This is a genomic window from Xylanibacter rarus, from assembly GCF_001275135.1.
Lineage (GTDB): Bacteria > Bacteroidota > Bacteroidia > Bacteroidales > Bacteroidaceae > Prevotella > Prevotella rara.
This window is the reverse complement of the sequence record NZ_LFQU01000002.1, coordinates 1-115,343: the sequence shown is the minus strand read 5'-3', so window position 1 is coordinate 115,343 and position 115,343 is coordinate 1. Positions and strand designations below refer to the sequence as shown.

General features: G+C 50.9%; 77 protein-coding genes and 2 pseudogenes (1 of these 79 running past the window's edge). 43 read left to right on the top strand and 36 right to left on the bottom strand.

Going from position 1 to position 115,343, the window contains the following annotated elements; all coding sequences use genetic code 11:
* Nucleotides 1–1,059, top strand: partial view of a pectate lyase family protein gene (locus ACU52_RS02205; protein WP_053397581.1) — the 3' portion only. It extends 333 nt beyond the left edge of the window; only the last 1,059 of its 1,392 coding nucleotides appear in the window; its start codon lies off the left edge, out of view; the stop codon is at nucleotides 1,057–1,059.
* Between the two features lie 782 nt (nucleotides 1,060–1,841).
* On the opposite strand, the gene ACU52_RS02195 is transcribed toward ACU52_RS02205, so the two are convergent.
* The 16 genes from ACU52_RS02195 to ACU52_RS02120 all read right to left on the bottom strand — a co-directional run bounded on the left by ACU52_RS02195 (nucleotide 1,842) and on the right by ACU52_RS02120 (nucleotide 22,161).
* On the bottom strand, nucleotides 1,842–2,513 hold the full coding sequence (locus tag ACU52_RS02195) for a hypothetical protein (RefSeq protein WP_053397579.1): 672 nt from the start codon (nucleotides 2,511–2,513) through the stop codon (nucleotides 1,842–1,844).
* Nucleotides 2,514–3,305: 792 nt separating this feature from the next.
* Nucleotides 3,306–4,133: an alpha/beta hydrolase gene (locus ACU52_RS02190; protein ID WP_147630738.1), complete on the bottom strand. Its 828-nt coding sequence runs from the start codon at nucleotides 4,131–4,133 to the stop codon at nucleotides 3,306–3,308.
* A 10-nt stretch (nucleotides 4,134–4,143) separates the two neighbouring features.
* Entirely contained in the window at nucleotides 4,144–5,205 is a 1,062-nt protein-coding gene (locus tag ACU52_RS02185; protein WP_053397577.1) for a glycosyltransferase, read from the bottom strand.
* A gap of 106 nt (nucleotides 5,206–5,311) precedes the next feature.
* A complete protein-coding gene (gene glf, locus ACU52_RS02180) occupies nucleotides 5,312–6,421 on the bottom strand; it encodes a UDP-galactopyranose mutase (RefSeq protein ID WP_053397576.1) in 1,110 nt (369 codons plus the stop codon).
* 58 nt (nucleotides 6,422–6,479) lie between these two features.
* Nucleotides 6,480–7,262: a lipopolysaccharide kinase InaA family protein gene (locus tag ACU52_RS02175; protein ID WP_021854518.1), complete on the bottom strand. Its 783-nt coding sequence runs from the start codon at nucleotides 7,260–7,262 to the stop codon at nucleotides 6,480–6,482.
* A gap of 7 nt (nucleotides 7,263–7,269) precedes the next feature.
* Nucleotides 7,270–8,304 (bottom strand): NAD-dependent epimerase, encoded by a 1,035-nt coding sequence (locus ACU52_RS02170; protein WP_053397575.1) that lies wholly within the window; start codon nucleotides 8,302–8,304, stop codon nucleotides 7,270–7,272.
* Between the two features lie 53 nt (nucleotides 8,305–8,357).
* The gene (locus tag ACU52_RS02165; protein WP_021854516.1) at nucleotides 8,358–9,347 is read right to left on the bottom strand and encodes a glycosyltransferase family 4 protein; all 990 of its coding nucleotides are present in this window, start codon (nucleotides 9,345–9,347) and stop codon (nucleotides 8,358–8,360) included.
* 226 nt (nucleotides 9,348–9,573) lie between these two features.
* Entirely contained in the window at nucleotides 9,574–10,479 is a 906-nt protein-coding gene (locus ACU52_RS02160; protein WP_053397574.1) for a glycosyltransferase family 2 protein, read from the bottom strand.
* 109 nt (nucleotides 10,480–10,588) lie between these two features.
* On the bottom strand, nucleotides 10,589–11,725 hold the full coding sequence (locus tag ACU52_RS02155) for a glycosyltransferase family 4 protein (protein WP_053397573.1): 1,137 nt from the start codon (nucleotides 11,723–11,725) through the stop codon (nucleotides 10,589–10,591).
* A 162-nt stretch (nucleotides 11,726–11,887) separates the two neighbouring features.
* Nucleotides 11,888–12,820 carry a lysophospholipid acyltransferase family protein gene (locus ACU52_RS02150; RefSeq protein ID WP_021854513.1) on the bottom strand — a complete coding sequence of 311 codons (933 nt, stop codon included), beginning with the start codon at nucleotides 12,818–12,820 and terminating at the stop codon, nucleotides 11,888–11,890.
* 22 nt (nucleotides 12,821–12,842) lie between these two features.
* Entirely contained in the window at nucleotides 12,843–14,672 is a 1,830-nt protein-coding gene (locus tag ACU52_RS02145; RefSeq protein ID WP_053397572.1) for an ABC transporter ATP-binding protein, read from the bottom strand.
* A 520-nt stretch (nucleotides 14,673–15,192) separates the two neighbouring features.
* Nucleotides 15,193–16,578, bottom strand: coding sequence for a tRNA (N6-isopentenyl adenosine(37)-C2)-methylthiotransferase MiaB (miaB, locus tag ACU52_RS02140; RefSeq protein WP_053397571.1), 1,386 nt, complete (start codon nucleotides 16,576–16,578; stop codon nucleotides 15,193–15,195).
* Between the two features lie 113 nt (nucleotides 16,579–16,691).
* The gene (gene bla, locus ACU52_RS02135) at nucleotides 16,692–17,654 is read right to left on the bottom strand and encodes a class A beta-lactamase (RefSeq protein ID WP_053397570.1); all 963 of its coding nucleotides are present in this window, start codon (nucleotides 17,652–17,654) and stop codon (nucleotides 16,692–16,694) included.
* A 76-nt stretch (nucleotides 17,655–17,730) separates the two neighbouring features.
* Entirely contained in the window at nucleotides 17,731–18,543 is an 813-nt protein-coding gene (locus ACU52_RS02130) for a DUF3108 domain-containing protein (protein ID WP_021854509.1), read from the bottom strand.
* An 80-nt stretch (nucleotides 18,544–18,623) separates the two neighbouring features.
* Nucleotides 18,624–20,648 carry an Ig-like domain-containing domain gene (locus tag ACU52_RS02125; RefSeq protein ID WP_082335122.1) on the bottom strand — a complete coding sequence of 675 codons (2,025 nt, stop codon included), beginning with the start codon at nucleotides 20,646–20,648 and terminating at the stop codon, nucleotides 18,624–18,626.
* Nucleotides 20,638–22,161, bottom strand: a complete 1,524-nt coding sequence (locus tag ACU52_RS02120) for a GH3 auxin-responsive promoter family protein (protein ID WP_021854507.1) — start codon at nucleotides 22,159–22,161, stop codon at nucleotides 20,638–20,640. The genes ACU52_RS02125 and ACU52_RS02120 overlap by 11 nt, the downstream gene beginning before the upstream one ends.
* Nucleotides 22,162–22,630: 469 nt before the next feature.
* Between ACU52_RS02120 and ACU52_RS02105 the strand changes: the two genes are divergently transcribed.
* Complete coding sequence (locus ACU52_RS02105; protein WP_053397567.1) at nucleotides 22,631–23,275, top strand: hypothetical protein; 645 nt, start codon at nucleotides 22,631–22,633, stop codon at nucleotides 23,273–23,275.
* Nucleotides 23,276–23,330: 55 nt separating this feature from the next.
* On the top strand, nucleotides 23,331–24,791 hold the full coding sequence (locus ACU52_RS02100) for a hypothetical protein (protein WP_162207742.1): 1,461 nt from the start codon (nucleotides 23,331–23,333) through the stop codon (nucleotides 24,789–24,791).
* 152 nt (nucleotides 24,792–24,943) lie between these two features.
* Here ACU52_RS02100 and ACU52_RS02095 read toward each other — a convergent pair whose 3' ends face one another.
* Nucleotides 24,944–27,574, bottom strand: coding sequence for a glycoside hydrolase family 95 protein (locus ACU52_RS02095; protein ID WP_082335121.1), 2,631 nt, complete (start codon nucleotides 27,572–27,574; stop codon nucleotides 24,944–24,946).
* Nucleotides 27,575–27,777: 203 nt separating this feature from the next.
* Between ACU52_RS02095 and ACU52_RS02090 the strand changes: the two genes are divergently transcribed.
* Both ACU52_RS02090 and ACU52_RS02085 read left to right on the top strand, forming a co-directional pair.
* On the top strand, nucleotides 27,778–29,241 hold the full coding sequence (locus ACU52_RS02090; RefSeq protein ID WP_082335120.1) for a ligand-binding sensor domain-containing protein: 1,464 nt from the start codon (nucleotides 27,778–27,780) through the stop codon (nucleotides 29,239–29,241).
* Nucleotides 29,225–30,166 carry a helix-turn-helix domain-containing protein gene (locus ACU52_RS02085; RefSeq protein WP_162207741.1) on the top strand — a complete coding sequence of 314 codons (942 nt, stop codon included), beginning with the start codon at nucleotides 29,225–29,227 and terminating at the stop codon, nucleotides 30,164–30,166. The genes ACU52_RS02090 and ACU52_RS02085 overlap by 17 nt, the downstream gene beginning before the upstream one ends.
* A 435-nt stretch (nucleotides 30,167–30,601) precedes the next feature.
* Here ACU52_RS02085 and ACU52_RS02080 read toward each other — a convergent pair whose 3' ends face one another.
* Nucleotides 30,602–34,294 (bottom strand): pectinesterase family protein, encoded by a 3,693-nt coding sequence (locus ACU52_RS02080; RefSeq protein ID WP_082335119.1) that lies wholly within the window; start codon nucleotides 34,292–34,294, stop codon nucleotides 30,602–30,604.
* 297 nt (nucleotides 34,295–34,591) lie between these two features.
* Between ACU52_RS02080 and ACU52_RS02075 the strand changes: the two genes are divergently transcribed.
* Nucleotides 34,592–35,629 (top strand): cysteine protease, encoded by a 1,038-nt coding sequence (locus ACU52_RS02075; protein ID WP_053397562.1) that lies wholly within the window; start codon nucleotides 34,592–34,594, stop codon nucleotides 35,627–35,629.
* 330 nt (nucleotides 35,630–35,959) lie between these two features.
* A complete protein-coding gene (locus ACU52_RS02070) occupies nucleotides 35,960–36,640 on the top strand; it encodes an HAD family hydrolase (protein ID WP_193391568.1) in 681 nt (226 codons plus the stop codon).
* Between the two features lie 91 nt (nucleotides 36,641–36,731).
* Here ACU52_RS02070 and rnc read toward each other — a convergent pair whose 3' ends face one another.
* The 4 genes from rnc to pdxB form a co-directional block, all read right to left on the bottom strand.
* A complete protein-coding gene (rnc, locus tag ACU52_RS02065; RefSeq protein WP_053397666.1) occupies nucleotides 36,732–37,775 on the bottom strand; it encodes a ribonuclease III in 1,044 nt (347 codons plus the stop codon).
* Nucleotides 37,768–39,030: a beta-ketoacyl-ACP synthase II gene (gene fabF, locus ACU52_RS02060; RefSeq protein WP_021854496.1), complete on the bottom strand. Its 1,263-nt coding sequence runs from the start codon at nucleotides 39,028–39,030 to the stop codon at nucleotides 37,768–37,770. The genes rnc and fabF overlap by 8 nt, the downstream gene beginning before the upstream one ends.
* 21 nt (nucleotides 39,031–39,051) lie before the next feature.
* Nucleotides 39,052–39,288, bottom strand: coding sequence for an acyl carrier protein (locus tag ACU52_RS02055; protein WP_021854495.1), 237 nt, complete (start codon nucleotides 39,286–39,288; stop codon nucleotides 39,052–39,054).
* A gap of 669 nt (nucleotides 39,289–39,957) precedes the next feature.
* Nucleotides 39,958–40,995 (bottom strand): 4-phosphoerythronate dehydrogenase PdxB, encoded by a 1,038-nt coding sequence (gene pdxB / locus ACU52_RS02050; RefSeq protein ID WP_053397561.1) that lies wholly within the window; start codon nucleotides 40,993–40,995, stop codon nucleotides 39,958–39,960.
* Nucleotides 40,996–41,218: 223 nt separating this feature from the next.
* Between pdxB and ACU52_RS02045 the strand changes: the two genes are divergently transcribed.
* The 3 genes from ACU52_RS02045 to rd are packed head-to-tail and all read left to right on the top strand — an operon-like array spanning nucleotide 41,219 to nucleotide 43,096.
* Nucleotides 41,219–41,830 (top strand): DUF4254 domain-containing protein, encoded by a 612-nt coding sequence (locus tag ACU52_RS02045; RefSeq protein ID WP_021854492.1) that lies wholly within the window; start codon nucleotides 41,219–41,221, stop codon nucleotides 41,828–41,830.
* Nucleotides 41,827–42,885, top strand: coding sequence for a glycosyltransferase family 9 protein (locus ACU52_RS02040; protein ID WP_053397560.1), 1,059 nt, complete (start codon nucleotides 41,827–41,829; stop codon nucleotides 42,883–42,885). Before ACU52_RS02045 ends, ACU52_RS02040 begins: the two co-directional genes overlap by 4 nt.
* A gap of 43 nt (nucleotides 42,886–42,928) precedes the next feature.
* The gene (gene rd / locus ACU52_RS14655; RefSeq protein WP_021854490.1) at nucleotides 42,929–43,096 is read left to right on the top strand and encodes a rubredoxin; all 168 of its coding nucleotides are present in this window, start codon (nucleotides 42,929–42,931) and stop codon (nucleotides 43,094–43,096) included.
* Nucleotides 43,097–43,210: 114 nt separating this feature from the next.
* On the opposite strand, the gene ACU52_RS02035 is transcribed toward rd, so the two are convergent.
* The gene (locus ACU52_RS02035) at nucleotides 43,211–43,393 is read right to left on the bottom strand and encodes a hypothetical protein (RefSeq protein WP_021854489.1); all 183 of its coding nucleotides are present in this window, start codon (nucleotides 43,391–43,393) and stop codon (nucleotides 43,211–43,213) included.
* A gap of 333 nt (nucleotides 43,394–43,726) precedes the next feature.
* On the opposite strand from ACU52_RS02035, the gene ACU52_RS02030 reads away from it, so the two are divergent.
* From ACU52_RS02030 to ACU52_RS01985, 10 genes are all read left to right on the top strand, one after another.
* Complete coding sequence (locus ACU52_RS02030) at nucleotides 43,727–45,016, top strand: histidine-type phosphatase (protein ID WP_053397559.1); 1,290 nt, start codon at nucleotides 43,727–43,729, stop codon at nucleotides 45,014–45,016.
* Between the two features lie 277 nt (nucleotides 45,017–45,293).
* Nucleotides 45,294–46,802 (top strand): RNA polymerase factor sigma-54, encoded by a 1,509-nt coding sequence (gene rpoN / locus ACU52_RS02025; protein WP_021854487.1) that lies wholly within the window; start codon nucleotides 45,294–45,296, stop codon nucleotides 46,800–46,802.
* Nucleotides 46,799–47,416, top strand: coding sequence for a phosphatase PAP2 family protein (locus ACU52_RS02020; RefSeq protein ID WP_053397558.1), 618 nt, complete (start codon nucleotides 46,799–46,801; stop codon nucleotides 47,414–47,416). Before rpoN ends, ACU52_RS02020 begins: the two co-directional genes overlap by 4 nt.
* Nucleotides 47,417–47,512: 96 nt before the next feature.
* Nucleotides 47,513–48,019, top strand: coding sequence for a 5-(carboxyamino)imidazole ribonucleotide mutase (gene purE / locus ACU52_RS02015; protein ID WP_021854485.1), 507 nt, complete (start codon nucleotides 47,513–47,515; stop codon nucleotides 48,017–48,019).
* Between the two features lie 175 nt (nucleotides 48,020–48,194).
* Nucleotides 48,195–50,066, top strand: a complete 1,872-nt coding sequence (locus ACU52_RS02010; RefSeq protein WP_053397557.1) for a 4-hydroxy-3-methylbut-2-en-1-yl diphosphate synthase — start codon at nucleotides 48,195–48,197, stop codon at nucleotides 50,064–50,066.
* Nucleotides 50,067–50,477: 411 nt separating this feature from the next.
* Nucleotides 50,478–52,073, top strand: a complete 1,596-nt coding sequence (locus tag ACU52_RS02005; RefSeq protein ID WP_162207740.1) for a helix-turn-helix domain-containing protein — start codon at nucleotides 50,478–50,480, stop codon at nucleotides 52,071–52,073.
* 138 nt (nucleotides 52,074–52,211) lie between these two features.
* Entirely contained in the window at nucleotides 52,212–54,704 is a 2,493-nt protein-coding gene (locus ACU52_RS15430) for a hypothetical protein (RefSeq protein WP_053397555.1), read from the top strand.
* 637 nt (nucleotides 54,705–55,341) lie between these two features.
* The gene (locus ACU52_RS01995) at nucleotides 55,342–56,397 is read left to right on the top strand and encodes a pyridoxal phosphate-dependent aminotransferase (RefSeq protein WP_053397554.1); all 1,056 of its coding nucleotides are present in this window, start codon (nucleotides 55,342–55,344) and stop codon (nucleotides 56,395–56,397) included.
* Nucleotides 56,394–57,122, top strand: coding sequence for a phosphocholine cytidylyltransferase family protein (locus tag ACU52_RS01990; protein WP_053397553.1), 729 nt, complete (start codon nucleotides 56,394–56,396; stop codon nucleotides 57,120–57,122). The genes ACU52_RS01995 and ACU52_RS01990 overlap by 4 nt, the downstream gene beginning before the upstream one ends.
* A 51-nt stretch (nucleotides 57,123–57,173) precedes the next feature.
* Nucleotides 57,174–57,986 (top strand): LicD family protein, encoded by an 813-nt coding sequence (locus tag ACU52_RS01985; RefSeq protein WP_053397552.1) that lies wholly within the window; start codon nucleotides 57,174–57,176, stop codon nucleotides 57,984–57,986.
* 430 nt (nucleotides 57,987–58,416) lie between these two features.
* Here ACU52_RS01985 and ACU52_RS01980 read toward each other — a convergent pair whose 3' ends face one another.
* The 3 genes from ACU52_RS01980 to ACU52_RS01970 all read right to left on the bottom strand — a co-directional run bounded on the left by ACU52_RS01980 (nucleotide 58,417) and on the right by ACU52_RS01970 (nucleotide 62,757).
* Entirely contained in the window at nucleotides 58,417–60,402 is a 1,986-nt protein-coding gene (locus tag ACU52_RS01980) for an OPT family oligopeptide transporter (protein ID WP_053397551.1), read from the bottom strand.
* A 23-nt stretch (nucleotides 60,403–60,425) separates the two neighbouring features.
* Nucleotides 60,426–61,652 carry a pectate lyase family protein gene (locus ACU52_RS01975; RefSeq protein ID WP_162207739.1) on the bottom strand — a complete coding sequence of 409 codons (1,227 nt, stop codon included), beginning with the start codon at nucleotides 61,650–61,652 and terminating at the stop codon, nucleotides 60,426–60,428.
* Nucleotides 61,653–62,058: 406 nt separating this feature from the next.
* The gene (locus ACU52_RS01970; RefSeq protein WP_053397549.1) at nucleotides 62,059–62,757 is read right to left on the bottom strand and encodes an SIR2 family NAD-dependent protein deacylase; all 699 of its coding nucleotides are present in this window, start codon (nucleotides 62,755–62,757) and stop codon (nucleotides 62,059–62,061) included.
* A gap of 246 nt (nucleotides 62,758–63,003) precedes the next feature.
* Between ACU52_RS01970 and ACU52_RS01965 the strand changes: the two genes are divergently transcribed.
* From ACU52_RS01965 to ACU52_RS01930, 8 genes are all read left to right on the top strand, one after another.
* The gene (locus tag ACU52_RS01965; RefSeq protein WP_021854477.1) at nucleotides 63,004–63,609 is read left to right on the top strand and encodes a BamJ family beta-barrel-assembly machinery protein; all 606 of its coding nucleotides are present in this window, start codon (nucleotides 63,004–63,006) and stop codon (nucleotides 63,607–63,609) included.
* A 73-nt stretch (nucleotides 63,610–63,682) separates the two neighbouring features.
* Complete coding sequence (locus ACU52_RS01960) at nucleotides 63,683–64,558, top strand: BamJ family beta-barrel-assembly machinery protein (protein ID WP_021854476.1); 876 nt, start codon at nucleotides 63,683–63,685, stop codon at nucleotides 64,556–64,558.
* A gap of 4 nt (nucleotides 64,559–64,562) precedes the next feature.
* Nucleotides 64,563–65,552: a BamJ family beta-barrel-assembly machinery protein gene (locus ACU52_RS01955; protein WP_053397548.1), complete on the top strand. Its 990-nt coding sequence runs from the start codon at nucleotides 64,563–64,565 to the stop codon at nucleotides 65,550–65,552.
* Nucleotides 65,553–65,746: 194 nt separating this feature from the next.
* Nucleotides 65,747–66,217: an Lrp/AsnC family transcriptional regulator gene (locus ACU52_RS01950; protein WP_021854474.1), complete on the top strand. Its 471-nt coding sequence runs from the start codon at nucleotides 65,747–65,749 to the stop codon at nucleotides 66,215–66,217.
* A 15-nt stretch (nucleotides 66,218–66,232) separates the two neighbouring features.
* Nucleotides 66,233–68,032, top strand: coding sequence for a membrane dipeptidase (locus ACU52_RS01945; protein ID WP_053397547.1), 1,800 nt, complete (start codon nucleotides 66,233–66,235; stop codon nucleotides 68,030–68,032).
* A gap of 141 nt (nucleotides 68,033–68,173) precedes the next feature.
* Complete coding sequence (locus ACU52_RS01940) at nucleotides 68,174–68,647, top strand: hypothetical protein (protein ID WP_021854472.1); 474 nt, start codon at nucleotides 68,174–68,176, stop codon at nucleotides 68,645–68,647.
* A complete protein-coding gene (locus ACU52_RS01935; protein WP_162207738.1) occupies nucleotides 68,637–69,707 on the top strand; it encodes an MORN repeat-containing protein in 1,071 nt (356 codons plus the stop codon). Before ACU52_RS01940 ends, ACU52_RS01935 begins: the two co-directional genes overlap by 11 nt.
* A gap of 60 nt (nucleotides 69,708–69,767) precedes the next feature.
* Nucleotides 69,768–70,727: a M28 family peptidase gene (locus ACU52_RS01930; protein ID WP_239684856.1), complete on the top strand. Its 960-nt coding sequence runs from the start codon at nucleotides 69,768–69,770 to the stop codon at nucleotides 70,725–70,727.
* 185 nt (nucleotides 70,728–70,912) lie between these two features.
* Here ACU52_RS01930 and ACU52_RS01925 read toward each other — a convergent pair whose 3' ends face one another.
* The 3 genes from ACU52_RS01925 to ACU52_RS01915 form a co-directional block, all read right to left on the bottom strand.
* Nucleotides 70,913–71,524 (bottom strand): DUF4294 domain-containing protein, encoded by a 612-nt coding sequence (locus ACU52_RS01925; protein ID WP_053397664.1) that lies wholly within the window; start codon nucleotides 71,522–71,524, stop codon nucleotides 70,913–70,915.
* A 155-nt stretch (nucleotides 71,525–71,679) separates the two neighbouring features.
* Nucleotides 71,680–72,651 (bottom strand): phosphatase PAP2 family protein, encoded by a 972-nt coding sequence (locus tag ACU52_RS01920; protein ID WP_053397545.1) that lies wholly within the window; start codon nucleotides 72,649–72,651, stop codon nucleotides 71,680–71,682.
* Nucleotides 72,652–72,835: 184 nt separating this feature from the next.
* A complete protein-coding gene (locus tag ACU52_RS01915; protein WP_053397544.1) occupies nucleotides 72,836–73,831 on the bottom strand; it encodes an NAD-dependent epimerase/dehydratase family protein in 996 nt (331 codons plus the stop codon).
* Between the two features lie 264 nt (nucleotides 73,832–74,095).
* Here ACU52_RS01915 and ACU52_RS01910 point away from each other — a divergent pair, with 264 nt between their 5' ends.
* Nucleotides 74,096–74,746: a nitroreductase family protein gene (locus tag ACU52_RS01910; RefSeq protein WP_053397663.1), complete on the top strand. Its 651-nt coding sequence runs from the start codon at nucleotides 74,096–74,098 to the stop codon at nucleotides 74,744–74,746.
* Between the two features lie 274 nt (nucleotides 74,747–75,020).
* Here ACU52_RS01910 and ACU52_RS01905 read toward each other — a convergent pair whose 3' ends face one another.
* Complete coding sequence (locus ACU52_RS01905) at nucleotides 75,021–76,526, bottom strand: butyryl-CoA:acetate CoA transferase (RefSeq protein WP_053397543.1); 1,506 nt, start codon at nucleotides 76,524–76,526, stop codon at nucleotides 75,021–75,023.
* A gap of 783 nt (nucleotides 76,527–77,309) precedes the next feature.
* On the opposite strand from ACU52_RS01905, the gene ACU52_RS01895 reads away from it, so the two are divergent.
* Nucleotides 77,310–78,533, top strand: coding sequence for a site-specific integrase (locus tag ACU52_RS01895; RefSeq protein ID WP_053397541.1), 1,224 nt, complete (start codon nucleotides 77,310–77,312; stop codon nucleotides 78,531–78,533).
* 1,373 nt (nucleotides 78,534–79,906) lie between these two features.
* Here ACU52_RS01895 and ACU52_RS01885 read toward each other — a convergent pair.
* The 6 genes and pseudogenes from ACU52_RS01885 to ACU52_RS01860 all read right to left on the bottom strand — a co-directional run bounded on the left by ACU52_RS01885 (nucleotide 79,907) and on the right by ACU52_RS01860 (nucleotide 84,428).
* Nucleotides 79,907–80,257 carry an MmcQ/YjbR family DNA-binding protein gene (locus ACU52_RS01885; RefSeq protein WP_053397539.1) on the bottom strand — a complete coding sequence of 117 codons (351 nt, stop codon included), beginning with the start codon at nucleotides 80,255–80,257 and terminating at the stop codon, nucleotides 79,907–79,909.
* Nucleotides 80,258–80,272: 15 nt separating this feature from the next.
* Nucleotides 80,273–81,238, bottom strand: a complete 966-nt coding sequence (locus tag ACU52_RS14650; RefSeq protein ID WP_239684855.1) for a restriction endonuclease subunit S — start codon at nucleotides 81,236–81,238, stop codon at nucleotides 80,273–80,275.
* Nucleotides 81,121–81,846 (bottom strand): restriction endonuclease subunit S, encoded by a 726-nt coding sequence (locus tag ACU52_RS15525; protein ID WP_053397538.1) that lies wholly within the window; start codon nucleotides 81,844–81,846, stop codon nucleotides 81,121–81,123. The genes ACU52_RS14650 and ACU52_RS15525 overlap by 118 nt, the downstream gene beginning before the upstream one ends.
* The gene (locus ACU52_RS01870; protein WP_053397537.1) at nucleotides 81,839–83,734 is read right to left on the bottom strand and encodes an HsdM family class I SAM-dependent methyltransferase; all 1,896 of its coding nucleotides are present in this window, start codon (nucleotides 83,732–83,734) and stop codon (nucleotides 81,839–81,841) included. The genes ACU52_RS15525 and ACU52_RS01870 overlap by 8 nt, the downstream gene beginning before the upstream one ends.
* A 24-nt stretch (nucleotides 83,735–83,758) precedes the next feature.
* A complete protein-coding gene (locus tag ACU52_RS01865) occupies nucleotides 83,759–84,088 on the bottom strand; it encodes a helix-turn-helix transcriptional regulator (protein WP_053397536.1) in 330 nt (109 codons plus the stop codon).
* Nucleotides 84,089–84,090: 2 nt separating this feature from the next.
* A pseudogene (locus tag ACU52_RS01860) lies at nucleotides 84,091–84,428 on the bottom strand (type II toxin-antitoxin system RelE/ParE family toxin).
* 1,248 nt (nucleotides 84,429–85,676) lie between these two features.
* Here ACU52_RS01860 and ACU52_RS01855 point away from each other — a divergent pair.
* The 13 genes and pseudogenes from ACU52_RS01855 (at nucleotide 85,677) to ACU52_RS01785 (ending at nucleotide 115,343) form a co-directional block, all read left to right on the top strand.
* On the top strand, nucleotides 85,677–86,252 hold the full coding sequence (locus ACU52_RS01855; protein ID WP_021854462.1) for a DUF3575 domain-containing protein: 576 nt from the start codon (nucleotides 85,677–85,679) through the stop codon (nucleotides 86,250–86,252).
* Between the two features lie 20 nt (nucleotides 86,253–86,272).
* On the top strand, nucleotides 86,273–87,679 hold the full coding sequence (locus ACU52_RS01850) for a DUF3868 domain-containing protein (RefSeq protein ID WP_082335114.1): 1,407 nt from the start codon (nucleotides 86,273–86,275) through the stop codon (nucleotides 87,677–87,679).
* Nucleotides 87,680–87,750: 71 nt separating this feature from the next.
* Nucleotides 87,751–89,463: pseudogene (locus ACU52_RS01845) on the top strand (Mfa1 family fimbria major subunit); the annotation flags it as partial.
* 412 nt (nucleotides 89,464–89,875) lie between these two features.
* Nucleotides 89,876–90,973 carry a FimB/Mfa2 family fimbrial subunit gene (locus ACU52_RS01835; protein ID WP_053397660.1) on the top strand — a complete coding sequence of 366 codons (1,098 nt, stop codon included), beginning with the start codon at nucleotides 89,876–89,878 and terminating at the stop codon, nucleotides 90,971–90,973.
* A gap of 37 nt (nucleotides 90,974–91,010) precedes the next feature.
* Nucleotides 91,011–92,747 (top strand): Mfa1 family fimbria major subunit, encoded by a 1,737-nt coding sequence (locus tag ACU52_RS01830; RefSeq protein WP_053397533.1) that lies wholly within the window; start codon nucleotides 91,011–91,013, stop codon nucleotides 92,745–92,747.
* Between the two features lie 32 nt (nucleotides 92,748–92,779).
* The gene (locus tag ACU52_RS01825) at nucleotides 92,780–94,198 is read left to right on the top strand and encodes a hypothetical protein (RefSeq protein WP_053397532.1); all 1,419 of its coding nucleotides are present in this window, start codon (nucleotides 92,780–92,782) and stop codon (nucleotides 94,196–94,198) included.
* Nucleotides 94,199–94,215: 17 nt separating this feature from the next.
* The gene (locus ACU52_RS01820) at nucleotides 94,216–100,116 is read left to right on the top strand and encodes a discoidin domain-containing protein (protein WP_082335112.1); all 5,901 of its coding nucleotides are present in this window, start codon (nucleotides 94,216–94,218) and stop codon (nucleotides 100,114–100,116) included.
* A 368-nt stretch (nucleotides 100,117–100,484) separates the two neighbouring features.
* The gene (locus tag ACU52_RS01815; RefSeq protein WP_053397530.1) at nucleotides 100,485–101,912 is read left to right on the top strand and encodes an aspartate ammonia-lyase; all 1,428 of its coding nucleotides are present in this window, start codon (nucleotides 100,485–100,487) and stop codon (nucleotides 101,910–101,912) included.
* A gap of 1,269 nt (nucleotides 101,913–103,181) precedes the next feature.
* On the top strand, nucleotides 103,182–104,672 hold the full coding sequence (gene cysS / locus ACU52_RS01805) for a cysteine--tRNA ligase (protein WP_053397528.1): 1,491 nt from the start codon (nucleotides 103,182–103,184) through the stop codon (nucleotides 104,670–104,672).
* A 265-nt stretch (nucleotides 104,673–104,937) separates the two neighbouring features.
* Nucleotides 104,938–107,577, top strand: coding sequence for a hybrid sensor histidine kinase/response regulator transcription factor (locus tag ACU52_RS01800; RefSeq protein ID WP_053397527.1), 2,640 nt, complete (start codon nucleotides 104,938–104,940; stop codon nucleotides 107,575–107,577).
* A gap of 700 nt (nucleotides 107,578–108,277) precedes the next feature.
* Entirely contained in the window at nucleotides 108,278–111,322 is a 3,045-nt protein-coding gene (locus ACU52_RS01795; protein ID WP_394330564.1) for a SusC/RagA family TonB-linked outer membrane protein, read from the top strand.
* A 20-nt stretch (nucleotides 111,323–111,342) separates the two neighbouring features.
* Nucleotides 111,343–113,166 (top strand): RagB/SusD family nutrient uptake outer membrane protein, encoded by a 1,824-nt coding sequence (locus tag ACU52_RS01790; protein ID WP_021854449.1) that lies wholly within the window; start codon nucleotides 111,343–111,345, stop codon nucleotides 113,164–113,166.
* Nucleotides 113,167–113,549: 383 nt separating this feature from the next.
* Complete coding sequence (locus ACU52_RS01785) at nucleotides 113,550–115,343, top strand: glycoside hydrolase family 32 protein (protein ID WP_053397658.1); 1,794 nt, start codon at nucleotides 113,550–113,552, stop codon at nucleotides 115,341–115,343.

Sequence of the window (115,343 nt, the reverse complement as noted above, 5' to 3'; positions counted from 1 at the left end):
GCCGCCGACGAGGTGATAATACGCTATATACGTGTGCGCCTGGGCAACGAGAGTGGCGGCAGCGACGACGCCTTAAGCTGCCGCGGCCGCAAGAACATCATACTCGACCACGTGTCGGCAAGCTGGAGCATCGACGAGACCATGTCGGTGTATCACTGCAAGAACGTAACCATACAGTGGTGCATGATCACCGAGAGCCTCTTCGGCTCCAACCACGTTAAGGGCAGCCACGGCTTCGGCGGCATATGGGGCTCCGACCTCAGCACATATCATCACAACCTGATAGCCCATCACTCGAGCCGCAACCCGCGCTGGGCATCGGGAGGCGGGCGCAACGACTATCGCAACAACGTTGTCTACAACTGGGGCTACAACAGCAGCTACGGCGGCGAAAGGCAGCAGAAGGGCAACCCCAAGTTCAGCTCGATAATGGTGAACATGGTGGGCAACTACTATAAGCCCGGTCCGGCCACGCGCGGCGGCAAGGTGTCTTACCGTATAGTAAACCCCGGCAGCCGCGGCGACGACGATTACGGTCTGTGGTATGTAGACGGCAACGTGGTAGAGGGCAACGACGCTGTTACGCGCGACAACTGGAACGGCGGAGTGCAGCCGCAGGGCGGCAGCAGCGTGCTCGACAGGATAAGGCTCGGCAAGCCCTGGAATGCCATGAAGATAGATGAACAGGCGCCACATGAGGCCTACGAGGCTGTGCTCGACAGGGCGGGATGCTCGCTGCCCGTGCGCGACGCGGTGGACCGCCGCATAGTGGCAGAGGTGCGCTCTGGCACGGCCACATTCGGCGGCAAGAGCTACAGCAGCAGGAAAGACACTGGCGATGGCCATGTGCCCACGGGCATAATAGACTCGCAGCAGGATGTGGGCGGATGGCCCGAGCTTAAGAGCGCAGCCGCCCCTGCCGACTCAGACCATGACGGCATGCCCGACGCATGGGAGCGTGAGCACGGCCTCGACCCGTCTGACCCTGCCGACCGCAACGGCCTGGGCAGCAACGGATACACCAATCTGGAGAACTATCTCAACAGCATTGCGCCCTGACGTTCATGCCTGTGGCAAGCCTGCGCGCTGCCATGGGCCATTGCTCAGGCACGATGCACAGTGTAAATAAAAGCCTGGCGGCAATGCCTGACGTGTGGTTTGATGACGGCCTGAAGTGTATGCGCATCTGATAAAGAGAAACATCTCCGGTCAAATCATAATCACTTATCTTGGCTTAAAACTAATGTTCGCAGCTTTTAGACATACGTTTTTTTGATCCTTCTCAGCCGTCATGGCGTCTTGCATCAGCCTGCAAATCAAAAGCACGCCGAAAATCGTAACCATTTTATACGTTTTTCCTTTCAGTCTAAATATTTCGTGTGCTTTGTATGACTGTACATTAAGCAAATCATACTTATTTGCTTTCATACTGTTAGTGGCCCGTTTGCGACCCGTAAGTGGGCCACTTTTAATGCAAAACCGGCCCACTTTTTGGTCGTAAGTCATAGGCTTTTTGTTGTCAACTAAAGCGGAGATATAATACAAAGAATTGTCAAGTCGAAAAAACTGCCAATACAGACAATTTTGAACCTCTGAAAGACAAGCACTTCACCCGAAAGCTGTCAGTAAAGATATTAGCATGCAGAGCCTGCACAAGCTTGGAACTTTTCGTGATTCTTTTGCTTGTGACATACACTTTAGCGCAAATATCAGGAATGATATGAATAATTCGTTTATGGGTCTGTATGGCAAGATACGGCTAATGAAAATGGCACTCGTTGACAGTTTCAACGAGTGCCATTTTGAGTATGGATATTTAGTAGGCCATGATAACATGGCTGTTATTTTTCGGGCACGTAGAATTTATCCATCAGCGGAAGCACCATTGCCGGATTTTTGCGGAACTGCTTTCCTTTTATCTCTTTTTTATCTACCATTTCTACCAGCTTAGGAAACTCCTTGAAATATAGTTTCATGGCTTTCTTCATAACTAAAAAGATTCCTTTTATTCCGAGCCAATAGGCTTTGGCTATCTCATCTCCTTTCTTTAGATAGTAATATCGCCAAACATAATTGACTTTGGTACTATTATTGTTCACTGTATAATCAGTGGTTAGTGTTTTATATCCTTTGACGTTCTTTCCTTCGTAAATTAGCTGTAGGAATACTGGCTTCTTAAAAGGCTTTGGATCCTTGCTAAATAGATTGGGTATACTATTTTGTGCTTTTACCGATTCGTAAATTAAGGGTAAGGAGTCATTGAGAGTTGACGTGTAAACTATTCTTTTCACTTCTTCTGATGTGTATTTACGGGCTTTACCTTTGTAGGTATCGCTTATTTTTATGTCATATACCGGTGAAATTAGGTGTGATGTGGAAGGAATCGAGGTGTAACCTTCAATTACCGTGCCGTCAGTCAGCGTGCAGGTTACTTTGTAGTCGTCAGGATTGTTGCGTGCTGTCGTTGGCAGCGCCATGAATAGTAGTGAAAGTATTAAGATAAGTTTATTCATTGTGTTTTATTTTAAGGTCGTTTACAATAAGGTTATTGAACACAGATAAACAAATTTTGCAAGTTATAGTTGTTATACCATGCTTGTAAAATTTGACTTGTAGATTACTGCTGATCAGTATAAAAGTTCGTCGCTTGCCAAATGTGCGTTGCACTATGCATGCCGAATGCATAGATAGTATTTTCTTTCAATACTTAACTGATGGTTTTCTCTTAATTCTGCCAATTTGAACCTGTAATGTAAGACATGGCTATTTTATCAATGTAATATTTGTTCGTCGCTCCGTTTGCATCTATGAAGCGAGACAAAACTCCTATATCAGTTTAAATATTACTCACAACCGGTTCCGTTTGTTCATTGTCGTTACATAAACATTTTGCAAATGCAGAAAAAAGCCTCAATACAATTTAGACGTAGTTTTTTTCGTGCACCTCCTTTTTTAGTTAAGAAATTATATCCATAGCCAAAAATACGATTTTTTTTCTAATTTTGTATATAAATATCAATATTTTATAGAAAATGAAACGAAAATAATATGAATATCATTATTTTCATTTTTCTTATTTGTTGCATTGAAAGAAGTTGCTATTGTTCTGACGGAGAGGAAATGGCTATTGCGCTTGCGTTATTGCGCACATTTGTGGCAAAAGAATGAAGGTGCGTCAGAATGTATCTTATCATACATGTTCTGATGCACCTTCCTTTATTGTTTATGTCGTAAAGATCTTCCTGCCGCGTGTTGTCGTTGGCGTTTGTGTCTGCGCCGTGCGCTCATGTAGGCAGGACAAAGAGTTATTTCTCTTTCAGCACTTTGTCAAACTGCTTGGCGAAGAACATTATCTGATAGTCTATCGAGTTGTGCCAGTAGTCGCCCGTGTGGCCGCCGGGGCGCACGTAGAAGTCGTGCTTCACGTTGAGTTCGCGCAGGCGCTTGTGCGTCTGAAGGTTCACGGGATAGAAGAAGTCGCTGTAGCCGCAGTCGATGATGATGTTCTGGCGCGAGCCGAGCAGGCGGTCGAGCGAATAGTATACGGAGTGAGACTTCCACACTGCTTCGTTCTGAAACTTGTTGCCCAGCACCTTCTCTATCTGCCAGCAGTTGGGATACTGGCAGATGTCCATGCATCCGCTCGTGGTGCCTATGTTGCCGAACACGTCGGGATGCTGCAGTCCGTTCCACATGGCTCCGTGTCCGCCCATGCTCAGGCCCGTTATGGCTCTCAGCTCGCGGCGCGCATAGGTGGGGTAGTGGGCGTCGATATACTCGGGCAGTTCCTTTGATATGAACGTCTCAAACTGCATCGACGGGTCAACGGGCGAGTCGACATACCAGCTGTTCTGTCCGTCGGGGCAGACGATGATGGTGCGGTAGGTGTCGGCCAGGCGCGCCACGTCGGTTATTCCAGGCCATGTGGTGCTGTTGCCGCTGTAGCCGTGCAGCAGGTAAATCACGGGATATTTGGCCTCGCCTGCGGCGTCGGGCGTGTATACTATGGTGCTGAGGCTGCGCTTCATCTTCTGGCTGTACACGCTCAGCGTGTCAACCTTTGCAGCGCGTGCTGCCGTTGCGGCCAGCATTATTATCAGCGCCGTCAGTATTGTTCTTGTAATGTTTGTCATGTTGTTATGCTTATTTTTCATTGTCTTTTTCGTCAAGCCGCCTTACAGCCTCCTCAAAGGCAGTTCTGAAGAAGTGGCCCTGGGCTATGAGGTTGCCTATGCGCTCGGCGTTCATCTTCATGCAGGCATACTGTCCCTGTGTGATGTTGGGCAGAATGGTGTCGAGCTCTTTCAGCGAGTCGACGCACAGACCTATGCCGTGCTTGCTTACAAACGGCGCCAGGGCGGCCTGCTTCCATATTATCACGGGCAGCGAGCAGCGCAGATAGAGCGATGTCTTGTGCGGATTGTTTATCTTGAGATATTCGCCCCAGTCGCCCGTGCATCCGTCTTCAGAGGCTCCGTCCCACACCAGTCCGAAGTGGCCACGCGCCGTGGCTATAAGCTCGTCTGACTTTACGAAGCCCATCATCTCAAACTTGTCGGCGCCCTTTGCCTTGCCAATCTCGAAGCCGTTGCCGTAGAGCCTCACCTTGAACGAGCTTATGTGCTCGCCCCAGCGGTAGAGGAAGGTGTTCTTGCGGTGGCTCAGCGCTCCGGCATACACTATGGTGCGTGTGTCTTCGCTGCTGTTGTTCTTTGCCGCCTGCGTGTCCGACAGATAGTCGAATATGCCCAGCGTGCCCACCATGGCGCGGCATCCGTGGCTCTCGAGCCACTGCTTCATGCTGTCGTTGTGGGCTATTATGTAGTCGGCGTGGTTGAGCCGGCATATCTCCTTCTCGGGCGTGAGCGCCTTGCGGCGGAAGCTGCCCAGGTCGTGTATTATCACAACTACGCGCGCTCCCCTCATGTGGGCCATGCGGCACACCAGCGTGAAGTATTTTTTCAGCGGATACTGCAGCAGCAGCGTGTCGCCGCGTTTCAGGCTGAAGGGCGACTTTATCACTCCGGCGAGCGTCAGGAAGAAGTGCGCCAGCTTGTTGTTGTATGTGGTCTGCCTGAGTCCGGCGTTGCCGAGGCCCATGCTGTCCATAATCTTCTCTATGTCAGTCTTGGCCTTGTTGCCCGCGCTGCCCAGACCCTTGTAGTTGCGCGAAAGATACTTACAGTTATTTAATTCATAATTCATAATTCACAAATCATAATTGGCTGATGCCTAACTTTGTTTCACAATTCTGAATTCATAATATGGGGCAGAGAAATTTTCTTAAGTCTTAATTATTAATTCTTACTTCTTAATTTCCCATTTCCTTTTCTGCCAGCTTGAGAGCCTCGTCCACGGTGTCGTCCATGTCGAAGTAGGCATACTGCCCGAGTCGGCCTCCGAATATCACGTTGCCCATGCTGCGCGCCATCTGGCGGTATTCGGCCGCTATGGCGTTGTTGCGCTCGTTGTTGACGGGATAATACGGCTCGAGGCCCTCGCTCCATGTGGCGGGATATTCGTAGGTTATCACCGTCTTGGGCTGAGTGCCGTATTCAAAGTGCTTATGCTCAATGATGCGGGTGTAGGGCACGTCGGCCGAGGTGTAGTTTACCACGGCGTTGCCCTGGAAGTTGGGCGTGTCTATCACCTTGGTGTCGAACTTCAGGCTGCGGTATTCGAGCCTTCCGGCGCGGTAGTCGAAGTATTTGTCAATGCGTCCGGTGAACACTATCTTGTCTGCCAGTGAGCAAAGTTCGTCGCGGCGGCTGAAGAAGTCGAGCTGCAGTATGGTCTCCGTGCCCTCCAGCAGGGCGTCGATGAGTCTGTTGTATCCGCCCTCGGGAATGCCCTGATACGGGTCGTTGAAGTAGTTGTTGTCGAAAGTCATGCGCACCGGCACACGCTTTATTATCTCCGCCGGCAGCTCGCGTGCGGGCCGTCCCCACTGTTTCTCTGTGTATCCCTTTATCAGCGTCTCGTAGATGTCGCGTCCGCAGAGCTTCAGCGCCTGCTCCTCAAAGTTGGCAGGACACTCTATCGAGGCATACTCGGCGCGCTGCTTTTTGAGCATCTCCTCGGCCTCGGCAGGCGTGCGCGTGCCCCACAGCTGATAAAAAGTGTTCATGTTGAAGGGCAGGTTGTACAGCCTGCCGTTGAAGTTGGCCACGGGCGAGTTGGTGAAGCGGTTCATCTCAACCAGCCGTGTAACATATTTCCACACCTCCTTCTTGTCCGTGTGGAATATGTGAGCGCCGTATTTATGCACGTTGATGCCCTCAATGCTCTCGCAGCGGATGTTGCCTCCGGTGCTGTCGCGCCTGTCTATCACGAGGCACTTGCGTCCAGCCTTGCGCGCCTCGTGGGCAAACACAGCCCCGAAAAGGCCGGCTCCGACAATAAGGTAATCGTATTTTTTCATAGTAACAAGTGTTTTTTATGTGCCAGCATGCTGCCGCCAGTGCTGCGGCGTACGCCTTTCAGCGCTTTTTCTGCTTGCCGGTTATCTTTCTGAAAGCTTTCTTGAATTTGCCCGTTACGGCCCGCTTGTGCTCAAACTCGTCGAGCTTCTTTATCACGAGCGCCACGGTCTTGTCGGCGTCGATGCCTCTTATTTGGGCGTAGCGCCTTATCACATAGTCCATGAGCCGCTTGTCGTGCGTGAGCCGTTTCAGGTTTTCGGCGCAGTCGTCCTCCGTCGGTTGTATGAACTTCGAGCGGTTGGTGTCTATCAGCCAGAAGCTGAAGCCGCCGTCGGCAGTCCTCTCATACAGTATGTTCGTAAGGTTCAGGTCGCCGTGCATCACTCCCTTTTCGTGCAGCCGTGCCAGCAGATGAGCCAGCGCGTCGGCCGCGTCGCGGTCAAAGTCGTCGCGTCTGAGCAGGTCGGTGAGCGGCGGCAGCATGCACGACTCCGACACAAAGTAGCAGTCGGACATCAGTATGCCGTTGCCAAGTTCAAGATATGCCACCTCGCGGGGCGTGTTGAATCCCCTTTCGCGCAGCATGGCGGCAAAGAGATATGCCCTTGCGGCCTTGCTCTTCTTGAAGAACGAGTAGGCCACGCGCTGCACGGGGTTGGGCCGCTTGTAGTGTTTCACCACGAGCGTGCGGCCGTCAACGCAGAACGACTTCACCGTGTTGCGCCCCTTGTAGAGCGTAGTGCCCCCCTGACTGAACGTCTGAGGCAGGCTGCCCACAAAGCCGCTGAGCGCGCTGAAGCCGCTGCCTACCGTCATGGTCATTATCTTTTCCTTGCTCATGGGCGGCTCAGAGGTTAATGTTCTCGTAGTGCTTAAACCACTCGATGAAGTTCTTTATGCCCTCGTGCAGCGCAACTTTCGGCTTGTAGCCTATCTCGGTCTCGAGCTTTGTGGTGTCGGCCCAGGTGCGGCTTACGTCGCCCGGCTGCATGGGCAGTAGTATCTTTTCGGCCTTGCGGCCCAGGTTTGTCTCTATTTCGGCTATGAAGTCGGTAAGGCTTACGGGGCTTCCAAGGCCTATGTTATACACCTTGTAGGGCAGTCCGTTTGCCGTTCCCGTTCCGTCGGGCGTCTTGTCGAGCACCATGATGGTGCCGTTGGCAATGTCGTCGATGTAGGTAAAGTCGCGCATCATGTCGCCGTTGTTGAACACCTTGATAGGCTTGCCGCCGCTAATGGCTCTTGCAAACAGCATGGGGGCCATGTCGGGGCGTCCGGCGGGGCCGTATACGGTGAAATAGCGCAGGCCGGTGCAGGCTATGCCGTAGAGCTTGCAGTAGGCATGGGCCATCAGTTCGTTGCTCTTCTTGCTTGCTGCATAGAGGCTTACGGGACTTATCACGACGTCGTCTTCAGAGAAAGGCACCTTGCTGTTCATGCCGTAGACCGAGCTCGACGAGGCATAGACGAGATGCTCCACGTTGAAGTTGCGGCAGCACTCGAGTATGTTCAGAAAGCCAATCCAGTTGCTGTGCATGTAGGCATAGGGGTTCTCTATCGAGTAGCGCACGCCTGCCTGTGCCGCCAGATGTATTATCTTGTCAAACTTAACCTGGTCGAACAGCATGTCGAGGGCGCCCTTGTCCTCGATGTCGAGGCGCAGAAACGTGTAGTTGGCCCATTTGGTGCTCACCGTGCGGTGCCCCATGCGCAGGCTGGCGTCGGCCTCTATCCCTGCCCGGCGCAGGCGGTAGAACTTCAGCTCGGGCGAGTAGTAGTCGTTGATGTTGTCGATTCCCACCACCTCGTCGCCTCTTTCGGCCAGCATTTCGGCGCAGCGGCTGCCAATGAATCCGGCCGCGCCGGTTACGAGTATCTTCATCTTCTGTTGAGTTTTTATCTGTTCGGGAGCCTTACTCCTTGCTCCGTTGTCATTCAGTTGTTGTCCTTCTTCTCGAGATAATCAGTTATCTTTCTTGCCACTACGCTCCAGTCGAAGTCGCGTATGGTGCGCAGTCCTGCCTCGCCATACTTCCTTCTCAGCTCCTCGCTCTGGTAAAGCTCCTTGATGTGGCGTCTGAAGCAGAAGCGCCAGCGTGCCGAGCGTATGCCGTTCTCCTTGTCGCGCAGCAGGTCGAGCGTGCCGGCCTTGGTGGCTATCACGGGCACGGCGCACGCCATGGCCTCGGCCACGGTGTTGTTCCATCCGGTGTAGCGCGGGTTCTCGGCCGACACAAAGCAGTCGGCACGGTTGAACAGCTCCCAGTTGCGGTCGAAGGGATGGCCCACGACAAACTCGAAGGGGCACTTGCACGTAAACTCCTTTATGCGGCGTGCGGCGCCTTCGTCAACCGGCGTGTCATAGAGGAGCAGCTTTATGTTGTAGCCCTGCGCATAGAGCTTTTCGCACGCGCTGACCACATAGTGGGTGCCTTTAACGCGCTCCACGATGCGTCCGTATGCCATGACGACGAACGGGCGGTCTTTCACCTCATAGCTCTCCTTGGGCTTATAGTTGGCAACGGTTACGCCGCCGATGGCCTTGAACGACTCGCGGCCGAACTTCTTGAGGTCGTACTCGTATACGTTCGACGAGCAGGCAAACACCTCAACCTCGGGATTCTTCATCAGCTTGGCCACGTTGTCGCTCTTTCTGACGTGATAGAATATCTTGTGGCGTGCATCAGACTCAAGCACCATGGGCATCATCTTCACCGTGGTGGTCCACAGGGCGTCGAGCTTTGTGCCTTTAATCTTGTCGAAAGTGCTCATCTCGCCCTTGAAGTCGAACCAGTCGGGGCCCTTGCCGTCGGGTGTGAACACTATGAAGCGGTGGCCCTGCTCGACAAAGATGTTGCCGAGCTCGAGAAAGCGCTTAACGCCGCCGTAGAGCTTTGTGTGGGGCAGTAATACTCCTAATATCATATATAGTTGTTGTTAATTCGGATGAAATTTTATATTACCTTTTGCCGCGCTGCCGGCATCCTGCGTATCGCATTGATATACAACGACTTGCAATATGCCGTCTTTTGGCTCGCAATATGTGGCCTTTCAGCCTGCAATATGTGGTCTTTCGCGATGCGATATGTGGCCTTTTAGATCTTAGCCTGTCGGCAGTCTTGTTATGCCGTGTGCCGGCAGGGCTGCGGGCTTATTGTCTTTTGTCGTTGTCCCAGAACTTCCACAGCGGTCCGAAGTCCTTTGTCAGCATCCACCACAGAGCCTTCAGGCGTCCGCGAAGCATGTGAGCCTTCAGATGGCCGTCGTGCCTGTAAGTGTCAGTAAGGCGGCTGTCGAAGTCGTGTCCCTTGTAGGTGAAGATGCGCCTGAAGGTGGAGTTTGTCATGCCCCACTTGAGCAGAAACTGCATCTGTCCCATGTTCTTGCGTATGCGGGTGGTGGATTTTGTCTCGAAGTGATACACGCGGCTTGCCGATATGCCCTTCATCATCCTTATGCCGCAGAGATACAGCTTGGCGGTGAAGTCGGGGTCGCTGTACATTCCGGGCGAAAGCTCTATGCTGTAGCCGCCCACGAGGTCCCATATGTCGCGGTGAACGATGTTCGGCGGCAGCGTTGCGCCCATCCAGTCGTTCATCTTATAGGTGCGGAACTCGTTGAGCAGGTCTTGCTCCCTGAATGTCTCAGGCGTGTCGCCATAGTCGGCGTTTATTATCGAGTCGCCCTTTGTGCGGGGCTGTATTGTCGTCGACGACAGGAAGAACCGGTTGTCGGGCAGCGCCTTTATCTCGTCATACAGCGCCTTGTCCCATTCAGGCAGCGCATACATGTCGTCGTTGATGAAGAGCATATAGTCGGTCTTCACCTTGCTGCGCATCATGTTCATGGCCAGGCACACGCCCACGTTGGTCTGCGAGTGGGTGTAGTCGAGGCCCTGCTGCCTCACCCATTCGAGCGTGCCGTCGCTTCCGTCGTTGACGTGTACTATAATCTGGTGCCTGTATGTAGAGTTCTTCCTTATGCTGTCCACGCATATCTTAAGGAAGGGCAGGTTGTTCCATGTGGGTATGAGTATGGAGAATATTTCGCCGTTCATAGTCGTTACGTTATTTTGCAGGGCTTCGGCGGCGGCATTGCTTATATCCGCCCGTGCCTTTGCTTTGTTTGTATTATATGGTTATAGCCCCTTTGGCGTGCCTTTGCCGTCAGATGCCGAGCACGTCCCTGTAGACGTTCATCACCTGCTGGGCCACGTTGTTGCCCTCAAACCGCGTTATATACTGGCGGCTTGCGGCTATGCGCTCCTCGCGTCCGGGTGCTCCCTTGACAACCTGCTTTATGGCTTCGGCCATGGCATAGACGTCGTCGGGGTCGACATATATGGTGCCGTTGCCGCCTGCCTCCTCAAGACAGCTGCCCGTGCATGCCACTACGGGCAGTCCGCTCTGTATGGCCTCGATGACCGGAACGCCGAAGCCCTCGTAACGTGAGGGGTAGACGCACGCCTCGGCCATCTGATAAATGGCGGGCAGGTCTTCGTTGGGCACGTTGTGAAGTATCTTCACGCGGCTTTCGAGAGCGTTCTCCCTGATATACGCCTTCACCTTTTCGGTGTATGAGGTGGCCTTGCCCACTATCACCAGACTTATGTCGTCGGGCAGCATCCTCAGTGCCTTGACGGCCAGCAGCACGTTCTTGCGCTCCTCGATGGTGCCCACGTTGACGATGTACCGTTCGGGCAGCATGTAGCCCGTGTGCACCTCGTGCATCTTCTTCTCGCCTTCGCGCATCTTGTAGCGCGAGCCGCAGCTCTGATATATAACGTCTATCTTCTCGGGGTTTACGCCTCCGTAGAGCATTATGTCGCGCTTGGTGCATTCGCTGATGGCTATTATGCGGTCGGCCTCGGCGCAGGTCTTTCTGAACTTCCACGCATAAATCTTGGTGTCGGGCCAGTTGTACCATTCAGGATGACGCATGAAGATGATGTCGTGAATGGTAACCACGGTCTTTATGCCGGCCTTCTTTATGCCTATGGGCAGCTCGCCCGAGAGTCCGTGATAGAGTTTTACGCCGTCGGCGCAGAGGTCGTCCACCATTGAGTGCATGCGCCACCATGCCTTCTGCAGGCCCGAAAGGCTCCTGCGGGGATACACGAATCTTACGCCTGCCGACTCTCTTACCTGGCTTCTCAGCGCGCTGTCGCCCTTGTCGGGGGCGTATAGGTTGAGCTTTATGTCGGGCGTTATAACCTCAGAGAGGTCGTTGATCAGTGTGCGGGCGTAGCTTCCCAGTCCGGTGCGGTTACATACAATGCGCTTGGCGTCGTATCCTATAATCATATTTTACATATTTTGTTGCGGGCTGCATTCTGCCTGGCCGCCGTGCCGGCTTGTGCCGTCTTGCCGTTCCAGGGCACTTTGCCGCATGCTTGCCGCTGTTGTGCAGCGCGGCGTGTGCCGGCCCATTAATGTTATATGTTTCACGTGTGACAGGCTTACGGCCTACTTTCTCACCACGTGTCCGTTTTCAATCTTGAACTCCTTGTCAAACTCCTCCCTCGTGCGTTTCCAGCGGTTGTGGCTCCACAGATAGAAGCGCGGCTCGCGCCTTATGGTCTGCTCGAGCATGACAAAGAACTTTTTGGTTATCTCAAACTCAGGCATTTCGCCGGGCTTGTCGGTCATGAGCTTGAAGGTGTAGATATATTTTCCGCGTTCGGGGCGTTCAACGTCGATGTAGAACACGGCGTTGTTCATCTTGCGCATTATGCGCTCGGCGCCCGTGAACACAGGTGTGTCGTGGTTGAGGAACGGCAGCCACAGGTGGATGTTGCGGTAGCGGGGCGCCTGGTCGGCAATGTAGCCGAAGAGATTCATGAGGTTCTGGCTGCGGAACGACACGAGATATCTCAGTATGTCCTTCTTGGGGACGCACACTCCGCCCATGCTCTGGCGCATGTTGATGAACAGGCGGTCGAAGAGCTGGCTGCGCAGGGGGTGATATATCAGTCCGATTACGGCCTCGGGATGCTTCTTTATGACAAGGCCTGTGGCCGAGAGCAGCTCCCAGTTGCCGTAATGTCCGAGTATGCCGGCGCAGGTCTGGCCTCTGTCAAAGCACTCCTCAATCTTGTCGATACCCCTGAACTCTATGCGGCTGAGCAGCTCCTGACGGCTGACGGACATGAGCTTGACGGTCTCTACGAAGTAGTCGCAGAACCACTTGTAGAATCCGCGCTCTATGCTGATGCACTCCTCGAGGCTCTTCTCGGGGAATGCCGATGTTATGTTGCGTCTGACGATGTCGCGGCGGTAGCGCACTATGTGGTAGAGAACGAGGTTGGCGATGTCTGATATCACATAGAGGGCCCTGTAAGGCAACTTTGACACCAGATAGAAAATGCCGTAGATTATGTTATATAAAAACTCTTTCATTCCTCTTTCTCCGGTTAGTTGATTACAGTGTCTGCATGTCGTTCAGCTTCTTGTAGTAGCCGTCGATGGCGAGCAGCTCCTCGTGGGTGCCGCGCTCAACGATCTCTCCCTCGTGTATGACGCATATCTCGTCGGCGTTCTTGATGGTCGACAGGCGGTGGGCAATGGCCACCGTGGTGCGCGTCTTCATCAGATGCTCGAGCGCGTCCTGCACCAGTCGCTCGCTCTCGGTGTCGAGAGCCGACGTAGCCTCGTCGAGGATGAGTATCGGCGGGTTCTTCAGTATGGCGCGGGCTATGCTCACGCGCTGGCGCTGTCCGCCCGAGAGGCGTCCGCCGCGGTCGCCTATGTTGGTGTCGTAGCCGTGTTCCGACTCCATGATGAAGTCGTGAGCGTTGGCTATCCTTGCGGCGTTCTCTATCTGCTCCTGCGTGGCGTTGTCTACGCCGAACGATATGTTGTTGCGGAAACTGTCGTTAAACAATATGGCCTCCTGGTTTACGTTGCCTATGAGCGAGCGCAGGTCGTGCAGTCCCATGTCCTTCACGTTCACTCCGTCGATGAGCACCTCGCCCTCCTGCACGTCGTAGTAGCGCGGTATGAGGTCTACGAGCGTCGACTTGCCGCCGCCGCTCTGGCCTACGAGCGCCACGGTCTTGCCCTTCTCTATGGTGAGGTTGATGTTGCGCAGAACCCACTTCTGGTCGTACTTGAACGACACGTTGCGGAACTCTATCTTGCTCTTGAAGTCGGTTATGTGCACCGGATGCTCAGGCTCCTTGATGTTGCTCTCGGCCATGAGTATCTTGTCCACGCGCTCCATCGAGGCCAGACCCTTGGGTATGTTGTAGCCCGCCTTCGAGAATTCTTTCAGCGGATTGATGATGCTGTAGAGTATAACGAGATAGTAGATGAACGTGGGGCCGCTCAGAGTCATGTTGTTTAGCACCAATACACCGCCGAACCAGAGCACTATGACAATCATCACCGTGCCGAGAAACTCGCTCATCGGGTGGGCCATCTGCTGGCGGGTGTTCACGCGGCGTATGTTTTCGCGGTATTCAGAGTTTATCTTGTCGAAGCGGCGGTTCATCTTCTCCTCGGCGCAGAAGGCCTTTATGATGCGCAGTCCGCCAAGTGTTTCCTCCACCTGGCTCATCGTGTCGCTCCACAGCGACTGCGCCTTTATCGACTTCTGCTTCAGCTTGCGGCCCACAAAGCCCATGAACCAGCCCATGATGGGCACTATGACGAGCGTGAAGAGCGTCAGCTGCCAGCTGATGACGAGCAGCGTGGCAAAATAGAACACTATCAGTATGGGGTTCTTGAAGAGCATGTCGAGGCTCGACATTATGGAGTTCTCAATCTCCTGCACGTCGCCGCTCATGCGCGCTATGATGTCGCCCTTGCGCTCCTCGGAGAAGAATCCGAGCGGCAGCGACGTAATCTTGCGGTAGAGCTGGTTGCGTATGTCGCGCACCACGCCTGTGCGTATAGGAATTATCGTAGCCGACGAAAGGAAATAGGCACCCGTCTTCAGAAACGTCATGAAGGCCAGGAACAGGCCTATGACGAGCAGCGTTGTGGTGGCGCCCATGCTCTCGATCATCTCGTAGATATAATAATTGGCGTTGTTTATCAGCACATCTTTCATGTTGCCGCTGCCCCAGTCCATCAGTCCGGCAGGCACGCTGGCCGCCTGAGTCTTGAAAAGTATCTGCAGGATTGGTATTATGGCCATGAAAGAAAAGATGTTCAATACCGCCGAAAGGATATTAAACACCACCGTCAGTACCAGGTATTTTTTGTAGGGAGGTACAAAACGGCGCAATACTTGTAAAAATTCTTTCATCTATCCGTGGGTTGTTCTTTTTATGGAATTTAGGTTTATTCCGGTTGCAAAGATAGTGTTTTTGTGCAAGAAAACAAAATATGGCGGCCGTTTTAGTTCATTATGGGGCTGTCTGAGGGGCCGCAAAGGCGATATGGGGGCTGTTTGAGTGGCTAATCCATGCCGGTTGTCATACTGCCGGAGCATGCCGGAAGGCACGCCGCTGCCGGCTTTTCCGTATTCTGTCAGCGCCTTGCAGCGTGAAGGACAGGTGCCGTTAGTTACAGTTTCGTGCCCCCTGTCGTGCGGCTTGTAGGGCGGCGCTTCGGGGCAGGATGTGTCGGGCTGTATAACGCATTGATACACAGTGCGTTGCAAAAGGCCATGTTTCAGGCTCTAAAAGGTGGCCTTTTAGGCTGCAAATGACGGTCTTTCGGACGGCGAAAGGTGCCCTTTCAGAACATGAAAGGCGGCCTCTTGATGATAAGAGTGCCGCCTTTCTCTTCAAAGTTAATATTATCGTGCTTCCAATTAGTCGGTTTTATGCCTCGCCGCCGTCCGCGAGTACGCCTTTGAGCGTTGCGCTCGAGCTGTCGGTTATCCTTACCCTTACGGTCTGGCCGATGTGGCAGTTGCCCTTGTCGAACACTACCACCTTGTTCTGTCCGGTGCGTCCGAAGAGCTGTTCGCGGCTGCGCTTGCTGAAGCCCTCTATCAGCACGTCGAACTCCTTGCCTACGTCCTTGGCGTTCGACTCTGCCGACAGCTTGGTCTGCAGCTCTATCATCTCTGCCAGGCGGCGCAGCTTAACTTCCTCTGATACGTCGTCGGGCAGATGCTTCGATGCGTATGTGCCGGGGCGCTCGCTGTATTTGAACATGAAGGCAGAGTCGTAGCCCACCTCGCGCATCAGCGAGAGCGACATCTGGTGGTCTTCCTCAGTCTCGCTGTGGTAGCCCACGAATATGTCGGTAGATATGGCGCAGTCGGGTATTATGCGGCGTATGGCCCTCACGCGGTCCATATACCACTCTCTTGTATATTTGCGGTTCATCAGCTTCAGTATGCGGTCTGATCCGCTCTGCACGGGCAGATGTATGTGATGGCAGATGTTTGGCATCTCGGCTATCACGCGCAGCGTGTCGTCGCTCATGTCCTTCGGATGGCTCGTGGTGAAGCGTATGCGCATGTCGGGCACGGCCTCTGCCACCATGCGCAGCAGTGCCGGGAACGCCACTTTATCGCTCTTGTCATCGGCTTTGCCGTCGTTACCCTCGCTGTTTACTTCTTCATTTTTACTTTTTAATTCTCCCAGATAGGAGTTAACGTTCTGTCCGAGCAGTGTAACCTCCTTGTATCCGTGTTCGTGCAGGTCGCGCACCTCGCGCAGAATGCTCTCCACGTCGCGGCTGCGTTCGCGTCCGCGGGTGTAAGGCACGATGCAGTAGTGGCAGAAGTTGTTGCATCCGCGCATGATGCTCACGAATCCGCCCACGTGCGGTCCGCATATTCTCTGCGGCATTACGTCGCGGTAAGTCTCCGTTGTAGACAGTTCGATGTTCATCGCCTTGTGTCCCGTCTCGGCCTGAGCTATTAGGTCGGGCAGGGTGAGATAGGCGTCGGGGCCGGCCACGAGGTCGGCATGATGGTTCTCGAGCAGGTCTTCCTTCACTCTCTCGGCCATGCATCCCAGCACTCCGATAATCATTCTTCTGCCCTTGCGCGTCATGGCGTGCAGGGTGTCGAGGCGGTTGAGCACTTTCTGTTCGGCATTGTCGCGCACGCTGCACGTGTTCAGAAACACGGCGTCGGCTTCGTCAACGCTTTCGCACAGTTCATATCCGGCCATCTTCATCACCGAGGCCACAACCTCGCTGTCGGCCACGTTCATCTGGCAGCCGTAGGTTTCTATAAATAGTTTCTTCATCTTCGTTGTTATTGGTGTTTTAGGGGGATGGGAGCATTGGGACGTATGAGACTTATACTTTGCCGGCTGATGCCGCCTCGCAGGGCTTGCGGCTGTCGTCGCCGGGCGTCCGCTCACTCTCTTTCATCGCCCAGTATTATCTTTGTTATCTCGGCCATGAGGCGCGCGTTGTCGGCGTCGCTCATCTTCGAGTCTTTTATCAGTATGGCTATGGCCACCTGTCTGCCGTCGGGCATGGTCACCACTCCGGCGTCGTTGTCGGCCATCTTGGTGCCGTCAGCCATGCGGAATCCCGTGCCGGTCTTGTGTGCCAGCGTCATTCCTTGGCTCAGTCCGGCCTTTATCTTGTCGGCTCCCGTGGTTGTTGCGGCCAGCGCCTGCTTTATGCAGCGGTCGTATTCGCCGCTGAGCAGACGGCCGTCGTATAGCTTACGGAGCAGCCACACCACCGACTCGGGCTTGCTCCAGTTGGCATAGCTGTTTATCGGTGCTTCATACATCGTGGCCTCCGTCTCCGACAGATGGCAGTCTTTTATGCCCATGGCGTGTATCTCGCGGTCAACGCTGTCTATGCCTCCTGCCATGGCTATCAGTATGTCAGCGGCGTTGTTGTCGCTCTCGGCTATGGCGTAGCGTATCAGCTGCGGCAGCGTTATGCTGAACCTGCCGTCGGGATGCAGCTTCATCAGCGGACTGTATGTGTCCTTGCGCATCTGCTCAGGCGTTATGTTGAGCGTCGTGTCCACCGCTGCGCCCCTGCGCTCCATGTCTTTCAGCAGGGCAACGGCCACGTGGAGCTTGAACACGCTCATCAGCGGATACAGCCTTTCGTTGTTCATGCTGTGCATGGCGTTGCCTTCCATCCATGCCACGCCTATCTCGGCATCCTTGCCTTCAGCGAGTTTCTTTATGGCAGCAAGCTTCTTCTGCCCTTCGTATTGCGGCATTTCTGCCGTCACGGCAGCGCCTTCCGTCGTGCTTTCACAGCCACTTTCGCGGCCGGCAGCCTGCGTTCCGGCGCAGCACATAAGGCATAGCGCAGCTGCGGCTGCCCTCATCGTTATCTCTTTAAGCATTGTCTTTGCTCCTATGTTATGTCGCCTTTTCCGGCCGTATGCACCAATGCGTGCAACAGCCGGCAGCCTTTGGCGCTTATTTCGTTACTGAAGTTATCTTGTTGCGCGTGCCTCTCATGTTGGTGAGGAAAGCCTTTGCCGAACCGAACTTCAGGAACATGTCGAGCCTTACGGGTATGTGGTTGGCGTCGTCGGTTACGAAGAAGCGCGCTATCTCGCGCCATTCGCCCTTGTCCTTCTCGGTGTACGACAGTTCGAGACAGCGGTATTTCACGCCGTTGTCGGCCTTCACGGTCTTGCGTCCCATGAATTTCAGCTTCGCGGGGTTAAGTCCGTTGCCGTCGGCGATGGGGAAGTCAACTACATAGCCCTTCTTCCAGTTGGCCGGGTCGAAGCTTCGCGCCCTGAGAAATATGTTCATCATGTCGTAGACACACTCGCCGGGAGTCACCGTGCGCTTCTCCACCTTGCCGTCCTTGTGCAGCCGGCTCTGTGTTATCTTGCACTTTCCGCCCGGATAGCTGTACCACACCTGGTCTACGGTGTAGCGCTTTCCCTCGAGTGCTCCCTTGCGGTAGTAGAGCGGTGCGAGGTTGGTTGTTGAATAGCAGAGCAGCGTGTCGCGCATCACGAACATCTTGTCCATCTTGCTGTTGCCCCTTGTGGTGAGGCTGGCGCGGTAGGCCTGCTGCCCGTTATACTTGCTTTGCACTATCGACATCGAGGCGGTGCCTACTCTTACCCATACAAACTTCCAGTTGTAGTACAGGTTGTATGACAAGAACTCGCCCGACTTGAAGGCTGTGTTTCTGAAGCTACACTGCGCCATGGCTGCCACGGCAGTTGCAATCAGCATTATTGCCAGTGTGAGTGTTCTTAGATGTTTCATGATATGTGCATTTTTGTTTGTGTCCTGTTCTTTCCGTGCCGGCCGGCGGCTTGCTGTCAGCGTGCCTGTCGTGTGTGCCGTCAGTTGCCCGGATATGGTATGCCCATGCTCTTGGCCCGGTCGAGGTTACGCTTCTTTATGGTCTTTTCCTGTTCGGGCTTCTGCTTTGTTATCTCCATGGGCTTTTGCTTTTCGAGGCTCCGTGCCGTTGGATTCCACGTCAGGTTGAGGTCCCATTTAGCCTTACATTCTATCTTTTCGGGATAGTAGTAGGTGGTTTCGGCCTGGCGGTCGGCGGCATATTCGCCCGTGTCCCACTTGCCGTTCTTGTTCGAGTCGATAAACATCCTGGCGTAATATGTGCCCGGCTTTACGTAGAAGAACGACGCGTTGCCGTCGGTTGTGGTCGTTTCTTTCACCACTTCGTCAGAGTTGTTGAGCATCTGTACCACCACCGTGGTGTCGGCCATGCCCGTTATGTTGAACATAAGCGTGGCAAAGGCGTCTTCGGTCTGTATCTTGAAGCCTGTCTTGAACGGTGCGGTGGTTTTGCCGTAGATGTCGGTGAAGGCCATGGTGTCGGTCTCCAGACTGTATTCCGTGCCCGGCCGCCACTCTCCGAGCAGCTCGTAGATGCGGTTGGTGCCTGCCTTCTGCCGCAGCACGAACGGCGATTTATACCACAGCGTGTCGTGCTTCGAGTAGAGATGTATGCAAGCCGTGTCCACTTTCTGCAGCGGTGTGGGCATCTCGATGGTTATGTTCTGGTCGGGCGCAGGCTCTGACTGCACGTTGTATTTGGGCTCGAGCGCCTCGGCGGGCATCTCCGTCTGGTATTCCTTGCCGCGCTTCTTGGCTTTCTCCTGTGCCTTCTGCCACTCTTCAAACTGCTCTTTCTTCTGCTTCATGCGCTTCTCGTAAGGCTCCTTCGACAGCACGTCGAGCGTGTCGGTCTGCATCTGCAGCACTCCAAGCGTGTCGGTGGCGAGATATTTCAGCTCCATTCTGAGCGTGTCCTGGTTGACGAGCGTGGTGTCCTTCAGCCAGTAGGTGATGGTGTCCTGCTTCTCTGTCGTCTCAATGATGAAGGCGTCCTGCTCGTTGAAGTTGAGTCCCTTGATCTCCGGCAGCTGCTTGTTGCCGTAGCTGAAGTAGAGCGTGAAGCGGTTGGCATAGGCTCTTTCGCTCTTCAGCAGGTAGCGGTCGGTCTGCTCTTCGGTGAAGGCTCGCAGCACGATGTCGTCGGGCAGGAAGTGGGTGTAGGGCACCCGGCGTATTGAGTCGATGCGGAGCGAGTCGCGCCAGATTGTGTCCTGCCTTATGTCGGGCTTGAAGGTTGGCTCTATTATGTCGTGATTGAAGGCCAGCTGTTCGCTCTTCTGATTGAAGATATAGTTGTTGTCGGCGTCAGAGAGCGCGTATATGCGGTATTTTCCGGTGGCAATGCCTTTGATGATAAACTTGCCGCGGCTGTCGGTTCTCGACACTCTGAGCATGGGCTGGCGTGTGAATATGCTGTCGCTCAGGTCGCTGTAGAGGCCTACGAGGATGCCTTTTATGGGCTCGAGGTTCTGCGCGTTGAGCACGTATCCTGCCACTTCGAGCGTGTCGATGTGGTCGCCTGTCGAGAAAGTGTAGGTGTAGTTGCCCAGCGGATTGCTCTCGTTGTTGTCGCTGATGGCGTCGGAGAAGTCGACGGTGTAGGTGGTGTTGGGCTTGAGCGAGTCTTTAATCTCCACCACGATGCGCTTTCCGGCGGCCTTGATTTCGGGCGTCTCGATCTGCGGAGGCGATATGACGACCTTCTCGGTGGGGTTGTCCACCTGGATATATTCGTCGAAGTTGATGCCTATCTTGCGCGTCTTGACGTTTATGCTCTTGTCGGCGGGCGAGCTGCCGGTTATTCTCGGCGGCGTCTCGTCATACCATCCGCCGTCGGGCTGTCCCATCCTGGCGCACGACGTGATTATCACGGCGGCCATGAACGTCAGCAGGGCCAGTGCGCCTTTCTTCAGGCGTGCTGCTCTGTGGTGTGCCTCGGCGGCGTGTGCGCTGCCGTTTGTGGTGCTGCGCCGTCTGCTGTTGCGCTGTGTGTCAGTGTTCATCGTCTTCGGTGTTAAATCTCAGCATTTGTTCTATGATGTCGCGGCTGTTGCTAAGTCGCGGCACCTTGTGCTGTCCGCCCAGCTTGCCCTTCGACTTGAGCCAGTCGTTGAACAGGCCCGTGCGCGCCTTCACGATGTCGAGGTGCTGAAGGGTTATGTCCTTGTAGCGCTTTGCCTCGTAGTCGCTGTTTATCTCCTGCAGCTTCTTGTCGAGCAGCGATGCAAAGCGGCCGAGGTCGTCGGGCTCTCTTGAGAACTCGATGAGCCACTGGTGGCGGCACTTGGCGTTGCCGTCCATGAACACCGGGGCGGCTGTGTATTCGAGCACCTCGGCACCCGTCTCGCGGCAGGCGTGGGCAAGGCCCTGCTCGGCATTGTCGACGATTAGCTCCTCGCCGAAGGCGTTGATGAAGCTCTTGGTGCGTCCGGTGATTATAAACTTGTAGGGATTGGTTGACGTAAACTTGACGGTGTCGCCTATGATGTAGCGCCACAGTCCGCACGACGTTGATATGACCATGGCATAGTTCACGCCTGTCTTTACGCCCGTTATGGGCACTACGGTAGGATTTTCGGCTCCGAACTCGTCCATCGGGATGAACTCGTAGAACACTCCGTAGTCGAGCATCAGCAGCATCGACGGGTCAGAGGGGTCGCTCTGCAGGCCGAAGAAGCCCTCGCTGGCGTTGTAGGTCTCCATGTAGTGCATGCCGGGCGAGGTGATGAGCTGCTCATACTGCTTGCGGTAGGGCGTGAAGGCCACGCCTCCGTGGAAGAACACTTCAAGGTTGGGCCACACCTCCTCGAGGTGAGTCTTGCCCGTAAGCTCCATCACGCGTGTCAGCACGGAGAGCATCCACGAGGGCACGCCGCTCAGGTTGGTCACGTTCTTGTTCATCGTCTCGCGGGCTATGCGGTCGCGCTTCACCTCAAAGTCAGACAGCAGCGCCGTCTGCTTGCACGGCACTCTGACCAGGTTTGCCAGCGGACTGATGTTCTCTATCAGTATGGCGCTGAGGTCGCCCACAAGGCTGTTGCGCAGATTATAGTTGGGCGAGTGGCTTCCGCCCAGTATGAGGCTCTTGCCGTCGAACAGCCGGCTCTTGGGGTTGTTGCGCAGATAAAGGGCCACGGCGTCCTTGCCGCCCTGATAGTGAAGGTTCTGCAGACCGTCGTGACTTACGGGTATGAACTTGCTCTTGTCGTTGGTCGTTCCCGACGACTTGGCATACCACTTTACCGTTCCGGGCCAGAGCACGTCGCTCTCGCCGTGGCGCATGCGGTCGATGTCATTCTTCAGTTCCTCATAAGTGTTCAGCGGCACGTTAGCCGCAAAGTCCTCGTATGACTTCATATTGCCGAATATGTGCTTTCTGCCGTATTCGGTGTCCTTGGCACGGCCCGTCAGATATGCCAGCACCTCGTTCTGAAGTGCCCCGGCCTCGTTGATGTGCCGCTCAAGCTCCTTCTGCCGCGGCAGAAACAACTTGCCAATTATGCTAGTAATGCTCATCTTCTAAGAGGTATTTTTAAGCTGCAAAGTTAGTCTAAACTTTTGTAATACGATAAGATTTTTAATATTCTTAACACGCGCGCACATCTTTACGCCGGGGCCTTGCAGGCCGTGTGGCGTGCGTGCTGCCGCCGGCCGTTTTATGAAAGATGCCCTTTCGCCTTGCAAAAGGCCACCTTTCGCCGCCTGAAACATGCCCTTTTGCAGCCCGAAAGGCCACCTTTTGCATGGCTGGATATAACGCCCTGTCAGCCAGTATGTTACAAGTCGCCTTCCGCCTTGGCTGCACAGGCACCGTAAGCAGCGGCTGCACGGCATCAGAAACTGCCTCAAAAACCATGCCATGCCCACGCCACGGCACAGCTCTTGCCCTGCTGCGGCGCAAAATAAACGGCCCGACATTGCCGGTTTTCAGAAAAAAATCATATATTTGCAGAAACATACCTTACACACATAACAAGCATAACTTATGAGTCATCCACTATGGTCTGATGAATACTGGCTGCTGCTCATGCAGCTCTATCAGCGCAAGCCGGCAGGCATAAAGCCCCTCTACTCGCGCGGAATGGTAGAGCTGAGCCTCGAGCTGCACATACCTCCACACTATCTTTACGAGCAGATGTTCAGTCTGCGCCGTGCCGCCACGCCCCGGCTCGGGCGACTCTGGGCCACATACGGCGATAACCCCAGGCGCCTGTCGCGCGACGTGAAAGTGCTGAGGAGCATGGCAGGATTCAGCAACGCAGCCCTGTTCTACGACGGAGTGGCCATGCACGAGTCGTTCGAGCGCGACTTCAGGCCCATGCCCTCATGCGGCCAGCTCATGCCGATGATGCTTATAATAATACTCGACCAGTACTTCCGCCTGACGCCCGCCACGATGGTGCGCAACACGCCCGAGATAGCCGAGCTGTCGAAGCTCATGGGCATAAAGGCCGACGTGGTGGTGGAGGTGATGGAGACGTTTCAGACCTTCGACCCTTATCTCAACCGCAGCAAGGCCCAGCCGTCGCCGCTCACCGATGAGTGCCGCCGCGTGTGGCAGCGCTACGGCAACGGCAACCCCGAAGAACTGTCGTCGCTGGCAGCGCAGCTGAAGGCATATTTCGGCTGAAAACGATGCATACGGAGCAATCGCTAATATTCAGATATAAATACTAATTGAAGAAATGAGAATGACAATCAGGACAACGTTGATCAACGTTATGCTGCAGGTGGCGTGTGTGCTTGCGGCAGGAGCGCAGGTGCAGGAGCCCTGCGGAGTGTATGAGGCAGCCGACAAGGTGGACGGGCTAACCCGCCAAGGCTACATGGAGATAAACATAAAGGAGCCCGCCGTGCCCGATTTTTCGCAGACATTCGTCAAGGGCGCCACCCACAACTTCAGTCTTTTGCCTTCAGACTTCATGAAGAAGCCCTCACGCTATTTTGCCGGAAAGAAAGCCACGGGCTTCATCAAGTATCGCAGCAAGATACTTATCAGCAACACCGAAACCCTGATGCTGACCGACCCCGAGCCCGTGCAGGGCGGCTACAGGCTTAAGTGGGCAAGCGACATGGGCAAGACCGGCACCTGCACGATGACCATTGCAGCCGACGGCACGCTGTGGTTCACAGGCCTTGGCACCTTCGACAAGAGCATAGGTCCCGACAAGCTGGTGTTCGTAAGGCAGCCCGGGCAGACCGCAGCCAGGACATATCTGGCAGCCGGAAGCGACAAGCCGCAGCAAGGAGGCGGCACGCCTGCCGCAGACAAGCCCGCTACAGGACAGACCGCCAACGGCCCGAAGGGCGGAGAGACATCGGCATCAGCCGTGGACAAAGGGCAGACCACACTGCCCACCGACGGCACGCCGGCCTACAAGCCCGCTACCGACGCCGACGGAAACATAATGCTGCCGAGGGCAAGCAGCGGCACGCTGACAGGCAGATGGATAGGCGATGGCGGACTGATGATAAAGCTCAACTCGATTATTAAGTCATACAGATATTCCAATGCCACGTATCACGGATTTATAACCATGGAAGGACCGGGATACATCAGCGAGGGAATCGTAGCCGTGGTGAAGCACTCTGACACCTGCGTCGGCCTTTACAGCATACCGCTCGACACCGATGTCAGGCAGATTCACTACTCTGAAATACATCTCGGCCCCACAGGTCGTGCCTCCACTTACCATCTCTGCGGAAGCGTTGAGGTGCGTTCGCAGTCATACAAACTGATGACCAACACCGCCATCTATAAGCTGAATCCCATAGACACACGCTATTACGGCATGTTCTCTACGGGCAACGAGGTGAGGCCCGTGCCCCTGAACTTCTACTTCAAGCAGTCATACGACGACGGCTACGGCAACGTGAAGCTGGGCTACGGCTGCATAACCTTGTCGTACAACATGGGCAGCTACATCGACAACGACTTCATCTATGACGCACAGATACAGGAAAACGGCAGCGTAAGGATAAAGTATCAGTGCGGCAGAACCGAAAACAAATACTCTGCACTGCTGGTATGGAACAAGGGCAGAAAGTCGTGGACGGTCACTCAGATTAGGCGTATTGAGGGCAGCAGCGACGACTGCTACATGATGAACAGCCCGCAGATAACGTTCAAGGACGATATCATGTAGGCATACGTCTTGTTATCAGGCTGCGGCACATGGCTGCCGTGCTGGCGTAACAAATAAACAGAAGAGGCTGTCGCGGGTGTAATCCCTGACAGCCTCTCTTGCTTAATTTAACAGAATTAATGATGAAGCAAGTGCGGATGTCTTGCTGTGATTTATAGCTCCGCTATCTTTTTAATAAAAGCCTTGCCGTTTTTTATGAATATTCCACGCTCCGGACTGTCAACCTTTCTGCCCGAAATGTCGTATATGCTGCCGTTGCTGCCATTGTCGGTCAACGTCTGGTCAATGCCCGAAGCCGAGCTTTCGTTTGTTATGTAGACCACGTCTCCAGCCTTGGTCTCTATGTCATAGAGCCAAGTCTCGGGCAGCCTGTTGTTCACGCTCGAGTTGTCAACGTCAACATATTCGTCTCCTGATATCTTCTTTACAGGCATAGAGTAGGTGTAGAACAGCGGATTGGGGTTTTCGCCTTCAGCCTCTTTCACCTCATGTGTGTCCGACTTGATCTTTACGGGCACCCTTAGTCTGAGGTTTCCGCCGAGCGTTGAGCGCAGACGGGCACTCATCAGCTTGCCGTCTTTCCACACCATGTCCTCAAGCACGAAGCCGCCTATGGCTCTCAGACCCTTAATTTCGCCGTCGGCCCATTCGTCAGGAACAGCCGGCATTAGGTTTATAAAGCCGTCGTGGCTTTGCATAAGCATCTCTGCAATGCCCGCCGTACAGCCGAAGTTGCCGTCAATCTGGAATGGCGGATGTGCATCGAACATGTTTGGATAAGTGCCTCCGTCCTGTCCTTCGGTCCTGTCTGCCGGCACAAGCGACAGCTGGTCTTTAATCAGCTTGTAAGCATGCTTGCCGTCAAGACATCTTGCCCAAAGACAAACTTTCCATCCCATGCTCCATCCTGTCGACTCGTCTCCGCGGTACATCAGCGACACCTTTGATGCTCTGAACGCAGCCGGTGTGCGGTATGGAGATATTGCCGTGCCGGGATACAGTGCCCACAGGTGTGACACGTGGCGGTGATGGTCGTCAGGGTTGTCCCAGTCGTCGCGCCATTCCTGCAGCTGTCCGTATTGTCCTATGCGCAGTGGCAGCATCTTGTCACGCAGGCTCAGCAGCGATTTTGCGAAGTCTTCGTCAGTGGCAAGCGTCTCGGCAGCCCTTGCGGTGTTGGTCAGCAGGTCGCTTACGAGCTCGTTGTCCATGGTTATACCTGCAAAGATGTTCTGTCCTTTATATGCTTTTGGTGAGTTTTCGGGTGAAACCGACGGGCAGACAACCATGAATTTGTCGCGGGGATCCTCTACCATGAAGTCGAGGAAGAACTCTGACGCTCCTTTCATTAGCGGATAAACCTCTTTCAGATAGTCGGTGTCTCCGCTGTAAAGATATCTGTTCCATAAGTGCTGGCAGAACCATGCGTTGGCCGTTGGCCACACTCCGCTGTAGGCTTTGTCCACGGCTCCAGTCATTCTCCACAGGTCTGTGTTGTGATGAAGCATCCATCCGTTGCATCCGTACATGTTCTTTGCCGTTTCGGCTCCTATCTCGCTGAGCTCCTTTATCATCTTTATCAGCGGCTCGTGAAGTTCCGGCAGGTTTGTCGATTCGGCCGGCCAGTAGTTCATCTCTGTGTTAATGTTCACCGTATAACGGCATTTCCATGCAGGGTTTGTGCTGCCGTTCCATTTGCCTTGCAGGTTGGCGGGCTGGCATCCAGGCTGTGATGAACATATAAGCAGGTATCTTCCGAACTGGAAATACAGTTCTACGAGCTGTGTGTCGTTGCCTTCAGCAAAGTCTTCAATGCGTTTGTCTGTAGTCTTCGACGGGTTGCTGTTCTCTCCGAGGTCAAGGCTTACTCTGTCAAACTGTTCCTTATAGTATTCTATATGTTCGGCTTTTGCCGTCTCATAGTCGCGTCCGGCATTCTTCATATATTCGTCAATACGCTTCTGAGGGTCGGCCGAGATATCCTTATAGTTCACAAAGTTGGTTGCCATGGCTATGTGGAAGGTCACGGCGTCGGCGTCTTTCACAATCAGCGCGGTGTCGTTCTGTGTCATTGCACCGCCTTCGTTGTCAATTTTTGCGTTGACTATGAAGTTCAGTTTTCCGGGCACGTTGTTTGCGGCTTTTGCCGTGGTTCCGCTCAGTGCGAGTGTGTTTCCGCTTACAGAGCGGTCAACTTTCACACCGTCAGGATAAAACAGGCTTGCTTTCAGGTTTATTGCGCCCTTCTTTGATGCCGTGACTCTGATGATGAGCATCTGGTCGGTGAACGACGTGAAGGCCTCTTCCGTGTAAGTTACGTCGCCCACTCTGTAGGTTACTGTAGACACGGCGTTGTCTATGCTGAGCTGTCTGCGCAGCGAAGAGTAGTCTTTATGGCCGTCGTATTCGATGCGCAGACTTCCTGCCGGCTGGTATGATGCACCGAATCCGTAGTCTCTGTCGGCCAGAATTTGTGTCTCGGCCAGTGCCTGTGCCTCGTCGCTCTTGCCGCTGAAGACCAGCTGTCGCAGGTTATCAAGATACTTAGGTGTCTCAGCGTTGTAGTTTTTGTAGGGCGAGCCTTTTGATATAGTCTCCTCGTTGAGCTGATATTCCTCGCATACGGGATTGCCGTATACCATTGCCGCTATGCGTCCGTTGCCGAGCGGCAGGGCTTCGTTCCAGTTGCCGGCAGGCTTGTCGTACCATAGCTCCAGCGGTTCTCCGGCATAAGAGCCGAGCGCCATTGCCAGCGTTGTGATGATTGTTAATAGTTTTTTCATTATTGATAGATTTTAAAATAGATTGTTTGTTCGATGCAAAGGTATTGTTTGTGGCAATGCTTATGGTGGACAAATATTTTAAAAAGGTTCAAAATAGTCTTTTTGTCACGACGTAAACGGGGATTTTATGTTTTTTTCTTACTTTTGCAGTAGAATAATGATATTATGAGAAAAGCAAGTCTGGCAATCTTTTGTTTTTGTTTATGACGTTATTGTGTGCGGCTTCCGACGTGCGTATTGTACATTTTGACAATGACGACGGGCTCGACCACAACATTGTTACGTGTATTATTCAGGACCGGGAGGGGTATATATGGCTGAGCTCGCGCGACGGACTGAGCCGTTACGACGGTTACAGCTTTGTCAATTACAAGGCTCAGCCAGGCGACGGCTGTCCTCTTGAGTCGAACCGTATTGACCAGATTTGGGAGTTGCCAGACAATAATATACTCTGCATGTCGGGACACCGGACCCTCAACCTGGCGGGATGCAAGTATTATGTATTCAACCGCAAGACGGGCAAGTTTGAGGTTTACAGGGGCAAGAACCTGCCCGGAGGCTCATATTATGTGGCCGACGAGAATGTGATGAGGCGCATATCTTCTCTGAAAGAGTATGAAGGCCTGGAGACAAGGGTGATGTGCGAGGACAGGCAAGGAGGCTATTGGGTGCGCACCAACCGCGGCATAGACAGGGTTACGTTTGTGAAGGAGCCTCTGAAGAACACGAAGTTCAGCAATTTTGGCGAAGAAGTGGTCAGAGCCTTGCATCAGGACAGGGCCGGACGGGTGTGGATTGCCGACAAGAACGGCTTTGTGAGGATTGTCGACCGCAACCTGGGCAATGTCAGATATCTGTCTGCCGACGGCAGGATTACGCCTGCTGCGGCTGTATTCGGCCATAACGTGTATTGTATTTATGAAGACCGCCACGGACAGATATGGCTCGGCACCAAGCCCGGCGGGCTGTTCAGGCTGCGCAGAAAAGGGCAGGGATGGGTGCTCGACCGCTATGTCAGCGGCAGCAGAAAGCCTTTTGGCATTAACTGCAATTCTGTGTATGCCATGGCTGAGGACAGATACGGACGCCTGTGGATAGGCACTTATGGCGGCGGACTGAATGTGGTGGAGAGGCCGGAGGCCGACATGCCGCGCTTTATCAATAAGGACAATGTGCTTTCAGGCTATCCGCGCGGGGCGCTCAAGGTGAGGTGTCTGATGATGACACGTAGCGGAGTGATGCTTGCCGGAACCGGCAGCGGGCTGTATACGTGCATGATTGACGGCAAGCCGCTGCGCCGGCTGAAGTTCTGGCGAAACGTGAGAAACCCTCATGACCCGTCGAGCCTGAGCAACAATGAGGTGATGGCTCTGGCACGCGACAGCAGGGGCAGAATTTATGTGGCTACTTATGGCGGCGGAACCAACAAGATTCTGTCGCGCAACCTGCTGAGCAACAACATACGCTTCAAGGCTTATACCACGGCTCAGGGTCTTGCCTCGGATGTCAATGTGTCGTTGGCAGCATGGCGTGGCGACAAGCTGTGGATAGTGTCAGAGGCCGGTCTGACGCTGTTTGACACTAACCGCGATATTATGATTAACTATATGAGAGGCTTCTTCAGAGAGGGTTTTTGCCTTCATGGAGACCATGCCGCTGTGTCTTGACAACGGCTACATGCTCTTCGGAACCACTCAGGGCGTGTTCGGCTTCAGCCCGTCTGACGTCGGCAAGAGCAATTTTGTGCCGCGTATTGTGTTCGGATGCGACGACTATGTTGAGCTTCCGGCCGACAAGAAGAACTTTACGATAGAGTTTTCGGCGCTCGACTATAATAAGAACGAGGATATATGGTATGCCTACCGCATGGACGGAGTGGACGGCGAGTGGATATACACCAAGTCGCATTCGGTAAGCTATGCGGGCATTCCGCCGGGAACGCACACCTTCAGGGTGCGCTCAACCAACGGCGACGGCATCTGGACTGACAATGAACGTACCGTGACGATACACCGTACCCCGGAACTTACGGAGACGCCCCTGGCATGGATGCTGTTTGGCGGGGCGCTGCTTGCAGCCCTGATAGTTATATATAAGGTGGCAAGATATATCAGCCGGCTGCGCAAGGAGGTGAACGAGATAACCACGGTTACTAATGAGAAGATTGAATATCTTAAGAACAAGGTGCATGAGCTTCTGACAGAAAGGCGCGACATGGACGTGGCTGAAGGTGAGGATGCAGCCGCCGAAACCACTGACAGCCTGTTCAGAAACAAGGCCATGGGATTTATCAATGACAATATAGCCAACTCTGACCTGTCGATAGACGACTTCTGCAAGGCCATGGGCATGAGCCGCACTGTGCTCTATGTAAGGGTGAAGAAGGTTTTTGGTTCGTCGCCCAACAATTTTATACAGGAGATACGCATTAAGAAGGCTCTTGCTTTAATGAAAGATCCGGGCGTGAGCATATCGGAGGTGGCCTACAAGTGCGGATTTTCCGACCCGAAATACTTCAGCCGCTGCTTCAAGAAGACAATGGGCTGCAGCCCTACCGAATATATGAAGAGGGGCGAGACGGCAGAGTCGTAGCGTCTGGCTGAAAGGCGTGTTGCGTGCCCCAGTCTTATAAAATCTGATAGGGCATAGTGCCGCATCTGTCTTAATCTTACAGGCAGATTGATGCTTGCGGCTGAAAGCATAATTCTCCCGATGAGATAAAAGGTGGCCTTTCAGCGTGCAATATGTGCCCTTTTGCATCGTAAAAGGTATCCTTTTGGCGGCTAAAAGGCCACCTTTTGTAAAGTCGTTCTTATCATGTTGATAATCAGCTGGTTAGCCGCTGCGTCCGAGCGGCCCTGCATCATGCGTCGTGCAGGCGTGCCGTTCTTGCCGGAATATCAGGCTACGATACGTCAGAGCCTTGTTATGCATAAGTCAAGATAATAAAAACAGCCGGAGCATATCTCATTGATGATATGCCCCGGCCGTTTTAGTATAGGCGCATTTATTACGGCGCTCAGTGCGTTATTTCATTATCTTTATCACCTTCACGGTGCCGTCGCCCATCTGTCGGCGTATGATGTTGATGCCCTTTACGGCCGATCCGAGCTTCATTCCCGATGTGTTGTATATGTCTTCCTTAACGGTTGTCTCGCTTCCGGTTCCGTTGATGCCTGTAGTGGTCTCGTATGTAGTGCCTTCGCTCAGGCTTCCGTATTCGTTGACAGCCTTTACGGTGAATTTGCCGCAGGTGCCTTCGGCAGGCTTGAAGCTTGTGTCTGTAGATATGCTTACCACCTTGTCGTCGGCGTCAGTTACCACGTAGCATATAGCATATGCCGACTCGTCCCAGCTCAGCGTGCTGCTTGCCGCGTCGTATCTCATGTTGGCAGGAGCGCTCACGGCCTCCATCAGCTTGCGCGGGTTCCATCCGTCAGTGCCTCTTGTTATGGCCTCGTATGTGTATGCGGCAGCCTCCTCGTCGGTAAGTGTAGCCTTGCATGTGCCCGTAACCTTCTGTCCGGTGTCGCCGTCAGTATATTCATATTCGGTGCGTCTGTTGCTCAGGTCAACAGGATTGCCGTCGGCATCTATGCTGTTGTATTCGGCAAACAGAGCCGGAATGGCTCCCATGTTGTTCCAGCCCTCAGGCTTTATGCCTATCTTCATCGTAGTGTTGAGCCATACGGTCTTTGGAGCGTTGTGCCACGGGCGTCCCAGCGCCGTCTTGTTGTCGTTGGCAAGCTCGTTGCCGTCTATGGTGCAGTTGCTGAACACGTATCCGAACTTTGTTCCTTCCTTATGGCATGGTGCCACGATCACAGATCCGCTTCTGACGTTGTATAGCGTGCAGCCTTCGAGCAGGACGTCGCCTCCGCCGTAGAAGTAGTCTACCGCACCCTCAATCCAGCAGTCTTTCACGTAGTGGCGGTCTGCCATGTTTCTTGAAGAAGTCTGCCATGTGTCCTGATAAGAGCGGAACTTGCAGTTGTAGAACGTCATGCGGTCGTTGCGCGAATACATGGCCAGACCCATCGGTCCCGACTGGTTGTCAACGCCCCAGCTGTTATAGAAGGTTATGTTCTCAGTGTAGAAGTCGCTTGCATTCACCTCAACCACGCTGCTGTAGCCGTAGTTGTCTGACTGCGGATTGTTCGTAGACCATTCGTATCCTACGTCAGAGCTTCCTCCGTTGTTGATGGTATGCTTTATCACGGTCTTCTCCTTGTCCTGTCCTATAAGATGTATGAAAGGCTTGCTCTCAGGTATCAGCACGAGTTCGTCATACTCTCCGTTCTCAACAAATATGAGGTAAGGCACGCTGCTGTTGTCAGGAGCGGCGTCGATGGCCTCCTGAACCGAAGTGAAGTCGCCCGAGCCGTCGGCAGCCACCACGGCGTCGAACACTTTCTTCTCGGGTTGCGGGCGCTGCATTGTGGTAAACTTGAATGTCGTGCCTTCAAAGGCGTTGCCGTTGAGGTCGGTCAGTGCGCCCTTGGGTACAACCACCTCACACTCGGTGCCGTATCCCATGTCGGCATAGGCATAAGTGGCTGTCTTGCTTCCGAATACAGGTGTCATGGCCTTTCCGTTTATCGTTACGTCGCCTGAGCCTGATTTCACCTTCTCGTTGAAGTGGAGCACCACGTTGCCTGATGCTGAGGCAACGTCAGAGCCGGCCTCGGGCGATGTGGCAACAAGCTTCGGCGCCTCATGGTCGTCCTTCTGTTCGTTGTCGGCATATACAACTATGTCGGCAAGATAGAATCCCTCTGTGTCGCTGTCCGACGGCTCGCCGGCCAGTCCGCTTTCGGTGTCGCCTATCCAGCGCACATACACCTGTCCGCTGAGACCTTCGGGCAGTGTGCCCTCAAGCACCATCCACTGGCTGCTCTCGGTGCCGCTTCCCATGTCGATAGAGCTGAGGTCGGTGTAGTTTACGCCGTCGGTAGAGTATTGCATCTTCTGTATCTTGTGCACGCAGGCGTTGTCGAGAGCCGCCAGTGAGTGCACCTTGATGTTCTTATATCCGTCCACTACAAACTTAGCCACAAGGTAGCGTGGGTTGTCCATGTCGGCCCTTTCGGTGTAGCGGCGTATGCAGTTGCGCTCAATGCCGCCGAAGGTGCGTGTGCTTGCGCCCCAGTTAGTTGTCTTTCCGTCGCCTTCATACAGCTGAAGGTTGCCTGTGTTGTCTGTCGTGAAGCTGTAGTCTCCGGGGCGGTTTCCGCGCGGCTCGCTTACGCTGAAGTCCCATCCTACGATGAACGGAACCACGTCGAACGTAGCCGTAAACGTCTTGTCGCCGTTCATCACCACAGTCTTCTGTGCGTCGCTGCTGCCGTCGTTCCAGTAGAGGAAAGACGTTACAGAGTTTGGCACCACCTTCATCGTAACGCTTGTTCCGCTTTCATACTTACCGTCAACGGGTTCCGGCGTGAGCGACACGTTGCCCCATTTGGCTCCGTCGCCGCTTTTGTTTATGTTGAGGGTGTATGTCTCAACCGAAGAATACACGGCAGTGATGTCCATGTCCTTCTCAATGTTGAACGTGTATGGGTTCTCTGTCGACAGTATCTGTCCGTCTTTGTCCTGCCACTGCTTGAATCTGAATCCGTAGTTGGGCGTTGCCGTTATCGTAACTTCGCTTCCGGCCTCATAGTCAGCCTTTGCCGGAGTTACCGTTCCGGCGTTTTCCGGGCTGTTGGTAACGTTCATGTGTACGGCATTTGTGAGGTTCTTCAGCCATCTCGGGTCGCCTATCGGGCCTCCGTCTGTAGCTGCCGTAGCCATGGGCGACTCTGAGGTTATGCTGAAATCGCCGTTTTCAGGGTCAGGGAAAGGTATGTTCGTCAGTCCGAAGTCGGCCAGCGTATAGTCCGAAATCTCTGTGTCGGCCGCGCTTGCCTGGTTGTATGTTCCGTAGTCGGCTATCAGGTTTTTCTCTGCCAGCAGATATCCGCCCGTGGTGTTTAGTATGTTTGGCGTCTGTCCGTCAACGCCGGCTTTGTATATAATGTTGTTTCTGAATGTGTATTCAGAGAACAGTCCCACTTTGTTTCCAGTGTTGCAGATGGCATATTTTGATGCTTTCGACCATTTGTAGACTGTGTTGTTGCTGAATGTGAACAGCATGTCGATGTCTACATTCATTGAGTTGGGCGAGAAGAAGCTCTCTCCGCCTTTATAGTTATATAATGTTGAGTTGGTTACGCTCACCTCTCTTACGCCGTGTTTCGGGTAGATAAAGTTGTATCCTCCGTCGCCGCAGTCGTGTATTATACATCTGTCCATCTCAATCTTGTCTATCACATGCCCCTCGTTGTTGGTGCGCAGGAAGCATCTGTTGATGGCCGACAGGTCGCAGTTGCGCAGTGTGATGGTCTTTATGTCACCATAGGTGAGGTCCATGAAGTAGCTGTCGTTGGGTTTGATGACGAGCCCCTCCATAATAATTCCTCCTCCGGTTACAGACGCATCGCTTCCGCGGAACTTTACTCCGAACACCACTTCGGCTCCTTCTGCAGCCTTCAGGGTGACAGTCTTGCCGTCTGGAAGATTGATGTCTCCGGTGTATGTTCCCTCTTCCATGAGCAGAACGTCACCGTCTTTTGCTCCTTCATACGTTGCCTTGAACGTAGAAGGGTCTACATTGATGTCTGTGGCGCTGCATATCAGCGGCACAAACAGAAATAATAATAATGCTTTTAGCTTCATGATAGATTTTTGATTTGATTATATTTTTTTAGTGCTCAAAGGTAGATATAATGCCCTTCATGGTGGTTCAAAATAATACTGAAAGGGTGGATAATCGTATATTGTAGCCTTGTTTGGTCCGATATTATGGCTGTTTGGGATTGTTTTCCGCTGTTTTTGCTGTTGTCATCATGTGCATGCCGTTGCCTGTCTTATGGCTTGCGGCTGTAGATGATATAGGATTGTCATGGCTGATGCAGGTTAAAAAATATGGTTGCAGGGTTGCGTGCATAGTTGTTTTTAAGTAACTTTGCGCTTATGAACAAGATTATATTGCTGTCGGCAGTACTGTTCATGCTGCTTTCGTGCGGCAGGAAGAGTGAGGACAAGGAGGCGTTCAGGGTGGAGGTGATGAACAAGATCACGCCCGTGAAAGACCAGGGGAACAGTTCGCTCTGCTGGGTATATGCCATGCTGGCCACCATAGAGAGCGAGTGCCTGATGAAGGGCGACTCGGTCAATCTGTCGGCTGCCTATGTTGCGCGCAACCTTATGCGCCGGCAGGCTGAGAGATGCTATCTTACGCAAGGCCGGTCGGGCTTCACCACGCGAGGCGTGTCGCCCAGGCTGATACACATGATACTTGACTCGGGCCTGATGCCATACGACTCTTACCGCTCTGAATGCAACTTCAACGTGCTCTGCCGCAAGCTCGACTCGCTCTGCCGCAACGCCGTAGGGAGGCGCACGGGGCTCGACGCGCTGATGAGGAGCACGGACAGCATGCTCGATGATGTGATTAATCCCGTGCCGCTGCACGTGTGGATGCTCGGGGCTGAGTACACTCCGCAGCAGTTTGCGCGCAGCGTGTGCCGTGACGATGAGTATCAGGCGCTGACCAGCTTTACGCATATGCCGTTTTATGAGGACGTGGTGCTCGACGTGCCCGACAACCGTTACGGCGACAAATTCTACAATGTGCCCATAGACACGATGATGAGCCGCATTGAGAGTGCGCTGCGCCGCGGCCACAGCGTGTGCTGGGAGGGCGACATAACCGAACCGGGATTCTCGTTTGAACGTGGCGTGGCACGTCTCCGTGACAACCGTAGCATGGCGTCGCAGGATGAGCGTCAGCGGTCGTTCGAGACCTTCCGCACCACCGACGACCACTGCATGGAGCTGATAGGGATAGCCCGCGACAGGAAGGGAGACCGCTATTTTATATGCAAAAACTCGTGGGGCACAGGCAATCCTTACGGCGGACTGATGTTCATGTCGGAGGCATACGCAAGGCTTAAGACTGTTGCCGCGGTTGTGCCGGTGGACACTGCCGACCTGCGCCGCATCCGTTAGGGCTGTGGCATGCATCCTGTCGGATGGCAGAGTCAGCCGTTTTACAGTCCTGTAAGCATCCTTCCGCATAGCGGTATGTATGCTTTCATGTTGTAAAGGGTATGTCCTTGCGTTGCGATATGTATGCTTTCGTGTTGTAAAAGCTATGCTTTTGCGTTGCAATATGTATGCTTTTGCATTGTAAAAGCTATGCTTTCATGCTGCGATATGTGCCCTTTTGCGGTGTAAAAGACGGCCTTTTGCAGTGCGGCTTGACATGAGGCGAAGAGCCGCCGTGGCGTGTGAGAGTGTAGATCAGTATGTTTATAACGATATATTTATTTTGTTTTTATGAACGACAGAAAGTTTTTGAGTGATAACATTAAGGCAGTGATACTTGATTTTGACGGAACAGTGGGCAATTCGCGCGGTCTTATAGTGCGCACAATGCAGCAGACTATAAGGCGCCTGGGGCTGCCGGAGAGAAGTGAAGAAGAGTGTGCGTCGATGATTGGGCTGCCGCTGAAGGAGACATTCACGAGGATTATCGACATGGACGACGCCATGGGCGACCGCTGTGCCGAGGTGTACAGAGAGATATTCAAGGAGAACAACCGCCCGGGAGTGGTGAGCCTGTTCCCCAACGTGCGCGAGACGCTCGACGCAATACACCGCAGCGGCAGGATGATAACGCTGGCGAGCAGCCGCTCGAGGGCGTCGCTGCTGGGCTTTGTGGCCGACATGGAGCTTGGCGGATACATATCCTACGTGCTCGGTGCGGGCGATGTGCCCAACGCCAAGCCTGCACCAGACATGGTGGTCCGCACGATGGAGGACCACGGACTGAGGCCCGACGAGTGTGTCGTGGTGGGCGATACGGCCTTCGACATAGGCATGGCTCATGGCGCCGGCGTGTGCGGTGTGGGCGTTACTTACGGCAACGGCAGCCGCGAAGAGCTCGAGGAGTGTGGCGCCGAGTTTGTGATTGATGATTTTTCGCAGCTTTGCGGCATCCTGAAAATCAACGGATGATGCCTCGGTGAGGCTGCATGTGGTGTGGTAAACAATAAAACAAGATAAAAGCATCGGCACGTGTCCCTGCGCGGGAGCTGTGCCGGTGCTTTTATCTTTGTTCTGAAAACGCGGCTGCTTCGGCTGCCGCTATTATATCTTCTTTAGACATCTGGCGTGGAGTGGCAGTGATGTCCGACAGGTCAAACTCGCTGTCAGCGCTGCTTCCGGCCTGCTTTTTCTCTTCAGGTTCAGGTTTTACGTCGCTCACGGGCTCGCTGCTTTTTGCCTTTTCGGGCTGCTTGCTGTCGCCGGCGGTGATGATGAAGTCTTCCTTCTGCTCGATGTCCGGAACCACCACTACGGGTTCTTCCTCCATCTTTGTGCGGTCGGCCTTGGCTGCAAACACGGCGTCGATGAACTGCGGCTTGCGCCTCAGGCTCTGCAGGGTCTGCTTGCTTGCCAGCTGCTGGCTCTCCTTCTTGGAGTATCCCTTGCCCGAACCGCCCTCGAGTCCTTCAACGATGGCCTGATAAACGAATATCGGGTTGTTGTTCTCGTCGCGTTTCTGCTCTATGAGCTTGAAGTCGAGCTTTACGCGGTTCTTCTGGCACCATTCAATGAGCTTGCTTTTGAAGTTGACCTCCTTGTAGGCCACCTTGTCGAGATTGATAAGCTGTGAGAGTATGCGTTTCTTCATGAAGCGCATGCATGCTTCGTATCCGCGGTCGAGATAGATGGCTCCCACGAGTGCCTCGAAGGCGTTTCCGTCCATGTAGCTGTTGTGTGACGAGGAATGTCCGTTTGACATTATGAGCTGGCTGATGCCAATCTCCTGTGCCAGTTTGTTGAGAGTTTCTCGCTGCACAATCTTGCTTCGGGTGTTGGTAAGGAATCCTTCGCGCTTGCCTTCGAAGTGTCTGAACACGATGTCGCCCACAATGGCGTCGAGAATGGCGTCGCCCAGGAACTCAAGCCGCTCGTTGTTGACGGGGCGTCCCTTCTCGTTGCGCTTGGCTATGCTCTTGTGGAGCAGTGCCTGCTTGTAGAGACTGATGTCGTGGGGATAAAAGCCGATGACGTTGAATAAAGAAGAATAAAGCTCCTTTTCCTTGCGGAAAGGGAGCTTCATTTTATCAATAAAGTTGTTAATCATCATATTTCTTGAAGATAACACAGGCATTGTGTCCGCCAAAGCCGAAAGTGTTGCTCATAGCGGCGCGCACGGTGCGCTTCTGTGCCTTGTTGAATGTGAAATTGAGATTATAGTCTATTTCTTCGTCCTTGTCGTCTTCTTCGTGGTTGATTGTAGGCGGTATGATGTCGTTCTGAACAGACAGAACGCTTACCATTGCCTCAACGGCTCCTGCTGCTCCGAGCAGGTGTCCGGTCATTGACTTGGTAGAGCTGATGTTGAGCTTGTAAGCTGCATCGCCGAATACCTCCTTAATGGCCTTAGCCTCTGAAATGTCGCCCACGTGTGTAGATGTTCCGTGAACGTTGATATAGTCTATGTCCTCCGGTTTCATGCCGGCGTCGTCGAGCGCTGCCTGCATAACGAGCTTTGCTCCGAGTCCTTCGGGGTGAGATGCTGTTATGTGGTATGCGTCTGCGCTTTCGCCTTCGCCCACCATTTCTGCATAAATCTTAGCTCCGCGAGCCTTTGCGTGCTCAAGTTCCTCAAGGATGAGGCATCCTGCGCCTTCGGCCATTACGAATCCGTCGCGGCTTGCGCTGAACGGACGTGATGCCCTCTGCGGGTCGTCGTTGCGTGTAGAAAGGGCGTGCATGGCGTTGAAACCGCCAACTCCGCATCCGCAGATAGCTGCTTCGGCACCTCCGCTCACGATGACGTCAGCCTTGCCCAGACGGATAAGGTTGAAGGCGTCGGCGATGGCGTTGGTTGAAGATGCGCAGGCAGATGTAGTGGCATAGTTGGGGCCGTGGAATCCGTAGTGGATTGATATCTGGCCGGCAGCGATGTCGCTGATCATCTTGGGGATGAAGAATGGGTTGAACTTAGGTCCGTTCTCCTTGTGCAGGGCGTTGTAAGACACTTCGTCCTCGAAGGTCTTGATACCGCCGATGCCTACGCCGAAGATTACTCCGATGCGGTTTTTGTTTACTGTCTCCAGGTCCATGGCGCTGTCTTTAACGGCCTGCATTGCGCTGACCATGGCCAGCTGTGTGTAGCGGTCGAGCTTGCGCGCTTCCTTGCGGTCGATCCAGTCGTTGATGTTGAGGCCTTTCACCTCGCATGCAAACTGGGTCTTGTACATGGAGCTGTCAAACAGCGTAATAGGAGCTGCACCACTGACTCCGGCCAGCAGGTTGTTCCAAGTTTCCTCGGCTGAAAGACCTACCGGGGTTACAGCGCCCAGTCCTGTTACTACTACTCTTTTTAATTCCATTTAAATAATTATCGGAAATTATTATTTGGTGTTAGCCTCGATGTAGCTGATAGCGTCACCTACAGTGGCAATTGTTTCTGCTTTGTCGTCAGGAATAGAGATGTTGAATTCTTTCTCGAATTCCATGATGAGCTCTACAGTGTCAAGAGAATCTGCACCAAGGTCGTTTGTGAAGCTTGCTTCAGGCTTTACTTCTGTTTCATCAACACCAAGTTTGTCAACGATAATAGCTTTTACTTTTGATTCAATTTCTGACATGATTGTAATGTTTTAAAAATGTTTATAAATAAATTCCAATTCCAAAAATCGGTGCAAAGGAACGAATTTTTATTTAAGTGTGCAAATATTTTTGCAAAAAAAGAGCCCAAAGTTGCACACATGCCGTTATAGTGTGCAAGTTTTGTTGTCTTTTTACACCGTTTTTGTGTTGATTTTGTCGGTTTTGTTGAATTTTGTGCGCACACAGCGGGCATGTTGTATACAGACTGCTTACGGCCCAGTCGGCGGCATGCGGCATAAATGCCTGTATTACAGAGGGTTGCAAAAGGGCACCTTTTAGCGTCTAAAAGGTGCCCTTTTGGAGGACGAAATGTGCCCTTTTGGAAGGCAAAAGGCCATGTTTTGCAAGACGGCCCTGCCGGGCGTATGCCAAGGCGAATGGTGGTCGGTCTTCATGCCGGCCTGCTGGCGCCGCTTATCCGCATATCGGGCGTTGTGATGCAGCCTGCTTTTTGCTTTATGTCGGGCTTGTTTCCGCTTGCTTTTTCGCAGGCATAAAGGCCTGTGTCAGGAAGAAACGGGCGGAAATATGCCGATATAGCACGGAAAGACGGCCGGGGCGTGGATGCACACTACGGATAAAGCCGGATGATGTCTGCTGACCGTTTTCCGTTTATGCAGTGCTGTGTGCATGTGCCGCTGGCATGATTACGCCCTGCCTGCGGGGGCCGACTCGCGCCGCAGCGGATAGTTGCCGCGCAGCTCCTCGAAACTTTCGGGCGATGCCTTCAGCCGCGAACTGTCGTCGAGCGGATTGTAGAGCTGCAGGCTCAGGTCGTCGGGGTCGTCGGCAGCAACGAAGTCCTGCGGCAGTTCGGGCGGACTGATGATGCACGGCACGCTGATGCCGAAGTGGCGGCATAGGCCGCTTATCACCATGTTGTCGGCGTTAGCCTTGCCGTCGGCGCTGTAGCCTGCTATGTGAGGCGTGGCTATCCATGCCCTGTCCATGAGCCTGAGGTTTATCTGCGGCTCGTGTTCCCAGGTGTCTATCACGGCATCTTTCACCTTATTATATATAAGGGCATCTAGCAGCGCGTCGTTGTCTACCACGGCTCCGCGGCTCGTGTTTATTATGACAGGCCTGCACTGCAGCCGGCCGAAGAAGTCGGCGTCGGCCATGTGCAGCGTGGGGTGGGGGCCGTCCTTTACGAGCGGCACGTGGAACGTTATCACGTCACACTGCTCCTCTATGTCGCTCATCGCAACAAACGTGCCTGCGTCGCCCCGTTCCTGCCGCGGCGGGTCGCACACGAGCACGCGCATGCCCATGCCGGCTGCCACTTGCGCCACCTTCGACCCTACGTGTCCGCAGCCCACGATGCCTATCGTTGAGCTTTCGGGGCGCATGCCCTTATCTCTTTTGAGCAGTATCAGCACCGAGCGCAGATACTGGGCCACTGAGGCAGAGTTGCATCCCGGACAGCTCATCCATTCTATCCCGGCGCGCTCCATGTAGGCTGCGTCGATGTGGTCGAAGCCTATGGTGGCCGTTGCCACGAACCTTACGCGGCTGCCGCTGAGCAGCTGCTCGTCGCATCGGGTGCGCGTCCTGACAATCAGGGCGTCGGCGTCGCGCGCGTCGCCGGGTCCTATCTCGCTCCCCTTCAGATACACGGCGTCATCTGTTATGCGGCTTATGGCGTCGCGTATGTAGGGAATCTTGTCGTCAATCACAATTTTCATAATAACAATGATTTATGCTCCGCGGTGCACGCAGCCATAGCGTTGTGCAGCCGCCGGCGTTCAAATACAAGTCCAAAGTTACGAAAAATATTCTGTTTTGTTGGCTGATTAAAAATAATTTATTAGCTTTGCATTTAATATAATAGCGCCGTCAGCGCTCCGGCTGGACATGCCGGCTATGCCTGCGGCACGTCAGCAGAAGTATTAACTAAAACAAGAGCAAATGGCATTTACCGAACTTTGTAACGAGATTTTCAGCCGGGCGATAAACGACTATCACCAGGCCGACGACGTTGACACCAAGGTGAACAACCCCTACGGAGAGGGCACGATAGAGAACAGCCTGTATATGAAGTGCTGGATAGACACCGTGCAGTGGCACCTTGAGGATATCATACGCGACCCGCAGATTGACCCGGCAGAGGCTCTGCTGCTGAAGCGCCGCATAGACCGCAGCAACCAGGACCGCACAGACCTCGTGGAGCAGATAGACAGCTGGCTCAGGGACAAGTATAAGGACGTGAAGGTAATGCCCGACGCACGCATAAACACCGAGAGCCCAGCATGGGCCATCGACCGCCTGTCGATACTCGCGCTGAAGATATACCACATGAAGGAGCAGACAGAGCGCGCCGACGCCGACCCTGAACACCGCGAAAGGTGCAGGGCCAAGCTGGATGTGCTGATGCAGCAGCAGGTTGACCTCGGGACAGCCATCGACCAGCTGCTCGACGACATCGAGGCCGGCAGAAAGTACATGAAGGTTTACAAGCAGATGAAAATGTATAACGACCCGGCCACAAACCCGGTGTTATACGCCAAAAATAATAAATGAGGACAGAGCACATACTCATAATGAGATTCTCGGCCATGGGAGACGTGGCCATGACCGTGCCCGTGGTCTATTCGCTCGCAAGGCAGTATCCCGACGTGAGGATCACCATGCTGAGCAAGCCCTTTGCGCGCCCGTTCTTCGAGCGCATGCCGTCCAACGTGAGCTTCATGGAGGCTGACATCAAGGATGAGTATGACGGAGTGAAAGGGCTCAACGCTCTCTACCGCCGACTCACGGCAAAGAACTTCACCGCCATAGCCGACTTCCACAGCGTGCTGCGCTCCGACTATCTGCGCATGCGCTTCAACATAGACCGCTATAAGGTGGCTCACATCGACAAGCACCGCAGCGGCCGCAGGCAGCTCGTGGCCATGTCGGACAAGAAACTCGTGCAGCAGCCGTCGCCGTTCAGCAACTATGCCGATGTGCTTGCACGCTTGGGCTACCCCATAAAGCTCGACTTCAAGTCGATATTCCCCGAAGGCGGAGGCGACATCAGCCTGCTGCCGGAGAGCATCAGGCGCAGCGGCGAGTTCACGGAGAAGTGGATTGGCATAGCCCCGTTTGCCGCCCACGAGGGCAAAGTGTATCCTCCGCGGCTCATGGAGCAGGTCATAAGGCTCCTTACCGAGCGCCATCCCGACTGCCGCATATTCCTCTTCGGCAAGGGACAGCGCGAGACAGAATACTTCGGTGAGTGGTGCTCAAAATACAAACAGTGTGAAAGCGTGGCAGAAAAGCTCGACGGCATAAGTCTCGAACTTGTCCTGATGAGCCATCTCGACCTCATGATTTCAATGGACAGCGCCAACATGCACATGGCATCGCTTACAGCCACGCCGGTGGTCAGCGTATGGGGCGCAACGCATCCCTTTGCCGGATTCATGGGCTGGGGACAGAGCATGGAGAACGCGGTGCAGATAGATCTGCCCTGCCGGCCATGCAGCATATTCGGAAACAAGCCCTGCATCAGAGGCGACTACTCGTGCCTCAAGAACATTTCGCCCGAACAGATAGCTGCAAGGGCTGAGTTCGTGATGTGCGGCAGAAAATAAACTATCAGTTAATATCTAATTTATTAATTAAAAAGTAAGCATTATGAAAAAGTACATTTGTGACACTTGCGGTTATGTATATGACCCCGAAGTAGGCGATCCTGATAACGGCATACAGCCCGGAACAGCATTTGAGGACCTTCCAGAAGATTGGGTTTGCCCTCTCTGCGGAGTTGGTAAGGACGAATTCTCTGTAGAAGAAGACGATTAATTCACAGTCGGATATAAAAAGCGCGGAAAGCATCTGTTAAGGCTTTCCGCGCTTTTCTTGTTTCAAGACACGGCCCCGGCGGCAGCTGAAGCGTTGCCTCAAGGCTCTTGCAGGTCAGACAAAGTTGAAAAAATAGCTGAGCATACATGCTGCAACGACGAACGCTGCAAGCAGGCACATTACCGCAAACACGATCTTAGACATTCTCTTGCGGTTCTTGGCGGCCATCAGACTCTTTTTCTTAAATACCTCCGATTCGTCTGTGTGGTCATAGTCTTGTCTTTTGTTTCTTCCCATTTCTTTTATTAATTATTATTTTTTATTACATGCTATGTCGTCTTATAAAACTTGCCGGCATTCCGGCCGTAATTCAGGATATGTCATGATAGCGATTTTATTATGCTAAATCTTATTGCACAGACAATCCTTGCACAGAATATCCTAAAATCGTTTCTGTGTCGTTAAAATAATAGTCAATATGCAGGAGGTTGTTTGTTATAGGCCAACGCCTATTTTCATTTCATTCAGATAATTTCGGGCTGCAAAATTATCATTTTTCTTTGGAATAATGAATAATAACGTCATTTTTTAAGTATCTTTGCGGTAAAGAAATAAAAAAACAGTTGTTTTATGGATAAATTATTGCTTTTAGTCCTGTCTTTTTTACTTTTTCAGTCTCCGCTTGAAGCACAGACAGCCCGTGATGAGATAAGAAACAATGTGTGTCTTTCGGCCAGCAACTATCTGGCTTATCCCGGTCCGTCTCAGAAAAAGCTGACGCCCGCCCCAAAAGGTTACAGTCCTTTCTATATAAGTCATTACGGCCGCCACGGCTCGCGCTATCTGATAAGTCCTGACGACTATGATGTCCCGGTGCGTGTCCTTGCCCGTGCCGACAGCCTCGGCAAGCTTACGCCGCTCGGAAAGGATGTGCTCAGACGCGTGACGATGCTCCGCGACGAGGCAGCAGGCCGCCTGGGAGAGCTCACCGAGCTTGGAGCCGAGCAGCACAGGCAGATAGCCCGCCGCATGTATGAACGCTTTCCCGAGGTGTTCAAGGGCAATGTCGTGGTAGATGCAAAGAGCACCGTGGTGATACGTTGCATCCTGTCGATGGAGAACGAGATGCAGCAGCTGCTCCTGATGAACCCAAAACTGACGATAAAGCACGACGCGAGCATGCACGACATGTATTACATGAATCAGAGCGACCCTGCACTTTATGCGCAGAAGATGCCCCGCCGCGCCGAAGTTATGTGGAAAGAATATTGCAGCCGCCGTGTAAATCCTGAGCGGCTGATGCTAAGTCTGTTCAGCGACAGCAGCTATGTTAGGTATGAAGTGGACGCTTCCGACCTCAACTATAAGCTCTTCTCGCTGGCGTCAAACCTGCAGAGCTCGGAGCTCCGCCACAAGATTACGCTCTACGACATATTCACCGACGACGAGCTCTACGCCAACTGGCAGATGGAGAACACGTGGTGGTATATCAACTACGGCGCATGTCCGCTCAACGGAGCCACTCAGCCCTTCTCGCAGCGCAACCTCCTGCGCAACATAATACATCAGGCCGACAGCTGCATAGCCCTCGACGAGCCCGGTGCAACGCTGCGCTTCGGCCACGAGACGATGGTGCTGCCGCTGACATGTCTGCTTGGCATCAACGGATACGACAGTCAGATATCAAGCCTCGACAGTCTTGAGAGCAAGGGATGGATCAACTATAAGGTGTTCCCGATGGGCGCAAACATACAGCTGGTGTTCTATCGCCGCAGCCGCAACGACAAAGACGTGCTCGTAAAGGTGCTGCTCAACGAGAACGAGGCGACGCTCCCCGTAAAGACCGACTGCGCGCCTTATTATCGCTGGAGCGACTTTAAGAAATACTATCTTGACAAGCTCGACACGTATAAGAATTAGTGGCTGTGATGCAATATGTGCCCTTTCAGGTTGCAAAAGGCCACCTTTTAGCTCCTGATATGCCACCTTTTACAACCTAAAAGACGGCATATTGCAAGTGGCTGGATAACAGTGCGTTACGCAGGCCTTGGCAGACTGTCCCGTATGGCCGTGCGGCAGGCTGTGGTAAGCGCAGCCGGCACACTGCTTATGGTGAGCAGAACCTTTTGGGGCCGTAAGGAAAAATATTCAGTATTAATTACTCTTCTTCACGGAAAAATATTAATTTTGCAGCGTTATGGCACAAAATCTCATTCAGACACAGGCGCAGAAACAGGTTCAGACACAGCGCCTCACTCAGCAGCAGATGCTCGTGGTGCATCTGCTTGAAATGCCGTTGACAGAACTGGAGCACAGCGTGGCGGCCGAGATTGACGACAATCCCGCCCTTGAAGTTGCCGGGCCAGACGACGTTCAGCCTGCCGACGACATGCATGAGAGCGTTTCCGGTTCAGACGAAGACGACGACTTTGACACCGTCAACGAGCGTGAGGAGCGCGAGTCGGCGCTCGACCAGGCCCTTTCGGGCATCGGAATGGACGACGAGATGCCTGAGGCCGCGCAGTATGTGGCAAGCAACAACCAGAATGCTGACTATGAGGAGATAACCTACGGCGACCAAGTGTCGTTCTACGACAGGCTCAAGGAGCAGATGGTAGACGTGGAGCTTACGCCCCGCGAGCACGAGATAATGGAGTATCTCATCGGTTCGCTCGACGGCGACGGACTTCTGCGCAAGGACATTGCCACGCTGAGCGACGAGCTGGCCATATACCATAACATAGATGCAAGCGAGCATGAGATAGAGCATGTGCTGCATGTGCTGCAGACGTTCGACCCTGCCGGCATAGGCGCACGTAACCTGCGCGAGTGTCTCCTGCTGCAGATAAGGCGCAGGGACAAGTCGGAGATGCGCTCGATGATGGAGCGTGTGATAACAGAATGCTTCGACGAGTTCATGAACAAGCGCTGGGACAAGATAGCATCGCAGCTCGGCATCGACACCGACACCGTGAAGACGGTTCACAACGAACTGCTGAAGCTAAACCCGAAGCCCGGCTCTTCGCTCGGCGAGACCGAGGGACGCAACATCCAGCAGATAACTCCCGACTTTATAGTAGACACGGCCGACGACGGCACAGTGTCGTTCTATATCAACAGCGGCAACGTGCCCGACCTCTATGTGTCAGACTCCTTCACCGACATGGTGAAGAGTTACCAGAAGAACAAGAGCAAGATGAGCCGCAGCGAGAAGGAGGCCCTGCTCTACGCCAAGGAGAAGGTGGAGCGCGCCCAGGGCTTTATCGACGCCATAAAGCAGCGCCGCCACACTCTGTATGTAACGATGAAGGCCATAATAGACATACAGAAGGCATACTTTCAGGACGGCGACGAGAGCGACCTGAAGCCCATGATACTCAAGGATGTGGCCGACAAGACCGGCCTCGACATATCCACCATATCGCGCGTAAGCAACATGAAGTATGCCCAGACACGCTGGGGCACGTTCAAGCTGCGCCACTTCTTCAGCGACAGCGTCAAGACAGAGAGCGGCGAGGAGATGTCGACGCGCAAGATAAAGGCCGCCCTTAAAGACATAATTGACAACGAAGACAAGCGCCGCCCGCTAAGCGACGACGCCATAAAGGATAAGATGAACGAGAGCGGATACCCCGTGGCACGCCGCACGATAGCAAAATATCGCGAGCAGCTGGGCATCCCCGTCGCCCGACTAAGAAAGAAATGAAAGAGAAAGAGATTATTTTCACGGCCAAGGTGCTGAGCGTTCTGTTCACGCCTTTCTATCTTCCGATATTAGGCCTTTTGATTCTTTTCATCTTCAGTTACCTCAGCCTGTTGCCCCTGACCTACAAGCTGTTCCTGCTGTTGATGTTCTATCTGTTCACGGTATTTCTTCCTACGGCCCTTATCCGTTTCTACCGGCGCTATCAGGGCTGGACGCTCATAGAGCTGGGCAGCCGCGAGAGGCGCGCCATCCCTTATGTGATATCCATTTTTTCTTATCTTCTGTGCTATTACATAATGGCTGCCACCCATGTGCCCCACTTCATGGGGAGCATCCTTATAGCAGCCCTTGTGATACAGGTGGCCTGCGCCATCATAAATCTTTTCATCAAGATATCCACCCATACGGCAGCCATCGGCGGCGTTACCGGTGCGTTGCTGGCTTTTTCAGTTATATTTTCGTTCAATCCGGTGTGGTGGCTCTGCATTGTGCTGCTGCTCGCCGGCATGGTAGGCACGAGCCGCATGATTCTGCGTCAGCATTCTCTGCGCCAGGTGGTGCTGGGCTATTTGGCAGGCGTGGCATGCTCGTTTGTGTCTGTGCTGCTGTTCTGAGCAGTGCGTCTTTGTGCCTGCGGCGCTCAGTGTTGTGGCCGCAAGCCGTAAAAGTTTCGACCAGATAATGTATATTTAAAATAAAACAAGCTTAATATGAAACCATTAGTAAGTATCATCATGGGCAGCACGAGCGACCTGCCCGTTATGGAGAAGGCATGTAAGTTTCTCGACGAGATGCACATCCCGTTTGAGGTTAACGCCCTGTCGGCCCACCGCACGCCCGACGCTGTTGAGGCTTTTGCCAAAGGAGCCAAGGAGCGCGGCATCAAGGTGATAATAGCCGGAGCCGGAATGGCTGCCGCCCTGCCGGGCGTGATAGCAGCGTCTACCACTCTGCCGGTTATCGGAGTGCCCATCAAGGGTATGCTCGACGGTCTCGACGCCATGCTTAGCATCATACAGATGCCGCCGGGAATACCTGTTGCTACGGTTGGCGTAAACGGCGCAATGAACGCTGCCATACTGGCCGTAGAGATGATTGCGCTGGCCGACGAAGAGGTTGCCGCACGCCTCGCTGACTATAAGGCAGGACTGGGAGCCAAAATCGAGAAGGCCAACAAAGACCTCGCCGAGGTGAAGTATGAGTATAAGACAAACTGATTTTGTTTTATGGAGTTAAGGAGTTAGGGGAGTTAAGGAGTTAAGACAATGGCCCTGTTGCGATGACCGGCATCCGGCCTGTATCTGTGAACGCAACGCAGGATTGCAGCAGCAAGACTATCGTCTTAACTCCTTAACTCCCCTAACTTCTTAACTCCTTTATAATTTATTAGTCATGGACATCTTTAATTACACCCGAAGGGATAGTTCGGTTGTCAATGTGGGCGCAACTCCGCTGGGAGGAGACAATCCGGTGAGGATACAGTCGATGACAACCACGTCGACCAACGACACCGAGGGAAGCGTGGAGCAGGCCATACGCATAATTGAAGCCGGAGGAGAGTATGTGAGACTCACCACACAGGGCGTGCGCGAGGCCGAAAACCTGAAGAACATCAACGCCGGACTGAGGAGCAGGGGATATAACACTCCGCTCGTGGCCGACGTCCACTTTAATCCTCACGTGGCCGATGTGGCCGCGCTGTATGCCGAGAAGGTGAGGATAAACCCGGGCAACTATGTCGACCCGGCGCGCACGTTCAAGAAACTTGAATATACCGACGAGGAATATGCCGCAGAGCTGCAGAAGATAGAGAAGCAGTTTGTGCCCTTCCTCAACATCTGCCGCGAGAATCACACGGCCATACGCATAGGCGTAAACCACGGCTCGCTCTCCGACCGCATAATGAGCCGCTACGGCGACACACCAGCCGGAATAGTGGAGAGCTGCATGGAGTTTCTGCGTATATGCAAGCGTGAAAACTTCACGGATGTGGTAATCTCGATAAAGGCCAGCAACACGGTTGTCATGGTGCAGTCGGTTCGCCTGCTCGTCGAGGCTATGGACAAGGAAGGCATGAAGTATCCCTTGCACCTCGGAGTAACCGAGGCCGGCGAGGGCGAAGACGGCCGCATAAAGAGTGCCGTGGGCATCGGAGCGCTGCTGTCTGACGGCATTGGCGACACCATACGCGTGTCGCTGAGCGAGGAACCGGAGGCAGAGATACCCGTGGCGCGCCATCTTGTAGACTATGTCGGCAAGAAACAGGGCCACATGCTCATACCGGGCAAGGCCTTTGAAGGCTTCTGCTGGACATCGCCCGAGCGCCGCAAGACACGCGCCGTGATGAACATCGGAGGCGATAACGTGCCCGTTGTGATATCATCGCGCCTCGGCAGCGACGCCGCTCCGGCCGATGCTGCTGGCAAGGACATGACGCCCGACTATATATACACAGGTCAGACTCTGCCCGCAGAGCGCGTCGCCGGACAGCGCTACATCGTAGACTTCGGCGTGTATGCTGACCTCGAAGACAAGACCGGCGTATATCCCATATTCCCATATAACGCCGTGCCGCTGATATCTTCAGTAGACGCGCCGCTGAAATTCCTTGTACTCCAGTTTGGCGTCGACACCGACGAATACACGGCCTGCCTCAAGTCGCACCCCGAAGTGGTGGTGATATGCGTCAGCAACCATCAGAACCGCCTCGGCGAGCAGCGCGCCCTGCTGCACGACATGATGTCGGCAGGACTGACCAATCCCGTTGTGTTCTGCCAGATGTACCGCCACTCGCAGGACGAGAAGGGCAACTTCCAGCTTGAGGCGGCAGCCGACATGGGCGCGCTGATGTTCGACGGACTGACCGACGGACTGTGGCTCATGAACGACGGCACGCTGGCCGCCGGTGACATTACCGCCACCGCCTTCGGCATACTCCAGGCGGCACGCCTGCGCACGTCGAAGACCGAATACATAAGCTGCCCCGGCTGCGGCCGCACCCTTTACGACCTGCGCTCTACGATAGCCCGCATAAAGGAGGCTACCAAAGACATGAAGGGCCTCAAGATAGGCATAATGGGCTGCATAGTGAACGGCCCGGGCGAGATGGCCGACGCCGACTACGGATATGTGGGCGCCGGACGCGGCAAGATATCGCTCTACCGCAGAAAGGAATGCGTGGAGAAGAACATACCCGAGGCCGAAGCCGTTGACAAGCTGCTGAAGCTCATCGAGAGCGACCGCGCAGCCAACGCAGCCGGCTGAAAGCCGCTATAATAGCTCACGTATTAAGTTGGTCCGAAGGCTTCAGGCGCATCATTCAGGTCAGGTTTAAGCCCCGTCATGAAGCCTGTCGGCAAAGCCTTCGTAACACACTGACATTCAACGTATTGCAAAAGGCCGTCTTTTACACGCTAAAAGACGGCCTTTTACGTGCCGAAAGCATACCTTTCGCAAAACGCCTCTGCAGCAACGGCCTTGCAGGCAGCCCTCGTAAGACCTTCAGGCCCCGATGCCGCGTTGCCTTGCTCAATATAGCATTAATCAATATAAATCTTGCCTATCTCGCTTTTTTGGCGTATTTTTGCCAAACGAAGACACTAAGGCCGCTTGCCGGTGCCTAAGATGCGCATGGCTTCCGGCTTTCGTCTGTCATACATACCAAGATATTCACCAATGGCAATAAATATTCTGAGCATACCGGTCAAGGCCTGTAGGCCTATCGTGCTGGCTCTGCTTTCGTTGGCGGCGGTTGTCGTTTTTGCACAGTCGGCCGGCAGTCTCGGCAGGCGGTTGGCAGGCGTTGCCGTGGATAAAATCAACAGCGAAGGCGACAGATGTCTCGAAGAGGGAAAGGTAGACAGCGCCATGGCCTACTATATGGTTGCCGCCGGACGTTATGACAGCGCTATGGACAAGGACGATAAGTTTTCGTGTGTCGACGCACTCAACAACATCGGTGCAATAAAGTTTTTCCTCCATCACGATTATATCCAGGCATTTTCCTATCTGACAAAAGGCTTGGAGATTTCAGAAGAAACAGGCTACGACAAGATAAAAGCAAAGATTTATGTCAATCTTGCCGGCGTGCACACCATCTTCGGCGACTCGGCAGTTGCTGCCCGGCTTATGAGCGAGGCGTTCAGGATAAGCAAGGAGCAGCATGACTGGTATATCTACACGGCCGCCTTCATCGATCTTGCCAACCATCTGGCCGTCAACGACAACCTGGCAGGCATGAAGGATGAGGCCGACGACTTCTCGTCGACATCCATACCCGACAGCATTAAGATGAAGAACTATGCGCTGTGGCTGTGCCGTGGCGTCAAGCTCTATCAGCAAGGGCGCTACGACGACTGCCTCAAGGCCCTTAAGTCGGCTGCCGGGCACGTGAAGCCCGACCTGCAGGAGAAAATATGTCTGCACATCGTCGATATGCTTGCGGCCAAGGCATATGCGGCCAAGGGCATGTATGGCATGGCTGTTAAGCGCCTCAAGTCAAACATGACAGCCGACATACCCATATATTCGCTCTACAATTCGTATAAGGCCCTGTCGGCGTTTTATGCCAAGATGGGGGCAGCCGACTCATCAGAGGCATATCGTGTAAAATATCTTTTGATAAACGATACGACCTTGTCGTACAGCGACTATATGCGCATACGCGACCACGAGTGCCGATTCCTTCCGGCAAGAGTTATGGGCGAACTTGATACCTCAGGCGTATCCGGCATTTCCGGCGGCCTGATAGCAGTTCTGCTGGCATTTGTATCAGCATCAGCTGCCGGCACGATGATATGGCTGAGGTCACGAAGCCGCCGCAAGGCTAAGGCCGGCGGCAGGCCGACAGCCGGCAGGGCAACATCTGTCCGGCATTCAGGCGGGGTGCAGCAGACCACCGGGCCTGACGAAAAGACACAGGAACTGGCACGCATGATAAGACAGTTTATGGAGACATCGGCCGAAATATATCAGCAGGATTTCTCGCTCGAGAAGATGGCAGCCATGCTCGGGATACACACCCGGACGGCTTCGCGTGTCATAAACGAAGTGTTCGGCATCAATTTCAGCACCCTTCTGTCGCAATACCGCATAGAGGAGGCGTGCCGGCGCCTGTCGTCTCCTGAATATGCCAACGTAACCATACAGGCCGTAGCCGTAGACATTGGCTTCAGAAGCCGTAGCAATTTCGCCATGGTTTTCAAGAAGTTCACAGGCGTTTCGCCCAACGAGTATCAGAAGGAAGCCTTCGGAAAAAAGGCTTCCGATTGACATAAAGACACCTGGAAACGTACAAATATGTTCTAATTTCCGAAATTAGTTCGCATTTTTATAACTTTATCTTGCTTCTGAGTTACACATTAATGATATTTGCATTTGTCAAGTTCTAACCTAAAAAACACACTTGTTATGAATAACTTTACAATGCACATCATTAAAGCCGCGGCCATGACGCTCGTCGCTGCGGTATGCATAACCGTTCAGGCCGCAGGCCCGAAACGCGTTGTTCAGGTTCAGAAAGCTAAAAAGCAGGTAGTGATAACTGATGTAAACTCTGATGTTACGCCGGCACCGCTGAAGATACGGCCTAACAATGCCAGTGCCGCTCAGCGCGATATCCTTATCGATGAAGACTTCTCGAAGGTTACCGGAGGCTCGATGGAAACTCCCGACACCACCAAGTTCTTGGCTTCATCATATTACGAGCCGGGCATATTCATCGACCCCTCAATGACTAAAGACGGCACATGGGCAGGAGAGTCGGTCTATGCTGCCGGCGGCGCATTGTATCTTAAGACTTACAACCCCATGATTTACGCGGCCCTGATGACTCCGCTTGGCGACTATTCGGGCGAGATAACACTGACTTTCAAGGTCAAGGCCATGCCGTGCTGGATTGTGTACAACGAAGATCCTGAGACAGGTGAGGAAATATGGGGCCTCTCCAGAGGGTCAACCATAGGCGTGCAGGTGTGCAGAGGCGGCTACACTTCGAGTCAGCTGGCCGATACCGACCTGGAAGACGGCAGCGGATATTATACCACGCGCCTCTACGAAAATCAGGGATGGACGGAGATAGAGCTCCACTTCAACAACTATTCGGGCGACAGCGACGGCTATATCTGCTTCTTCACCGAAGGCGCAGTGCTCATTGACGACGTTAAAGTGACGTCGGCGCCGACGTTCCTCGCCGCACCTAAGGTTATATGCGTAACCGACTTCCAGGCCGACAGGTTCACTATTGAGTGGCAACCTTTGCGCAAGGCGTTTGAATATTACGTCGACCTGTATAAGATGACTTATACTTCTGACACGGACGGAGCCTTCTCTGAAGATTTTGAAAACTACACCGCACCGCAGGAAGGATGGGGCGTTACATCTTCTGAAATATCACCCGACAAGGGCATGGATGGCTCGAAGGCCATGGTAATGTATGACCGCGACACGCTGACAACGCCCGAAAATGGTGCAACCTACAAGACGATGGACTTCTATATGAAGTTTGTTACACATTACGACGACCCATATATGTCGATGGCAACTGTCTATGTGGATGGTCTTACCGAAAGTGGCTGGAAGACTGTGGCCTATATCTATGCCTCATATTTTATTGACGGAGACATTGTCAGGCTGTCTGATGAGATTTACGGTTTTGCCAATACTTACAAGGCCATACGCATAAGGCCGGGCGATATGGAAGAGGGCGAATACATCTTGGTGGACAACATCGACATCGAAACCAACCGTCCGTTCAGGCTGGAGCGCGTGTTCGGAGAGAATTCGTCAGACTGGGGTGATGAAAGCAACGACACTTACTACGACTATACCGACGGCACGAGCTACACGTTCACCGGACTTGACCCTGAGACTGAATATTACTACTCTGTGCGCGGACATTATGTGTTCACCTTCTCAGACAAGTTGATCTATCACGCATTCGGCGTATGCTCGCCTGAAGTGCTGCCGGCAAGCAACATAGACTCGAACGGAAGCTTCACGGCAAACTGGAATCTTGCCCCGAAGGCCACCGGATATACGGTCGAGATGTTTGGTGTGACGAAAGTGGAGGAGGATGATGCCGACTTCATACTGCTTGAGGAGACATTCGATAAGATTAATGACGAAGTTACATCGGCCACCGACTGGCGCTCGCCTGAAATACTCGGCAATGATGACAGCAGCCGACTTGACCAGTACACCGCATTGCCGGGATGGACAGGTGTGGGCAACACCATCGCCCAAGGTATGCTCGGATGCGAAAGCTCTTCGTATATACTCACAGAAATAGTGACGCCCGAGATATATGTAGGCAACGATGATGAAATCAGAGTGTATGTCAAGGCATATGGCGGATTGGGCGACCAGCTTATATTAAGAGTGGACGGAAAGTCGTATTTCGTGCCGTTTGAACAGTCAGAAGAGGGCACCGGATATATCAACGGACTGTATTCACTGCCTGTAACGTCAGAGTTTGCGCAGATTGTGATGTTCACCTCTAACTATGGAGCATTCATGCTTGACGAGATTCGCTTCACCCAGGCTGTCAATGAGGGCGACGTCGTGATTACGCCTATAGCGGCTGTGGACACTGACTCTGAAACAACTTCCTATATGTTTACCGGCCTTGACGGCTACGGCTTTGATACTTACGGATATTATGTAACGTCGCACTTTGAACTTGAAGGCAAGAGCACGACATCGCAGCCGTCAGAGACTGTTGTTGTAAACTTGCAGACCGGCGACAGCCATGTCACCACTGGCATGGATAGTGCTAAGGCTGATGCAGGTGTCAGCGAAGTGGCGCGCTACTCGCTCGACGGCCGCAAGCTCTCGGCTCCTCAGAAGGGAATAAACATATTGAGGATGAGCGACGGCACGACACGCAAGGTTATCGTGAAGTAATGTGCCAACAGATGTGACATATAATTACCTGAATTGTGAGGCTCCGTCTCTTCTTCCGTCATTGGAAGTAAGAGGCGGAGTTTCTGCTTATAAATTCAGACAGCTTTGATTACCACAAAACGGGCGTCAGGATTATGCCAATAGAAAATAAAAAGACTGCTGAAGGCATGAATGCAAAAAGTAGATGAAGCGATATGCGGTATAATGACAGATTGGGGATTTACTTTGCCGTTATCGTTAATGGTGCAGGCTGCAACCCGTGTTGAGGAGCAAAATAAAGGCCGGTTAACGGCTGTCTGACCCTGTATATAATGTGCTGAATTGACATCTCGCGTCCGCCTTTGTAACACACTGACATTCAACGTATTGCAAAAGACCGTCTTTTACACGTTAAAAGACGGCCTTTTACGTGCCGAAAGCATACCTTTTGCAAGGCGAAAGGTATGCTTTCGCAAAACGCCTCTTCGCGTGTCGCTCTGCCGTGCCCGCAGATCTGCTGTTTATGCCGTTATAACCGATGATATGGTCTATAATTAAGACCGACCGCCATAAAACACTCCTGAAAGACAAATAATTAGCGCTAAAATTAGAATTTTATATAAAATATATTTACCTTTGCAATCAAATATAAATATATATGAAAACAGAATTAAATTATCTTGACAGGAACGAATTTAATTTCGAGCCTTCTCAAGAGGTAAAGGACGCAATTAAGAATTTTGATCTTAACAAGCTCTGTTTTTACACACGTATCTATGATCAGGGGAAGAAGAGCATATTCTCGGTATTCCTTTCAGAACAATACAGCATCGACGAGAAGCAGATTGTGCTGGGCTACGGCGCAGAGGACCTGCTGAAGATGGCCGTTCACTACTTCCTTACGGGCAGCGACGGCAACAAGACCATGCTGATACCCAAGTTTTCGTGGTGGTATTACAAGTCGATAGCCGACGAGGTTGACGGCCGCACGCTGCAATATCCTGTGTATGAGACCGAAGACTCGTTTGCATACGACTTCGACGGGCTGCGCCGCATGATAGCTGAGGAGAACCCGAAGATACTGCTCGTGGCGTCGCCCAACAATCCTACGGGCAACGGACTAACGCCCGATGAGCTCGAGCAGCTGGTGGGCATGGTGCCTGCCACTACCGTTGTGCTCGTCGACGAGGCCTATGCGTCGTATGTAACCGAAGACATATCTTACATAAGAAACCTCATAGCAAAATATCCCAACATAATATTCTGCCGCACGCTGTCTAAGTTCTACGGACTGCCGGGCCTGCGCCTTGGCTTCGGGTTCATAGGCAAGGGCGAGACGATGGAGCGCTTCAGCCGCTATGCCAACAAGTATCTGGGATACGACCGCCTGTCGGAGGAGATCGGCATTGCCGCCCTTAAGTCGGACGCTCACTACCGCGAGATAGCCCGCGTGATGGACGAGGCGCGCCGCATGTACACCGACGAGATAGGCTCGCTGCCCGGATTCAAGGTGTATAAGTCGATGGCAAACTTCATCCTCATTAAATATCCTATCGAACTGAAGGCCGCCCTGCAGCAGGAATTTGCCGGACAGAGCTATAAGGTGAAGTTTATGGACGAGCCTGACATCAACTCGCACATGCGAATAACCCTCGGACGCAGGGAGCAGAACCGCATGGTGGCCGACATAATACTAAAAGTTGCAAAGCGATGATAGCCGTAATATTAGCCGCCGGAATGGCGTCGCGGCTGCGTCCGCTCACAGACGACCGCCCGAAGTGCCTGCTGCGTGTGGGCAGCAAGTGCATACTGCAGCGCACGGTAGACAGTCTTGTGGCTGCCGGAATAAGGCAGATAGTGGTGGTTACGGGCTATCGCGGAGGCATGATACGCCTGTTTCTCGAGGGCAACTATCCCGATATCGACTTCCACTTCATTGAGAACGCCGACTTCAAGACCACCAACAACATATATTCTCTGTGGCTCACAAAGCCCTATGTTGCCGGACGCGAGTTTATGCTGCTCGACAGCGACATCCTCTTCGACGGCCGCATAGTGGAGCGTGTGCTTGCAGCGCCCGACACAACCCTTGCGCTCAACAGCCACAAGCTGGGCGAGGAGGAGATTAAGGTGATAACCGACGAAGACGGAAAGGTGAGCGAGATAAGCAAGACATGCAGCATAGACAAGGCCATAGGCGAGTCTATCGGCATAGAGAAGATATGCGCCGACTATTCAGAGGCACTGTTCAGCGAGCTCGACCGCATGATTGAGGGCGAGCATCTTGTGGACATATTCTACGAGAGAGCCTTCGAGCGACTCATCCCGCAGGGCCACAAGTTCAGCGTGGTGGACACCTCAGACCTCTTCTCGATAGAGCTCGACACCGTTGAAGACTTTAATCAGGCTTCACAACTGATACCCCGTGAGCTGTTCTGACACATGCCGTCAGAAGGCCGATAATCATCATACATAAAACAAAAAGCTGTTATGGCTGAATACAACATACGTGAGCTGCAGCTCAGAATACTCGAAACGCTAAAGGCTGTAGACAACGTCTGCCGCGAGCACAACCTGCGCTACTACATCTGGGCAGGCACAATGATAGGGGCGGTGAGGCACAAGGGCTTCATACCTTGGGACGACGATCTCGACATTGCCATGCCCCGCCCTGACTACGACCGCCTCATTGAGCATGCCGCAGAGTGGCTGCCTAAGCCCTATGAGATGGTCTGCGCCGAGAACGACGGCGTCTATCCGCTGCCGTTTGCCAAGATTCAGGATGCCGACACCACGCTCATAGAGCGCATGCACCTTAAGTATCTGGGCGGCATTTACCTCGACGTGTTCCCCATCGACGGAGTGCCCGAGGGCGCAGTGGCGCGCAAGCTCCACTTCGCACGCTACGAATATTACAAGCGAGTGCTATATCTGCTCTTCCGCGACCCCTACAAGCACGGCCACGGACCAAGCTCGTGGGTGCCCCTGCTGTGCCGCCGCATGTATACGCTTGCAGGAGTTCAGCAGCGCATCAGCCGTCTGCTCCACCGCTACAGCTACGACAAGTGCCGCCTTGTGGCCGACTACGACGACGGCTCAAAGGGCGCAATGGACAAGAAGATACTGGGAACGCCTGTGCCATACACCTTTGAAGACACCAAGGTGATGGGCGTTAGCGACTATGACACATATCTGTCTAACAAGTATGGCGACTACATGACCATACCAAAACACAGCGCCCAGCGCCAGCACAACTTCCATTATCTCGACCTGAATCATCCTTACAGAGAGTTCAAGCAATGACAAATACACAGCAGGACGGCAGCCGCAGTCCTGCTTTTTTATTGTTCCTGCCTGTCTTTTAAGTTCGTCTTATTCTGCCTTAATCCGTATTTAATTCTGCCTTAATCTGAATACCATTTTGTCTTAATACACCTTCCATCTTGTCTTAATCCGTCTTCCGTTCGGTATTCTCTGTCTTGCGCGTCATCGTTAGCCGTCCCTTTTATTTGCCGTTATCTTCACTTTATTTCCGTTCAGACAGCCTTACGGGTTGAGGCCGCGCTGTATGCGGTCTTATGCCTGTGGCAGTCTGCGCGCCGGATGACGCTGCGGCGGGCAACAAAAAATCCGGACTTATGCATCTTTACGATGTTGCATAAGTCCGGATTTATATGTCATGGCCCTGTTGCAGGCCTCATTTTGTTTCTTTAAATCGTGCTTCAGCCAGGCTTTAAGCCTTCTTGGTGCTCTTTATCAGATAAACGATGAGCAGGGCATAAGCCACGAGCGAGCATATCTCAGACAGCGGGTTGGCCAGCCATTCGGTGTTGAGCACGTCAACTTCGGCAAAGCGTAGCAGTGCGCTTACAACGCCCATGAGCGCTCCTCCGGCAATGAATCCGCTGGCAATGAGCGTTCCTTTCTCGCCGCGCTCCCTGTTTACTTCCTCGTTCTTAGAGCGTGTTGTAACATACCAGTTGATGGCTCCGCCGATGAGCAGCGGTATGTTGAGCTGTATTGGGATAAACATACCGAGGGCGAAGGCCAGTGCAGGCACCTTGAGCCATGTCAGCACGATGGCTATGACGGCTCCAATGGCATAGAGAACCCACGGTGCGTCGATGCCGTTCATGAGCGGATCGATGACAGCCGCCATGGCGTTGGCCTGAGGAGCGGCAAGCTGTCCGCTGGCAAATCCGTAGGTCTTGTCGAGCAGAATCATAACTCCGCCGACGGTTGCAGCTGAAACCAGAGTGCCGAGGAACTTCCATGTCTCCTGCTTGCGTGGTGTAGAGCCGAGCCAGTAGCCTATCTTAAGGTCGGTGATGAACGAGCCTGCAACCGACAGCGCCGTACATACCACGCCGCCCATGATGAGCGCAGCCACCATGCCGCCAGTGCCTTTAAGGCCTACTGCCACCATAACCACAGAGGCAAGGATGAGCGTCATGAGCGTCATGCCCGACACAGGGTTAGATCCTACGATGGCAATGGCGTTGGCAGCCACCGTGGTGAAGAGGAAGGCTATTACGGCAACGAGCAGTATGCCCACAACGGCGAAGAGCAGGTTGCCCTCCATTACGCCGGCCCAGAAGAAAATGAAGGTGATTATTATCGTGGCTATCGAGCCTATGGCGATAATCTTGAAGGGGATGTCGCGCTGTGTGCGGGGCAGCTTCTCGGCAGCAGTCTTGTTGCCCTTCATCTCCTTTGCGGCAAGGCCTACGGCCTGCTTGATGATGCCCCACGACTTGATGATGCCTATGATGCCGGCCATGGCTATGCCGCCGATGCCGATATACTTGCCGTAAGCGTTGAAGATGTCTTCAGGCGCCATGGCTCCTACGGCGGTGCTTATTGACGGATCCCACTGGTTGAGCACCGTGTCGGGGAACATCAGCGCCATGGCGGGCACGATGAGCCACCACACTGCCAGCGAGCCGAGGCAGATGATGAAGGCATACTTGAGGCCTACGATGTAGCCGAGACCAAGCAGGGCGGCTCCGGTGTTTACCTTAAACACGAGCTTGGCCTTGTCGGCGAGCATCTCGCCCCAGCCGAACACGCGTGTGGTGAAGTTCTCGTTCCACCATCCGAACGTTGCCACGATGAAGTCGTAGAGACCGCCCACCAGTCCGGCGAGCAGCAGCGGCTTGGCCTGCTTGCCGCCCTTGGCTCCGCTGACGAGCACCTGTGTGGTGGCCGTAGCCTCGGGGAAGGGATACTTGCCGTGCATGTCCTTAACAAAGTATTTGCGGAACGGTATGAGGAACAGTATGCCCAGGATGCCTCCCAGCAGCGAGCTGAGCAGGATGTTGATGAACGAGGCGCTCATCTCAGGATACTTGTCCTTGAGGATGTAGAGGGCGGGCAGGGTGAATATGGCACCTGCCACCACGGCTCCTGAGCACGCTCCGATGCTCTGTATGATGACGTTCTCGCCCAGGGGGTTGCGGCGCTTGGCTGCCGTAGACACGCCCACGGCAATGATGGCTATAGGTATGGCGGCCTCGAACACCTGGCCTACGCGCAGGCCAAGGTATGCGGCAGCGGCCGAGAAGAGTATGGCCATGAGCACACCCCATGTAACCGACCAGCCGTTGACTTCGGGATAAGCCTTGTCGGGGCTCATCACGGGCTGGTATTCTTCGCCCTCCTTCAACTCGGTGAAGGCGTTTTCGGGCAACTTGATGTTGTCTTTAATTTCGTTTTCCATTGTGCTTTATTGTTTTTTAAGGTTTATTTTATCATCACTTTAGACGTTGCCACGGTACCGTCGGCCATCTTTCTGACTACGATGTTGAGGCCCTTCTGCGGCTGCGACAGCTGCATGCCCGACGGCGAGAAGTAGGTTACCGACAGCGTCTCGGCTGCGGCTGCGCCCGGGTTGGCTATTGATGTGGTTACGCCCTGGCCGTATTCAACGTTGAGAGTGGCTCCGGCGTATGCCTTCACCTCGTCTTTTACGAGGCTTGCGTCGTAGCCTTCGAGCTGATAGTGGTCAGAAGGTATGAAGTATTCTATGCTGCCCGAGCGCTTCTGTTCGTCTTCGGCGCCGATGTTTCCGGTCAGCGTTATGTTGTAGTCGGTGTATTTTCCGCTTGTGGCGTAGTTCTTCCAGGGGTTCTTAACGTCGTCGAACACGCACTTTTCAACGTATGCGTTGCACTTGTAGCCTGTTCCGATGCAGTAGTTGGTGAGCGACGACGAGTAGAGGCAGTTGAGCAGATGCACCTGTCCGAAGCGTATGCGGGGCATGCGCTCGCGGCATCCCTCGTCCCACCAGCAGCTGTAGAATGTGGTGCGCAGCTTGCCCTCGCTTGCTGTCTCGCTGTCGCTTCCGCCCCAGAGGTTGCTGTAGCGGTGGTCGTCTGATCCGCCTGAGCCTCCCTCCCAAGGCTCTTTCAGATAGCGGAAGCGGCACCATGATATGCTGATATGGTCGGAGCCGTTGTTGCAGTCGAAGTTGCCGTCCACTCCGTCCTGAAAGTCGCAGTGGTCAACCCACACGTAGCTGCAGTTTGTAAGGTTAAGGTTGTCGTTGCCGTCGATGTCGAAGGCGCCCGCACTCTTGAACGTTACGTTGCGTATTATTATGTTCTTGCTGTTCTTGAACGACAGTATGCCGCTCTTCTTGACGTCGGTAGAGTGGATGCTGTTTACCAGGGCCGAGCCCGGCAGTCCGTAGATGGTCTTGTTCTGCACGTTCTCCATGCTTACAAGGCCTGTTATGTCAATCTCTCCCTCGATGTAGATAGTGTGCTTGTAGGTGCCTACGAGCGCCGTTTTCAGCTCGCTCATGGTGGTCACCTTGATGGCACCCTCGTCGTTTCCGCCCGTTATGGTGCCGCCGACAGTGCCCCAGCCCACCGGACTGTTGTAGTCGTGGGCCGACATCTGTGCCTTTGCGGCCGTGCCAACGGCGAGCAGCATGAGTGCGCACAGCGTTAGTTTTGAAATGTTCATAAGACTTTTGTAGTTGTTAATTTTCATATACGATTCAGCCCGGCGCCGGCCCCGGCCATGCGCCCTGTGAGCGCGTGAGGTGCAGGCGGCGCCAAGGTCCGCTGATGTTTGCAGCTGCAAATTTAATTAAAATATGACAACAACATAGCAAAAAATGCTTTTTGTTTAGTTTTTGTTTGCAATAGTTCCGCATGGTTTCGGGCACTTCTGCCGCCAGCCGTTGCGGGGCAGGTTTGCAAAAGGCCACCTTTCACACTGCGAAAGGTGGCCTTTTGCACGCTAAAACGTGGCCTTTTAGAGCCTAAAAAGCCATGTTTTGCACGGACGTATGTAACTATCTGTAATACAATGTGTTACATCTGTCGATATGATTGCCCTTGACAGACACGGCGCCTTGCCTCAGGCATCACTTCATGAGTATGTCCGACAGCTGGCGCATGCCTTCAGATGCTCCTGCCGTTATCTGCTTCACGTCGTGGCGTCCGGCAGCCATCACGGGCTTGGGGTCGATGAGATATATGGGCACGCCGGGCTTGACATACTGCACGAGGCCTGCCGCCGGATAGACGTTGAGCGACGTGCCTATGATTACGAAGATGTCGGCGCCCATGGCCTCTTCGGCCGCCTTCTCGATGTTGGGCACCGCCTCGCCGAAGAACACTATGTAGGGGCGCAGCAGCGAGCCGTCGCCGGCCTTCTCGCCGGGCTTCACCTCAAGGCAGTCGGGCGTGAGCGTCTTGATGAAGTGGGGGTTGTCTACGTCGCGGCTCGAGCACACCTTCATCAGCTCGCCGTGCAGATGTATCACCTTCGAGCTGCCTGCCTCCTCGTGCAGGTTGTCCACGTTCTGCGTAACCACCGTTACGTCATACTTCTCTTCGAGCGCCGCCACGAGCCTGTGTCCCTCGTTTGGCCTGGCAGCCTGCAGCTTCTTGCGCAGCATGTTGTAGAAGTTATTTACATACACGGGGTCGGTCTCCCATGCCTCATGTGTGGCCACGCGCGCCACGGGATAGTTCTCCCACAGTCCGTCGGCGTCCCTGAACGTGCTCAGCCCGCTCTCAACCGACATTCCGGCACCAGTAAGAACAACAATTTTCTTCATCACTTTTCTATAGTTAAAAGGTTATCCGGCAGTCCTTTCCCGGGCCGACTAGCCGCCGTTCTTGGTGCGGCTTGATGCGGCTGGCACCTGCAGTTGGCACATCAGCGCGCCGCCGCCCGGCCAAAAGACTATTAACAATGCACAAAATTAGTGATTTTTCTTCAATAATAATTCCGTAATCAGATAAAAATGCTACCTTTGCACGATTTTATTAAGGTAGTAATCATAAACAAATAGACAAAGAAAATGGATAAAGTAAGTTACGCTTTAGGATTGGGCATCGGCCGCCAGCTGGCACAGATGGGTGCGTCAGAGCTGAATATTGATGATTTCGCTGCGGCGATCAAGGACGTTATCGCGGGCAACGAGCTCAAGGTATCTAACCGTGAAGCGCAAACAATAGTACAGGATTACTTCCGCAAGCAGGAAGAGAAACTCAACGCCGAGCGCGCCGAGAAAGGAAAGGTTGCCAAGGCTGAAGGCGAGAAATATCTGGCCGAGAACGCCAAGAAAGAAGGCGTGGTTACGCTTCCCAGCGGACTGCAATATATGGTGCTGAAGGAAGGCAACGGCAAGAAGCCGAAGGCTACCGACCAGGTGAAGTGCCACTATGAGGGATTCCTCATCGACGGCACAGTGTTCGACAGCAGCATACAGCGCGGCGAGCCGGCAGTGTTCCCCCTCAACCAGGTTATAGCAGGATGGACAGAAGGCTTGCAGCTGATGCAGGAAGGCGCCAAGTACCGCTTCTTCATTCCCTACATCCTCGGCTACGGCGAGGGCGGCGCAGGAGCTTCAATACCTCCATACGCAGCGCTGATATTCGACGTTGAGCTGCTCGAGGTGCTCTAAGCGGGCAGCCCGGCATGGCGGCAGGAGCCGTTAAAGTAAAGAATAAATAAAACAATAACGAATAAAAACAAAGATGAAAAAGCTTACATTCGCAGCCGTTTGGGCTGTAGCAGCCGCATCATTGGTTTCTTGCGGCAATTCAACACCTAAGGCAGACCTGAAAAACGATGTCGACACAGTGAGCTATGCCATAGGTATGGCACAGACACAGGGTCTGAAGGACTATCTGGTAAGAGGACTCGGAGTAGACACAGCATACATGGACGAGTTCTTCAAGGGACTTAACGAAGGAGCCAACGCAGGCGACGACAAGAAGAAGGCCGCTTACTACGCAGGTATACAGATCGGCCAGCAGATATCTAACCAGATGGTTAAGGGCATCAACCACGAACTCTTCGGCAGCGACTCAACAAAGACTATATCTCTGAAGAACTTCATGGCAGGCTTCATCAGCGGTACAACCGGCAAGAACGGACTCATGACCGTTGAGCAGGCTCAGCGCGTGGCTCAGCTCAAGATGCAGGCCATCAGAAGCAAGGCCATCGAGGAGCAGTATGGCGCCAACAAGAAGGCTGGCGAGAAATATCTTGCTGACTATGCCAAGAAGGCCGGAGTGAAGAAGCTCGAGGGCGGCGTGCTCTACAGAGTTATCAAGGAAGGCAAGGGCGAGATGCCTACAGATACATCTACCGTAAAAGTTCACTACGAAGGAAAGACAATCGACGGCAAGGTGTTCGACAGCTCTTACGAGCGTAAGGAGCCTGTAACGCTGCGCGCCAACCAGGTAATCCCGGGATGGACCACAGCCCTGACACACATGCCTGCCGGAAGCGTTTGGGAGGTTGTAATACCTCAGAACCTCGCTTATGGCGACCGTGAGCAGAAAGACATCAAGCCTTTCTCTGTGCTTATCTTCAAAATAGAACTTATCAGTTTAGGTAACAAATAATTAAATGAAGAAAATAATTTTAGCAGCACTCGCCATTCTGGTGAGTGCTTCTTTCAATACGGCAGACGCTGCCGCAAAGAAGAAGAAAGACAAGAAGGCCGTAGAGGAGCCTGCAAAGATTAGTCTGATAACCAAGTCTGACTCGCTCAGCTATTCAGCCGGCATGGTGCGCACCGACGGCCTTGTGCCCTACCTTAAGCAGGGCTTCGGCGTTGACACAGCCTACATGGCCGACTTCATCAAGGGATATGAAGACGCCGTGGCAAGGGGCATCGACGAAAAGACAAAGGCATACTTCGCCGGAGAGCAGATAGCCCTGATGGTAAGCCAGCGCATGCTGCCCTTCCTGAAGGACGAGTTCAAGGGCCAGAGCGACTCTATCAGCGAGGCACTCTTCAACAAGGGATTTGTCAGCGCGCTGAAGAAAGACTACACGCTGATGACAGACTCTGCTGCAAAAGACTATTTCGACAAGGCCTTCAAGCAGGCTGTCGACGCGCGCAACGAGGCAACACGCAAGGCCGGCGAAGACTTCCTGGCTGCCAACAAGACCAAGGAAGGCGTGGTTACGCTTCCCAGCGGACTTCAGTATAAGGTGCTCGTAAAGGGCAACGGAGAGATTCCTTCAGTTGACGACGAAGTAACCGTGAAGTATGAAGGACGACTGATAGACGGCACTGTGTTCGACAGCAGCTACAAGCGTCCCGGCGAAACAGCCAAGTTCCGCCCCAACCAGGTTATCAAGGGATGGACAGAGGCCCTCACAATGATGCCCGTTGGCAGCAAGTGGGAACTGTACATACCGCAGAATCTGGCCTACGGCGACCGCAAGGCAGGAGCCATCAATCCTTACAGCACGCTGATATTCACCGTCGAGATGGTTTCGGTAGAGAAGGCTAAGAAGCCCGAGGCCGAGGCTGCCGCAAAGGGTGCTGACAGCAAGAAGACAGCAGCGAAGACTGCCGCAAAGAAAACAGCCAAGACAAAGAAATAGTGTTCATTTGTCATAAAAAAGCATGGGAGACCAGCCAAGGTCTCCCTTTTTTTATTTCATTCTGCATAAAATGCGCTATTTTTTATGTCAAAATGTTGTATAACTCATTTTTAATATGTAAATTTGCTCGCATCAAACATACTGGAAACCAAAAGAGAATATAACTTAAAAAATAAAACTAATAACATTATAAAATGGAAAAGATTGATAGTCTTGATAAAAAGATTTTGAGCATTCTGTCAAAGAATGCCAGAATTCCGTTTAAGGATGTAGCAGCAGAGTGCGGCGTATCGCGCGCAGCCATACATCAGCGTGTACAGCATCTTATCGAGGGTGGCGTCATCACAGGCAGCGGATTCGACGTAAATCCCAAAAGTCTTGGCTACACAACATGCACATACGTGGGCATAACGCTTGAGCGCGGAAACATGTATAAGTCGGTAGTTGAGCGCCTTGACCACATACCCGAAATCGTTGAGTGCCACTTCACCACTGGTCCTTACACCATGCTCGTAAAGCTCTACGCACGCGACAACGAACAGCTCATGGACCTGCTTAACAACCAGATGCAGGGCATCCCCGGCGTAGTTGCAACCGAAACCCTTATTTCTTTAGAGCAGAGCATCAAGAGAGAAGTGCCCGTTCCGCAGGGAGAAAGCAGATAGTGTGAGGCTGGAGCAATGAAATCGTTTGATATTCAGAGCAGTCTCGACGACATATACGCCCGTTATCCTGAGGCCACTCGCCAGCCGGTGATTGGCCTCACAGGCAATTTTGCCGACGGCGACGCGCGTCTGTGCGAGCAGTATTACATGTCCGTGGTGAGAGCCGGAGGCACACCGGTGATAATTCCGCCCGTTGCCGACAAGGACGTGATAATCAACACGCTCGACAAGATAGACGGACTGGTGCTCACCGGAGGCGGCGACATCAATCCGCTGTGGGCCGGCGAGGAGCCTTCGCCGCGCCTGCACGGCATCAACCACATGCGCGACAAGGCCGAGCTGCTGACCGTAAGGCTGGCATACAACCGCCAGATACCTATGCTCGGAATATGCCGTGGCATACAGACGCTTGTTACGGCCCTCGACGGCGAGGTTGACCAGGACATAGCCGAGAGCTTTGCCGCCGCACACGGGGCAGGCCGCGCAGCCGCGGCAGCAGGCCACAGCCTGATAAAGCACAGCCAGGACGCCGACCGGAGCGAGCCCACCCATACGGTGAGGATAAGCCGCGAGTCGGTGCTCTATTCGTTGTATAAGACGGAGACGCTTGCCGTCAACTCCATACACCATCAGGCCGTAAGGGCTTCAGGCAGGCGCTTCAGCGTCAGCGCAAAGGCACCCGACGGCGTGATCGAGGCCATAGAGAGCAGCGAGTTCAAGCCGTTTATCGGCGTGCAGTGGCATCCCGAGTGGCTCGGCGAGAGCGGACAGGTGCTGTTCAGATGGATTGTAGACCGCGCACGCGACTTCTATACGGCCAAAGACCTTCACCGCCGTATGCTTACGCTCGACACCCATTGCGACACGCCGATGTTCTTTCCGCAGGGCATACACTTCGACCAGCGCGACCCGCGCATTCTCGTCGACATGCACAAGATGGCCGAAGGACATCAGGACGCTGTCATCATGGCGGCATATCTGCCACAGCCCAAGCTCGGCGAGACCTTCTCGTCGAAGGTGGCATTTAAGGTTGACGGGCCGCTTCAGTATGCCGACCTTATCTTCGACAAGATAGAGGAGATAGTAAACGCCAACAACCGCTACCTGAGCATAGCGCGCACGCCTTCCGACCTGTATGAAGACAAGCGCAAGGGGCGCCGCTCCATAATGCTCGGCATAGAGAACGGACTGGCGCTTAACCACGACATATCCAACGTAAGATATTTCGCAAGGCGCGGCGTTGTCTACATCACGCTCTGTCACAACGGTGACAACGACATCTGCGACAGTGCCCGCGGCTGCAACACTCATGGCGGAGTGAGCCGCTTTGGCGAGCAGGTCATTAAGGAGATGAACCGCTGCGGCATAATGGTAGACCTCAGTCATGCCGGCGAAAAGAGTTTCTACGACGCGCTTAGCATAAGCAGTAAGCCCATCGTGTGCAGCCACAGCAACTGCAAGGCGTTGTGCGACGTGCCGCGCAACCTTACCGACGACCAGCTCAGGGCTCTTGCCAAGCATGGCGGAGTGGCCCACATCACGCTCTATCACGGCTTTCTGCGCAACGACAGCCAGGAGGCTACGGTCATGGATGCCATAGCTCATCTTGAGCATGCCATCAGCATTATGGGCATAGAGCACGTAGGACTTGGCACCGACTTCGACGGCGACGGAGGCATAAGAGGCCTGGCAGACTCGTCAGAGCTTATCAACTTCACCCTGCATCTTCTGCGTCGCAGGTACAGCGAGCGCGACATCGCCCGCATCTGGGGCGGCAACTGGCTCAGGGTCATGGCTCAGGTGCAGAGCAAATAAGAGAGTGTTTATAAAAAAGAAGTGTTATGCCGAACCAACAGCCGCATGGCGGCAGCTTGGGGTTCGCATATCAGTGCCACACTTCTTCCATTTATATTAAACGGTCTTTAGGGACTGGAGACCACAAAATATCAAAAGGCTATGAAGACATTTATTAAAAAAGCAGCATTGATATTTGTATTGATTCTTGCTGCTGTGCAAAACGTTAAGGCTGAAAGTACGGTCTATTTCTTTATTGACTTCAAGTTCTGGAACAGCGAATATAAGTTCACTCTTAACGGAAAGGAAGCCTTCTCTCTGATTCCCGAAGGAAAAGCCGTAAGTGGCATGGGCGGGGCTACGATGTATAACAAGGTTATGCGTAAGGTTGTCTTCAATAATCCCGACAGTTATGTAGTAGCCGTTGACTGTCCTTCTGCCCGCGGAACTTATCATGCGGAAATGAATCTGAATCTAGAGGACGGCGAGACATATTATGTGATTGTAAACGCTTCATTAAAGCGTAATTTCTATATTGAAAATCTTGACGAGAAGGATGGTGCTAAACTTCTTAAAAAGGCGCTGAAGGATGATAAGTATACAAAGAACGAAGACTTTGTCTATAATGGCAAGTAGATTATTTGTTATTGCAGCCCTGCTGTTTAGTATGTGTGCTGCGGCCAATGCTCAGGAAATTTCAGACATCCTCTTTGGCCAAAATAACAAAGAAGATTATATGGGCCAGTATAACTACAATGGCAAGCGTAAAAACGGCTTTGGCATTGAACGTTATAAAAATGGAGCCGTCTATGTAGGCGATTTTGTCGAGAATGAGATTTCCGGTCGTGGCATGCTTATCTCACTGAAAAAGGAGATATCTAATGTTGATGGTGCTTATGTCTATGTGGGCAACTGGCGCGAAGGAAAGAAAAGCGGCCGCGGAGTTTGTTATGATGCATCCGGAAAAGTGGTTTATAACGGTAAGTTTGTGAATGATAAGCCTTCTGAAAAGTCTTCTGCCGACAGTAAAAACCGTTCGTTTGTTATTAAGGATATAGACAATAACCTTTATCTCGGAGAGATGTCGGGCGACAGCCAAGACGGCTTCGGACTTACATTAAGCGAGAGCGGCGAGATTGTTTATGGCTCTATGAAGGACGGTGTGCGCCAGGGTATAGGCATGATTTTCTATGCACCTGATGTATGGGAGGTAGGACGCTGGAGCGAAGGAAAGTTTTCTGCCTTTAAGAATTCACAGACAGCAAATGCCGATATAGCTTCGTTTCGTGCTTCAAACAAGGAACAGAACAGAATAATGCGTGAACAGTTGTTTGCTGCTGCAGAGAATTTTGCGCAGGCTGGCCTCACCGTTGCCACTATGGTCAACGATATCAAGGGTGGAGGTGCTTCTTCTGCTGCCGGTGGCGATGAGGCTGTAGACGGCAACGTTCCTTCAGGAAAGAGCAGAAGCTATTATCAGACAATGTATGACAAATGGGAGTCGAAGGCAAAAGAAACTTATAAGGATGGTGTGCGCCATAAAGCAAGTGCTGAAACACCCGGTGATTTTAGGGTAGTGACATCAGAAGGCAAGCTGCTGAGAACTTATCAGAGGTCAATGGAGCAAGTTAGACGTATGGCGAAGAAGGAAGGTTTTAACCTTAAGGTTTCTAAATATGAAACTGTCTCTTTTTAATTAAAAATATATATGATGAATGTTTTAAAATATTCTTTATTGTTATCTGCTTTTATGCTTATGGCGTCTTGCGGAGGCAACAAGAAGGCGGCTTCTGATGCCGATATGGCTGCGCAGCAGCCGGTTGGTCCTTCGTTTAATGCCGATTCGGCCTATGCTTACTGCAAGGCTCAGTGTGATTTCGGACCGCGCACGATGAACAGCGAGGCGCACGACAAGTGCGGCGAGTGGATTATGGGCAAGTTCCGTCAGTATGGCCTTACGGTGATACCACAGAACGTTACGCTCACCGGTTTCGACGGCACTCCGCTCAAATGTACCAACATCGTGGCGAGCTACCGTCCGGAGCTTACCACCCGCATCCTGTTATGTGCCCACTGGGACAGCCGTCCGTGGGCCGACAACGACCCTGACTCGGCCAACTGGCGCAAGCCTGTGATGGGTGCCAACGACGGTGCCAGCGGTGTTGCTGTGATGCTCGAGATTGCACGTCTGCTGGCAAGCGACACTACGAAGCTTAATCTTGGCATCGACTTTGTGTGCTTTGACGCTGAAGACCGCGGCGTGCCGCGCTGGAGCACAGTTCCCGACAATGGCGACTCGTGGGCTTTGGGTGCACAGCATTGGGCTGCCAATCCGCATAAGCCGGGATATGAGGCACGTTTCGGCATCCTGCTCGACATGGTAGGAGGCCAAGGCTCGAAGTTCTCTCAGGAAGGATTGTCAAAGCAGTATGCCCAGGGCATTGTCGACAAGGTTTGGGCTGCGGCAGAGGCAGTGGGCTTTGGCAGCTATTTCCCGTCGACAGACGGCGTGATGGTTACCGACGACCATGTGCCTGTGAATGATGTGGCAAAGATTCCTACGATAGACATCGTTCCATATTATCCCGACTGCCAGCAGAGCAGCTTCGGTCCTACATGGCACACAATCAACGACACGATGGAATATATCGACAAGAACACTCTTCAGGCCGTAGGCCAGACGGTTATTCAGGTGCTTTATTCAGAGAAACCATAAGACAGTAATATAATAATAAAATAGGCACGGCCATGCGGCTGTGCCTATTTTATTGTGGGGATGAGGATAATGGGAGAGATGGGACTTATAAGAGCCATGAGTCATATTAATCTCATAAGTCCCATAGCTCCCGTTATTCCAATTAATTTTATAAGTCTCATTTTTCCCATTAGTCGCATTCTTAATTACAGCTGCCCCGACTCAACCATCAGCACTACGCGCTCTGTCAGGCGGTCGGTTTTTTCAGGGTCATATTTCTTTGTCAGACTGGCGCCGAAAGCCCAGGCGAAGGCCTGATAGAAGCCTGCCCTTATGGGGCTGATGAACGAGCGTATAAGGTCGTAGGCCGATGAGTTGCACTCGCGGTAGACTAGCTTTATGAGCAGCTTGCCCTGCGAGTACGACAGCTTTTTCATTCTTGGCGTGTATCTCTTCTTGATGTCTTCCTCTACGCGCTTCATGTGCTCGTCGCGCGCCTTCTTGTTGGGCAGCGTCTGCAGATATTCGTAAGTCTCGATGATAACCCTGTTCACCTCCTTGGCTATGGGCAGCACCTTCTTTACGTTATACACCAGACGGTTGTAGGCGGCGCGTTGCTTGGCGTTCTTGAACACCGGCTGCGGGTATACATACACGTTGTTTAGCTCAACATACTGTATGCTGTCGCCGTCAATAAGCACCTTGCCCACCTTGACCATAGGCACAAACGTAGGGTTGTCCATGTCAACCTCGTTGTCCTCGGGATTGTCGCCTTTCTTGTCCTGTGCCGTAGCCGTGGCCGCGAGCATCAGTGCCATCAGAGCCGTTATGAATATTCTAAGTCTTGTCACGGTTGCAAAAATAGTTATTTTATGCAAGTTGCCGAAGTTATGTTAGTTAAAGAAGTTTTCCGGCAGTTAAAAAAACAGGGCAGACATATCGCTTTTACTGCGGTATGCCTGCCCTGACAGTCTTATTGTCTTGTCACCATCTTTCTTGAAACAGCCATGAGCGCCACGTAGAGCAGCGCGCCGCTCACCAGTCCGGCCAGTGCGTCTATGGCATAATGGGCCTGTATGTAGACCGTGGCGAGGCACAGCAGGACGTAGAATGGCAGCAGGACGTAGAGCAGGCGGCGGTTGCCGCTGTGCCATGTAAGCAGCATCAGCACGGTGCTTATGCCCACATGGCTGCTCGGGAAGGCTGCCGTGGGCCTTTCGCCGGCCGCCTTGGCGTCTTCAACAAAGTGATAGAATATGCCGTCTTTGTATCCGGGACTGGGCAGACAGTCCTGATAATAGTTGAAATAGTCGTGAACGTTGGGGAACACGCCGTTGGCTATATTGGTCAGTCCGGCAGCCTTGTAGTAGAACGTAGGGCCTGTTACGGGCACGAGAACGAACACCACATAATAGATGAAAAAGGCCGTGAGCACCACGAACGAGGCACGTTCGAACTCGTGGTAGCGGAAGGCGAAGTAATAGAGCACCACGAGCGCTATCATCGGATAGTAGGAGGCATAGCCCATGTCCATAAGCTCGCTCACCACGGGCCACGGCATGGCCTTGCAGAACAGCAGGGCCGGCTGGCAGCCGAACATGTCCTGCTCCCATTGGGCAAACACGTGGTCGAGATTGGGCAGCATGCGGTTGATTTCGTAGGTGTCGGGATACCACCAGCCCAGCAGCGCCATCTGCACCACCACGCGTGCCAGTCGTGTAAGCCGGCACGGCAGCATGCGGTAGACGCCCCACAGCGCCACCGTGATGACGGCAATGCGTATGCGCCCCCATATCATGGCGTCGGGGTTGGCCGCCTTGGTGTATGTGAAGAACACTATGAGCAGTGTGAGCACGAGATATGCCAGCACCACCCACTCGAGGGCAAACAGCCCCTTCTTGGGTTGCTTCTCTATTGTGAAAAGCTGCTTGATGAATTTTATCATTTTAAGAGATTGTTAGTGGTGGAAGAGGGGATGGGAGAGATGGGGAGAGATTGGGGATGTGGGGCTGATGAGACTTATAGGACTTATGTGAGCCATGCGCCCCATTTCTCTCATCAGTCTCATTAATTTTATTTTCTCATTAGTCCCATTATTCTCATCTATCCAATTATCCTTATAATTTCCTTTACAGCCATCCGTTGTCTTTATACCATTTTATTGTTGCCGCCACGCCGCGCTTCAGGTCGTATTGCGGCTTGTAGCCGAGCTCGTTCTCTGCCGGCTTGATGTCGCACATCCAGTTGCGCTGTTTCATTATGTTATACTTGTCGTTGTTCAGTGCCGATATCTTGCCCGTAATGCGGGCTGTCCATTCGCCGGCAAAGGATATTATGCGCAGCAGCCACAGCGGCGCCTTTATGCGCAGCAGCCAGGGATTGCCCAGCTCGTTGCTTATCAGGTCGCTGAACGTGCGCGACGAGTACACGCGGCCGTCGCTTATGAAGTATCTTGAACCTACGGTGCCGTGGTCGAGGGCAAGGAATACGGCCTGCACCACGTCCATTACATATATGAACGTAAGATGCTGAGGTCTGTAGCCTACAGCGAAGTCAACATGCCTACTTATGCTCTGCGCCATCATGAAGTAGTCTTTCTCGCGCGGGCCGTAGACGCCCGTGGGGCGCAGCACTATAAACGGAAATCCCTTTATGGCCTCGAGCCTTTGCTCGCTCTCCAGCTTGCTCTTGCCGTAGGCCGTGTCGGGGCATGCCTTGTCGGCTGCCGTTATCTCGGTGTGAGGCTCCTGCTCGCGCGCCGGACCCATCACACTCAGACTGCTCAGATAGACAAAGCGCCTCAGCCCCGTGTTCTGTCTGCGCAGCGCCAGCGCCAGGTTGGCCGTGCCTTCGGTGTTCACCTTGAAGAAGTCGCTGCTGTGCAGGCATTTTGTTACGCCTGCCGCATGCACAACATAGTCAAACTGCTGTCCGCTTAGCTGCTTCTCCAGCTTGTCCAGGTTGCCCAGGTCGAGCTCTATAAAATGTATTCTGCTGTCGTTTAGATACTTCCTTGAGCTGCTTTTCCTTACGGCTGCCCATGTCTCGAATCCTCTTTTCAGCGCCTCCTCGACAATGAAGCTGCCTATGAATCCGCTTGCGCCCGTTATGAGTATTTTTTTCATTTATAGGATGTTGCTTCGATTTCAGGCCACAAAGTTACTAAAAAATCCGGCACAATTGCGCAAGTTGTTGTTATTAAAGTCTTTAAAACATAGTTTTGTGGCTGTTTGGGCATGCCGCCGCATGTTATAAAACATGAAAAAACACAGGCGTTAGCATGTATTATTAAAATATTTCGTTAGTTTTGTCAGTGGTTGTGCAGATTGCGTGCAGTCTGTGTTGCCGATAATTTTAAATTAACGACAAACATTTAAAACCGAATGATTATGAAACCTTTAAATCTTTTCCTGGGCATAGCCTTTGCCTGTGCGGCCTTTGGCTGCAGTGCCAATTCACCCAAAAGCGATGCTGCCGCAGCAGCCGACACTGTCGCAAACCGCTCTGAGGCCGTGATATCAACGATAATGGAGCGCCGCAGCATACGCAAGTATAAGCCGCAGCCGGTTAACCGCGACACGATGAAGATGATACTGAAGTGTGGCATCAACGCGCCCAACGGCATGAACAAGCAGTCGTGGGAGGTGCGCGTGGTTGACAATCCTGAGTTTATCGACGGCATTACGGCTATCTACAAGAAGTATAATCCGGAGGCAGCGGCAGACGCGTCGTTCAAGAATATGTTCCGCAATGCGCCCACCGTGGTGTTCATAGCCAACGACCCGTCGTATGACTGCTCGCAGATAGACTGTGGACTGCTTGGCGGCAACATGATTCTGGCAGCCCAGTCGATGGGCATAGGCTCATGCTGTCTTGGCGGTCCGGCCCGCTTCATGCGCACGCCCGAGGCTGCCGAATATCTCAAGAAACTTGAGTTCAGCAAGGGCTACGAGCTGCTCTACTGCATAGCCTTCGGCTATCCCGACGAGGCTCCCGAGGCTAAGCCGAGAAATGAGGCTAAGGTGAGGTTTATTGAATGATATCTTTAGGAGATATTTATTTAGGAGTTAAGGAGTTAGGGGGAGTTAAGGAGTTAAGACAAATGCCTTTATGGTATTGTTCTGGCCTGTATGGGTCTCATCAGCCTTATTAGTCTTATCACTCTCATTCCGCCCATAATTCCCGTCCCATGAAACAGGGGCTAAGGCGAAACGCCTTAGCCCCTTATTTTATGGGAGTAATGAGGCTGATAAGAATGATAGCCCACATACCCACAAGACAATGTGTCTTGACTCCCTCTAACTTCTAAAATAATTACTTAACATACTCAGCAAAGTCTGTCAGATGCATGTCGCCCTTGCGCATCAGAGTGTCGTGCATGGCGAAGGCAGCTGTCAGGCAGTGACGTGTCTGTCCCATCTTGGCAATCTTCAGATAGTCGCGCAGCAGCGGACGGTAGTCAGGATGAGCACAGTTCTCTATGATGAGGTGAGCACGCTCTATTGGGCTCTTGCCTCTCAGGTCGGCCACACCCTGCTCTGTAACGATGATGTTTACATCGTGCTCAGAGTGATCCTGATGGCTTACCATCGGTACGATAGAGCTGATAAGACCGCCCTTGGCAGTTGACGGACAGGTGAAGATGCTTATGTATGCGTTGCGCTCAAAGTCGCCGCTTCCGCCAATACCGTTCATCATCTTCGTTCCGCTGATGTGTGTAGAGTTGGCGTTGCCGTAGATGTCAACCTCGATGGCAGTGTTGATGGCAATGACGCCCAGTCGTCTGATAACCTCAGGCGAGTTTGAAATCTCGCTCGGACGCAGCGTCAGGTGCTGCTTGAAGTAGTCCATGTTGTCGTAGATCTGCTTCAGACATTCGTTAGACACTGTCAGCGAGCATGTAGACGCGTCCTTGATGCGTCCTTCGAGCATCATGCCCACCACGCTGTCCTGCAGCACCTCGGTGTAGATGTTGAAGTTAGGCACGCTCTCGTCGTGTCCCAGTGCGCCCAGTATGGCGTTGGCAGTGCTGCCCACGCCGCTCTGCAGCGGCAGGAACGACTGCGGAATGATGCCCCTCTTCATGTCGCTGATGAGGAACTGTGCCACGTTGTGTCCAATCTGGTCAGTTATCGGGTCGGCATCCTTGAAGGCTCTTGCCTCGTCGGCTATGTTACATTCTACAACGCCCACAATCTTCTTGGCGTCTATCTCTACATAGGGTGTGCCTATGCGGTCGTTCACGTGTGTGATAGGTATCGGCTGGCGGCACGGCGGGTCGAGCGGCTCGTATACGTCGTGCAGATATTTTGCCTCGGGGCTGTGGAATCTGTTAAGCTCCAGCACCACGTGCTTTGCCAGGCGTGCCACTGTGGGGCTGATGCCTCCGGCAGCCGTCAGGTAAGCCTTGCATGTGTCGGCGCCTTCCTCGATGTCGCACACCTCAATTATCGCCCAGTCAACCTCTCCCATAAAGCCGTAGCGCAGCTCCTGTGCCATGTGGCTCAGGTGGATGTCGTTGTAGGCTATCTCGCCTGCGTTTACGTGCTTGCGGAAGTCAGAGTTGGTGGTGTAGGGCGCGCGGTATTTTATAGCCTGCGCGTTCGACAGGTCGCCGTCGGTGCTCTGTCCTGTAGAGGCGCCGGTGAACAGTCCTACCTTAAACTCTCTGCCGGCCTCGTGCTCAGCCTGAGCTATCTTGGCCAGCTCCTTGGTTACGGCCTTGGCGGTGCCTGCGGGCGTAAATCCGCTCAGACCAATGTTCTCTCCGTTCTTAATCATTGCCGCAGCTTCGGCAGCAGTTATGCGTGTATAAGCCATGGTGAAAAAATTAAAAATTATGTCTTTATTCAGGTTAAACTTTTGGCAAAGTTACCTAAAATCAGCGGTAAAGCAAAATAAATGGCCTTATGTTTTTCAGCTCGGCAAGTTAAATTATGTCATGCCCGATGTGCCGGGGCGCAAGTATGCGCGCCCGCGTGTACTTTATATTATGCATATATGTTTTGTTTGTCCCGTTTGTTCCGGCTGTTCTGTTCCGGCTGGTTTCATCTTGCATGCCTCTTCATTCATTTAATTAAGTATCACCACTTCGGGTGATTCCTCTTGCGTTGCTGCATCCGTGGGTGTACCACCCACGGTTACTGAGGTGCAGCCCTTCGGCTTTTTTGTGCGTGTTGTCTTGCTCTATAATTTGCTCTTTTACATGCCAAAGTGTCATTTTATTTTTGTACGGATTTTCTGACGAAATAGAAAATGATGAGCCATGCACGGCCGTGTTTTGGTAAACAATATTTACATTTATGTCCAAACGGGCAGCTTTTTCTGAAAAAGAATGACTAAAAAAGCAAAAAATAGCAGATTTGGGCTTTTGTTTTGAGTTTCAAGTGGTTGTGGCAGTTGTTGGCTTTAAGTGACGTTCGTGAGGAAATGCGAAAATAGCAGATTTGAGAAGTGGAAACGCTTTCAATTCATTACCTCAGAAAAACGCCCTAATGAGCTTTTTTAACGGTGTCGGTTCTTGTTTCTCCATTCTGCACAGGTTGTGAATTTGCCATGCAGCTCTCATAGTTTAATTTTGCACTGAACAAAAAGCAAACAATTATGAGAAGTACATTCAAGACAGTCTTCTATGTAAATGGAAGCAAGGAGAGAAACGGAGTTGTCCCTATCATGGGACGAGTGACAATCAACGGAACTATCGCACAGTTCAGTTGCAAGCTGAGCGTGACCAAGGCGATATGGGATGCCAAGGGCAACAGAGCCAAAGGCAGAAGCAAGGAAGCCAATGAGGTGAACTTTGCGCTTGATAACATCAAGGCTCAAATCGCTAAGCATTACCAACGGCTTTCCGACCGTGAGGCGTTCGTTACCGCTGAAATGGTGAGAAACGCATATCAAGGCATAGGTACGGAGTATGAGACATTACTCAGAGCTTTTGACAAGGAGAACGCAGCCTTTGCCCAACGCGTGGGAAAAGACCGAGCTGTCCGAACCTACCGCAAGTATCTGACGGTAAGAAAGTACGTTGCCGAGTTCATCAAATTTCAGTACAAGCGCAGCGATATGTCCATGAATGAGCTTACCGAGGAGTTCATCCGTGATTTTTGTCTGTATTTGAAGAATGTCATTGGACTCACGCAATCTACCATTTGGATATACTCCATACCATTGAAGCATATCGTCACGGCAGCACACTACAACGGCAAGATACAGAGAAATCCGTTTGCCATGTACCACGTTGACCCAGACCACAAGGAGCGTGAGTTCTTGACAGAGGAAGAATTGGACATATTGGCAGGAATAGAGTTGGAAAATCCCAACTTTGCTTTTGCGAGAGACTTGTTTATGTTTGGTTGTTGGACAGGTATCTCTTTCGTTGACATCAAGAATCTTACAGAGGACAATGTTGCCATTATAAGTGGGTCTCCATGGATAGTTTCTCAGCGTCAAAAGACAGGCGTACCATTCAAAATTAAACTGATAGATGCAGCCATACAGATAATTGAACGTTACAAGCCATTGAGAAAAGATATGCACTTGTTTAATATTGGCTCACTTGACATGGTAAACAAGCGTATAAAGAAAGTGGCAAAAATGTGTGGCATCAAGAAGCGAATTTCATTTCATGTAAGCCGGCATTCGTTCGCAGTTTTGGCTTTAAACTACGGTATGCCGATAGAGAGTGTAAGCAAGATACTGGGACATACGGACATCGCCACAACACAAATTTACGCAAAGGTGACAAGTACTAAATTGGAGCATGACATATCAGCTTTTGAAAGTCGAATCAAGGGGCATATGCCGACAATGGGGGGAATGGCATGAAAAGGACTGTAATCACCGTGGACGGAAATGGAATGTTATCCATTCCGTCCAACTTGCAAGACTTGTGGATGAGTGAGGGTGAATTGGTTGATATGCTTCATGTCACCGCCATGAAACTCCATGCTGTGATAAGGTCAATATACAAGGATGGTTTATTGACGGTGTCGGAAGTCCAACAGAAACAGGAAACTTCCAATGGCATTTGGCAAACGTTGTATGGCTTTCCGATGATTGTTGCCCTTTGCTTCCGTATAAACTCATACGGGGCAGCTCGGTTTCGTGTCACCATCTTCAAGAGATTGTACGGGGCAAAAGAGAAAAGTAGTGTCATTATCCTACAACTCAATAGAAGAACAACCGCCTTTAGTTGAATGTCCTCTTGCTTGTTTGTTGGCTTGGCGCTGTCGTACTGTCGTGAATAAGTACTGAAGCATAAGCATGACATTCTTACTTGTAGGGGGATGAGTTCTGTTCATAAAAATGACGGACAAAACACCCCTTATTTTTGTTGAATTGTTGAATATGATGAAAGAAGTATTGAACATCAGGCATTTACGGCTCAACATATTCTCAACAAATCTCTCAACAAAAGAAAGATAATGTTGAAAAGAGAAAACCATGAACACCATTCCTTTCTTTCTTTTTTGCCCAGTAATTTGTTGTGTAGAGCTATTTGTTGAGAGTTTGTTGAGGGTATAAGTGGTTGGTTCTCATAAAGATAACACCTATTTTCAACAATTCAACGTTTTACATGCCCTCACTTGGTACGCTGTAAAATGTACTTGTGGATTATTGGCTACCGCTCTATTCTCCGAAATGATTGCCGCAACGTTCCTTGGAGGCTTTGCGCCTCCTGCCACTTGGGCGAACCTCCGCAGTGTTTTAGCATGGCATTAGATTTATGCAGACTATACCAAGGACACACTGTGTACATAACACACTCGGTATAGCTTACAAAGTAAAACGACAATATACAACTACTATACTTGGCAAGTTGCGCACAGAATATTATTACCTTGTCTTTTGCAAACTTCAAGAACAAAACAGGTCGTGTCTGTTCCCTTGTTCTTTCTCAATGCAGCAGCTTTGATGTTTCATGCAAATTGTTAGGATTAAGGTCTGCCACCATAGGCATGAAGAGCCGAAAGGCAAATGTCTCGTCCTTTGTTCTTGGAGGAGGGAGCGAGGTTATGTTTTGGGAACCCCAAAACTCCTCGCTCCACCATGAGGTCGGAGAAATTTTGCTCCCGATGGTCGCAGAAAGTGAGTGTACCAACTGTAAACAGTATGTCAAGTAACAAACACCCATGAACAGCGAAGCAACTTCTTTGCTAATGCCACTAAGCAGATGCAACAAAGCTATGTTCCATCTTTTATTGAGCAACCATTTCTGTTGATTTTGGCAATTTACTTTTCACTAACTCATATGATTCTTTTATCCAATCCTCTATCATTCTATTAGGAAAAGACCCCTCAATAAAAATGTCGTTCCAATGTTTCTTATTCAAATGGTACGCAGGAGAAAAGGCATTGTACTCTTCCCTCAATTCCTCTCCACGTTCGGGTAGCAGCTTTACTGCAATAGTTGGTATCGGTGCTTCCAACCAAATATGCAGAAATATCTTTCCTCCTACACGGAATACCACCCAATCTTCACCATAAGGCATAGCTTCTTCTGTATCTGGCAATGATAAGCAATACTTTCTAACTTCTTCAATGTTCATCTTGTACTTACGGTTTTATCTTTCAATGTGCCTAAGATATTCTAATATTTGCTGTTGCTCCAAATTCTGCATATATGCCTCCATATAGTCCCAATTTGGTTGGCTATTGCCATCTATAGGTAAGAGAATCTTTTGGCGTTTCAAACGTCCTGTTCCCATTTTATAGCCATATCCATATTTGGCACGTTGATTTGTTATGCACATGGATATGAAAAGAGAAACATACTTGTTGTTTCTTATAGGTTTCAGCTTGCGAGTGTCGTTTCCATATAGTGCATCGTATGGATGATAAAAGCAATACCCAACAGAGCCGTTTCGATTTACAGACAGGCTTCCCTTTTCCAATGTTTCGTTTTGATTGCCAACGAAATAACCGATGCCATTATTATTGGCTGTCGCTGTAACATAAGGGGTTTGCCCACTTGTACGCTCTCTTTCGTAGATGTCTTTTCCCGAAGATATTTGTGCAATTTCTTCAAGGAAGAACGCTTTCCATTTTACCCCCCCCATTTTGTTCTCATTGGCGTTCAAGCGCTTCTTGAAAACCTTTAGAGTTGTTTTGAGTATATCAGCTTCTACCTCTTGCATGAACGAGGACATGAAATCGAAATCTATTTCACCCTTATCATTAATGGGGAGTAATATCTTTTCTCGCTTTATACGCTCGTCATTTATTTCTCTGTTGAAACTGTACTTCTCCGACAAACGGTTGATTATTGGCACCATGAAGAGGTAGGCATATTTATCCAATCCCTTACGTTTAAGCTGAGTAACATGGTCACTTGCCACAAACTCGTATTGATGGAAGAATGCACTACCAACACTACCACTATTGGCAATGGTTATGCAATCCTCGAACTTTCTTACGCTGCCCTCGTTGCCGACAAATCCATCCACGCCATTGTTGAGTGCCGTGGATGATACGTATGGAACTGTACCTTCTGTGTGGTCTGCCTTTTTGAGACGTTTGCCACGCTGTATTTCTGTGAATACTTCTGTAAAACTAAAAGGTTTCCATTGAGAGCGGAGCAGTTTACCCCCCCTAAAATTTCTTTGTGTATCAGTCGCTTGCATAATTTCTCTACTGCTGGTTTCAATAATAATGTTTCTTTTCGACGCATGTATTCCTCCATGAACTGCCAATCAGGATTTGTGCAATCAGCAGCAAGAGGAAGCATAATTTTAAAGGCTCTTAATCTGTTACCGTTTATTGAATACCCATGTCCAAAGCGTTCCCTTTGCTTTGTTATACACATTGAGACAAACAGCAAATGGTATTTATTCAAATCACTCTTGGGTATCAATGCGGAAACATGACTATCCAAAGCCATAGAGGTAGGTTGGTAGTAAGCTATTCCTGCACCACCATCTCCATCGTTATTCAATGTCAGAATATCACCTCGAAAGATTTTCTTTTGTTCCTTTGATACGAAGCCTTTATAACCATTGTCTGTCTTTTTGGCAGAGACCAAAGGTAAAGTTCCTGTCGTCAAAGATGCCATATTATTTTGGTTTCCCTTTTCAAAGTCAAAGAAATCTGAAAGATAGAAATCTCTCCAATCTTTATTTTTGAGTGATAGCTTATCCATTCGCCACCTCCTTTTCTTCAAACAAGTAACCTCGTCCATGAGTAATCATGTTAAACTCAAATGTCAGATAGTCAGCCATTGTCTTTTCAAAGTCTTCCTCTGATGGTATCTCTTCGTTGAAATAGTAAAACGAGTGCAGCCATTCGTCATCTGCTTCAATGGTGCTACGCACAATAAAAGAGTTTGGTGCAGTCTTGCCTTGAAACCAACAATCAAGCAGGTATTTCTTTCTCTCGGCAGCTCTATCTGTTGGCATCAATCCAACATGGGCAAAGACTTCATAACCATCATCTTTGAAATCGACAAACTTCACTAACTTATCCTTTGGGTGTGGTTGATGCGCTGTAAATACGGCTATCACAGGATTTGTTCCTACGCCATAGAACGTATCTGTATTAAGCGTTATAACACCCTCAAGCGTATGGTTATCGAGAATATACTGTTTGTCGATTTTGTCTTCTTTCGTTTTGCCGACCATTGTGCTTTGTGGAACTATGACAACACAACGAGCACCATCCCCTACGCAATCCAACAAGTGACAGATGAATTTCAACTCCGTCAAGTGTGCCGTGCTTTTTGTCTTTCCTTGTGAATACGGTGGGTTCATCAAACCAACGGTAAATCCTTTCTTGTACATGTCTTCTGATTTTTGCTTCAAGAAGTCTGCACAGATGAGATTGCTCTTTCCGTCACCACGCAGAATCATATTGGTTGTGGCAATGGAAAACATATCGTCACGCAACTCTATACCGTGAAGATTGTTTCTTCTGATGTTTTCCTTGTCTTCCTCTTTTGCCTGTGTCAGCATTCTGTGCATGGCAGCTATCAAGAAGCCACCTGTTCCGCAGCAAGGGTCAAGCACCTTGTCGGTAGGCTTGATTTCAGCCAATTCTGTAAACAATTCGGTTATGTGCTTTGGAGTAAGAACTACGCCAAGTGTTTGCCCATCGCCACCACTATAACTGATGAACTCTCCATAGAAACGACCAAGTACGTCTTCTGGTGAGTTGTTGCAAATGGCAGTTAGAATATTTGAGTGCAAGTATTCCGCAAAGTAGCGCAAAGGGGATTTGCCCAATCGCTCATCCTTTTCAGACAACACAGGTCTATTGATGATGAGGTTAAATTGGTCTATAACCCTTTTCTTTTTCACCTGTGGCTCAACCTTTACTCTTTCCATGTGTGCGGACATGGCATCAAATATCTTTTGACCATCAGTTTTGATAGTATCCCCTGTCAGATTCTCTGTTAAGAAATCCTTTTCTTCTAATGCCAAAAGAATAGCAGATACGACCAAAGGTTTCTCGCTATCTCCGAGTTGTCCATAGTTGCGCAAATCCTCATGCAAAGTCTTTGCACGGCTAAGAATGGTTTTCAGTTCAACACGTTCAATACTTTCGTTACCGCAAATAATCTCATTGTAGTAACGCTCTATATTTTCGGTCGAGAATTGACTGAAGTCCTTGACCTTTGGAAGAATTTTGTAACCTGTAGGACTAACGTAAATAGGACGAATAACAATGCGCTTCTCGTCTGTTCCCGAACAACCAAAGGCAATGACTTTCTTGAAGTTTGTGTTTTGAATGATACTGAGCGCATAATGCAGCGCACCATTCTCCGCATACTTGGTTACGCTTGAAGTATCCATCAGCAAAGTTTCATTATCTTTCAAGTACTTTGCCTGGTCCTCAACCTTTGCCTTATCTTCTATTACGATAACAAAGTCACCCGATATTGCCAAGTATTCAGGAAAGCCTTTCTTTCCTGTACCACGTTTAGAGACCATAGCCTTGTTGATTTCCTCAATAGGGCATGACTCTGCGTAGTGCTCTATACTTGAAGCATCGAGCAGCTTTGATATAATGAGGTCTGTTGTCTTTTCTGTCATTTTTATACCATAGATAATTGGATTTTACCACAATGCAACTTTACCTGCTATACCTAAGTCAATCGTTGCAGTAACTACACCCAGTGCTTTGAACACTCTCCTCATGGTTGGAATAGTGATACTATAACCTCTTTCCAATCGAGAAATCTGTGCTCTTTTCACGCCAATACGCTCACCAAGTTGTTCTTGTGTCAAGTTCTGTTCTATACGAGCTTTCTTGATGGCTTCGCCTAATCTATAGGCATGTAAAGCTCCATCCACATCACTCTCAAAAGCATCACGTTTTGGTGTGCCTACTTTACCGAAATGCTTGTCAAGCACATCGTCCAATGGGGTAAGATTCATCTGTGCCATAATCACTTGTTTTTGAAATATTCTCTTCTTATTGCTTCTGCTTTTGCTATCTCCTTGCTTGGTGTCTTCTGAGTTTTCTTGATAATGCCGTGGGTGGCAATTACCAATGTTTCTTTATCCTTGTCCCAAAAGCAAACAAGCGATAAGCAGTTTTGTTATACAATGTACGAAATTCCCATATCTCCGAGTTTTCCAACTTCTTGAAGAGTTCTTTGTTGCGTTCTCCACCTGCAACACGCTTGATGTTGTAGTAAATCTTGTAAGATACCGCTTCGGGTAAACTCTCAATAAAGTTCTGTGCCTCGTCTGTCAAGACAAGTTTGAAGATATTTTGTGCCATACATTATCATTTTTGTACAAAGGTAAGCATATTGTTTCATAAAGAAGAAACAATGACCATTTAAATATAATCTACAGCTCTTTTTTAACATTTTGGCGATAGATAATTGCGTATAAGAAACTTGCAAACCTCGTAGAACATCTAACTGAAAATAAAATCTAAAAAATGAATGAGATTGCCGTTTATCCACATAAAACTTGTATCTTTGCCCTCGAAAAGAGTTGTTTGACAAGCAAAGCAAACTTATGTATTATGCAGAAGTTAGAACCGTTGCTAAATCATTACCTCTATAGAGGTGGAACACTCGTAAATCGCTCATTTTAAGCTGTTAGGCAGAATTTGCCGAATTTTTCTGAATAACTCGGCCACTTTTGCATCAAAAACAGGCCGTTTCAGACCCTGAAACCACCCTGTTTTTTTATTGAAATAATGGCTTTTTTGTCCTAATTGGGACAAAAAACATTGCACACATTGCCTTCATCCGGCGTAACGTCTTATGCCGTAGGGCGTTGCGGTTGCACACGAAAACTGCCCGTTTTTGCGGCCGGATGATTTTAATTTCTGAATACTTCAGTATGAGAACGTCAGCCCGAATCACATTGTAAGCGTATGTTCTAATATTCTTTCATTATGTCATTCTGTCGCTGCATATGCTTACGCAAGCCGAAAATGTGCGTGATGATATATTTTTGTTGGCTATGCTTGATGTATGTAAGTATTTTTTTCTTGTCTGATGCCTGCATTTCCCTGTATTTAAGGCAAAAAAGTATATTTCTGACACCAAAACTTTTTATTGAGAAAAAGTGCCTGATTAATGATTTTTAACGCTAAGAGGGACCCTTTGTAATTACTTATTGTTATTTTTGCAATTGAAAAGTTTTAAGATAAATATTCCTTAAATAAGGTGTGTTTTTTACAAACATGCTGCTTGGAATAAGAACTTTAGCACAAAAATGTCGAACGAGCTTAACCTTAAATGGTGCCAGCATTCGAACTACTAATGTGAAAAACCTGTAATCGGTAAAAATAACATATACGAACCTATCAGCATGAACGGCCGCGCAAGCATGGCTGTAAACTAAACTGCGAACTGAAATTGTCATAAGGCAACAACACAGTCTGAGAATGCAGTTTTACGATGTGAAATGATTGGTCAACGATGATATAAAAACCATCTGCTGAGATAATATAACTATGAATAAAAACAAGATTCCGAGAAATAGAAAAACTAAAATATTTACAGGATTTATGATTAAACGCATATTAAGTACAGCACTATTTGTGTTGGCAACTTCAGCCACAATGCTGTCACAGAACGTGGCGTTGAAGACCAATGCATTATACTGGGCTACCACAACTCCTAACTTAGGAATTGAAGCCTCAGTAGGTAAGAAAAGCACGCTGCAGCTGTTCTATGGTCTTAATCCGTGGAAACAGTCGGGCGGCGACCAGTCGAGTCTGCGCCACTGGCTTGTTATGCCTGAATACCGCTATTGGTTCTGCGAGAGCTTCAATGGCTGGTTCATCGGTGCCCACCTCATGGGCGGACAGTTCAACGCAAGCAGCGTTGAGTTGCCTTTCGGGTTCTTCCCCGAGCTTGAGGACCACCGCTATGAAGGATGGTATGCAGGCGGAGGCGTAACGGCAGGATATCAGTGGGTGATGTCAAAGCACTGGAACTTTGAGGCATCCATAGGCCTGGGATACGACTACATAAAGTATGACAAATACAAGTGCGGAACCTGCGGCGAGAAGCTCAAGTCGTCGCACACCAACTATTTCGGCCCGACAAAGGCCGCGCTGAGTCTTATTTACATCTTCTGATACTATAAACCACCAAGGACATGAAAAGATTATCTATATATTGTGCATGCCTGCTGGCCGCGCCGCTCGCGCTGCAGGCACAGAGCGTGGAGCCTAAGCTGGCCGGACGGACGGTGACGGTAGAGAATATCAAGGTAGAGAACACTAACCAGACTATGGTGGTTGACCTCGACCTCAATATGGACTCGCTGAAGCTGCCTTCTAACATGAGGCTCGTCTTCACGCCCATCATCACTAACAACACCGAGGAGAGGCAGATGCCGCAGATAGTAGTGAACGGACGCAAGCAGGACATCTCTTACCGCCGCGGCGGACATAAGGACTTTCCGGCAAACGTGGTGGCCGTAAGACGTAAGAACAACACCGACCAGACGCTCCACTACAGCGCCGTGCTGCCCTATGAGCCCTGGATGAAGAACTCTAACGTCATCGTGGCTGAAGACCTCTGCGGATGCGGCGACGTGAAAGACCAGAACACCGTTGAGCTGAAGCGCCTGCGCACGCCGTTCATGCCGTATATGCGCCCGGCAGCCGAGGCACAGAAGGTGCGCCATGAGGAAGGACGCGCGTTTATCGACTTCCCCGTTGACAAAATCACTCTTTATCCCGAATACCGCAACAACCCGCGCGAGCTGGAGAAGATTGTGAACACAATCAACCTCGTGAAGAACGACAAGAACACAACCATAACAAACATCGAAATCCACGGATATGCTTCGCCCGAGTCGCCTTATGAGCACAACGCATATCTGGCACAGAACCGTGCCAAGACGCTCAAGGACTATGTGCGCAAGCTCGTGCATATAGAAGACCGCCTCTTCACCGTATCGTCTACGCCTGAAGACTGGGAAGGCCTGCGCGAGTATGTCGTTGAGGGCAATCTCGACAACAGCGACGCCATACTTAAGCTCATCGACGACAAGACGCTCGACCCCGATGCCAAAGAGTGGAAGATTAAGTCTACTTATCCTACAGACTACCGCTTTATGCTCGACTCATGGTATCCCGCTCTGCGCCACTCTGACTATGTGGTGAGCTACAGCGTGCGCCCGTTCTCGGTAGACGAGGCAAAACAGGTGCTGAAGACCAAGCCGCAGCAGCTTTCGCTCGAAGAGATGTATATGGTGGCACAGACCTACGAGCCGGGCTCGCGCGAGTTCAACGAGGTTATGGAGACCGCCGTGCGCATGTATCCCGACGACCCTACGGCCAACATCAATGCCGCATGCACACGCATGGAGAGCGGCGACCTTGAAGGTGCTAAACGCTATCTCAGCAAGGCAGGCAACTCGCCGCAGGCTCTGCACGCCAAGGGCGTGATGGCCATGCTCGAGGGCAACACCGGCCAGGCACGCCAGCTGCTCAATCAGGCTAAGCAGGCCGGAGCACAGGGTGTGGACAAAAACCTGCAGATACTCGACATGTAAAAACACGAGAATTGATAAAAATATTTTTTAAACCAACTCAATTTTTTAAATTATGAAAAAGTAAATTATTTTCCTTCGCATTGGCAGCGCTGATGCTGGGAGCTTGTTCAAGCGAGGATGTTATTGACAATGGTGGACAGCCACAGTGGAATGATAAGGGTAAGGGTTATATCAACCTTGCCATTCAGCTCCCTACGCAGCCTGGTACACGTGCCAACGATAATTTCGACGACGGCACACCGGCAGAGTATGAGGTAAAGGATGCTACTCTTATTCTGTTTGTTAAGGGAACGTCGGATAACGAATTCAAGGTAAACAGTGCTTATAAAATGGATCTGAACTTCTCACCGGAAGGCACTACAACTGACAACATCACAACAACAGCTAAGATTACTCAGGAGATTAACAGCGTGTCTGGTGATATTAAGGCTTTGGTAGTTCTCAACAATAATGGACTCCTTTCTATTGCAGAAGGTGGTATATTGAATGTTAACGGAGCTGTTGCTACAGGCAAAAGTCTTTCAGAACTTAATGATGCTGTCAAAACAGCTATCGGTACAGACTACAGCTGGCATGATGATGGTCTGCTGATGTCAAATGCCATTATGGCTGACGCACAAGGTGGTACTGTAGATCCTACAAGTGCAAATGTTGTAGAACCTCTTGTTACTATCGACGGCAGCAAAATCTTTAAGACAAAGGCTGAGGCAGATGCTCAACCTGCAGCAACAATCTATGTTGAAAGAGCTGAGGCTAAGGTAACTGTAAAGAATGGTGCCAATGGTACTGTTACTGACGGATCTGGGCTTACTTATACAATTGACGGATGGGCTCTTGACAATACAAACCAGACCAACAAGCTGGTTCGTGATGTTACAGACTTTACTACATGGAAAGCTTATAAGGCAACTCGTTCAACCGATTATCATTTCATAGGCGGAACAGCCATTGCAAGCGGACTTTATAGAGTTTATTGGGGTGATGACTATAATTATAGCACCACAAGTGTTGGCGGCCTCACTACTGTTGGCGGTGAGCATGCAACTCTGCCGGCTGTTAATCCTGCTAACGGAGAATTTGCAGCTTATTGTTTCGAGAATACAACAGACTTAGCTAACATGCTTGAGCAGAATCTTACACGTGTTATTGTTAAGGCTACATTCAATGGCGGAACAGAGTTCTATACTGTTGATGGCAACAGAAGCGATATATGGCAAGTAGCTGATGTAAAGAAAGAAGTTGCTGCACGTTTGCTGAATGATGTTACATTCAATGCTTGGGCTAAGGCCAATGTAGATCAGGGTAAAGCACTTTCATCAGATACAGACTTTGATGTTACATTCTCAACAGAAGCTGCCGGAAAACGTACCGTTGCTACAATTGTTCTTAATGAATCAGGTAAAGGCAAACTGAAGGCTGATGCTGCTGAATATCCTACAAATGCTGCAACTCTTGCTAATGACCATATTACATTAGAGTATTATGCAAACGGAGTTGCTTATTATCCTGTTTACATCAGACACTTTGATGAAACTCAGACACCTTGGGATGCAACTTATGAAACAGGCAATAGTATTTATGCTAATAAGTCTGATGAATATCTCGGCCGTTATGGTGTTCTCCGCAACAACTGGTACGAAATCAACGTTCAAAGCATTAAGAGCCTTGGTGATCCTAACGTAACAGAAGTTACTCCTGAACCTGTTGACAAGAAGGAATCTTACATCTCTGTTGATATCAACGTTCTCTCTTGGGCTAAGCGCAGCCAGAACGTAGATCTCTAATAAGATTGAACTTCATAAAAGTTAAAGTTAATTGACAACATCCGTGTGCGGCCGGTATGGGCCGGCCGCACATTTTCTTAAAAAGGCAGAAGCCGCAGAGGTGTGGCCTGCATGTAAGTCTGCCCGCAGAGACACCATGAGATACGGCGGGGTGCAGCTCCGGCACAGAGAGAGGAGCCGTTGCGGAACAATATTGCCGCAAACTAAAACTGACAACAACGAGGCACGACGCTCAAGGGCAAGTGCCCACAACATAAACAGCGACAGCCCAAGGCTAAACATCTGCTTAAGCAACACAGACAGATAGGCATCCGGGCTGGCCCGGCGGGGATAGACAGCAATGTCGCCGCGCAAAGACAATGCAACAATTAAATATGGATAAAGGAAATAAAAACAAAAAATATATATGCTTATGAAGTATCTTTCAATAAAGCGTCTGACTTGGCTGTGCATTGCGGCTTTGTCGACACCGGTGTTCACATCGTGCGACATGATGACCGAAGACAGAGACGACTGTCCCATGGGGCTGTATCTCAACTTCAAGTACGACTACAATCTTGAGCGCGCTGACATGTTCAACGACCATGTGGGAGCTGTAGATGTCTACGTGTTCGACGAAAACGGCAAGTATGTCACACGCCAGTCGGAGGCCAACGTGGGCAGCTCGCTGCCGCTGGCTGTGCCTACATACTCAATGAAGATGGACCTCGATCCGGGCAAGTATAAGTTCATAGTGCTTGCCGGACAAAACTCTTACTCTGAGCAGATGGAGTCGGGACGTGCACGCTTCGTCCGCTCTGACCTTACTGCCGGAGACGACATGACGGCACTCGACGTAAGACTCGAGACAACACAGCAGGGCAGCGACATGCTCCTCGTTGACAACCACGGACTGCCGCTCGACACTCTGTGGCACGGCATGGAGGTTGAACCTGTTGAGGTGTTCGCCGGAAAGCCTACTTACCACACAATCTCGCTCATGCGCGACACCAAGAAAATCAACGTGACAATGCGCGAGCTCGACGACCCCACACAGATGGACGTGGCAAACTATGACATGACCATCACCGACCGCAACTCGCACATCCTCTGGGACAACTCGCTCGATGAGACCAGCACCGTGGTCTACACGCCGCACGCAACATGGAACACCGACGACCGCACGCCGGCCTTCGACCATAACGGCGACCCAATAGACGGAGTGGGCAAGATAGCTCATGCCGACTTTATGACATCGCGCATATTGTATCATGCCGATGCAAAGGACGACGGCATACTGTCTATAGTGAACAAAAACACCAACATGGAAGTGGTGCGCGTCAACCTGCCCGACCTGCTCAGCCGTCTGCGCACGAGCGAGGAGATATACCGCTACTCGGAACAGGAATTCCTCGACCGCGGCTACGACTATCAGCTCGACTTCTACCTCAAGGGCGACCGCCTGGCTTACGTAAATATCAGCATCAGCGTGCTGGGATGGAGCAAGCGGGTGCAGTTTGAGGAACTGTGATTTAAACAGCCAACCAACCTAAAAATCACGAATGTCTATGAACAAGAATATATTACATACAGTTAAGGGCGTTGCGGGATGCCTGCTTATGGCATCTCTCGCGGCCGGCTGTGCGCAGGAAGACATCGACACCGCTCCGTCAGGCGGAGGCGGCATGTCGGCATCTTCTTATGTCTCGCTCAGCTTCGCATCGCAGCAAAGCACGCTTACGCGCTCTAATCCTACGGGAGGCGAACAGGGCGACGGAGATGAGACTGGACAAGATTATGAGAATGAAATAAAATCGGCCGTGGCCTTCTTCTATCAGGGCAGTGGCACTGACGGAGTGAACAGCAGCGGTACAACTCCAATCATGGCTGTAGCAACATTTAACGTTGGAAGCCCTACCGAGCCGGGCAACGGCATCGACCGCACCTATACAACAACGCCGCAGCAGGTAGACCTCGACGACGGAACATATAACGTGCTCGTGGTGGCAAATCCGGGCGCAGACTGGTGGACAGGTCAGTCGCTCACGCTCGCCGACGTGCGCAATCATATACAGACTACGGCATGGACAGCCTCAGAGTCAGGCTATTCTGATTTCGTAATGACATCAGCAGCCGACGCCACGCTCACGCTTAATTCTAACCCGGAGAGCGACCCCGCAAAAGCTACGGTAAACGTAGAGCGCATGGCAGCAAGGCTCGACTATAAGGCCGAAGCGTCTTATACTTGTACCGACCCGGCATATACTGGTGCCACAGTTGAGATAACCGGCGCAGCCCTGGTGAACAATCTTACTGCAGGCAGCTATATGTTGAAGCGCGTTGCGTCAACTGTTGACGGTGTGCCGACATATCTCGGTAATGAAACACCAGATGCAGGAGTACAGACTAACTACGTGCTTGACCCGTGGACGGCAGTCAAGACATCAGACAACAACAGCTTTACCATTGGCGGTGAAGTTAAAACAGCCGAGGACCTTTACGGCGAATGGTTTGGCAACCTCTCGCAAGACCCTAATTATTGGGCTGATTACGTTCAGCCGGGAATAGAAGTTTCTGACGGAGCCGAAACATGGCAGCGTATAGGCTATACCCTCGAAAACACTACGGCAGCCGAAGAGGCAGGAAAACGTTACAGCACGGGCGTGGTGTTCAAGGCAAAGTTCCATCCGCAGGGCGTGGCAAATTATACCGATGGAGAAACATTCTTCGCGTATGGTACAAAGATTTATGCCTCAATGGAGGATATGATGGCCGGATTTTATGGAAGTAAGTTTGATGATTTAGACAATATAACAAGTTGCGCGACATGGGGGGATGTAAAACAGTTTATTACATCCACGTTGCTTACCAATGATCCGTCGGGATATAACAAATATCTTGAAGGACTGGCTGAGGGTAAAGACGATTCGGAAACTGTTGCGAATGCTTCTTCGCTTACATGGGGCAACTATATGCTGAATGAGTGTGGCTATTCAAAAGACGAAAATGGAAAAGTGGTTCTTGACCAGAATGGTAAGGTTACGCGTATTGCCTTGCAGCCTTACGGAACGCGCACATACGAAGACGCCACATGCTATTACACATGGTGGGTGCGCCACAGCAATGACAATGATGATACAAAGAAGGGTATAATGGAGTATGCCATTGTGCGAAACAATATATATAAACTTACGGTCAACAGCGTTTATTCGCTCGGAGGCGAAGTGCCGGAAGAGGAGAGTCTGATTGTTGACGTGTATGTTAACGACTGGCTGCTGCTCGATAATGAGACTCTGCCTATGTGATGTAATGAATATAATGAAAAAACACTGACGTTATGAACAAGATAAAGCAACATATATATAAGGCTATGTTATGGCTGCTGCCATGGCTGTGCGCCGTGCCTCTTGCCTCATGCTCGTTCGACGACGACATCGACACGGGCGACGACAATGCTCCCGCCATGCTTCAGCTGAGCATCACAGCACGTGAGGAAGGCGACCTGAACACAAGAGAGGGTACCGAAGTGGGGCAGAACAGCGAGTATATGCACAACCTGCTCGTGCTTTTTATACAGGGCGACAAGGTCGTGAAGAAATTCTTGCCAGATTTGAGTAATGACGGAGCAGCAAAGGTGGGAAACTTGAAGACATGGACCTCAGAGAGCTTCACGCTAACACCGGGCACATACACAGTGTATGCCTTTGCAAACATTGATTCTTATTTCAGTACGGCGTGGAGCAGCCTTACAGGATTGGGAGACGGCGAATCTCTTACGGAGAAGGGTATTGATATAGACAATATCGTGCTTGAAGACAATCCTGCCTCAAAGCTTGACTTGCTTACTTATTTTATCCCGATGAGCGCAAAGGAGGAAGTAACCGTTACGCGTTCTACACGCAACATCTCTATCGGTCTCGACCGCCTTGTAACCAAGATAAGAATGAGCATCACGGGCAAGCCCAACACAAAGGTTACAGCCCTGTCGTTCGGCGGATATGCAGACAAGATAGGCTTGTTCTCAGATAAAATTTTGGATGGAGAGGCATACACAACGACAAAGACTATAAATATCCCTGGTGACGGAACTCTGAAAGCTGACGGTACAGGTACAACAGGAACACTTGTTATTCCTGACTTTTATGTAAACTCTTCACCGGTTGGTCACCCGTTTACGGTGAAAATAAAGACAGTAGAGGCAACAGGCATTATTCATGATGCCACTGCCGTTACACAACGCAATGAACTTCCGCGCAACAGCATCTTCCCGCTTACGCTGCAGCTCAACGACTATGGCCTCGACCTCGAAGCGCAATGTTGGGTAAGCCCGATAGGCAGCCTGCCGGTGGAAGTAACTGTGGGATTCACTCAAGATACTTATGAAATAACAGTGCCCGAAGGATGCCAGTTCGCGTTTACAGTGAAAGGTATAAATATAAACGGAGGAAACACAAGTAATATAACGAATTTAACTGGTACATGGAACATGCCTGACGGCGTCAGCGGCATTGCCTTTGACGGCGAAACAACAGGAGTTACCACGGTTAAGGGCCATGTTACGGCATCTGCCGGCAAGACTTTTGATCTTAGCCTTTTGGTTACGTGGCAGGATAATGGCGCAACATACAACCGCACATATACAGTAAAGGTACTTACCGACGACATTACCAACTTCCCGTTTAAGAGCAAAACACGTACACCGGAGTTCGGTCTCGACTATCTGCGTCATGAAATGCTTAATATGTTCATAAAATAAAAAGGAGGACATAAAACATGAAATACATAAATTCTTTATATAGATTGTTTTTGTTGCTTAGTGTTGCGTTCTGCGGACTTGACATTGAAGCGCAGACATATGGCGATCAGTATTCTTCTACAGCCCTTGAGAAGGTTGATGCGTCCGTTCAGGAAGTTTCCTCTAATGGAGGCGGTTCGTATACTTCCTATGTCACTGATGGGAATGAAAACACAATGTGGAAAAATAGAGGTAGTGACAATAACCCTTATGTTATAATTGATGTTGGCAGTAATAATTATTCCAATATCAAGGAAATAGAGTTGTTTGTGAAGGAAGCGAAAAGAGTGGCAAGAGCTGTCACAATTTCTTCTTCTTCTAGTGTTAATGGTAGTTGGACACAGGTTTCATCTCAATCGTTGAACCAAAGTAGTACCAACAACATAATTGTACTGAATAGATCGTTGACAGGACGTTATGTTATGCTGGCCTTTACAAAGGGAAGTGAGGATCAGGTTGGAGTGAGCGAAGCGTATTTTTATGCTCTAGGAAGTGATATGGCTTCAATTTCTATAAAGCATAAGCCTGCCAAGTGGTACGATTTGCGTAAGACCATGTCAATAAATGCAGCAGATAACTTTGATGAAGATGAAAGTCTTTCGATGAATATTGCTTATGATAATCAAACTAAAATCCAGGCTGCTCATACATTGATAGACACTATATATGTGCATGCAGGCACAAGTGTAACCCTTACGTTGCCGGATTATCTTAATGGAACAACCAACAACAAGACATATCAGCGTTGGTATAATTATCTTACAGAGGGAACATTTGCCACAGGCAATACCGGTAGTGGTGATATCGTGGATTATCTTACACCGGGAACAGCTGTAGGAAATAATGCTGCAAATGGCACCGGCTATAGATTTAAAAATGGCTATATCGGCCAACCCTTGAGTTCGGCCTGCTTGTATGTCATGGATTTCTATGTGCCTAAAACTGGTTATCAGAACTGGTATCTTGTGGCATGTGATGTTTCAGGATATACAGATTTTACGGAAGATTTTAGTAGCGACTCAAAGAATTCAAGTTTCGCCAATGGTGGTTATTGGGAGCCTACATTGTCTCACCGTTTTATTTACTTTATCCGCGTTATTGAGGATGAAACCAGTTGGGCTGCTAAGCAATTAAATGCAGGAAAGCCTATTGAAGAGAAGGACATCACCATGCCTGCCACACGTTTGCCCGACTACACAGATGAAATGGTTGCGCTGTCTATGGATGCCAGAAGCTATCTTACGCCTAATGGTGGTACAAATGAGGCAGATGGTGATATAACAGTAAGCTTAGATAACAATACAGCCGGTATAACTCTTTTAACAACGTCCTTATCTGGTGAAAACCGTGTAATATTTATAAATTATCCGGTGAAAAATTCGGACAATACACAGTCTGTAAATACACCGACAGACGGCAGCGATCCGAAAGCAACAGTTAATGTTTCAAGGAATGGCACTTTAGTGGCACGATATAATATTACGTTTAAAGAAGAGTCACGTTTGTTGACACAGACGCAGGTTAGCCAAGAGAATGCTAAAGAAAACAGTGCATATGGATATCGTATGCCAGACTATCTGAAGGAGAACTATGAGTTGCTCACAGAGCTTAACTTCGACTTTGATGATGCTGTGGCTGAAAAATATGGCTTGCCACAGTGTTATCCCTTCCCGCTTGGATGGAGTAGCAGTACCTATGGATTCTATGACGGAGGTGTTGAAGATGGAGATTTTACAGGCCCGACAGGTTCTCATTGTCCGGAATGGGGATATTATGGCATCTTGAATTCATATGTTGAATGTAGAGATAAAGATGGGAGTAATTGGGGATGGACAGGCTACACATATAATGCTCCTGATGATGCAGACCCGATAAGATATAACAGCAAGGGCAATCAAAGTACATATCACTTGTATGCCGACGTATCTGACCGTCCTGGTGTTATTGCCCGTCTGCCTTTCGATCGCAAACTGTGTCCAGGTACGGAATTGTTCGTTACTGCATGGGTTAAGTGTGCTAGAGGTGATGACTCTGCAAATAATGCGGCAGCTCTGTTTTCTATTATGGGTGTAAAGGATAGAGGCGTAGGAACAAGTTCAACAAAAGATTATACACCTATCTATAGATACCAGACTGGACAGATTCCTGCTACATATAGAAATGATGGCGGATTAGCTGGCAAAATACCAGGATTTGAAGAGCGAAATGGTACAACGGGTGGTAATAACGACTGGTTGCAGGTTTATTTCTCGTTTATCAATACCAATAGTGATGATTATGACAGCTATATCCTTCAGATAGACAATAACAGTGCGTCAACAAATGGTGGTGATATTTACATCGATGATATCCGCGTTTATGTTATGTCTCCTAACGCTAAGGTTACACAGCTGGAGGCCACTTGTACAAACGACCGCACCTTGACAAACATTGAGCTTGACTGGGAACAGCTATTGTCTCGTCTTGGCTACAATGAAACAACAAATGATGAGGATGCCATAGATTTTTGTTTTGTTGACAAAACAAAATATAATAACTATTTGGCTGAATCAGGACATGAGACTGACTATAAGGGAGCTGTTGAGGCTTCAGTGATAGAAGTTGGAAATAACGAAGATCCTGAACAAGGAGGATATAATGGAAAATACCATACACTTTATTTCAAGATGCCTTTTGATCAAAATAAGGTTTATGATATAACGCAACGTCCGAATCTTGCAGCAAATAATATGAATGATGGCAAGGCATATTTCTATGGATATACGGATGAAGCCAATGTTAGGTCTCTTAGTGTTGACTTCTATTCAGCTCTTACTCCAAATCGTCCATATATATTACTTATTAATACTCACGATCCGTCAAATCAAACATTAGATGCTTCTGATTTTAATTATAATATAGATGATGCTTGTGTAATCAAGACAGAGTTTTATGTTACGGCCCAAAATCTGATACGTGTAAACGGAGAGGTCGTTGACCCGTCTACAGACTTCTGTGCTGGTCAGGTGTTCAACTTCTCTGCCAATTTGCGCGTGCCGACAGGTGTAAATGATGATGGTACGGCAATTTATACAGAAATAAAGGATGGCGTATATTTTGATTGGTTCTTCGGTACGGAGGATGAATATACAGAAGTTAATACAACGTATGGTGTATCATTGTTGGATGCTCTTACGGCCTTCCGTAATATTTATACAGACAATGAGGATTTGACAGGTGTTCCTGCTGAAGGTAACGGGGCGTTTACGAAAGATATGTATGATATAATCAGCCATTATCTGGAAAAATCGGGTGAAGATGGCGGACAGCATGCTCCTTTGGTATTGCATAAAGAAAACCTTGATATTACTCTCTTGAATTCAGGGTTACAGTTGGTAGTTCAGCCTATACGTACATTAGTGCCTCCTGGAGGAATAACGGAGGATATATGGACTGCTGTTTGTTGGTCGTATATACCATTGGTATTGACTACTTCGGGTAATGCTCCGCAGCTGCATGCCGGCTTTAACTCTGTGAAATATCCTGCTGACGATTTCAATCCAAGTTTGCGTATTGGCTTAAGTCAGATAAAGGAGACAACAGCCGACAAGCCGTTGAGAGTAGATTTGCGTGGAGCTAAATTTTCTTCAGAAAATAGTAATGCGACATCATTAGGTATGGTAACTTCTGTTTCTTCAGAAGTGTTCAAGAATATCTATCTTGTAGGCACGGATGATCCGGAATACAACAACGAAACGTTCTTCCCTGCTGACTTTAGCGAGTATTCGTTGCCGGTAGGATATTTGACAGAGTTGTATGCTGAGCCTTATGTCGAGGGATCGCAATATAACGACCACATGAATATTTATTTCGACACCACTACGGAACAAGAAAACGGCTTCCAGTTTCAGCCCAAGGAAGGATATACATATACGTTTGCCGTTCACTTTGAGGAGCATGGATTGGATGTAAACAACGCATGTTTTGGTGTGTTCACAGTCGACATGAAGGTGGTTCCTGAAAATCTGGTATGGAGCGGTGCGGACGCTACAAGCAACTGGAATAATGATGCCAACTGGAAGCGTGCGGATAAATCCGTATTGAAGAAGGCTGCTGACGACAGCTATCTGACTAATGAGGCTAATACCACTGAAAATGGTTTCGTGCCGATGCTGTTCTCTAATGTTGTCATGCCAGAAGGAAGCAAGGCTGAGCTTTATATGGCAGGATATGGCGATGGCGGCGCATGGACAAATTCGAGCCGTCCGGATTATATGGAACTGCCGACAGAGAATATTCAGTATGACCTGATGGCTTATGAAAAAGACGGAGCGCTCACCACTCAGCGCTACCGCGTGAATATCTGCCGCGACATCCACTTTGAACTGGGCGCACAGATGCTGCATGCTGAGCAGCTGCTCTATAACAAGGCGTGGACAGACGTGGAGGTTACTCCGGGACAGTGGACAGCCGTAAGCACACCGCTGCAGGGCGTTGTTGCCGGCGACTGGTATGCTCCTACAACAGGAAAGCAAGAGACAGAGTATTTCAAGGATATCAACTTCACTGATGGAGGCTATAGCCGCCTGAATCCTGCCGTTTACCAGCGTAGCTGGAGTACAGGAGCAAATATCGTTGAAAACTTGCAAGGTACGAATACTCCTGTATCATTTACTACAGAATGGAGCTCTGCATACAACGACGCAAGCGTGCCTTATGTTGCAGGTGGCGGATTCTCTATCAAGGGTGTACTTAAAGATGCAACATCATTGCTGTTCCGTTTCCCGAAGGCTGATAAAAGTTATGATGTAAGTACTGCTGAGGAGGATAAAAGCGTTGACCGTACCAATGCAGGCAAGCTGCTTGTGACAGGTTTGTTGGATAGAAGCAATCCTTTAAAATACAATCCTCAAAATGATGTTACGACTACGCTTACTCCGTCTGCTGACGGCAAGTATCTGATGGTAGGTAATCCGTTTATGGCTCCTCTCGATGTTCAGGCGTTTGTTGAGAGCAATAGCGACGTGCTGGCACAGAAATATTGGATTAGCTCAGATCTAACAACAGCGGCTGTAACTTATGATGAAAGTAATAAGACATGGTCAGAGAACACATCTCTCATTGCACCATATTCTGTGTTCTATGTTCAAATAGCTGAAAAAGCAACACCTGATGAAAAGGGCAATTTTAAAGTTAAATTCACTGCTGACATGCAGAAGTTTGAAACAACTTCAACAGGTGAAGGCTCACAGACCGTTTCTCTCAAGATAACGGCAGAAGACGCTGAAGGCTCAAGCAGCGCGGCTGTGCGCTATGCCGCTTCGGCAAGCAACGGCTTCGGCATGGAGGACGCACAGATGATTAGTGGACTGACAGGCAATGCTGACAACGCTCCTAAGGTTTACACCGTAGCCGGCAACACGGCAGTGAGCGTCAACCAGCTGAAAGACGCACAGCGCATACCGTTAGGCGTTACGGCAGCCGACGGCTCAGTTGTAACCCTTACGTTCAGCGGCGTGGCAGCCGTTAAGGATGCCGCTATCTACGACGCCGAGCTGCAGAGCGAGACACCGCTCTACGAAGGCTATCAGCTCACGGTGAACGGTCCGTCATACGGCCGCTACTTCCTGATAGGTCACGGCTCGGGCACAACGGGCATAACCGAAACGGGCGCAGAGGGCAACGTCAGCGTAAGCTCTATCGTTCCGCGCCAGGTTGTCGTTACGTCAGACACGGCTCTGCGTTCAGTGAGCGTATGGTCGGCAGGCGGTGCACTTCTGAAGAAAGTATCGCCCAACGGCAGCTTCACCTGCACTCTCAATGGTGTCGACAGCGGCATGGTTGTCGTGCGCACAGAGACAGAGAGCGGCTCGCAGGTGACGAAAATAAGAGTTAGGTAAGTTTTTTATATTTTGACCGACAGGTCAAGTTGCAGGAGAGAATGGGAGTGTCCGTGAGGATGCTCCCATCATTTTTTTATGCCAGTTGTGAGGACATACCGGAAAGAACGGGGATAGGACAGATGACTGCCGGTGAGTAGATGACGGTGCCAAGTTTGCCGTTTGTTGACTATTTGTAAGATATATGTACTGCTTTTTAGTCTGTTTTACGCTAATACGTGCGTTTGATGTGTTAAAAACCTGATAATGTTTGGCACAATGAAAAGTTAGCACTATCTTTGACACTGAAAGGAAGGAGGCAGAACATAATGCCGAAACACCTTAATTATATAGTAAAAACACATAATTGAAATATAAACCTTAAAACTATGAATTCAGAAAAGAATATCCGTATGGAGCACGACCTCCTCGGCGCACGTGAGATTCCGGCAGACGCATTGTATGGCATACAGACATTGCGCGGCGTTGAGAATTTCTCAATCAGTAAGTTCAAACTCAGCCAGTATCCTCTGTTCATCAACGGTCTGGCATACACAAAGTGGGCTGCTGCTGAGGCAAACCATCAGCTCGGGCTGCTTACCGATGCCCAGTATGAGGGTATCAAGGCTGCTTGTCAGGACATACTGGCCGGCAAGTATCACGACCAGTTCCCCGTGGACATGATTCAGGGCGGAGCAGGCACCAGCACCAATATGAACGCCAACGAGGTTATCGCCAACATTGCGCTGAAACACATGGGCTTCAAGCCGGGCGACTATGAGCACTGCTCTTCTCACGACCACGTGAACCGCTCACAGTCTACCAACGACGCATATCCTACGGCTATCCACATGGGCATGTATGCCAGCCATCTTGCCCTTGTTCCACATATCAAAGAGCTTATCGCGGCATTCCGCAAGAAGTCGGAAGAGTTTGCACACATCGTAAAGATGGGACGCACTCAGCTCGAGGACGCTGTGCCGATGACTCTCGGACAGACCTTCTCAGGCTTTGCAAGCATACTCGAGGCAGAGCTGCTGCATCTCGACCAGGCTGCAGCCGACTTCCTTGAGGTCAACATGGGCGCAACTGCCATAGGTACGGGCATCTGCTCTGAGCCGGGCTACGCAGAGAAGTGTGTTAAGGCTTTGGCAGAGATTACCGGATGGGACATCACTCTCGCAAAAGACCTCGTGGGCGTAACCTCAGACACATCTTGCATGATAGGCTATATGTCAGAGCTGAAGCGCATCGCCGTTAAGATGAGCAAGATAAGCAACGACCTTCGACTGCTGGCCAGCGGTCCGCGCTGCGGTTTAGGAGAAATCAATCTCCCGGCACGTCAGCCCGGTTCGTCAATAATGCCCGGAAAGGTAAATCCTGTTATTCCTGAGGTTGTAAGCCAGGTTGCGTTCAAGATTATCGGCAACGAGCTTTGTGTCACCATGGCCGGCGAGGCTGCCCAGATGGAGCTTAACGCCATGGAGCCTGTCATGGCTCAGTGCTGCTTCGAGTCAGTAGACCTTATGGCCAACGCATGCGACACACTGCGCACGCTCTGTGTTGACGGCATTACTGCCAACGAGGATAACTGCCGCCGCGAGGTTAACCGCAGCATCGGTATCGTTACAGCCCTCAACCCCTACATCGGTTACGAGCATTCTACAGAGATTGCCAAGAAGGCCATGGAGACAGGCCGCGGCGTTGTTGAGCTTGTGCTTGAGGAAGGAATACTTACTCAGGAAGATCTCGACACCATCCTTGATGCCAAGAACATGGTTCGCCCTGTTAAGCTCGACATCCACCCGAAATGCTAGTTTTGATGTTCCTGCTTTCTGCCTTTAATTTCGTTTAAGGGCTAAGTTGATATTTTCCGTGCCGTCCGGTTCCTTTCATGGGAAATTGGGCGGCACGTCCTTTTGTCATCCCTTATGGTGCGCAGCGTCTCTTTCGCCATGTGGCAGGCTGTGATACATGCCTGCTGATGCCTCTCTGCATCTTCTCAACAAGCCACTCGCCAAAACATGAAAATCAAAAGGCCGGTTTGGGCTTCAAAAACATGCCACTTTTGGGTGAAAAGTGGCCGAGTTACGATGCGTAAACGATAGGTTAATGATTTGAAACCTGTACGCCTGATTTTGATTACAGTTTTTCTTTTCCCGCCTTTCTCTCTGAATGTTCTTTAAGCATAATCGTGCTTTCTCCTTATGATTTTTTGCAGCTAATGGAGGCAGGCGCTGTTGCAGCCTGTCTGTTACCCCAAATCAGTCATTAGATTGCACGTAGCTTTATCAATTTTGTGCATTCCAGTTTTCAGTCCGTCTTTTTATTTCTATTGGCGCAAGGCGCTAAGCGCAAACCAAGTTCAGCGCAGGCTAATTAAACAGCATTTCCCGATAATCTTTGTATTACAATGGTTTACGATAAAATGGAATGTTTGATGATATGTGGACGCACCTGAGGGCGTCCCTACATTGCACTACTTGGAGGCTCCAAAAGTCTTGTTGCTTCTTGTCGCAAGCACTACGTTGGCATTTGACTCTAACTGCTTGAACTCTTTTAACTTCGGCGTAGCCAGTCATAAAAGTGCTGTGAAAAATTTAACGAAAATCTGCTCAGATAAAACAAAAATCCCGACCGAATTTTAATAACAGATTGGGGCTTTAATGTGATTCAAGTATAAATAGCCGGAATGTGAAATCTTATTCAGCGAATATTTTTATCCGTGGCATATAAATGAGAGGCGTGGCTTCTGATGTTCACTTTTGACATATTTTCAAAAAACATTGCATTGATTTTGTTAAACCAATGATTTGCGTTATCTTTGCATAATATAAGCTGCATCTCGGCATAACACTCAAACGTGGTTTGGCGATTCTGCTCTCGATTTGCGTTATCTTTGCATAATAATAAGCTGCATCTCGGCATAACATTCAAGCACGCTTGATGTTTCTGCTCTCGATTTGCATTATCTTTGCATAAGATAATCTGCATCTCGGCATAACGCTCAAACGTATCTTGGTGGTTTTGTTGTCGGGTTGCGTTATCATTCTGTTAATGACATGTTTAATTTTAAACAATAAAATATGGAACAAAAGTTTTTTATATATAACACTCTGAGCCGCCGTAAGGAGCTCTTTGTGCCTATCCACAGCCCCAATGTGGGCATGTATGTGTGCGGCCCTACAGTGTATGGCGATCCGCATCTGGGCCATGCACGCCCGGCAATAACCTTCGACATCCTGTTCCGCTACCTCAAGCATCAGGGCTATAAGGTGCGCTACGTCAGAAACATCACCGACGTGGGCCATCTGGAGCATGATGCCGACGATGGCGACGACAAGATAGCAAAGAAGGCACGTCTGGAGCAGCTCGAGCCTATGGAGATAGCACAGCACTACACCAACCGCTATCACGACGCCATGAGGGCGCTCAACGTGCTGCCGCCAAGCATTGAGCCTCACGCCACGGGACACATCATAGAGCAGGAGGAGCTGGTGAAGCAGATTATAGACAACGGCTTTGCCTATGAGAGCAACGGCAGCATCTATTTCGACATCGCAAAATATAACGAGAAATATCACTACGGCATACTGTCGGGACGCAACCTCGACGACGTTATCAACGCCAGCCGCCAGCTCGACGGTGTGGGCGAGAAGCGCAACCAGGCCGACTTCGCCTTGTGGAAGAAGGCGCAGCCCGAGCACATCATGCGCTGGCCGAGCCCCTGGAGCGACGGTTTCCCAGGATGGCACTGCGAGTGTACGGCCATGGGACGCAAGTATCTCGGCGACCACTTCGACATACACGGCGGAGGCATGGACCTCGTGTTCCCGCATCATGAGTGCGAGATTGCGCAGGCCGTGGCAAGCCAGGGCGACCAGATGGTGAAATACTGGATGCATAACAACATGATAACCATCAACGGACAGAAGATGGGCAAGAGCCTCGGCAACTTCATCACGCTCGAGCAGTTCTTCACGGGCAACCATCCGAGCCTCGACAAGGCTTATTCGCCCATGACGATACGCTTCTTCATCCTCTCTGCCCACTACCGCGGCACGGTAGACTTCTCTAACGAAGCCCTGCTGGCAAGCGAGAAGGGACTGGCCCGACTGATGTCAGGCATCGCCGACTTAGACCGCGTGCCCGTGTCAGACAAGTGCGACGCGCAGACCGAGGAGTTTGTGAAGAACCTGCGCCAGAAGTGCTACGACGCCATGAACGACGACCTTGCCACACCTCAGGTTATCAGCTATCTGTTTGAGGCCTGCGGAGTGGTCAACAAGCTGCTCGACCACAAGGCCAATATCTGTGCCGACTGCCTGAAGGAGCTTGCCGACACGATGCGCCTCTTTGCGATAGATCTGCTCGGACTGAAGGAAGAGAAGGGCAACTCGTCTGACGCACGCGAGGAAGCCTACGGCAAGGTGGTAGACATGGTGCTGAGCCTCAGAGCAAAGGCAAAGGCTGAGAAAGACTGGGCCACAAGCGACCGCATACGCGACGAGCTGGCTGCTGCCGGATTCGAGGTGAAAGACACCAAGGACGGCTGCGTATGGAGACTCGACAAATAATGTTGATGTCATGTTACTGAAACCTGTGATGTGTATGTCAGTCGTGCCTGCCAAATTCTTTGGCTGCGTTATGCCGGCCCGCAGCTTCAGCAGGGCATACGTATGATGCTTCTGTTTACACATCTTATATAATATATAAAGAGCAGCGGCATGTTGGCCGCCCGTTTCCTAAGGCATGCGTGCCGCTGCTCTTTCTTTCAAAAAAGTTTTTTATCCAATGCAGGATAGCCTCTTATGTGAGGCATTAACCAACAGAGGTCAGACTATGAAAAATATTGCTTACGTTTTGTCTTTATTGATGTTAACGCTCATGACGGCCTGTTCCGACCGTAAGGAGTATGTTATAGCCATGTCGCAGTGCAGCGAGGACATCTGGCGCGAAAAGCTCAACACCGAGATGCTTGCCGGCACTTATCTTTACGACAACGTCACGTTGAGGGTGGCCTCGGCCAACGACGACAACGTAAGGCAGACTGAGCAGATAAACGGCTTTGTAAACGATGGCGTCGACATCCTTATTGTCGCCCCAAACCAGATGAACACCGTTACGCCGGCCATCGAGAACGCATACAACAAAGGCATACCCGTAATACTTTTCGACCGCAAGACCGGTTCAGACAAATACACGGCATTTATCGGCGCCGACAACGTAAAGATGGGGCGCACCATGGGCGAATATATCGCTTCGCGCCTTGGCGGCAAGGGGCGTGTCCTGGAGATTACGGGCCTTAAAGGCTCGTCGCCGGCCATAGAGCGCCATCAGGGCTTTGCCGATGCCCTGAAGCACTATCCGGGCATAGAGCTGGTGGCCGTGAGCAGCGGCACATGGATGCAGCAGAGCGGGCGCAAGGCCATGGAGGCCATGCTCGACAGCGTGGGCGGCAACATTGACTACGTGTTTGCACACAACGACCGCATGGCCCTAGGTGCGCGTCAGGCAGCCCAGGCACGCGGACTGGCAGGCCGCATAAAGTTTATCGGCATTGACGCCCTGCCGGGCAAGGGCGGAGGCATCGAGCTGGTGCGCGACGGCGTGCTCGACGCATCATATATCTATCCCACGCGCGGCGACATGGTAATGCAGCTGGCCATGAGCATTCTTGAGAAGCATCCCTACCAGCGCGAGAACCTGATGAAGACAGCCCTCGTAACCAAAGACAACGCCGAGGTGCTGCTGATGCAGGCCGAAGAGATGAACAAGCTAAACGACAAGCTTAACATGATGCACGACCGCGTGAACATGTATCTCACGCAGTACAGCCATCAGAAGGTCTACCTCATGATGTTCATCATCATCCTTGTGCTGCTGGTGCTCTCGTTTGTAGCCTTCTACCGCACCATCGTAGTAAAGCGGCGCATGCGCGAGGATGCAGCCAACGCCAAGCTGGTGTTTTTCACCAACATAAGCCATGAGTTCCGCACACCGCTCACTCTCATTGCCGACCCTGTCAGGCGCATGCTCGAGGCCGACAACCTGACCACGCAGCAGCGCTCCATGCTCTGCCTGGTAAGAAAGAATGTCGACGTCATGCTCAGACTTGTTGGCGAGATTCTCGACCTTCGCAAGATTCAGAACGGCAAGATGCAGCTCACCGTGAGCCGCTTCAACCTGTCGGACAGCGTAGGGCAGTGGGTGGCCAACTTTGCGCCGCTGGCCGACAGCAGGGACGTGGAGCTGAGCGTTGACTGCGGCCACGACATAAACATAGAGGCCGACCTGTATAAGATGGAGCGTATATGCTATAATCTTATCAGCAACGCCATAAAATACAACCGCAAGGGCGGCAGAGTGAGGATAAGTCTTGCTGCCGACGGCGGCATGGCGCGCCTGACCGTAAGCGATACGGGTATAGGCATACCGCGCGACAAGATTAACCACGTGTTCGACCGCTTCTTCCAGGCATCAGCCGAAAACCGCGGAGGCACGGGCATCGGGCTTGCCATAGTAAAGGCCTTTGTCGACCTTCATCACGGACAGGTTACGGCAGAGGCCAACGCCGACGGCGGGGCAACGTTTACGGTGAGTCTGCCGCTGACGCAGCCCGGAGAAACCATAGTGGAGCAGCCTGATGCAGCAGCTTTGGAGACAGGCGACAGCGTTCCGGCAGACATACCTATGAGCGGCGGCGTGGAGATGATGACGGCACAGGACGACGGCGAGCGCAAGTCGATAGTGGTGGTAGACGACAACAGCGACGTTAAAGACTATATCGTCAGCCTGCTCTCGGCCCACTACGATGTCAAGTGCGCGTCCGACGGCCGCGAGGGCCTCGCCTTGTGCGTCAAGTATGTGCCCGACCTGGTTATCTGCGACGTGATGATGCCCGTGATGGACGGTCTTGAGATGTGCCGCCGGCTTAAGGCGGAGACGGCCACGAGTCATGTGCCCGTCATACTGCTCACGGCCCGCACCTTCGACGACCAGCGCGCCGAGGGCTACGACTGCGGCGCTGACGCCTACATAACCAAGCCCTTCAGCAGCAACGTGCTGCTGTCGCGCGTGCGCAATCTGCTCAATGAGCGCATGAAACTGAAAAATATCTATTCGGGTGCCGAGGCAGAGGAGGACAAGGCTGCCGACGATCCTGATACACGCTTTGTGGCCGACTTCAGACATCGCCTGAAGGAGCATCTGTCTGACTCAGAGCTCAATGTGGAGACTCTTGCCGCCGAACTCGGCCTTAGTCGCGTGCAGCTCTACCGTAAGGTGAAGCAGCTCACAGGTTCGTCGCCCGTTGAGATAATACGCATAACGCGCCTGAAGGCCGCCGAGCAGCTGCTGCGCACCACATCGAAGACCGTGTCGGAGATATCCTACGATGTAGGCTTCTCGTCGCCGTCTTATTTCACCAAGTGTTTTAAAGACTATTTCGGCCATCTGCCCAACGAGGGCCGCGGCGTGTAGTCGGCTTGTCAGATAAATATCAGCAAAAAATAATTATTGCGTGGTGTGTATCAAAACTTCATTCTTAAAAAATATGAGCTGATAATTTGAAACTTGAGCATCTCCAAAAAGCTAAATGAAGGGTCGTATAATTACTCAATACAGAGTTTTATACGACCCTTTTTAGTGCTATGGTTATAATCTGTAACTTTGTAGAGTGCCCATTTTAGTTTTGACACACTCTCTCTTTTCATTCCCGGTGCCAACCAGACAAAACAAGACTTCTTAACCTCATATTTATCTTCGGGATTCGTCTGCATTATTGTTCGTCCTGTCTGTTCATTCCTGCCCTGCCGCCGTGTCCAGCCACGGCATATCTCTGTTGCCGCATCAAGGAATATAAAGAAAATGTTAATAAGTGTGTAGCCCTTTTAGGCTTTATTGGCCATGAAACGGGCAAAATAGGCCACAGAAATCGTACAAAGTATGTAAATTTTGTTACATGAACGAAATTTTTAATTCATTGGTATAAAATTGTTAACAGAAATTTCATAATCTAAATAATTTTGCTAGCGACAAAAGTCACGATAAACAATTTATTAAACCATAAAAACGCAGTAAAAATATGAAGAACATTAAACTAATGCTATCAAGCGTAAAGCGTATTGTGCTGTTCTTCGTCTTAATGAGTTTCGGCTTGTATGCCACGGCTCAGACAACGATGGAAGTCAGCGGTACGGTGAAAGACGATCAAGGTGAGACGGTTATTGGAGCCAGTGTGCTTGAAGAAGGTACGACAAACGGTGCTGTAACCGACATAGACGGAAACTTTAAATTAAAGGTGAAGGAAGGCGCCAAGATCAGAATTTCTTATGTAGGTTACAACACAGTGACGCTTCCGGCGCGTCAGAACATGGTTGTAAAGCTCGAGGAAGCCGGAAACATTATGGACGAACTTGTTGTAACAGGTTATACCACTCAGCGTAAAGCCGACCTTACAGGATCTGTGTCTGTAGTTTCGACAGACGACCTGAAGACAAGTCCGGATGCCGACCCGATGCGTGCATTGCAGGGCCGTGTTCCGGGTATGACTGTTACAGGCAACGGTTCGCCAATAGGAACAGGAACAGTAAGAATACGTGGTATCGGTTCGTTCAACTCTTCACAAGACCCGCTTTTCGTAATCGACGGTGTGCCAACAACAATGTCTCTCAACTCTCTTAACACTAACGACATTGAGAGCATGCAGGTGCTTAAGGATGCGGCTTCTGCTTCTATCTATGGTTCGCGCGCGTCTAACGGCGTCATCATTATCACGACAAAGCAGGGTAAGAAAGGCGGCAAGATGAAGGTTGACTTCTCTGCAAATCTTACGGCTTCGTTCTACACATCACAGTCATTGATGAACCTGTGTAACTCTGCCGAATATGCCACTGCAATGGCTCAGGCAGCCCTGAACGACGGAATAGACCCTGTTACATATGCAGCCAACTACGGACTTAATCTCAATGCTGCCAACGGAACCCCTATCACGGTATGGAATCCGGCAACAGAACAGTATGAGAATTATACTGTAAACGGCCGTTATGACGGATTTATCAACAGCGCAAAAACAATGAAATATTCAGATACAGACTGGCTTGACGAGATTTCGCGTACAGGCTTCTCTCAGAACTACGACCTGTCTATATCTAACGCAACAGACAAATATTCGGCATTATTCTCTTTAGGATACAAAAAGAACGAGGGTATATTGAAGTATACTTCGTTTGAGAATATTTCTGCCAGAATGAATTCTTCTTACAACATTAACAAGAATCTTACAGTAGGCGAAAACTTCACCATAACATGGTCGAGACAAGTTGACTGTGCGCCAATGGAGAATGCCTTGAAAATGGCTCCTATCGTGCCGGTATATGAGACTGACGGAACAACATTCGGTGGTCCTGTAGGAAGCATGTCCGACCGTCAGAACCCGCTCCGCGAGATGTATCAGAACCGTGATAACCATCTTGACTACTGGCGTCTGTTCGGTAATGCATACGTAGAGCTGAAGCCGATTGAAGGCCTTGTGCTCCGTTCAAGTTTCGGTATCGACTTCTATACATCTTTTATACAGTCGATGAATCATACATTCCATTCAGATATCGTCAACAACAACGTTGCAAGCACAACGCTCTCTAACAAGAATGATATGAACTGGACATGGTCTAACACAGCCACTTACAACTTTACGCTTGCCGACAAGCATGATTTCTCTGTTCTGCTGGGTGTCGAGTTGTCAAAGCAGAACTCTATCGACTGGTCAGGCTACAATGAAGGCTATGCACTCGAAGATCCTGACTATATGTGGCCTAACGCTGCAACAGGCACAGCCCGCGTTGCCGGCGCAATGGTAGGATACAGGCTCGCTTCTTTCTTCGGTAAGGTTGACTATAATTATGATGATCTTATCTTGGCTTCGTTCACGATGCGCCGCGACGGTTCTTCACGTTTCGGCAAGGGCAACCGCTGGGGTACATTCCCCGCAGCCACATTAGGCTTCCGTGTATCCAAACTGCTTGAAAAAGACTGGTTAGACGACTGGAAAATACGTTTGTCATGGGGTAAGACCGGTAACCAGGCTATAGACAATAACGCACAATTCGGACTGTATGTCGCTGATTATGGATTAGACCGTATAACCTCTACAGCCTATGACCTTTTCCTTCAGGGCTCGGGCACATTCCCTTCTGGATACCGTGCCACACAGCTGCCTAATGCAAACCTGAAGTGGGAGTCGGCCACACAATATAATATAGGTACAGACTTTACGCTGTTCCACAACATGCTCTATGGTTCTATCGACTGGTATATCAAGGATGTTGACGACATGCTTATCAATCCGGCATATATCGGTACAAAGGGCGAGGGTGGTGCAACATGGATGAATGGTCCTTCGCTGCGCAACTGGGGTATGGAGTTTATGCTCGGATACCGCAAGACACTGCCATGCGGACTTGGACTCGACATCAACGCCAACGCCGACTTTTTCCGCAACAAGGTTACATCACTGCCCGAAACAGCAACAGGCTCTTATGCTCATACGTCTAAGGAGAATCTCGTAGAGTCAGGACAGCCTTATGGTTCAATAGTAGGATACGTTGTTGAGGGACTTTATCAGACACAAGAGGAAGTTAATGCATCCGGTCAGGCCAATGCGCGTGTAGGCGGACTTAAATACGCCGACCTCGACAAGAATGGTGTTATCAACTCTGATGACCAGGATTGGATCTACAATCCCGTTCCTAAGTTCTCTTATGGCATCAACATAGGCCTTACATATAAAGGTTTCGACCTGAGCATGTTCTGGCAGGGCGTTTACGACAAGGATGTTTATAACAACCAGAAATTCCAGACAGACTTTTGGGCTGTTACTGACGCAGGATCTAACAAGGGTAACCGACTGCTCAACGCATGGAACACCAACAATACCGGCTCAACCATCCCGAGGCTGTCAACGACCAATACTGCCGACGAAGGCCGCGCATCAAGCTATTTCGTTGAGAACGGATCTTATCTGAAACTGCGTACGCTGCAGGTGGGATACACATTCCCTTCAAGTCTTATTTCAAAGCTTAAGATGACAAGTGCACGCGTTTATCTTTCAGGCCAGAACCTGCTTACAATAAAGAGTTCAAGCCTTACATGTCCTGATCCGGAGAACCCGGACTGGAACTATCCGTTGTCAACATCACTCTCATTCGGATTACAATTAAGTTTCTAACATTTTAACGATTTATCAAAATGAAAAAGATATATAGCATATTAGCAGCATGCGTCCTGGGCCTTACGCTGACAAGCTGTGACGATTTTCTTGACTATACTCCTACTGCTGTGGTAGACGAGGATAAGGCCTTTTCTGATCCTGAAGGAATGGTAACCTCTGCTTACGCCATGCTCGGCGACTGCTGGTTCTCATATCCGTTTAATCTCTTTCCTTATGGAGACATAACGTCTGACGACTGTCTTAAGGGTGGAAGCGGACCTAATGATACAGGATATCATGCCATGGATATATGGACAACACTGACTTCTACCACTCCGGGTGAGATGGACGAGCTGTGGTATCGTCTTTATTGTGCCGTGTCTCGCTGCAACCGTGCATTGCTGTCACTTGAACGTAACGGCGAGAGCAAGCTCGGAGCCGAGACTACACGCCAGCGTGTGGCTGAGGTTAAATTCCTCCGTGGTCATTTCTACTATAAGCTGCTCACCGTATTCCGTAAAATACCTTGGATTGATGAGAGGGTAGAAGATGACGGAACACAGGAGTCTGTAAGAAATGACCAGTACACTTATGAAGAACTCTTCGGCAAGATTATCAGCGACTTTAAGGTTGCTTACGATGTTTTGCCGGTAAAAGAGCCGGGCCAGGACGGCCGTGCCAACAAGGTGGCAGCCGCTGCATACCTTGCAAAATGCTATCTTAACCTCGCATGGGGTAACGGATATGAAGCAGGTACAGGTGTTGACCACATCAACACAAACTATATGGACAGCGTTGTGATATACACCGACGAAGTTGTCAACTCTGATTACGGTTATCTCGAGGATTATGGCGACATTTTCCTTCCCGAATATAAGAACAGTAAAGAGTCTGTGTTTGCAGTACAGTGTTCTGACTATGAGGATGACCATACTACTTACGGCCGTGCCAACTGGTCGGTAATGCTTAACGGCTGCTGGGGTATGTGGTCTTGCGGATGGGATTTCCACAAGCCTTCTCAGAACCTCGTAAATGCCTTCAAGACAAAGGACGGTCTGCCAATGTTTGACAATTACAACGACAGTGTTGACTATCCTATCAACGGACAGCCTACTGCACAGAAGTGGGATCCGAGATTGTTCCATACTGTAGGAATGCCATCTTTCCCATACAAATACGAGAAGGAATATACGCAGACTATGGCTAACTCTCGCGACGCTACCGACTATGGCTATTATACATCGCTTAAGGAAGTTCCGCAGCGTTCTAAGGGTGAGACCTTCAATGATTCATGGCAGGCTTTTGCAACAAACGACTATGTAATACGTTATACAGATGTCATGCTTATGCGTGCTGAAGCACTTATCGAACTCGGCCGTCTGTCTGAGGCCCGCGTCATCATCAACGATATCAGACGCCGTGCTGCCAACTCTGTGAACAAGCACATTGAATATGCTGCCGACCAGTGCCAGATAGCAGAATATCCTGTTTCTCCGTATTTCGACAACAAGGAGAACGCACGCAAGTGCCTGCGCTGGGAGCGCCGTCTTGAGATGGCTATGGAGAACGGACGCTTCTTCGACCTGCGCCGTTGGGGTGTTGCTTCTCAGACACTTAACGCTTACTTCGCAAGCGAGCAGAACTCTACATACAGCTTCTTCGACCACAACGGCAACGTGATGGAAGGCGCGCCAGTATCATACGATGAAAACGGCAATGTTACAAGTGCCAGGGAACAGCATTACGGACAGTATTACCGCGATGCTCACTTTACGGCAGGCAAGAACGAGTTCTTCCCGATACCTTATAATCAGTTGTTCTACATACCTGGATTATACACCCAGAATCAGAATTATGATTAAAGGATAATTGCCGGTTGCATTCATGGAATAGAAGATGATAGGTATTTTAAGTTGATGAAGATACATCCGGCGGATGTGCGATGTATTTTGCATAAGATTTCGTGCGGATGTATCTTTTAAAGGTAATAAGATTGTTTTTAAAAGGATATTGCCAATATTGTATACATTGGTAAAATTATAATGACGGCGGTCGTGTAGGTGCAGCGTGCAGGAATGCTGCCGACATTGCAGATTCATAAAGGATACAGCATAACAGAAGAGTGTGCCTTGTTAAGTGCTGAAACGTATTTTGAACAAATAACAGCTCTGATCAGAACCTGCAAAATATTAACCGTTCCGTCTTGAATAGAGAAAAATTTTTAGGATATATAAAGAATATAATCATGAAAATAAGAAATATACTTGTAGCATTACTTCTTGGAACAGCCTCTTTTCAGGTGGCTGCACAGAATTGTAATGTGTCTTTCCTGAGCAAGTCGCATTGTATTATGCGCGCTGAGGGCAATAGCCGCTACGTGCTGCTGCCTGTGCAGGAGTCATCAGAAATAGCCAATGTCAAAGTGATTGTTGACAATAATGTTGTAAAGACATTGAACGTAAAGCTTGCCACAGACAATATAGACTATTACGTTCCGCTGGACATCTCGAAGCTTGGCGGCAAGAAGGTGTTGTTCGACTTCCATGTAAACGGAGTTGACGGCAAGCCTACGGCAATGAAGGATTATGCCTGCTGGAAGAACATTTCATATGCCGACACCTTTGACACTGCTAACCGCGAGAAGTTCCGTCCCGCATATCATCACACGCCTGCATACGGCTGGATGAACGACCCTAACGGAATGTTCTATAAAGACGGCGTATACAATCTTTATTATCAATACAATCCGTACGGTTCACAATGGGAGAACATGACCTGGGGACACTCCTCAAGCCGTGACCTCGTAAACTGGACCGACGAAGGCTTGGCCATTGAACCCGACGGCCTTGGCACAATCTTCAGCGGCAGCTGTGTGGTTGACAAGGACAATACCGCCGGGTTTGGTGCCGGAGCCGTAGTGGCATTCTACACCACGGCAGGCGAGAACCAGACGCAGAGCATGGCCTACAGCACTGACAACGGAAAGACATTTACCAAATATGACGGCAACCCAATTCTGACTGCCGACGTGCCAGACTTCCGCGATCCGCACGTGTTCCGTCACGAAAAGAGCGGCCGCTGGATTCTGATTCTGGCAGCAGGGCAGGAGATGCGCATATACTCTTCGGCCAACCTGAAAGACTGGACCTATGAGAGCAGCTTCGGCAAGGGCTACGGATGCCATGAGGGCGTGTGGGAGTGCCCCGACCTCTTTGAACTGCCTGTTGAAGGCAAAAACTACAGCAAGTGGGTGCTTGTGTGCAACATAAACCCCGGCGGACCTGCAGGCGGCAGCGCCACACAGTATTTCACCGGAACATTCGACGGCCACAAGTTTACCTGTGACACAAAGCCCGAGGTTACAAAATGGGCCGACTATGGCAAGGACAACTATGCCGGAGTAACTTTTGACAACGCTCCCGACGGACGCCGCATAATGATAGGCTGGATGAGCAACTGGCAGTATGCCAACCAGGCGCCCACACAGCAGTATAGAAGTGCCAACACCATTGCGCGCGACCTGTATCTCTATACAGACGGAACGACAGAATATCTGGCATCGAAGCCTTCTGTAGAGAACGAGAAAATGAGAGGAAAGGCTGCCGTGAAGAAGAATATTTCAGGCTCGAATACCATAAGCAAGATGTTCAGCAAGCCGCGCGGCACCTATGAGGTGGTGCTCACTCTGGGCAATGACAATGCCGGCAACGTTGAACTTGTGCTCTCTAACACAAAGGGCGAGAACGTAAGCATGATGTATGATGCAGCCAAAGGCTCTCTGAGTTTCGACCGCCGCAAGAGCGGAAACGTTTCGTTCAGCGACCAGTTCCCTGCCGTGTCTGTGGCCCCCGTTGTAGGATCTAAGCTCAACGAGCTGCGCCTTTATGTAGACAACTGCAGCGTTGAGGCCTTTGCCAACGGCGGACGCTCGGTTATGACCAACCTCGTGTTCCCGTCAGAGCCATACAACAGCATATCAGTTAAGTGCGGCGGCAAGAAGAAGTCGGCCTCGCTCGTTGTATATCCTTTAAACAAATAA

Excerpts from the sequence above, each read along its gene's own strand:
- ACU52_RS01925 (WP_053397664.1), bottom strand. The coding sequence starts at position 71,524 with ATGGCACTGATGCTCGCGGCCACGGCTACGGCACAGGACAAGAAAGGC.
- ACU52_RS02155 (WP_053397573.1), bottom strand. The coding sequence starts at position 11,725 with ATGATTATAGGATACGACGCCAAGCGCATTGTATGTAACCGCACCGGA.
- miaB (WP_053397571.1), bottom strand. The coding sequence starts at position 16,578 with ATGAAGAAACTATTTATAGAAACCTACGGCTGCCAGATGAACGTGGCC.
- pdxB (WP_053397561.1), bottom strand. The coding sequence starts at position 40,995 with ATGAAAATTGTGATTGACGACAAGATTCCCTACATACGCGACGCCATA.
- ACU52_RS01985 (WP_053397552.1), top strand. The coding sequence starts at position 57,174 with ATGGCTGAATACAACATACGTGAGCTGCAGCTCAGAATACTCGAAACG.
- ACU52_RS02105 (WP_053397567.1), top strand. The coding sequence starts at position 22,631 with ATGAGTCATCCACTATGGTCTGATGAATACTGGCTGCTGCTCATGCAG.
- ACU52_RS02035 (WP_021854489.1), bottom strand. The coding sequence starts at position 43,393 with ATGGGAAGAAACAAAAGACAAGACTATGACCACACAGACGAATCGGAG.
- ACU52_RS01990 (WP_053397553.1), top strand. The coding sequence starts at position 56,394 with ATGATAGCCGTAATATTAGCCGCCGGAATGGCGTCGCGGCTGCGTCCG.
- ACU52_RS01940 (WP_021854472.1), top strand. The coding sequence starts at position 68,174 with ATGAAGACATTTATTAAAAAAGCAGCATTGATATTTGTATTGATTCTT.
- rnc (WP_053397666.1), bottom strand. The coding sequence starts at position 37,775 with ATGATTAACAACTTTATTGATAAAATGAAGCTCCCTTTCCGCAAGGAA.
- ACU52_RS02055 (WP_021854495.1), bottom strand. The coding sequence starts at position 39,288 with ATGTCAGAAATTGAATCAAAAGTAAAAGCTATTATCGTTGACAAACTT.
- ACU52_RS01820 (WP_082335112.1), top strand. The coding sequence starts at position 94,216 with ATGAAATACATAAATTCTTTATATAGATTGTTTTTGTTGCTTAGTGTT.
- ACU52_RS01910 (WP_053397663.1), top strand. The coding sequence starts at position 74,096 with ATGAAACCTTTAAATCTTTTCCTGGGCATAGCCTTTGCCTGTGCGGCC.
- ACU52_RS02090 (WP_082335120.1), top strand. The coding sequence starts at position 27,778 with ATGACGTTATTGTGTGCGGCTTCCGACGTGCGTATTGTACATTTTGAC.
- ACU52_RS01975 (WP_162207739.1), bottom strand. The coding sequence starts at position 61,652 with ATGAACATTTCAAAACTAACGCTGTGCGCACTCATGCTGCTCGCCGTT.
- ACU52_RS02005 (WP_162207740.1), top strand. The coding sequence starts at position 50,478 with ATGGCAATAAATATTCTGAGCATACCGGTCAAGGCCTGTAGGCCTATC.
- ACU52_RS01905 (WP_053397543.1), bottom strand. The coding sequence starts at position 76,526 with ATGGCTTATACACGCATAACTGCTGCCGAAGCTGCGGCAATGATTAAG.
- ACU52_RS01885 (WP_053397539.1), bottom strand. The coding sequence starts at position 80,257 with ATGAACATTGAAGAAGTTAGAAAGTATTGCTTATCATTGCCAGATACA.
- cysS (WP_053397528.1), top strand. The coding sequence starts at position 103,182 with ATGGAACAAAAGTTTTTTATATATAACACTCTGAGCCGCCGTAAGGAG.
- ACU52_RS01795 (WP_394330564.1), top strand. The coding sequence starts at position 108,278 with ATGGAAGTCAGCGGTACGGTGAAAGACGATCAAGGTGAGACGGTTATT.
- ACU52_RS02045 (WP_021854492.1), top strand. The coding sequence starts at position 41,219 with ATGGCATTTACCGAACTTTGTAACGAGATTTTCAGCCGGGCGATAAAC.
- ACU52_RS01855 (WP_021854462.1), top strand. The coding sequence starts at position 85,677 with ATGATTAAACGCATATTAAGTACAGCACTATTTGTGTTGGCAACTTCA.
- ACU52_RS01790 (WP_021854449.1), top strand. The coding sequence starts at position 111,343 with ATGAAAAAGATATATAGCATATTAGCAGCATGCGTCCTGGGCCTTACG.
- ACU52_RS02195 (WP_053397579.1), bottom strand. The coding sequence starts at position 2,513 with ATGAATAAACTTATCTTAATACTTTCACTACTATTCATGGCGCTGCCA.
- ACU52_RS02160 (WP_053397574.1), bottom strand. The coding sequence starts at position 10,479 with ATGAACGGCGAAATATTCTCCATACTCATACCCACATGGAACAACCTG.
- ACU52_RS01825 (WP_053397532.1), top strand. The coding sequence starts at position 92,780 with ATGAACAAGATAAAGCAACATATATATAAGGCTATGTTATGGCTGCTG.
- ACU52_RS02125 (WP_082335122.1), bottom strand. The coding sequence starts at position 20,648 with ATGAACACTGACACACAGCGCAACAGCAGACGGCGCAGCACCACAAAC.
- ACU52_RS02130 (WP_021854509.1), bottom strand. The coding sequence starts at position 18,543 with ATGAAACATCTAAGAACACTCACACTGGCAATAATGCTGATTGCAACT.
- ACU52_RS02120 (WP_021854507.1), bottom strand. The coding sequence starts at position 22,161 with ATGAGCATTACTAGCATAATTGGCAAGTTGTTTCTGCCGCGGCAGAAG.
- ACU52_RS15525 (WP_053397538.1), bottom strand. The coding sequence starts at position 81,846 with ATGGATAAGCTATCACTCAAAAATAAAGATTGGAGAGATTTCTATCTT.
- ACU52_RS01785 (WP_053397658.1), top strand. The coding sequence starts at position 113,550 with ATGAAAATAAGAAATATACTTGTAGCATTACTTCTTGGAACAGCCTCT.
- ACU52_RS01895 (WP_053397541.1), top strand. The coding sequence starts at position 77,310 with ATGAGAAGTACATTCAAGACAGTCTTCTATGTAAATGGAAGCAAGGAG.
- ACU52_RS02085 (WP_162207741.1), top strand. The coding sequence starts at position 29,225 with ATGCCGCTGTGTCTTGACAACGGCTACATGCTCTTCGGAACCACTCAG.
- ACU52_RS01815 (WP_053397530.1), top strand. The coding sequence starts at position 100,485 with ATGAATTCAGAAAAGAATATCCGTATGGAGCACGACCTCCTCGGCGCA.
- ACU52_RS01915 (WP_053397544.1), bottom strand. The coding sequence starts at position 73,831 with ATGAAAAAAATACTCATAACGGGCGCAAGCGGATTCATAGGCAGCTTC.
- rd (WP_021854490.1), top strand. The coding sequence starts at position 42,929 with ATGAAAAAGTACATTTGTGACACTTGCGGTTATGTATATGACCCCGAA.
- ACU52_RS01835 (WP_053397660.1), top strand. The coding sequence starts at position 89,876 with ATGAAGTATCTTTCAATAAAGCGTCTGACTTGGCTGTGCATTGCGGCT.
- ACU52_RS02145 (WP_053397572.1), bottom strand. The coding sequence starts at position 14,672 with ATGAAAGAATTTTTACAAGTATTGCGCCGTTTTGTACCTCCCTACAAA.
- ACU52_RS02080 (WP_082335119.1), bottom strand. The coding sequence starts at position 34,294 with ATGAAGCTAAAAGCATTATTATTATTTCTGTTTGTGCCGCTGATATGC.
- ACU52_RS02070 (WP_193391568.1), top strand. The coding sequence starts at position 35,960 with ATGAACGACAGAAAGTTTTTGAGTGATAACATTAAGGCAGTGATACTT.
- ACU52_RS02040 (WP_053397560.1), top strand. The coding sequence starts at position 41,827 with ATGAGGACAGAGCACATACTCATAATGAGATTCTCGGCCATGGGAGAC.
- ACU52_RS02170 (WP_053397575.1), bottom strand. The coding sequence starts at position 8,304 with ATGAAGATACTCGTAACCGGCGCGGCCGGATTCATTGGCAGCCGCTGC.
- ACU52_RS02150 (WP_021854513.1), bottom strand. The coding sequence starts at position 12,820 with ATGAAAGAGTTTTTATATAACATAATCTACGGCATTTTCTATCTGGTG.
- ACU52_RS01920 (WP_053397545.1), bottom strand. The coding sequence starts at position 72,651 with ATGATAAAATTCATCAAGCAGCTTTTCACAATAGAGAAGCAACCCAAG.
- bla (WP_053397570.1), bottom strand. The coding sequence starts at position 17,654 with ATGCTTAAAGAGATAACGATGAGGGCAGCCGCAGCTGCGCTATGCCTT.
- purE (WP_021854485.1), top strand. The coding sequence starts at position 47,513 with ATGAAACCATTAGTAAGTATCATCATGGGCAGCACGAGCGACCTGCCC.
- ACU52_RS01950 (WP_021854474.1), top strand. The coding sequence starts at position 65,747 with ATGGAAAAGATTGATAGTCTTGATAAAAAGATTTTGAGCATTCTGTCA.
- ACU52_RS01830 (WP_053397533.1), top strand. The coding sequence starts at position 91,011 with ATGAACAAGAATATATTACATACAGTTAAGGGCGTTGCGGGATGCCTG.
- ACU52_RS02010 (WP_053397557.1), top strand. The coding sequence starts at position 48,195 with ATGGACATCTTTAATTACACCCGAAGGGATAGTTCGGTTGTCAATGTG.
- ACU52_RS02175 (WP_021854518.1), bottom strand. The coding sequence starts at position 7,262 with ATGAGCAAGGAAAAGATAATGACCATGACGGTAGGCAGCGGCTTCAGC.
- ACU52_RS02165 (WP_021854516.1), bottom strand. The coding sequence starts at position 9,347 with ATGATATTAGGAGTATTACTGCCCCACACAAAGCTCTACGGCGGCGTT.
- ACU52_RS01970 (WP_053397549.1), bottom strand. The coding sequence starts at position 62,757 with ATGAAGAAAATTGTTGTTCTTACTGGTGCCGGAATGTCGGTTGAGAGC.
- ACU52_RS01870 (WP_053397537.1), bottom strand. The coding sequence starts at position 83,734 with ATGACAGAAAAGACAACAGACCTCATTATATCAAAGCTGCTCGATGCT.
- ACU52_RS01995 (WP_053397554.1), top strand. The coding sequence starts at position 55,342 with ATGAAAACAGAATTAAATTATCTTGACAGGAACGAATTTAATTTCGAG.
- ACU52_RS02030 (WP_053397559.1), top strand. The coding sequence starts at position 43,727 with ATGGATAAATTATTGCTTTTAGTCCTGTCTTTTTTACTTTTTCAGTCT.
- ACU52_RS01865 (WP_053397536.1), bottom strand. The coding sequence starts at position 84,088 with ATGGCACAGATGAATCTTACCCCATTGGACGATGTGCTTGACAAGCAT.
- fabF (WP_021854496.1), bottom strand. The coding sequence starts at position 39,030 with ATGGAATTAAAAAGAGTAGTAGTAACAGGACTGGGCGCTGTAACCCCG.
- ACU52_RS01930 (WP_239684856.1), top strand. The coding sequence starts at position 69,768 with ATGGCGTCTTGCGGAGGCAACAAGAAGGCGGCTTCTGATGCCGATATG.
- ACU52_RS01800 (WP_053397527.1), top strand. The coding sequence starts at position 104,938 with ATGAAAAATATTGCTTACGTTTTGTCTTTATTGATGTTAACGCTCATG.
- ACU52_RS02190 (WP_147630738.1), bottom strand. The coding sequence starts at position 4,133 with ATGACAAACATTACAAGAACAATACTGACGGCGCTGATAATAATGCTG.
- rpoN (WP_021854487.1), top strand. The coding sequence starts at position 45,294 with ATGGCACAAAATCTCATTCAGACACAGGCGCAGAAACAGGTTCAGACA.
- ACU52_RS02095 (WP_082335121.1), bottom strand. The coding sequence starts at position 27,574 with ATGAAAAAACTATTAACAATCATCACAACGCTGGCAATGGCGCTCGGC.
- ACU52_RS01955 (WP_053397548.1), top strand. The coding sequence starts at position 64,563 with ATGAAGAAAATAATTTTAGCAGCACTCGCCATTCTGGTGAGTGCTTCT.
- ACU52_RS02020 (WP_053397558.1), top strand. The coding sequence starts at position 46,799 with ATGAAAGAGAAAGAGATTATTTTCACGGCCAAGGTGCTGAGCGTTCTG.
- glf (WP_053397576.1), bottom strand. The coding sequence starts at position 6,421 with ATGAAAAAATACGATTACCTTATTGTCGGAGCCGGCCTTTTCGGGGCT.
- ACU52_RS02075 (WP_053397562.1), top strand. The coding sequence starts at position 34,592 with ATGAACAAGATTATATTGCTGTCGGCAGTACTGTTCATGCTGCTTTCG.
- ACU52_RS01850 (WP_082335114.1), top strand. The coding sequence starts at position 86,273 with ATGAAAAGATTATCTATATATTGTGCATGCCTGCTGGCCGCGCCGCTC.
- ACU52_RS01945 (WP_053397547.1), top strand. The coding sequence starts at position 66,233 with ATGAAATCGTTTGATATTCAGAGCAGTCTCGACGACATATACGCCCGT.
- ACU52_RS01960 (WP_021854476.1), top strand. The coding sequence starts at position 63,683 with ATGAAAAAGCTTACATTCGCAGCCGTTTGGGCTGTAGCAGCCGCATCA.
- ACU52_RS02185 (WP_053397577.1), bottom strand. The coding sequence starts at position 5,205 with ATGAATTATGAATTAAATAACTGTAAGTATCTTTCGCGCAACTACAAG.
- ACU52_RS01980 (WP_053397551.1), bottom strand. The coding sequence starts at position 60,402 with ATGGAAAACGAAATTAAAGACAACATCAAGTTGCCCGAAAACGCCTTC.
- ACU52_RS01935 (WP_162207738.1), top strand. The coding sequence starts at position 68,637 with ATGGCAAGTAGATTATTTGTTATTGCAGCCCTGCTGTTTAGTATGTGT.
- ACU52_RS02100 (WP_162207742.1), top strand. The coding sequence starts at position 23,331 with ATGAGAATGACAATCAGGACAACGTTGATCAACGTTATGCTGCAGGTG.
- ACU52_RS15430 (WP_053397555.1), top strand. The coding sequence starts at position 52,212 with ATGAATAACTTTACAATGCACATCATTAAAGCCGCGGCCATGACGCTC.
- ACU52_RS01965 (WP_021854477.1), top strand. The coding sequence starts at position 63,004 with ATGGATAAAGTAAGTTACGCTTTAGGATTGGGCATCGGCCGCCAGCTG.